The sequence below is a fragment of the Variovorax sp. RCC_210 genome, assembly GCF_041355175.1.
In the GTDB taxonomy this organism is placed as follows: Bacteria; Pseudomonadota; Gammaproteobacteria; order Burkholderiales; family Burkholderiaceae_C; genus Variovorax.
Window position 1 is genome coordinate 666,141 of the sequence record NZ_JBFUPJ010000002.1, and the last position, 109,328, is coordinate 775,468.

Here is a 109,328-nt window from a genome sequence, read left to right on the forward strand (position 1 = left end):
CGCTGGACGCCTTCCTGCTCAAGGTGGCCCTGAAGGACGCGAGCCTGCAGACCGGCGGCGCCAACTCCACCACGCTCACCGGCGACACCCTGGCCGAACTGGCGCGCAAGCACCAGGTGGCCGAGGCCGTCATTGCGCGCCTGCGCAACTTCATGGACGCCGAGGCCCTGCGCGCCATTGCCGACGGCGTGTCGCTCGACCTGGACACCACGCCCGCGGCCGAAGCCTCGGCCGTGGCGCTGCAGGCCAAGCTGCGGGAACTGAACACCACCGGCATTCCCGCCGAGGTGAGCAACGAGTTCGACGCGCGCACCGACAAGCCGCTGCTGCGCATCAGCCGCCGCCACCACGGCAACATCAAGAGCAGCGTGATCACGCAGGACTTCGTGCACGGCGCCGACTACGCGGCCCTGGCCGGCGCGGCCGACACCTTCCGCGGCCTGCTGAGCCCCGAAGGCGCGCTGGTGCGCCGCGGCGAAGGCGAGCGTGGCAAGGAAGAGAAGGTCGACGACTTCCGCCAGGCCATGAAGTGGCTGATCGGCGAGGCCGAGCGCGCCACCTCGCGCCAGCGCTACAAGGGCCTGGGCGAGATGAACCCCGAGCAGCTGTGGGAAACCACCATGGACCCGACCGTGCGCCGCCTGCTGCGCGTGCAGATCGACGACGCCATCGAGGCCGATCGCGTGTTCACGATGCTGATGGGCGACGAGGTGGAACCGCGTCGCGAGTTCATCGAACAGAACGCGCTGCGCGCGGCGAACATCGACGTTTGATTGATTGATTGATTGATCGCCCGGCGGCTTCGTGCCGTCGGGATGCCAAGACACAACGCCCGGTCAAGCCGGGCGTTTTTCTTTGGACACGCCCGGTAAAGCCGGGCGTTTCTCATTGCAGCCGCAAGGTCGTCGCGCGCGCACCTTCGGAGCAGGCGCCGTCGGAGTACTCCGCCTCGCCGGACGGCGTGACGCACTTGGTCACCTCGAACCTGACAGGCGTCGCCACGATGGGCTCGGACACCACCGCCGTCGGCCGTGCCAGGCGAGCCGGCACCGCTGACACCACCCGCGCAGGCGGCGGCGTGAACTCGGCGGCATTGGCAGCCGCCAACAAAGGCGCCTGCACGACCGCCGGCATCGCGGCGGCCTGGGCGGGCGCGCGCGCCGCGCTTTCCTTCACCAGGTCCGTCAGCGCCACATAGAAGAAGAACATCGCCACCAGCGCCACCGCCAGGCAAGGCGCCCAGTAGCGCTGCGGCCCCGGGGCCACGTGCGGGGCGCCGCTCAGCGCCGCGGCCATGCCGAGCTCCCGCTTTGCAACACGCCCGCCAGCTTGGCGATGCCGCCGGTTCCGCTGGCGGCCCGCCCGATCAACGCGCCGCCGGCGGCGCCGGCCACCAGCCGCGTCAGGAACGAGCGGCTGCGCCCCGCCGCCAGCAGCAGCAACACGCCCGCGCCCAGCACCACGAGGTGCTCGCCCGGGTAGTCGGCGCGCTGGGCGTCGACTTTCTTGAACTCGTTGATCGTCGATTCGAGGGTCATGGCTGAAGCTCCTTGAGGCTGTTTGTGTCTGTTCAGCCGTTCATATCGCGCGCCCCCATGCACCGGTGTAGGCCTGCGCCATGCCCGTTTGCAGATTTCGGCGCAAAGAAGGCGCAGAAACGGGCCAAAACCGCGCGAAAACCGCCGGATCAGGGTTTCCGTGGAGCCTGTTAACAAAAGTAGCCGAACGTGGCGTCATACGGGCGTCATCAGCTATGAAAACAATAGCATTCAAATCGCAACCGCAGATCGTTCCTCGTAAACGCTATATCTAGCCCGACTCTTGCTAAGCAAAATCCTCGTCGGATTTCACGTCACGCAAGATCGAGGACCACACAGCAATGAACCCTTCGCGTCTCCGCCGGCCCCTGGCCGCGCTGGTAATGAGCGGCACAGCAGCATTCCTCGGGGCCGTGGCTTCGGTCACGCCCGCCCATGCGTTCTCCAACCCGCCCATCCAAGTGGCGCAGGGCATCGAATACATGTGCGGCGGCGCCGCGCGTGACGAGGCCGCGTTCATGGAAATGGTGTCGCCCCGCTGGGCCGCCACCATCGCGCTCGGCGTGAGCGACGGCAAGGGCGCGCAGCAAAGCGGCTTCCCGGCCAAGGCCGACGTGCAGATCCGCCAGAAATACACCGGCCAGGTGGTGATGGACGTGCAAACGCAGTCCCCCTACATGCTCGCGCGCCTGAACCCCGGCGCCTACGACGTGAACGTGACGCTCGGCGGCCTCACGCTGACGCAGTCGCTGGTGGTGATTGCCGGCGTGCCGGCCCGCGCCGCCTTCGTCTGGCCGTCGAACTTCGACATGGCCTCGGTGGCGCCGCAGATGCCGCAAACGCTGGCGCAAAGCACCGCCGCCGTTCGCTGAGCCCCTGGGCTCCCACAGGCCCGCTACAGGCCCGCCACCCGGCGCGGCCTGTTTTCTTTCGAGGTCAGCCTTTCCTAAGTCGCGCCCCGCACAGTGGCACGGTGGCTTCTCGCCATGTCGACCAGGAAAGGATCCAGACCATGACCTCCCGTTTTCCCTCGCGCATGCGGCCCGTGGCGGCCGCGCTGTTCTGCGGCGCCGTCTTGCTGGGCGCGCTGTCCTCGGCCCAGGCGGCGGTGAACCCGCCGATCTACATGTCCCACGGCGTCGAGTACATGAGCGGCGGCATCGGCAGCGACGAAGCCCAGCTGATGGAGACGGTGTCGCCGCGCTGGCCCGCCACCTTCGAGTTCGCCGTCAAGGACGGCAAGAGCGCCGACTTCGCGGCCAACGTGCACGTGACGGTGCGCGACGCTCACGGCGTGGCGCTGATCGACAACGTGACCTCCGGCGGCCCGTTCATGGTGGCGCGGCTGGAGCCGGGCAACTACGACGTGGAAGCGACGCTGGGCGGCCAGGTGCTCAAGCAGCAGGTGCGCGTGCCCGAAGGCGCGTCGGCCAAGGCGAACTTCGTGTGGCCGGCGGGCACCGACATGGCTTCGGTGGGCACACGCACGGTGCAGTAAGCGGCCTTGGCGCGCATCGCCGGGCAGGAACGCGCGCAAGTGGGCGCCGGCATCGCGGAATGCCGGCATCCGTTCAAGCTGCTTCGCGGCGCGCCGGCACCCGCTATCCGGGCGCCCCGCGCTATAGAAAAAATAGCGGTTGCGGCGCTTGAATGCGCGGCATGCGCCTTGCAGATGGTGTATCCCGGGCAGTGCCCGATCCCATTGCCCCGATGCCGATCCGTCCCCTGAGCGCCTTGACCGCGCTGTTGCACGTCTACCTCGCGCTGCGCCTGCTGCCCGCGCTGGCGGTGCTCACGCCCGCGTGGCCGCTGGCGCTGCTTGCGCTGGCGGTGTCGGCGTTCACCATTCCGCTGCCTTTTCTCTCGCGCAGCATCGCGCGCGACGCCTCGCTGTCAACCGTGCTGAAGTGGGTCGGCCTGATCAGCATGGGCTGGTTCTCGTCGATGTTCGTGCTGACGCTGGCGCGCGACGCGGGCCTGGCGCTCACTTGGCTGGCCAGCACCGTGGGCAACGTGCAGGTGCCGTGGGCCACGCTGAAACCATGGAGCGCGCTGGCGGTGCTGGCGGTGGCCACGGCCACCTCGGCCATCGGTTTTCTCAACGCGCGCCGCACGGCCAGCGTGAAGCGGGTCGAAGTGCCCATCGCCGGCCTGCCGCAGGCGCTCGAGGGCTTCACGATCGCGCAGCTCAGCGACATCCATGTGGGGCCGACCATCAAGAGCGCGTACATCCAGCGCATCGTCGACGCGGTCAACCGGCTGGGCGCCGACACCATCGCGATCACCGGCGACCTGGTCGACGGCAGCGTGCCCGAATTGCGCGAGCACATCGCGCCGCTGGCCGGACTGCGCGCGCGCCACGGCACCTTCGTGGTCACGGGCAACCACGAGTACTACGCGGGCGCGCACGCCTGGATCGACGAGCTGCGCCGCCTCGGCCTGAAGGTGCTGCTGAACGAGCACGTGGTGCTGCAGACGCGCAACGTGCGCGGCGCGCAGACCGACGAAGAGCTGTTCGAGAGCGCCCTGGTGCTGGCCGGCGTGACCGACTTCACCGCCGGCCATTTCGATGCCGCGCACGCCAGCGACCCGCACCTGGCGCTGCACGACGCACCGCCGCTGGTGCACACGCGCGTGCTGCTGGCGCACCAGCCGCGCAGCGCCACGCTGGCGGCGGCCGCGGGCTACCAGCTGCAGCTGTCGGGCCACACGCACGGCGGCCAGTTCTTTCCGTGGAACCTGTTCGTGCCCATGCAGCAGCCCTTCACGGCGGGGCTGCACCGGTTGCACGACATGTGGGTGTATGTGAGCCGGGGCACCGGCTATTGGGGCCCGCCCAAGCGCTTTGGCGCGCCTTCTGAAATCACGTTGCTGACGCTGGTGCCCGCGAAGGGCTGAGCGCCTTCTCGGCGCGGTTCGCCTTCCTCTCGACTTTCGCCTTCTTCAGGCCTCGAGCTCGGCCAACCTGCGCGCGTTCGACGTCGCGGCTGCGTGAATCGGCTCCAGCCCGTCGCTGGCGATGCGCGCCGCCATGTCCGTCAGCTGGCTCGCTGCGCTCACCGTGCCCGCGGCCGATTGCACGAAGGCATCGCCGTTCGCCGCGGCCTGCGCCGGCGTGACGCTGCCGGCCAGCAGCAGGAAAGCGGTCGTGCCCTGCACCCACTGCTGCAACGCGCGGCTGGCCAGCGACACATGGCTGTGGTGCCACTGCCGGGCCATCGCCATGCCGGACTCGCTCGCGGCCGCGAGCTTTTCGTGGCCCATGAGCTGGAACTCGGCCAGGTCGACGGCGCTGGGCGCGAGTCCCGCCTTGGCGATGCGCTCGGTCCGCATGCGGATCACCGAGCCGGACGACAGCAGCATCTCGTGGGTCTTGAGCGCCAGGTCGAACCACTGCGTGAGCGGGTTGGCCAGGGCGGTGGCGGTGGAGGTGAGCGATGACATGGGGGCGGTGCGCTGGCGCTTGAAAGGAGGTCGGACCACTATAGGCTTCTCACGTCGGAATTGCTGCAGCGCAACAATTTCATTCGTGCATTGTTGCGGCAATAGTCCTACCTTTGGATGTGGAAATTACGTGCCGAGCGAATGCTGAACGCGCCAGAAATTAATCATGTCGCTTTCATTCCGCTTCATGCATTCACGAGCCGCATCATGAGAATTCCCCACCTCGTTCCGCTTCGCACCGCCGTGCTGGCCGGCCTGCTCGGGCTGGCGGGCACGGCAGCCAACGCCTACCAGGACAACGCCACCGGCATCTACTTCGACGGCGGCCACGCCGCGCACGGCGAACTGGGCAGCACCAACTCGGTGACGGCGGGCATGACCTTTCCCTGGTGGCCGGGCGGCACCCCGCGCACGGGCGCGCTCACCGGCTACTGGGACGTGTTCGTGAGCAACTGGCACGCACCGGCGCTGGACAACGGCCCGCGCAACTACGCGCAGATCGGCGCCCTCTACACCTGGCGCTACCGCTTCGGCGCGGGCAGCTCGCCCTGGTTCGCCGAAGGCGGCATCGGCGGCAGCGTGATGGACCACGTCTACAAGACGCCCGACCGCAGCTTCAGCACCGCCTTCCAGTTCACCGAGGTGCTGGGCGTGGGCCGCAGCTTCGGCGAGAACGGCGCGCACGAGCTGTCGCTGCGCGTGCAGCACTTTTCGAACGCCGGCATCAAGAAGCCGAACCCGGGCGAAACATTCCTGCGGGTGCGCTACACGTACCACTTTTGAAGTCGACGCAAGCCGACGCAAATCGGCAACAGGTCAGCGCACTGACGCAGCACGCAGCCGCCTCGCGCGCGCCTCGGTCACCAGGTAGCCCACCGTGGCCACCACCAGCGGCAGCAGGTAATACAGCCCTCGGTACGCCAGCAGCGCACCCAGCAACTGCGCTTCGGCCACCGCATGCGCGAGCAGGGCGACGAAGACGGCCTCCAGCACGCCGAGCCCCGCGGGCACGTGCGTGACCACGCCGGCCACCGCGGCCACCAGCAACACCGCGAGCACGTGCACGTAGTCGACCTGGCCCTGCAGCAGGAACCAGATCACCCCACCGATCAGCGACCAGTTGGCGCACGACATCGCCAGCTGCAGCAGGGCCATCGGCAGGCTCGGCGTCTTGAACGCATGGCCGCGCACGCGCCACACGCGTCCCTTGGCCGTGGCGCACAGCACCAGGTACGCCAGCGCCACCATCAGCAGCACCGCGCCCAGCACGCGCAGGCCCTCGTTGCCGATCTTCCAGCTCGGCGGCAGCGCCAGCGGCCAGAAGCAGAAGGCCGCGCCCGCCACCACCAGGTAGCCGAACCAGTTGGTCAGCATGCTGAAGCCCAGCACGCGCGTGATGGTGTCGTTGCCCAGCCCCAGGCGCGAATACAGCCGGTAGCGAAACGCCACGCCGCCCACCAGCGAGCCCAGGTTGAGGTTGAAGGCGTAGCTGATGAAGGTCACGCCCATCACCGTGCCCGTGCCCAGCCGGTGCCCGGTCAGGTGCCGTCCCAGCAGGTCGTAGGTGCTGTACAGCGCGAAGCTGCAGACCACCAGCGCGCCCGCCGACAGCAGCGTGGCGGCCGGCAATGCGCGAATGGCGTCCAGCACCTCGGCCCAGTCGATGGTGCGCGCCTGCGTCACCAGCAGCCAGGCGATCAGCGCGAAGAAGCCCCACACGACCGCGCGGCGGGCCCAGGGCCACCAGGCGGTGCGGGAGAGGGCCATCGCGCTCATGTGCAGCCTTTGTTCCGTATTCGGTCGTCGCGGCGCGGGCAGTGTGCGCCGCCGTTCAGGCGGCTTCCGTCTGCGTGGCGCCGCCGGTCGGGTTGCTCAGGCCGGTGTCGCGGCGGCTGGCAAGGTCGGTGGCCTCGGCCAGCGTCAGGCGCGGCACGTGGCGCGGCAGGCGGCCCAGCAGCGCCGGATACCAGCGCAGGATATGGAACACGAAGAAGCTGCGCACCAGCCGCCAGCCGCTCCATTCGCTGGCAAGGTCAGCGGCTTCTATCTGCTTGCAGCTGTGGCGCATCAGGTGGTCCATGCGCTCCCACAGCACGCCGTTGAAGGCGGTGTCGCGCACGATCACGTTCGACTCCAGGTTGAGCGACAGGCTCAGCGGGTCGAGGTTGCTCGAACCCACCGTGCTCCACTTGTCGTCCATGAGCGCGACCTTGCCGTGCAGCGGCCGTTCGCAGTATTCGTAGATGCGCACGCCCGCGTGCATCAGGTGGTGGTACAGCATGCTCGCGGCCGTCTTCACGATCGGCATGTCGGGCTCGCCCTGCAGGATGAGCCGCACGTCCACCCCACGGCGCGCGGCGCGGCGCAGTTCCTTGATGAGCCGGTAGCCCGGAAAGAAGTACGCGTTGGCGATCACGATGCGGTGCTTGGCCGAGCGAATGGCCGCGCGGTAGTGCCGCTCGATGTCGTTGGTGTGGCGCCGGTTGTCGCGCGTGACGAACATCGCGTCGGCGTCTCCGGCATGGCTTTGCCCCACCGGCGGCGCCTGCTTCAGGCGGCGGCGGAACCAGCCCGCGCCCTTGCCGCCGAGCGCAATGGCGCGCAGCACGAACTGGTGGATCTCCGCCACGATGGGGCCTGCCAGCTCCACCGCATAGTCCTGCTTGGCCTTGGGCCCGAAGTCCAGCAGGTGGTCGGCCGAGTAGTTGATGCCGCCCACGAACGCGCGCTCGCCGTCGATCACCACGATCTTGCGGTGCATGCGGCGAAACACGTTGAGCCGCTGGCCCATGAAACGCGCACCGGGGTCGAACACCCGCACCTTCACGCCCACCGATGTGAGCCCTTCGATGAACTCGCGCGAGAGGTCGGGCGAGCCGAAGCCGTCGATCATCAGGTCGACCTTCACGCCGCGCTGCGCGGCCTCGCGCATGGCCGCATGCAGCTGCAGGCCGACCTTGTCCTCGAACAGGATGAAGGTCTCGACGATGACTTCGCGCCGCGCGCTTCGAATCGCATCGAACACGCGCGGAAAGAACTGCTCGCCGTTCTCCAGCAGCTCGACGCGGTTGCCCGCGGTCCAATGGTTGTTGTTCATGGGGCTCTCAGAGATCGATGTTCGCCACCAGCGGCGCATGGTCCGACAGGTGCGACCAGGGCTTGCGCGGCAGCACCACCGGCGCATGCACGCCCGCGTTGCGCACGTAGATGCGGTCCAGCGACAGCACCGGGAAGCGCGCGGGAAAGGTCTTGGCCGCGTGGCCGTTGGCATGCACGAACACCTCGCGCAGCGAGGCGCCTTTTTCGAGCACCTCGTGCGCGCGGCCGCGCCAGTCGTTGAAGTCGCCCGCGACGATGAGCGGCGCGTCGGCCGGCACCTCGTCGCGCACGATGTGGCACAGCAGCTCCAGCTGCTGCTGGCGGTGCGCCTCGGCCAGGCCCAGGTGCGCGCAGATGGCGTGCACGTCGACCGGGCGGCCCGGCAGGCGCAGCACGCAATGCAGCAGGCCGCGCTTCTCGGGGCCGCTCACCGACACGTCGTGGTTGCGGAAATGCACGATCGGAAATTTCGACAGCACCGCGTTGCCGTGGTGGCCCTTGGGGTACACGGCGTTGCGCCCGTAGGCGAACTGCGGCCACATGGTGTCGGCCAGGAATTCGTAGTGCGGTGCCTCGGGCCAGTTGCTCACCTTGCGCTCGTGGCGCGAATGCGTGCCCAGCACCTCCTGCAGGAACACCACGTCGGCGCCCACCGTGCGCACGGCGTCGCGCAGCTCCGGCAGGATGAACCTGCGGTTCAGCGCGGTGAAGCCCTTGTGGGTGTTCACCGTCATGACCTTCAGCGAGGTGGTGGCAGGCGCGCCCGCGGCAAGCGTCGCATGCGCGGATGCGGCCTGCGCTTCTGCCTGCATTTCGGCTTGCGTCAAGGTGTTGGAGTTGGGCGAAGAAGACATCGTTGAGCGGGTTGTACGTGCCTGAACGCAGCCTGACTGTAGGAACGGGCCACCTTCTCACGCCCCATTCGAGCGCTCCTTTCAAGCATCCTGTCCGCGCGCGTTCAGCGCCCGCTCAGCACCCTTCAGCCACGGGCGGCCCGCTCCTACAGGCAGGCCTGCCTCGCCCCCACATGGCGGAATTTGCACGGCTCCTACGGTGATTTCAGGGCTCGAGAGATACGACAGAGGGAGCCCACGCTGTTATCCATCGACTCATTCATCGACTTCGAGACAAGCCATAAGGAGCACACACCATGAAGCACGCAACTTTCCACGCCACGGTTCTCGCCGCATTGCTCGGCACCGCCGGCCTCGCGATGGCGCAGACCACCTCGGTGCCGGCCTCGCCCGACCCATCGGTCGGCGGCCAGGCCAGCACCATGACGCCCGCCGGCGTGCCCAACCCGCCGCAACGCCCCGACAACTCGATGCCCGCATCGCGTGAAGCCGTGAAGGCCGAAGCCCGCGCGCACAACCGCAGCAACGCCACCAACAACGTGCCCAAGGGCGAGGCCACCACCACGGTGAATCACCAGCCCAACGCGATGCCGCAGCCCACGGGCGAGATGTCGCGAGCAGAAGTGAGCCAGACCGGCCGCAAGGTGAAGCCGCAGTTCGGCCAGAAGGGCGAGCGCCCGGAAGTAGTGACGAACCCGACGGACAAGACGGGGACGCCGAAGTAATTTCGCCATCGGTCACCTCAAAGAAAAAAACCCGCAGCGCTCTCGCGTTGCGGGTTTTTGTTCTTCCGATGCGCCTTTGCGAGCACGTCGGCAGCCCGGCTCAGCCCTTGGCCTTTAGCCCTTGGCAGGTGCCGCACCGCGCGGGCCGCCATCAGGGCCACCGTGCCCGTGGTGACCGCGCGGGCCGCCGAAGTGGGCGGTCTCGGCGTCGAAGGTCTTCTGCTGCTCAGGCGTGAGCGTGGCGTAGAAGGTCTTCGTGGCGTCGGCGCGCTTGGCGAACATGGCGCTGCGCTCGGCCTGGCGGGCCTGCATGCGTTCCAGGCGCTCCGGCGTGGTCAGCTTGGCGAACTCGGCGCGGTCCATGCGCGGCGGGCGGGCACCGGCCGGCGGCTGGCTGGCGGCGGTGAAGGTGCTCCATGCGCCTTCCTGGCCGGCGTTGAGCTTGAGCTTTTCCTTCAGCGCGGCCAGGCGCTTGGCGCGGTGCTCCTGCATGCGCTCCATGCGCTTGGCCGGGTCCATGCGCTTGTGCTGCGCCTTGGGCGCGGCGGCGTTGTCGGCCTGGGCCACCGCGGCCGTGGGTGCGGCTGCGGTGGGAGCGGCCGGCGCTTGAGCGAAGGCGCCCGAAGAGGCGAGGGCGGCCGAACCGAGCAGGCTGGCCCAGACGATGCGTTGGCGAAGAGAGATCATGAGAAATACTTCCTTTCGAAGACTGCCGCCGATGGGCAGCAGGTGAGATGAAGTGTGGAAGACCTCTGTATCGCGCCGGTTAGCCCAGCGTGAGCTTGCGTAAAGAAGAATGAACGCGCGCCGGGCACAGCATCCATCGGCCCTTCTAGGCTCTCCGGTTCTTACTTCGGTCGCGGCCGCTTGAGACCGCGGTCGGGCTTCTGCAGCGTACCGGCGCGCAGCTCGCCCACGGCGCGGGCCACCGCGCGCGCCACGTTGCGCACTTCTTCCTGCATGTCGGCGTCGGCGTCGAGTTCGTCATGGCTGGTGGCGTAGGGCTCGTAGTAGCCGATGTAGCGGTCCAGCCGCGCCTGCGTGCCGGCATCGACGAGCCCCATCCAGTCGAGCCAGTCGCACAGGTTGCGCCGCAGGCTCTCGATGCCGGCCACGTCGCCGTGCACCACCACGCCGTAGGCGCGGCCGTCGAGGTGCTTCGGGTAGCGCCAGCCGCCGCCTTCGAGCTCCAGCGCCTTGGCCTCCTCGGGCTTCTTGCCGTGCGTGCTGCTCGGGTCGGGGTTGCCGCCGTCGGCGCACACCAGCCGGTCGATCATCAGCTTCAGCGGGCTCGTGGCCTGGTACCAGTGCGTGGGCGTGAGCAAGATGACGCCGTGCGCGGCCACCCATCGCTCGTAGATCTCGTTCATCCAGTCGCCGGTCTGGCGCAGCGAATGGTTGGGGTAGCAGCTGCATGGCCAGTGGCACAGCGGCATGGCGGTGGACACGCATCCCTTGCACGGGTGAATCTGCCGCCCGTACTCCGAGGTGACCAGGCTCAGGTCGAGCAGATCGACCTCGATGCCACCGCCTTCGAGCACCTCGCGCGCCAGCTCGGCCATGCGCCAGGTCTTGGAAATTTCGCCGGGGCAGGTGCCGTCGTTGCGCGGCGAGCCGTTGACCAGCAGCACGCGCGAGCGCGTCTGCGGCTGGCCCCAGGCGGCCTGCGCCGCGTCGATGCGCGCCTTGGCCTCGAGCCAGTCGACCGACAGGTCGTAGTCGGGGTCGGCGTAGCCGGGGCCGGCCTTGCGCGTGACCGGCGCCTTGCGCCCGTCCTGGTAGGCCTCCCAGGCCACGACCTCGATGCGCTTCAGCGCCTCGGCCTCCGCCTTGAAGGCGGGGTCTTGAAAAGGCTGCATGAAGCGTTCATGGAACTCGGCGCGCTGCAGCGTGTCTGGCGCCTGTCCTTTTCGGATCGTGGGGGGCATGGCTGCAATCTAGGCAGCGCGTGCGCGGCGGCGCATGCGTGCCGCATGCCGTCTTGCGGTAGGTGGCCGACTACAGCTCTCGGCGACGCGGCCGGTTTCCGCTCAGCCCAGCTTGCCGTTCTGGAAGTCGTGCACCGCCTGCTTCACCTGCTCCTGCGTGTTCATCACGAAAGGCCCGTACTGCGCGATGGGCTCGTGCAGCGGCTTGCCCGCGATGAGCAGCGCACGCGCCGGGCTGTGGTTGGTCGCGCCCGCGCGCAGCAGCACGCCGTCGCTGCCCGCGTCGTTCGCCAGGATGGCCATGCGCCGCGTGGGAATCTCGCTGCCCGCGATCCACAGCGACTCGCGAAACACATACACCAGCGCGTTGTGATCGTGCGGCAGCGGCTGAGCGAAGTCGGTGCCCGGCGGCAGCGTGATGTCCAGGTACAGCGGCTCGGTGTGCTCGCGCCGCACCGCGCCTTCGATGCCGTGGCTCGCGCCGGCGATCACGCGCACGTGCACGCCGTCGGGGGTGGTGAACTCGGGAATCTCCTCGCTCTGGATGTCGCGGTACCAGGGCTCGCGCATCTTGTCCTTGGCGGGCAGGTTGAGCCACAGCTGAAAGCCTTCCATCAGGCCTTCTTCCTGCTCGGGCAACTCGCTGTGCACCAGGCCGCGGCCGGCGGTCATCCATTGCACGCCGCCGTTCTGCAGCAGGCCTTCGTGGCCGGCGCTGTCGCGGTGGCGCATGCGGCCCGCGATCATGTACGTGACGGTCTCGAAGCCGCGGTGCGGGTGGTTGGGAAAGCCGCCGATGTAGTCGCCCGGGTTGTCGCTGCCGAAGGCGTCGAGCATCAGGTACGGGTCGAGCCGCTTCTGCAGCGGCTGCTGCAGCACGCGGGTGAGCTTGACGCCGTCGCCGTCGCTGGTGGACACACCGGCCACGATGTGGTCGATGCCGCGCGGCGCGGCGACGGGATCGGTGGGGTGGTTGGCGTGGTGATTGGCGTTCGTCATGCGGCCATGGTGTCACCAACGCGCGGGCGGCGCCACAGTGACGCGGTCAGCCCTGCGGCCGTGTCGGGCGGCCGGGCGCTAGGTCGGTGCGATCAGTTGGCCGCCTGGAACTTGGCGCGCATGTGTTCCGGGTACCACTGCGTGAAGCGGATCGCGGCCACGATGGCCGCCACCGTCACCGCAATGCCCACCCACAGCGGCAGCGCGGGCATGTAGACCATGGCCACGTCCGCCAGCACCATCAACCCGAAGGCCACGGCCCAGGCCGCGGTGATGACGTTGTTCACCAGCCTGAAGCCCGGCTGCGTCCACACCTCGGGCGGCGTGCGCTCCTTGGCGTACTGCAGCGTGAAGGGCTGGCGAATGGCCATGCTCGCGAGCACCACGATGAGCAAGCCCGCGTCCACGCGCAGCCGCATGCCCAGCAGCGACCATTCGGTGTGCGTGGCCACGGCGTACACCGCCAGGCCGCCGAACAGCGCCAGCGTGCCGATTTCCAGCACCTTGACCGAGCGGCCCGGCGTGAGCCAGTCGCGCACCAGGAACACGGCCGACACCAGCGCCGCGGCCGACAGCGCGGGCACCACGCCGAGCAGGCGGTCGCACAGCGCGAAGACGATGAAGGGCGCGAAGGCCAGCAGCATGCTCATGGCCGCTGCTCCTGATGTTCCTCTTTCGACGGGAACCAGTTGCCGTGGAAGCCCACCGGCACCCGGTGCGGCAGCGAGGCCACGCACAGCGGGCCCGATGCCAGCGCGCGCGCATCGAACACCACCAGGTCGCTGGTGTCGGTCGCGCCGCGCCACACCGTGGCCAGCAGCCAGCCGTCGCCTTCCTCGGCATCGGCCGAGCGCGGCACGAACACGCCTTCGGACACCACGTCGGGCGCCGGAAACTGGTAGATGTCGCGGTGCGGCGTGCCGTGGTCGATGTGCACCAGCCCCGCGTACAGCCGCGGCGGTCCGCCCGGCTGCGACACACCGCGGCACACGTACCAGCCATGGCGGTAGGGCAGGCCGGCCACGCGCTCGTCGATGCGCGGGAACTCGCCCGGAATCTCCTCCAGCTGCGTCTGGGTGAACTCGTGCGTGGTGCTCGACAGATCGAACTGCCAGCGCACCAGCCGGCTGATCGGCGGCTTGTCGCTCACGGGCGAACCGTCGGGCCTGGGGAACAGCGGCGGCGTGGGGAACTGCACCACGTCGGCGAACAGGCTGCCTTCGGCCTCCCACGCGTTCATGACGTGGAACACGTAGCAGGCGGGGCCCTTCCACCAGACGATGTCGCGCGTGCCGCCGTCGCGCGGCATCAGGCCGACGCGCGTGCCGTGCTCGGGCTCCCACGCGTAAGGCGGGCGGCCGCTTTGCGCGCGCTCCATGCTGGCGGTGAGCGGCATGATGGGGAACATCACGTGCCGCTCGGTCACCATGAAGTCGTGGACCATGCTGGGGTAGGGCGCCTCGAAGCGCTCGAAGCGCGTGACGCGGCCTTCGCGCGACATCACGCCGAAGCTCATGCCCGCGGACAGCGGTGCAGGCGTGCCGTAGCCGAAGAACAGCAGCTCGCCGGTCCTGGGGTCGGTCTTGGGGTGCGCGGTGAAGCTGCCGTGCAGGCCGCCGCCGAAGTCGGTGGCGCCCAGCGTGTCGAGCGCGGGCAGGGCCATCTCGACCGGCAGGTGCGCCTCTTCGAGCGCGAGCATGCGCCCGGCGTGGCCGATGACGTTGGTGTTGGCGGAACCGTCGTCGTGCTGCTGCTTGGGCTGTTCGCTCACCGGTGCTTCCTGGAAGCCGCCCGACAGGTCCTTGCCCTCGGCCGCCGCCTGCCAGCGCTGCGTGCGCACCCAGCGGTTGCGGTAGCGCACCTGGCCGTCACCGATCTGGAACGCGTGCAGCATGCCGTCGCCAGAGAACCAGTGCGCCTTGGGGTCGGGCGCCACCGGGTTCGGGCCGTTGCGTACCAGCGTGCCGCGCAGGCCGGCGGGCAGCGTGCCCTTCAGCGGCAGCGAGGCTACCTCGGTCTCGAAGTCGATGGGGTCCATGTTCGGCGGGGGTGCGCTGCGGGGAATGGCGTCGTTCATCGGGGGCTCCTTGGGTCGGTGGGAAGGTGCTTTCGAATATCTTTCCAGTGGAAATATCTTCGACTCGACAGCCGAAGTCAAGAAATTTTTCCAGTGGTAAGATTTTTCGGCTTCTTCGCTTCTGCGGCCCATTGGCTGCCCCTTTTCGCGTTTTCCCCCCGAATGACCACCGACACCCCGACCAAGCGCTACCACCACGGTTCCCTGCCCGAAGCCCTGCTGGCCGCAGCCGAAACCGTGCTGCTGCGCGACGGCATTCCCGGCCTGGGCCTGCGCGCCATCGCGCGGGAGGCGGGCGTGTCGCACACGGCGCCCAAGCACCACTTCGGCGACATGACGGGCCTGGTGAGCGAGCTGGCTGCCGTCGGCTACGGCCGCCTGAGCGACGCCATGCGCAACGCCGCGGCCGCGCACGACGAACTGCGCGCGCGCCGCAACGCCATCGCGCATGCCTACGTGCACTTCGCCTACGACAACCCCGCCATGTTCGGCCTGATGTTCCGCAACGAGATCATCGACATGCAACGCCCCGTGCTGAACGACGCGGCCCGCGAGGCGATGCGGGTGATGGCCGCGATCATCGGCGCGAAGAACGCGCCGCCCGACGACGCCCCGGTTTCGCTCAGCGGCACCGAGGCCATGCGCATCACCGCCGCCTGGGGCTATGTGCACGGGCTGGCGATCCTGCTCATCGACCAGCGCCTGCCCGGCATCATCAAGGTGACGCCCGATTTCGACGACCCGATCGCCCTGGTCGACAAGGCGCTGGACGACGTGCGCTTCGGCTTCGAGGCCTAGCTCAGCGCTGCCAGTAGCTGTACTTCCACTGCGTTTCGAAACCGGCGCGGCGGTACAGCGCCAATGCCGGCGGGTTGGTGGCGTCCACCTGCAGGAACACCCGCTCGAACCCGCGCGCCAGCGCCGCCTGCGCCATGCCGGCCAGCACCCGCCCGGCCAGGCCGCGCCCGCGCTGCGCCTGGTCGGTGCGCATGCCGTGCACGCTGGCCCAGCCGTGGCTGAACGCGATGGCGCCGGCCGCCACCGTGCGGCCGCCTTCGCGCACGCTGGCGTAGAGCGTGCCCTTGGCGCGGGACAGCGTGCGCACGCGGTGCGCGCCATCGACCGGGTCGAAACCTTCGCCGAGAAACAGCGCGGCCCAGGCGTCGTCGGGGGCGCTGTCGATGTCCGCCAATGCGGCGTCGGGCGCGGCCACCTGGCGCATGCGCTGCGCCGAGCCGACCTGCACGCAGGTCGGCGTTTCGGGCCTGTAGCGGCGGCGCTCCAGCTCGGCGCGCAACCCCTCGAAGCAGGCGGCGTCGGCCAGGCGCAAGAGCGGCGCTGCCTGGCGGCTGAGGCAGCGGTCCTCGATGCGGTCGAGCGTGGCGGGCTCGACCGCGCTGCGGTGCAGCGGCACGGCCGACTTGGCGCGCTTCACGGTGCCTTCGGCGAAGGGCAGCAGCCAGCCGTCGATTTCTTCGCTGAGGTCGGGCGAGACGGCCGCGACGGTGGCGCGCTCGATGGCTTCGATGTCGGGAATGCTCAATGTCATGGCTGTCGTTGCTGTCATGGCTGTCATGGCGTGACGGTCATTACATGGCGTTCAGGGCGTCGCCTCGGGCGCCGTGAACTTCGCCGCGGCCACGCCTTTCAGCAGCGCCTCGCGCTGGGCCCGGCTGATGCCGCGGATGCCCTCGGCCACCCACTTGATGCGGTCGGCGTCGATGTGGCCGTCGCGCCGCCATTGTTCGAGCACCGCCTGCGGCTTGTGCAGCATGGCCGCCAGCCACACAGCCTGCGCCGGCTCCAGCGTGCGCGCGCTGCGCTTGAAGTAGCGCCGCGCCGCGGCCTCGGCGCCGCACAGGTTGCCGCCCCAGGGCGCGTTGTCCAGGTACAGCTGCAGGATGCGGGCCTTGCCCAGCGTCTGCTCCATTTCGACCGCGTACAGCAGCTCGCGCAGCTTGCGCTCGGCCGTGCGGTCGCTGCCCGTGACCAGCAGCTTGGCCAGCTGCTGCGTGAGCGTGCTGCCGCCGCGGCGGATCTGCCCGGGCTTCTGGTTGTTGTCGATGGACGCCAGGATCTCTGTCAGGTCGTAGCCGGTGTGGGTGAAGAAGCGCTGGTCTTCCGCCGCGATGACGGCGCGCGCCAGCCAGCTGTCGTTCGTGAGCCTGGCCGACGGGCCGCAGCTGGTGCGCGCGTTCAGCATGGCCTCGGTGCCCAGCCCCTCGACCGTGAACTGGCCAATGGTCGGCTGCACCGCGAAGGTCGCCTCGGGCAGCACCAGCTGGCCGCGCAGCGCCAGCGTGCCGCCGATGCGCGCGCGCTGCAGCTCGGGCAGCGTGGGCACCAGCACCGCGTACCAGCGGGCGATGGGGGCGTCCTGCACGTTGGCGTTGAGCTGCAGGTTCTTGGGCGTGAGCTTGCCGTCCCAGTGGCCCTGCAGCGGCGTGGTGTCGGTGCTCAGCGGCATGGCCTCGAAGCTGCCGGCGAGCGTGTTGCCGTCGCGCCGCACGGTGGCGACCAGGCGCTCCACCTTGATCGGCTGGGTGCCCAGCGCCGACACCTCGGCGCTGCAGGGCACGCACTGCATCTCGAGCAGTTCGCCGGCCGGCTTCCAGGCGAAGCGCACGGTGCCGAAGCGGGTGTCCAGCGTGCGGCCGTCCAGGTAGGGCGCGAACCATGACGAGGTGGCCACGCGCACCGCCGTGGGCACGCCGATTTCGAAGTTCAGCGGGCCCGCCTTCACCGTGGTGCTCCATTCGCCCGCGGCGGGTGCGAGCGCCAGCTTGACTATCAAAAAGATAGCCACGAACGCCGTCACGATGAGGGCCAGCAGCCCGAAAAGCACAAATCTCAGGGTCTTCTTCACAGGCTCGTTTCTTCAGATCGGTCTTGCCACGGTGACAGCTTGCCACGGCCCATTCGACTGGCCGCTGGCCGCTGCCCAGTACCAGGCTGAAGTGTCTGTGAAAGCCGTGCCGCGGGCATCCTCGATGCGCTCGCAGACGCGTAATTTTTGCGCCCCGTGCCGTTGCGCAACAAAACAGCGCCACATGCGTTCCTGCGCATCGCGTTCCAGCCGCGCCTGCTCGATGCGGTAGCCCAGCGCGCGGTAGCAGTCCACCGCCGGGTGCAGCATGCGCGTGGGCTGCGTCACCTGGCGCATCACCAGGGTCTGCGTGCCGTCGGTCATGCGGCCGATGGCGCCGGGAAAGTGGTCGGCAAAGCGCTGCTCGACCTCGCTCAGCGCCAGCGGGCGCAGCGCGGCGCCGTCCCATTGCGCAGGCCATTCCGCTTGCCACTCATGCGAGGCCAGCGCCGCGGCCGGTTCGGCCGGCGCGCGCACCGCCGCCGTGACCGACCACCCCATGCACAGCACCATCGCCAGCGCAAAGGCCGACTTGTGGCCGATGCGGTTGATGAAATGGTTCGCGAACCAGCGCTCAAAGAACGGTGTCGACACGGCGGCCTCCCTGGGTGGTGATGAGGCCCGGAATCGAGACGGGCGCTTCGGCGGATTGACGGGACGTACGTGAGCGCGATGTACGTGGACGCGATGTAAGTGGGCGAGATGGATTCGACGGCACCATCAGCCGCGCGATGGCCGCGCACACCACCGCCAGCACCAGCAGCCCCAGCGCGTTGTGCGCCCAGGGCGCCATCGGGTGGCCGGCGCCTTCGAACGCAATCAGCACGCTGTTGCGCACGATGTTCCCGGCCAGCACGAACAGCCCGACCAGCGGCAGCCGGCGCGCGAAGCCGCGGTCGGAGCGCCCGGCCCACAGCGCGACCGCGCAGGCCGTGAAGTAGCCGAGCCACACCATCTGCACGCCGGAGCAGGGCGCGTCCACGATGACCAGGCGGCCGTCGATCACCAGCGTGGCGCCTTCGCGCGCCACCTCGAAGCCTGGCGCCAGCAGCCAGCGGCTGACCTCGGCCGTGACCACGCGCAGCGGGTAGCCCGCATAGAACTGCAGCGACGACAGCAGCGGCAGCGCCAGCACCGACAGCCCCGCCACCGGCAGCGCCGCCATGCGCCGCGGCAAGAAGGCGAGCAGGCCGCACGCCAGCGCCAGCACGGCCAGCAACCCGGCCGCCAGCGGCGGCAGCGCGGGCACCACGCCGAGCCCCGTGCGCAGCAGCGTCGCCAGCACGGTGCCCGCGCCGGCCAACGCGAGCCAGCCCAGGCGCGGCGAGGCGCGCAGCTCGCGCCGGCGGCTCCAGGCCAGCGCGGCGAGCGCGACCAGCGCCAGCAGCCCCATCGGGTCGTCCGAGCCGTCGCGCATGCGCTGCACCATCCAGGCCCAGGTCGGCGTCAGCGCGGCGAACTGCAGCGCGAGCCAGCCGGCGGCCGGCGTGCGGTCGATGTGGATGCCCCAGTCCACGATGCGCGGATGGCGGTGGGCAAGTGTTGCCAACGACATGTGACTTCTCTTTCTTTCTCTTTTTCTGTTCAGGACGTGAAGCGGCGCGTGTCGTTGCGGCGCGCGCGGCGGCGCAGCATGGCCAGCATCGACAGCACCACCGCGATGGCGCCCAGCGATTCGGGTTCCGGCGTGCTCGGCACTTCGGCGCCCAGGCTCGGCACGGCCAGCTCGCTCACGCCTTGCGGCAGGGGCAGCGGCTGGTTCACCTGCGCGGCGTCTTGCGGCGCCAGGTTGCGCACCACCTTGTCGACGGCGATGAAGCTCGTGTACTGCGTGAGCAGGCTGTACTTCAGGCCCAGCTCGGTGATGCGTTCCTTGAACGCGCCGCTGCCTTCCAGCGTCTCCTGGTCGCTCAGGCCCTGGATGCGGTGGCGCGCCCACAGCGTGCGCAGCGCGGCCGTGTCCTGGCGGGTGCGGTTGTCGATGCGCACTTCTTCGCGATAGGGGCCGCTGGCACTCTGGCCTTCGACGATCACGCGGCCCTTGGCCTGCCCGTTCACATCCCCGCGCCACTTGCCGAACACGATGACCGGGCGCTCGCCCAGCACGTCGGGCAGCACCTGCGGTTCCACGTCGTACACGTCGGGCCCGCCGAAGGTGGCCTTCACATTGGTGAGCACCGGCGACTCGACCATGCGGCGAAAGCGCGCGGCCTGCTCGGGCGCCTGCACCGGGTCGGTGATGATGAAGGGCTCGCCCATGCCGGCGCGCGCAATGCCTTCCATCAGGCTGCGGTTCACCGTCGAGCCGATGCCGAAGGCGAACACGTTGGCCTTCGACAGGTTGTTGCGCACCAGCTCGAAGGCCTCGCGCTCCACCGTCACGTAGCCATCGGTCACCACCACCACGGTGCGCGACACGTTCTCTTCCTTCGGCTCGGCGTACACGCGCTTGAGCGCGGGAATCAGCTCGGTGCTGCCGCTGCCGCTGTAGTTCTGGATGGTGGCCAGCGCCTGCTGGATGTTGGCGCGCGTGGCCGGCACCGACCTGGGCGACAGCATCTTGTTGCTGCCCGAGAACAGCAGCACGTTGAAGGTGTCGCTCGGGCGCAGCCCGCCGATCAGCCGCTCGAGCACCGTCTTGGCGGTGTCCAGCGGAAAGCCATGCATCGAGCCCGAGATGTCGACCACGAAGATGTAGTCGCGCGGCGAAATGGCGCTGGCCGCCACGGCCTTGGGCGGCTCCACCATCGCGAGGAAGAAGTTTTCCGCATGCTCGCCCTGGCCCTTGTAGAGCATCAGGCCCGACTCGATCTTCTCGCCCGCCAGTCGGTAGTCGAGCACGAAGTCGCGGTTGTCCGCGGGTCGGCCGTCGGCGGCGAGGGCGATGTCGGCGTGCTGGTCTTCGTCGCTCTTCTTCACCTCGATGGTGTGCGTGGCCGAGCGAATCTCCTTGATGCCGATCGGCGTGTCGATGCTGGCCTTCAGCCTGAAGCTGGTGCTCGACGCGGCTCCGGCGGGCAACACGGGTTGCGCCACCCATTTCGCCTGCGCGTTCTCCGACTGCGGCGAGTTGTAGCGCGGGCCCACCACGGTCGGGAACACGAACTGGTAGTTGCCCGACTGCGGCACCAGCAGCTCGGTGTAGCGCAGCTCCACCTTCACGTCGTCGCCGGGCAGGATGTTGGCGACGTTCATCTGGAACACGTTGGGCAGGTGCTGCTCGAGCAGCGCGGCGGTCTTGCCTTCTTTCTTGGCGGTGTCGTACTCGATCTGCGCCTGCTGCTTCTCGCGGATCTGCGCGGTGATGAGGCGGTCGGCCAGGCGCACGTTCATGCCGTTCACCGCGGCCTTGGTCGAGCCGGGAAACACGTACTTCGCCTCGATGGCGCGCCGGCCTTCGTTGCGGTAGGTCTGCGTGACCGTCACGTCGGCGATCACGCCCGAGATCTTCACCGACACCTCGGTGCCCTTCAGCGGCAGGCGGTCGACCGAGGGGTCGTCGCTCTTCACGAAGAAGTACGGGCTCTCGGTCTTCGGGCGGGGCGCGGCGGGCGACTCCTGCGCGTGCACCGGGCGAACGCCCATGGCGATGAAGCCCGCGGCCGCCAGGCTCACGGTGGCGAGCCAGAGCCAGCGGCCGGGGCGTGGGGTGGTGTGGGCATCCATGGCGGGGGTCCTTGTCCGTGCGAACTTGCACGGCCGCAACTTTCGCCACCGCCCGAGAAGGCAGTGGGAAGCCTTCTTGAAGTGCGCAACGCCCGCGCGCCGCTGTGTGAAGTCTGTGTGAAGCCGCCCGGCGCCGGTGCTTCACACGGCCTTCGGGTGGCGCCGCGAGCATTGCGCCATCGACGACAACCAAGGAGAAGAAAAATGCTTCAGCTGTTCAGGGCCCTGCAGAGCTCGATGCTGGTGAAGGTGGCCGGCCTGTTCGTGCTGGTGTTGCTGCTGTGCATTCCGCTGGCGGAAATCGACGCCATCAACCGCGAGCGCGGCGAGAGCCAGCGCGAGGCCGCCCAGGAACTCGCCGCCACCTACGCGGGCCGCCAGACCGTGGTCGGCCCGCTGATGCTGGTGCCGTACGTGGAGCGCTGGATGGAAACGCAGCGCGACGCGCAAGGCAAGGTCATCGGCCAGGAGGCGCGCGCCAAGGAAATGGCCCACGTGGTGTTCCCCGACAAGCTGCACATCGAAGGCAGCATGGCGCCGCAGGAGCGCTACCGCGGCATCTTCAAGATTCCGTTCTACACGCTGAACGCCACGCTCAGCGGCGGCTTCACGGCCTTCGACCCCAAGGCCGTGTCGCACAGCGAGACCGACTCCAAGATCGAGTTCAAGGCGCCGTTCATCGCCTTCAACGTGAGCGACCTGCGCGGCCTCGACGGTTCGCCCGCGATCACCATGAACGGCGAGGCACTGCGCTTTCGCCAGCGCGTGCCGGGCATTGCCGACGACGCCTGGTTTGCCGACGGCATCCACGCGCCGCTGACCGGCGCCGCGCTCGCAGCCTGGCAGGCCGGCACGCCGATTCCCTTCGACATGAAGATCGGCCTGGTCGGGCAGGACACGCTGGCCATCGCGCCCATCGCGGAAGAAACCACCGCCCACCTGAATTCGCCCTGGGCGCACCCGAGCTTCGGTGGCCGCTTTCTTGCCGCCGAACGCAGCGTGACACCGCAGGGCTTCGACGCGCACTGGCGCGTGTCGTCGCTGGTGACGTCCGCGCGCGAACAGGTGCGTGCCGGTCTTTCGGGCTCCGGCAGCGGCTCGGGCAACGACGTGGCGATGGCCGCGGGCACGGCCATGAGCAGCGACAGCGCCAGCGCCAACCGCGTGGCGCGCCGCAACCTCGGCCCGCTGCAGACCTTCGACGTGTCGCTCGCGCAGCCCATCAACGTCTACTCGATGAGCACGCGCGCCGGCAAGTACGGCATGCTGTTCATCGGCCTGGTGCTGATGGCAGCCTTCATGTTCGAGCTGTTCCGCAAGCTGCGCCTGCACCCGGTGCAATACGGGCTGGTGGGGCTGTCGATTGCGCTGTTCTTCCTGCTGCTGCTGGCGCTGTCGGAAAAGTTCGCGTTCTGGATGGCCTATGCGGGCGCGGCCACGGCCAGCGTCGCGTTGCTGGCGGTGTACTTCAGCGCGGTGCTCGACGGCTGGCGCCGCGGCATGTCCTTCGGTGCGTTCGTGGCGCTGCTGTATGGCGCGCTGTACGGGCTGCTGGCTTCGGAAAGCAACGCGCTGCTGCTGGGCGCACTGCTGATCTTCGGCATGCTGGCGGTGCTGATGGTGGTGACGCGCAAGGTCGACTGGTATGCGCTCTCGCGGCGCAACGACGCGGCGCCGGCGACCGCCAGCACAGCCAGCACCACCGCCGAAGCGCAGCCCGCATGAAACTGCTGCGGGTCATCGCCGCTGCCGCGGGCTGGCTGGCCCTGGCCACGCTGTGGTTCTGGGCCTGGCACCTGAAAGACCCGCACCTGCTCTTCATGCGCCGCTGGGAGCTGCCGCTGCTGCTCGCGGCACTGGCCGCCGCCATCGTCATCGCATGGCGCTTCGCGCGCGGCATGCTGCGCCCGGTGGCGCTGGGCCTGGCCTGCGCGGCCTTGCTCATGGCGCTGTGCAACGAGGCCGCCTCGCGCCAGCACCGCGCCGAAGTTCGCGCGATGTCGGGCCCGGCGGCGCAAGCGCTGGGTGCGCACTTCATCGTTGGCTACGACGACGCGAACGACGTGCGCGAGCTTGCGCGCCGCGGCCTCATCGGCGGCATCTTCGTGACAGGGCGCAATGTGAAGGGCCGCACGGCCGACGCCCTGCGCGAAGAAATCCAGGGGTTGCAGGCCGTGCGGCGCCAGGCCGGCCTGCCGCCACTCATCGTGGCGACCGACCAGGAGGGCGGCGGCGTGTCGCGGCTGTCTCCATTGGTCGAGCGCCAGCCCGCGCTGTCGAGCCTGCTCGACGCGGAGGTGCCCGAAGACCAGCTCGCCGAACGCGCCCGGGCCTACGGCGAACGCCAAGGCAAGGCGCTGGCGGCCCTGGGCGTGACGCTCAACTTCAGCCCGGTGGTCGACCTGCGGCCGGGCCGCGCGCCAGGCCGCTGGGACCTGCACACGCGCATCGAGGAACGTGCCATCTCCGCCGACCCCGCGCTCACCACGCAGGTGGCGCTCGCTTACGCGCAAGGCCTAGAAGCCGCTGGCGTTCGCGGCACGCTGAAGCACTTTCCGGGGCTGGCGGGCGTCACCGCGGACACCCACCATTTCGCCGCCGAACTGCGCACGCCGGTCGCCCAGCTGGCCGCGAAAGACTGGAAACCATTTCAAGAAGTGTCGAAACAATCTGACGCAGCGATCATGCTGGGCCATGTCATCCTTGCGGAACTCGACGCCGAATACCCGGTCTCTTTCTCGCGCAGAATCGTGCAGCGGGTGATTCGGGGCGAGTGGGGCTACCAGGGCCTGCTCGTCACCGACGACCTCACGATGGGCGCGGCCTACAACCGTGGTCTGTGCGAAGCCACTGTCCGAGCGCTCGACGCGGGCGTGGACCTCCTGCTGATCGCCTTCGACCACGACAAGTACTTCGATGCCATGCACTGCGCGCACCAGGCTGCCGGCCTGACCGCCCGGCTCGCCACGCAGCGCGGTGCGCTCGATCTCCCGATGCCGGAACGCCGCGGCGCGCAGCGGCTCCAATCCTTTCGCTAGCTAGCTCTTCCTATGTTCAAACGTTCAAGCTCCAACCCTCCCGACGGTTCCGACGAAGGCATCGACGGCGACGGCCCGGTCGATCCGAACCGCCGCTGGAAACGCATCGCGGGATGGGGCGCCATCGTGGTGGGCTCCGGCGCGCTGGTGGCCATCGTCGCGGCCATCGTGGCCGTGGTGGCCATCTACCCGAAGCTGCCTGATGTGTCCGAGCTGGCCGACTACCGCCCGAAGCTGCCGCTGCGCGTGTATTCGAGCGAGGGCCAGATGATCGGCGAGTTCGGCGAAGAGCGCCGCAACCTCACGCCCTTCGCGAACATTCCCAAGGTGATGAAGGACGCGGTGCTGGCCGTGGAAGACGCGCGCTTCTACGACCACGGCGGCGTCGACTACAAGGGCTTCCTGCGTGCCGCCGTGGCCAGCCTGAAGGGCGGGCGCAAGCAGGGCGCCTCGACCATCACCATGCAGGTGGCGCGCAACGTGTACCTGAGCTCGGAGCGCACGTTGAGCCGCAAGTCGTACGAGATCCTGCTGGCGCTGCGGCTCGAGCAGCAGCTCACCAAGGACCAGATCCTGGAGATCTACCTGAACCAGATCTACCTGGGCAACCGCGCCTACGGTTTCGCCGCCGCCTCGGAAACCTACTTCGGCAAGCCGCTGCAGAACGTGACCATCGCCGAGGCCGCCATGCTGGCCGGCCTGCCGAAGGCGCCGGGCGCCAACAACCCGGTGGCCAACCCGCGCCGCGCACGCGCGCGCCAGCTGTACGTGATCGACCGCATGCAGGAAACCGGCTTCATCACCGCGCAGCAGGCGGCCGAGGCCAAGAAGGAAGAACTGCACCTGCGCGATTCGGCCGACCCGAGCCGCCTGCATGCCGAGTACGTGGCCGAGACGGTGCGCCAGATGATGTACGCGCAGTACGGCGACAGCATCTACACCAGCGGCATGAAGGTCTACACCTCGCTGGTGGCGGCGGACCAGGCCGCGGCGTACAAGTCGCTGCGCAAGGGCATCATGGACTACGAGCGCCGCCAGCCCTACCGCGGCCCCGAGAAGTTCGTCGACCTGCCGAGCGAGCAGAAGGAAGTCGACGAAGCCGTGGACGACGCGCTGGCCGAACACCCCGACAACGGCGACGTGGTCGCGGCCGTGGTGCTCGATGCGAACGCGAAGGAAATCAGCGCCGTGCGCGCCAACGGCGAAACCGTGCAGATCACCGGCGACGGCCTCAAGCCCGCGCAGTCGGGCCTGGCCGCGAAGGCGCCGCCCAACATCAAGATCCGCCGCGGCGCGGTCATTCGCGTGGCACGCACGCCGAAGAACACCTGGGAGATCACGCAGCTGCCCGAAGTGGAAGGCGCCTTCATCGGCATGGACCCGCGCAGCGGCGCCATCAAGGCGCTGGTGGGCGGCTTCGATTTCGGCAAGAACAAGTTCAACCACGTCACGCAGGCCTGGCGCCAGCCGGGTTCCAGCTTCAAGCCCTTCATCTATTCGGCCGCGCTGGAAAAAGGCTTCTCGCCCTCCACCGTGGTGAACGACGCGCCGCTGCACTTCGACGCCGCCGAGAACGGCGGCCAGCCCTGGGAGCCGAAGAACTTCGAAGGCACCTACGAAGGCCCGATGCCGCTGCGCACCGCGCTCATGAAGTCGAAGAACCTGGTCACGCTGCGCGTGCTGCAGTCCATCGGCGCGCCCTACGCGCAAGACTGGGTCACCCGATTCGGCTTCGACAAGGACAAGCAACCCGCCAACCTCCCGATGGGCCTGGGCGCCGGCTCGGTCACGCCGATGCAGATGGCCGTGGGCTATTCGGTGTTCGCCAACGGCGGCTACCGCGTGAACCCGTACCTGGTGACGCGCGTGACCGACCTGCGCGACAAGGTCATCATGGAAACCGAGGCGCCGGTGCTCGACGAAACGCGCCGCGCCATTCCGCAGCGCAACGCCTTCGTCATGGAGTCGCTGCTGCAGAGCGTGGTGAAGAACGGCACCGGCTTCAAGGCGCACCAGGCACTGAAGCGCGACGACCTCTACGGCAAGACCGGCACCACCAACGACTCGTTCGACACCTGGTTCGCGGGCTTCCAGCCGACCATGGTCGGCATCGCGTGGATCGGCTACGACACGCCGCGCCAGCTCGGCGTGCGCGGCGAAACCGGCGGCAGCCTGAGCCTGCCGATCTGGGTCGGCTACATGCAGACCGCACTGCAGGGCGTGCCGGTGACGCTGCCGGCCGAGCCGCCGGGCATCGTGAACGTCGACGGCGAGCTGTACTTCGACGACTTCACGCCGGGCCACAACGTGGCAAGCCTGGGGCTGGACACCGAGGCGGCGCCGCCGCCGGTGGAAGAGATCACCGGCGCGCCGCTGGGGGCGCCGCCGCAGCCCGAGGAGCGCAACAAGATCCTGGACTTCTTCCGGTAGCCGCGGACGCCACGAAAAAGAACGGTGTGACAACAGGGCGGGTCGCGGTGCCTACACTCGGTGCTGCGTCCCGCCTTCTCTTTTTCTTCCCCACGACTCCATGGAAATTCTTACCCTGGTGGCATTGATTGCCGCCGGCTTCTACATTCTCAAATCCCGGGAGCAGCGCCAGCGCATCGCCGTGCTGGGCAGCCACCTCGGGCGCTACCAGATCGAACGGCTCATGGAGAGCCTGACTTCCGGCTACCTGCGCTGCCTGGGCGAAGACGACGCCGAGCGCCGCCAGCAGATCTGGCACCTGCTGGACGCCACCGAAGAAAAAATCGCCGGCCAGCTCGAGAGCTTCGCCGCCGAGATGTCGCGCGTGCCCGAACCCGTGTCGCGCGTGAGCAAGCTGCCGGTGGCGCTGCCGCTGGCCACGCAGCTCCTGCCGGCTGCCACCTTCGACGTGCGCCAGGCATTGCTCATCCACGCGCGCGGCGTGGGCGGCGTGATGCGCAACGACGCGGGGCGCACGCCCAAGTCGAAGGCCTTCACGATGTCGGCCGAGCTGTTCCTGCTGCAGCACACCTGCCACTGGTATTGCAAGTCGAAGACCGTGGCGTCGGCGCGCATGCTGGCGCGCCACCAGACGTCGTACGACCAGCTGCTGGCCGCGGTGAGCCCGGAAACGCGCAATGCGTACCGGACGCTGACGGGTAGCTAACCGGCCAGCAAGCCCTCATCGCCCTCATCGCCCTCAGCGCTTTCAGTGCCCGCGGTGGGCGGAGGGCAGCAGCGGCAAGGTCAGCGTCGCCACCGCACCGCCGCGCGACGCGTTGCCCAGTTCGATGCGACCGCGGTGCAATGCCGCGATCTCCTTCACGAACGCCAGCCCGAGCCCCGTGCTCTTCTTCTGGGTGTGCGGCCGCGCGAGCGAATAGAACTTCTGGAAGACCTTTTCCTGCGCGTACTCCGGAATGCCCGGGCCGTGGTCGCGCACGCTCACCCGCGCGAGCTTCGACGTGGTCTCCAGCGTGAGCAGCACCTCGCTGTCGCGCGGTGAAAAATCGATGGCGTTGTCCAGCAGGTTGCTGATGGCCCTGCGCAGCAGGAACGGGTCGCCCTCGGTGCGTGCCTCGCCGCGGACGTTCACCAGCAGGCGGATGTTGCGCTTGGCCGCCGCGGGTTGCGCGCTGAGCGCGATGTCGTCGATCAGCGCGCCCAGCGCCACCGGCTCGGTGCGGTCGAGCCGGCGCCGGGTTTCCAGCGCGGTGAGCTCCATCATGCGATCGACGATTTCCTGGATGCGCTGCGTCTCGCGCTCGATGTTCGTCAGGAAGCGCTCGCGCTCGGCGTGCGGCATCGACGGTTCCTGCAGCAGCTCGGCCGCGCCGCGGATGGCGGACAGCGGGCTCTTGACTTCGTGCGTGAAGGTCTGCACGTAGTCGGCCACGTAGTTGCGCCCGGTGAGCGCGTCGCGCATCTCGCCGAAGCCGGCGCGCACGCCGTCGACCGCGCGCCGCGCCATGCGCCCGATGCTCAGGCTGCCCACGCGGTGCTGCGCGCGCACCCAGGTCCAGTAGTCGCGGATCAGCCCGAAGGGCCGCACCAGCCACACCGAGACGATGAGCGCGAGCAACAGCAGCGCCAGGCCCGAACCCACGCCGACCCAGATGGTGCGGGCACGCGCGTCTTCCACGAACTGGCCGAAGCTCTGCACCGGCTTGCCCACGCTGACCATGCCGACGATCTCGTTGTTCCAGCGAATGGGCGCGCCCACGTACATCACCGAGGTGCGCGGGTCGCCGTCGACGTCGCGCGAGGTGCGCGCGCCGTACAGGCCGGCGAGCGTGCGGCTCACGTCGCTCCACTGCGAATAGTCGGCGCCCAGGTGCCTGCCGAGCGAGTCGAACATCACGCGGCCGCCGCGGTCGGTGACGTACACGCGCAGCTCCACGCGGCTCTTGTGCAGGTTGTAGATCTGCGCGGAAAACTCGCGCGCGTACACCGTGCGGAACAGCGGCTCCAGCCGCGCGGTGTTGATGGCACCGGCGATCACGTCCTGCTCGACCAGGCTGGCGACCAGCTGCGAGGTCTCGACCAGCGATTCCTCCGCCGACTCGCGGTAGCGCGGATCGATGTCCGAGACCACGCGGTACAGCAGGAAGGCGATGCCCGCCGTGTAGATCAGCAGGATGCCGATGAAGATTCGCGTGCGCCGGGTCACGACGCCTTGGCGGGCAACTCTTCGTTCAGCGCATAGCCGGTGCCGCGCAGCGTGCGGATCGGCTCCACCTCCGGCGCGATCGCCTTGAGCTTGGCGCGCAAGGTCTTGATGTGCGCGTCGACCGTGCGGTCGAAGCTGTCGCTGGCGTCGTCCCACACAAGCTGCAGCAATTCGTCGCGCGTGAACACGCGCCCCGGGCGCTGCACCAGCAGCCTCAGCAGACCGTACTCGTAGCGCGAGAGCTCGAGCAGCCGGCCGTAGTACCGGATTTGCATTCGCTCGTTGTCGAGCAAAAACGGCATTGCGGGCACCTGGGAGGCCGCTGGAGCCGCCTGGGCTCCGGTTTGATGGGGTACCCCATGGTTCGGTGGCGAGGCCGCAGGCGAGCCGTTTGAGCCATTTGTGCTACTTCTGGCGCTTCGCCGCAGGATCGTTCGCACCCGGGCGACCAGTTCGCGCGGCGAGAACGGCTTGGCGATGTAGTCGTCCGCTCCCAGTTCGAGGCCCACCACGCGGTCTATTTCGTCGCTGCGGGCCGTCAGGAAGACCATCGGTACCTCCGGGCCGCCCATTGCCTGGTTCAGCGCCTGGAGGCGTTTGAAGAGCTCGAAACCGTTCAGGTCGGGCAAACCGATGTCCAGGATGGCCAGCGCCGGCGGTTCCTGCGTGAACTGGGCGATGGCTTCTTCGGCCGTGGCGCACCACACCGGGATGAATCCGTCGCTTTTCAGGACGTATTGCAGCGTGTCGGCGATGCCCGACTCGTCTTCGGCAATCAGGATCCGGGGTTTGAAGCTCATTCCCCGGATTGTTACCCAGGGGAGGGCGAGGAGAGAGAACCGGGAGGAGTCGTTTCCGCCCAAGGCGCCGTGGACCGGCGCGGCCGTTTGCGGCTTTTTTTTGCGCGCAGCTTTCCCTGTTCCCTATCTTCTTATTCTTCTTATTCAAATTAGTAGTAGTAGATAAGGACGGCACACTTCTGTGGACATGCCTGTTTTTCCGTTACGCGACAACGAGTTGTCATGCCTGCGTCACTGTGCGCAGCTGCGCTTCGGTGGTGTACCGCACAAATGAACAACATTGGGTAACCCGACCGGCCTGTGGATAAGCCATGGCTTGTGCAAAAACTGTCCCCAGAGTTGTCCTTTGACGGCCCCTGAAAAATCTGCCAAAGACGTTTTTCGGGCAGGGAAATTAATTGCTTAATTTTTGGGCAATATGTAGATTCCCCTTGCTAATCAAATACTTGCAACGCCCCTACACAGAAGTGCCAACGTTATCCACAGAGTTGCTCAAGTTTTGTGGGGAGAACGCGCCGCGAACCGCCGGGCCCTCGCGGCGACCTCAATTGGCGCTCCATATTGCGAAATGTCATCAATGACACCTTCAGAAACAAAATCGATCGTGACCCTGAGCCTGCTGGCTGCGTTTGTCGACGGCGAGAAGCACGAGCGCGAGCGCGCCGAGATCAAGCGGATCGCCGAAGGCCTCTCGCAGGCCGACGGCGTGAACCTGCCGACGCTCTACCAGGACGTGCTGATGAAGCGCGTGTCGCTGGCGTCGGTGGCCGGCGAGCTGAAAAGCCCCGAGTCGCGGCAGCTGGCCTACGAAATGGCGGTGTGCGTGTGCGATGCGGACGGCACGCAGTCGGAGGCGGAACGGCTGTTCCTGACCGATGTGCGGACCTCGCTGGGGCTGGACGCGTCGGCGGCCGGGTTTTCGCAGCAGGCGGAAGACATCGCGGCGGCGGTGCCTGGGGTGGCTCCCGCCGGTGCAGCCGGTGCCATTTCTGCGTCCGGCACGGCGGTGGCCACCGCCACGGGGTCGGCCCCGACCGCCACGCCCGACACCGCCGAGCTCGACAAGTCGATCCTCAACGCCGCCATCCTCAACGGCGCGCTCGAGCTGCTGCCCGAGACGCTGTCGACCATGGCGATCATTCCGCTGCAGATGAAGCTGGTCTACCGCATCGGCCAGTCCTACGGCTACCAGCTCGACAGCGGCCACGTGAAAGACTTCCTGGCCACGGTCGGTGTCGGGCTGACCTCGCAGTACCTGGAGCAAGCCGGGCGCAAGTTGCTGGGCGGACTGCTCGGCAAGGTGGGCGGTGGCCTGCTGCGCGGGCTGGGCAACCAGGCGGTGAGCTCGGGAATGAGCTTTGCCTCGACCTACGCGCTGGGCCATGTGGCCAAGCGCTACTACGCGGGCGGCCGCACGCTCTCCACGCAGATGCTGAAAGAGGCGTTCTCGGGCGTGGTGAAGGAAGGGCAGGGCCTGCAGGCGCAGTACCTGCCGGCCATCCAGGAAAAGGCCCGCACGCTGGACGCGGGCAAGGTTCTTTCGCTGGTGCGTGGGGCCTGAAGCCGGCCGGGCTCAGGCCCGGATCTGGCTTGGTTCAAGTCTGGTTCAGGCCTGACTCAGGTCGTCCAGGATCGGGCACTCCGGCCGCGCGTCGCCGTGGCAGCAGTGCACCAGGTGGGACAGCGTGTTGCGCATCGACTGCATGTCCGCAATGCGCTGCTCCAGTTCGCCCAGGTGCTTCTGGGCGATGCGCTTCACGCTGGCGCTGGCGCGGCGGCGGTTGTTCCACAGCCCGACCAGTTCCGCGATTTCTTCCATCGAAAAGCCCAGGTCGCGTGAGCGCTTGATGAAGCGCAGCGTATGGATGTCGGCATCGCCGTACTGGCGGTAGCCGCTGTCGGTGCGCGCCACCGCCGGCAGCAGGCCCAGCCCTTCGTAGTGCCGGACCATGCGGGCCGACACGCCGGAGCGCTGCGCCGCCTCGCCGATGGCGACCAGGCCCGTCATTGAACGGCGTAGCCCGCGTTCTCGATCGCCACCACGATGTCCTGGCGCGGCTGCTCGCTCAGCACATCGACATGGCCGGTCTCGAGGTCGACCGTGACCTGGGCCTCGGGGTCCACCGTTTGCACCGCGTTTTGCACCGCGCTCACGCAGTGACCGCAGCTCATGCCTGTGACCTGGAATTTCTGGCTCATCGTTGCGACTCCTTGGATAGATGAATGGAACTGGATGAAAGGGTATGACCGGAAAGAAGACCGCAGTCTGAACCCTCTCACGATGTCAATGTCCAGCGCAGGGACAACGAAAGTTTCCGCTTGACCTTGCCATCGTGTGAAGCCTTAGCCTCGAACCCATGGAAAACCTGCAGCCCCTGCCGACATCTGCCGCCGCCACACTCGACCTCTCGGTCGGTGGCATGACCTGCGCCTCCTGCGTCATGCGCGTGGAGCGCGCCCTGAAGAACGTGCCCGGCGTGCAGGACGTGAGCGTGAACCTGGCGACCGAATCGGCGCGAGTTGTCACCGTGCCCGGCGAGGGTGACGACATCGGCGTTCTGCTGCGCCGCGCCGTGCGCGCCGCCGGCTACGAGCCGCGCGCGGCGAGCACCGCGGCGGACGAGGCCGCGGCGCTGTCGCCGTGGCACGGCTTCGCGCCGGTCGCCGTCGGGCTGGCGCTGTCGATTCCCTTGCTCGCGCCCATGCTCGGCGACCCCTTCGGACAAGACTGGATGCTGCCGCCCTGGGTGCAGCTGCTGCTGGCCACGCCGGTGCAGTTCTGGCTGGGCGCGCGCTTCTACCGCGCCGGCTGGCACGCGGCGAAGGCGCGCACCGGCAACATGGACCTGCTGGTCGCGCTCGGCACCAGCGCCGCCTTCGGCCTGTCGCTGTGGCTGTGGTGGCGCTCGGCCACCGGCGAGCACGCGGGCCACGGCGCCATGCCGCACCTGTACTTCGAGGCTTCGGCCGTGGTCATCACGCTGGTGCTGCTCGGCAAGTGGCTGGAGGCCCGCGCCAAGCGCCAGGCCACCTCGGCCATTCGCGCCCTGCAGCAGTTGCGGCCCGAGCTGGCCCACCTGGTCGGCGCGCGCGGCAAGGAAAGCGACGTGCCGCTGGCCGAGGTGATGGTGGGCGACCGCCTGGCGGTGCGCCCCGGCGAGCGCGTGCCGGCGGATGCGCGGGTGATCGAAGGGCAGTCGGAGGTCGATGAATCGATGCTCACCGGCGAGCCGCTGCCCGTGGCCAAGGGCCCGGGCGATGCGCTGACCGGTGGCGCCGTCAACGGCGACGGCCGCATGGTGATCGAGGTGCGCGCGGTTGGCGCCGAGAGCGTGCTGGCGCGCATCATCCGGCTGGTGGAGGACGCGCAGGCCGCCAAGGCGCCGATCCAGCGGCTGGTCGACAAGGTGGCGGCCGTGTTCGTGCCGGTGGTGCTGGTGATTGCGCTCGCCACGCTCGCCGGCTGGCTGGTGGCGGGCGCGGGCATCGAGACCGCGCTGATCCACGCGGTGGCCGTGCTTGTCATCGCCTGCCCGTGCGCGCTGGGCCTGGCCACGCCGGTCGCGGTGATGGCGGGCACAGGCGTGGCGGCGCGCCACGGCATCCTCGTGAAGGACGCACGCGCACTCGAAATTGCCCACCGCGTCGACACCGTCGCCTTCGACAAGACCGGCACGCTGACCATCGGCCGGCCGGTGCTCACCGCGCTGGTGCCGCTGGCCGGCGCCGAGGCTGGCGAAGACGAGCTGCTGGCCACGGCCGCGAGCCTGCAGGGCGGCAGCGAACACCCCTTGGCCAAGGCGGTGCTGGCGGCCGCGGCGCAACGCAAGCTGCAGGCACCGCCGCTGGGCGCGATGCAGGCGTGGCCCGGCCGCGGCGTGCGCGGGGACGTGGACGGCGTCAACTGGGCGATCGCCAGCCTGCGGTGGTGCCGCGAGCTCGACGCCATGCCCGAAGCCGCCGACATTGACGGCCTGCAAGCGCAAGGCGCCACCGTGTCGGCGCTGCTGCGCTTCGACGAAGCGGGCACCGCGCATGCGCAGGCCTTGCTGGCCTTTGCCGACGAACCCAAGCCGCAGGCGGCGGAAGCGGTGCGCGCGCTGCGTGCGCGCGGCCTGCGCGTGGTGATGATTTCGGGCGACAACCTGCGCGCGGCGCAGGCGATGGCGCAGCGCCTGGGCATCGATGCCGGCGATGTGCGCGCCGACGTGCTGCCCGCCGACAAGGCGGCGCAGGTGAGCGCGTTGCGAAAGAACGGCCATGTCGTCGCGATGGTGGGCGACGGCGCCAACGACGCGCCCGCGCTGGCCGCGGCCGATGTAGGCATCGCCATGGCGCCTTCGGGCGGCGGCACCGACGTGGCGATGGAAGCCGCCGGCATCACGCTGATGCGTGGCGACCTCGCGCTGGTGGCGCAGGCTTTCGAGCTGTCGGCGCGCACCGTGGCCAAGATCCGGCAGAACCTGTTCTGGGCCTTTGCCTACAACGTGGCCGGCATTCCGCTCGCGGCCTTCGGGCTGCTCAGCCCGGTGGTCGCCGGTGCGGCCATGGCGCTGTCGAGCGTGAGCGTGATGGCCAACGCGCTGCTGCTGCGCCGCTGGAAGCCCTGAAGGTGTCGCGCGCGGCGGGTCAGTCGACCAGCAGCGCCATCACGTACTCGTCGATGTAGTCGGCCTCGCCGGCGCGCTTGTAGAACTTGCGCAGCGTGCCTTCGCGCTCGAAGCCCAGCTTTTCGTAGAAGCGCAGCGCGGGCGCGTTGTCGCTTTCGGCGAAGAGCTCGATGCGCTTCACGCCCGCGGCCTTGAGCGTGTCGATGGCCTCGCTCACCATCGCCAGCGCGATGCCCTGGCCGTGGAACGCGGGGTCGACGGCCAGCGTGCCGAGGCACGCGACGTGTTGCACGCGGCCCGGGTAGCGCGTGGCACGGTAGAAGCCGGCGACACGGCCTTCGCGCTCGTAGATGAAGAAGCAGCCGCTGTCGAGCAGGCTCTGGTAGATGGGACGAAAGTCTTCAAGCGGCATCGGGTCGTAGCCCAGGAAGGGAACGACCTTTTCGTGCATGTAGACCGCGAAGACGGTGTCGATGTCTTCCGGTGTGGCCAACCTGCGCATGGTGAGAGCCTCGGAGCGATGAAGGCGCCGAGCATAGCGAGGCTCAGGTGAGCAGCAAGGCCGAAAACACCAGCAACACCAGCTGCGCGCACCAGGCCCATCGCAGCCGCAGCCGCCCGTCGAGCACCGCGCCGATGGCCCAGAACCCGCCCACCGCCAGGGCGAGCAGCGCCAGCCCGGTGTGGAACGACAGGTCGTCGGCGCGCCACAGGAAAGCCAGCGTCACCCCGACCCACGCCGCGAAATGCAGCGACGCCGAGGCGGCCTGCGCACGTGTCAACACCGGGTCGTGGATGTGCCTGGCCTCTTCCAGCGAAAAAGGCGCTTCAGGGAAACGCGCCGCCACATCCGCCGGCCGCCACCCGGGCGGCTTGAACCACACGGCGACCTTGTCCTGCCAGCGCCGCGTGTGCCATGCGTCGCGCAGCAGCGGCACGTAGGGTCCGAGGATGGCGCGCATCGGGTCGAAGCTCGCCAGCGCCTTGCGCGTGCCGTACACGCAGGGCTCGGTTTCTTCGGCGAAGGTGCCGAACAGGCGGTCCCACACCACCAGCATGCCGCCGTAGTTGCGGTCTACATAGCCGTCGTTCACCGCGTGGTGCACGCGGTGGTTCGACGGCGAGGAGAACACGCGGTCGAACCAGCCCAGCTTTCCAATGTGCTCGGTGTGGATCCAGAACTGGTAGACCAGCACGATCAGCCCCGCCAGCCCGAACTGCTCGGGCGGCACGCCCACCACCGCCATCGGCAAATAGAACGCCCAGCCCAGGAACGCCACGGCGCTTTCCTGCCGCAGCGCGGTGGAGAAGTTGAAGTGCTGGCTCTGGTGGTGCACCGAGTGCGCGGCCCAGAACACGGCCGACTCGTGGCCCGCGCGGTGCAGCCAGTAGTCGAAGAAGTCGAACAGCAGCACGGCCAGCACCCAGCCGACGGCGCTGTCCCAGAAGTCGGGCCGGGTCCACACCGCGACCAGCGGGTAGACCATGGCGTACAGCCCGATCTGGAACAGCTGGGTGCACACCGCCAGCGCCTGGCTCAGCAGCCCCTGGCTCAGGCTGCCGAGCGTGTCGCTGAAGCGGTAGGTGTTGCGCCGCTTGAGCCAGCCCCAGGCGAACTCGCACGCCATGAGCAGCGCGAACACGGGCACCACGAAAACGACCAGCCGATGCACCGTGTTCTTTTTTTCAGCAAGCGTTCAGTGAATCTTCAGCGTCGGCGGGTCACTGCGACGCGCGGCCGGCCACGATCACGGCGTTGGTGCCGCCGAAAGCGAAGGAGTTGGACAGCGCGTAGCGCAAGCCCTTGGCCTCGCGCGCCTCGCCCTGGACGAAGTCCAGCTCGAACGCGGCGTCGGGTGCCTGCAGGTTGGCGATGGGCGGCAAGCTTTCACGTGCCAGCGCGCGCAATGCGGCGATGAGCTCGATGGCACCGCCGCCGCCGAGCACGTGGCCGTGGATGGCCTTGGTCGCGCTGACCGGCGTGGCCTGGCCGAACACCTCGCGGATCGACGCGGCTTCCGCGGCGTCGCCGGCCGAGGTGGCGGTGCCGTGCGCGTTGATGTGGCCCACGTCCGATGCCTCGATGCCCGCGTCGCGCAGCGCGGCGCGCATGGCGCGCACCTGGCCCGCGCTGTCGGGGTTGGTGATGTGGGTGCCGTCGCAGTTGGTGGCGTAGCCCGCGAGCACGAAGGGCGCGGCTTGCGCGCCGCGCGCGGCTGCGTGCGCTTCCGATTCGAGCACCAGCGCCGCGGCGCCTTCGCCGATGGCGAAGCCCGCGCGGTCGCCCGAGAAGGGGCGGCAGGCCGAAGCGGGTGCGTCGGCCGGCGGCGGCGCCATCACGCGCATGGCGTTCCAGCTGGCCAGCACGCCGGGGGTGAGCATGGCGTCGTGCCCGCCGACGATGGCCACGTCGATCCAGCCGCCGCGAATGGCGCGCATCGCCTCGCCGATGGCCACGGCCGAGGAGGCGCAGGCGCAGGCGTACGCAATGGCTGCGCCGCGCGCGCCGAAGTGCAGCGCCAGCTCGGCCACGGCCGCGTTGGGCATCACGGTAAGCACGGTGGTCGGGCGCATGCGGCGCTGCTCGCCGTACAGCGCGCTGGTGGTGTTGTCGAAGGTGCCGGCACCCGCGAGGCCGCTGCCCCAGAAGATGCCCAGGCGTTCGCGGTCGAGCGTGCCGAGGTCGAGCCCGGCTTCGCCCGCCGCGTCCTGCGCGGCGGCCAGCGCCATGGCGGTGCCGCGGTCGAGAGGCAGGCGCGAAGTGCTGCGCACGCCGTTGGAGTCGAACTCGCAGGCGGCCACGGCCAGCTGCACGGTGTCCATGCCCTTGATCTCGAGCGTGTGCGAACGCACGGCCGAGCGGCCGGCGAACAACGCGTCGTCGAAGGCTTCCACGGTGCGGCCGATGGGGGTGACGAAACCGATGCCGCTCACGCGCACCGGTGCCGAAGCAGCGCGCGCGGCCGAGGCGGCAAGTACGGCGTGGGCGGCGCCGCTGCTCATGCGGTCGCTTCGGCGGTCTGGCCCGACACGGCGGCGTCGCTGCTCTCGGCGTCGATCACTTCGCACAGGCGCTGCAGCGTGATGCCGGCTTCGCGCGGGTCGAGGCGGTCTTCGGGAATGCGCAGGTGGAAGGCGTCTTCGACGGCGAAGACGAACTCCATCAGCGCGAGCGAGTCCAGGCCGAGGTCCGACAGCGCGGTGCTCGGCGAGATGGCCGAGCGCTCGAGGCGGAAGTCGGTCGCCAGGATGGTGGCGATGCTGTTGAAGGTGGGCGAAGCGGAGGCGGAAGAAGCGGAAGACGACATGGAGATGCTTTCCTTTCAGGCGGGGTCTGTGGGGCTCAGGCGTACAGCGGATGCTCGGGCATCGTGCCATGCGCCACCGCATCGGCGAACGACACGGTTTCGCGCACGACCTGCTGGCGGTCGTTGTCGATCGTGATCATGTGGTAGCTGTTCGCGACCACCACGGTGCGGAACGCGCGGCAGCGCAGGCCGCGCGCCAGGATGTCGAGGTTGGCCACGCTGGCCACCTCGTCCTGCTGGGCATGCAATGCGAGCACGTTGGCGCATTGCACGTTGTTGAGGTTGCGCCGCACGTGGCGAATGAGCCGGTCGTGCTCGCGCAGGTGGCCCACGCCGATGACGGAGCTGCCGGCGCGCGAGACCTTGCGGTGGCGCAGCTCGCGCTCGATCCAGGCGCGCACGCGTTCGTTCTTCACGCCGTAGGGCGGGCGCTCGCGGTACTGCCACCACCGGCCCAGCGGCGTGTAGAAGGCCAGCGGCAGCAGGAACTGCGTGCGCGGAATGGCCCAGCCGTCGAAGCGCAGCGTGGTCGACATGAGCACCAGCGCATCGACGTCGTCGCCGCAGCGGATGGCCGCGCCGAGCGCGAGCGACGAGCCGGCCGAAATGCCGACCAGCATCACGCGGTCGTGCTGCGCGCGCAGCGCCTTCACCTGCGCCTGGATCGCGTCGATCCAGCGCTCGTACGGCGCCGCGTGCTGCAGGGGCGCGCCGGCGTCGAACGAGTAGCCCTCGATGACCAGCGGATGCACCGAGTAGCCGCGGCTGCGCAGCGCGGACTGCACGGTCAGCAACTCGTCAGGCGTGCTGCATAAACCGTGCAGCAGGACCACCGCGGTGCGTTGCACCTCGGGTGGCACCATGCTCAACTGATCGGAGGGTTCGCGTGCACTCATCGCTTGGCGCCGGCCATGAAAGTGGCGCGTATTTCGTGTGGCTGTCGTATGCTCATGCAGCGTTTATCGCTTGGAGCGACTGACGGGCCGCTGACCCATCGCTCGCAGGGCAGCCCACCCTTAACCATTCCTTAAATACGATGCGAATTCTGCTTGTCGAAGACGACGCCGTCCTGCGTGACGTGATGGTTCGCAGCCTGGCCGATGCGGGCCACCGCGTCGATGTGTCCACCAACGTCGAGGACGCCGACCACCTGTGGCGCGTGCAACCCTTCGATGCTGTGCTGCTCGACCTCAACCTGCCGGCCACCGCCAGCCCCACCAGCGGCCTGGCCAGCGGCCTCACCGCGTTGCGCCAGGCGCGTGCGCGCGGCGACCGCACGCCGGTGCTGGTGCTCACCGCGCGCGGTCGCACCGAGGAGCGCATTGCCGGCCTCGATGCCGGCGCCGACGACTACCTGGGCAAGCCCTTCGACCTGGCCGAGGTCGAAGCGCGCCTGCGCGCGCTGGTGCGCCGCGCCAAGGGCACCGAGGACATCGTGCTGCTGGGGCAGCTGAAGCTCGACCGCAAGGCGCGGCGCTTTTCCACCGCGAGCGGCCCGCTCGACCTGCCGGCGCGCGAGTTCGAGGTGCTGTGGGAGCTCATGAGCCCGCCGGGGCGCACGGTGAGCAAGCGGGCGCTGTCCGACAAGCTCTCCAGCTTCGACGAGTCGCTGGGCGACAACGCGCTGGAGGCCTTCATCTCGCGCCTGCGCAAGAAGCTGCAGGGCACGGGCGCGGGCATTCGCACGCTGCGCGGCATCGGCTACCTGCTCGAGGCCGAGCTCTGATCCGCGCGTGACCGTACCCGCGAAAGAACGGCTGCAGGAGCCGAAGAAACCGCGACCCGCACCGTCGCTCACGCGGCGCGTGCTGCGCAACGTGCTGGTGCCGCTGGCGCTCACGTGGATGGTCGGCGCGGTCATCGCGCTGGTCATCGCCAACTACTTTTCGGAACAGGCTTTCGACCGCGGCATGCTCGACGACGCGTACGCGCTGTCGGCCAACGTGCAGGCGGGCGAGCGCGGCATCGAGCTGCTGCTCACGCCGCGCGAGGTGGCCACGGTGCTGTTCGACCAGGTCGACAAGGTGTACTTCGCGGTGCAGCGGCTGGACGGCACGCTCATCTCGGGGCAGTCGGGGCTGGAGGCGCCGCTGCCGATCGACGGCGCGCGCTACCGCTTTTCGGACATCAACTACGAAGGCAGCGTGCTGCGCGCGGTGGTGCTCGAGCACGACGCCGAGCCCGACATCAGCATGCCCTACCGCGTGATCATTGCGCAGACCACGCTGAGCCGGACCGCGCTGGTGCGCCAGCTGCTGGGCTATGCGCTGGCCCCGCAGATATTGCTGCTGGTGCTGCTGGCCATCTGGCTGTGGTACGGCATTCGCAGCGACCTGCGCCCGCTGGGCGACCTGCAGCGCGCGCTCGACCGGCGCGACGTGCACGACCTGTCTCCGGTGGCCGTGGCCGAGACATCGCGCGAGCTGCAGCGCCTGGGCAACGCGGTGAACTCGCTGTTCGAGCGGCTCGGCCAGAGCGTGCAGGCGCAGCGCGAGTTCGTGGGCAACGTGGCGCACGAACTGCGCACGCCGCTCGCGGGCATTCGCGCGCTGGCCGAATACGGCTTGGCGCAGCACGACACCGCGGTGTGGCGCGAGCAGCTGGAGCGCGTCTCGGAACGCCAGGGCCGCGCGAGCCACCTGATCGACCAGCTGCTGGCGCTGGCGCTGGCCGAGGAAGCGCGCGCGAGCCTGGAGCGCGCGCCGGTGCGCCTCGACGTGCTGGCCGAGCAGACGGTGCTGCGCCACCTTGCGAAGGCCGATGCGCGCGGCGTCGATTTGGGCGCGCGCGGCCTGGACGACGGCGTGGTCGTGCTGGCCAACGAAGCGCTGGTGGAGGGCATTCTCGACAACCTGATCGACAACGCGCTGCGCTACGGCGGGCAGACCATCACGGTCGAGCTGGCGGGCCGCACGCTGAGCGTGATCGACGACGGGCCGGGCATTCCGCTGGAGGCGCAGCGCGACCTGATGCAGCGTTGGGCGCAGGGGCCCGAGGGGCAGAAGCTGGGGCAGGGCTCGGGGCTGGGGCTGTCGATCGTGTCGCGTTATGCGGAGCTGCTGGGGGCGGAGCTGCGGCTGGAAGCGGCGGAGCCGACGGGGCTGCGTGTGAGCGTGGCGTTCGGCGAGGTTTAGGGACGCTCAGCGCCTGTTCGAAGGCCTGCCCCCATCCCTGCCTTCCCCCAGAGGGGGAAGGAGAAAAACCACCTCCGGCTACAGCGGCGTGCCCTGGTGAAACACCATCCGCCACCGCCCCTGCCTGCACTTCCACAACGAGCTGCGCAACGAATCCGCCGCAGGCCTTTGTGCATTGGCCTCGCGGTGCACGCGGTACGTCACCAGCGCCACGTCGCTCGCCATGCGCAGCACGCGAAAGTCCGTCATCGTGCGTTCCGAGAACGCCTCGTCGCGCAACGCCTCGACGATGGCGGCGCGTGTCCACACGGTGCCCGACACGCCGAGTTCATGGAACGCGTCGTCGAGCAATTCCTCGAGCTGCGCGGCGCTCGCACGCACCTCACGCAGGTGAAGCGCGCCCTCGAGTTCCAGCAGCAGCGCATCGAGGTCTTCGGCCGGCGCAGCCTCGCAGAGCTCGAGCGGAAGCCCGTCGGGATCGGCGAAGAACGTGAAGCGCCGTCCGGTGAATTCATCGACGCGCAGCGGCTCCACCGCAACGCCTTGCGCCGCGAGCCTGTCGGCCGCGGCCTGCACATCGGGCACCTCGAAGCAGAGGTGACGAAGCCCCTGTGCCTCGGGCCGCGTGGGCCTTGCCGGCGCACCGGGAAAGGAGAAGAGCTCGATCTGCGAGCCGTCCGGCAAGGCCAGGTCGAGTTTGTATGAGTCGCGTGCAGCGCGGTGGTTTTCCGCGACGACGCGCAGGCCGAGCACCTCGGTGTAGAAGCGCTTCGACACCGCGTAGTCGGCGCAGATGATGGCCACGTGGTGGATGCGATCGAGCTGCATCGCGGCCTTCATTTCGATGGTGCGTGCAAGGGCTTGCGCAGGTAGACACGCGTGCGCCCGTCGAGCGTTTCACGTTTGTATTCGACGTAGCCGATGCGCTGGTAGAGCGCGCGGTTCTCGGTCATCTTCTCGTTGGTGTAGAGGTAGATCGACGCATGGCCTTGGCGCACGGCCTCGCGCTCGGCGAGCTCGAGCAATGCGCGGCCCACGCGGGTGCCCTGGTGCGGCGGCAGCACCGCGATCACGTCGACCAGGAAGCCTTCGTCGGTCACGTCGAGCAGCAGCGCGGCCACGGTGTGCTGTGCCAGCGAGGCGACCCACACCTGCAGGCTGGCAATGGCCTCGCCGTAGTCGCGTTGCATCGGCCTCGGCTCGACGCCGAGCCGCGGAATGTAGATGCGAAAGGCCTCGTGCGCGCAGGCCGCCACGGCGGCTTCGTCTTCGGCGGTGGCGCGCCGCAAGGTCCAGGGCGCGGGCTGGCTGGTGGGCGTGGTGCTGCTCGTCACTCGAACTCCACCTCGCCCTCGATCTCCACGGGGATGTTGAAAGGCAGCTCCGCCATGCCCACGGCGCTGCGCGAATGCGCGCCGATGTCGGGGCCGAAGAGTTCGAGGATGAGGTCCGAGAAGCCGTTGATCACGGCCGGCTGCTTGTCGAAGCCGGGTGCGCACGCGACCATGCCGAACACGCGCGTCCATGCGGTGATGCGGTCGAGGTCGCCGAGCGCGCGCTGCAGGCTGCCGAGCATCGCAAGGGCGGTGAGGCGCGCGGCCATGTAGCCCTGTTCGACGTTCACTTCGCGCCCCAGCTTGCCCAGCGGCGCGGCGATGGTGCCGTCGGCGGCGAGCGGGCCGTGGCCCGAGATCAACGCGCGCCGGCCGACGACGCGCACGAACTGGAAGGGGAGCACGACGCCGGGCGGCGGCGTCACGGGAGGGGGCAGCACGAGGCCTGAATCGGCCAGTCGTTGCGCTATGCGGGCCATGGCGGTGGGGTCTCCTGTGGCGGACGAATGGGTCCGCCGCATCTTGCCATGGCCCTCCTGCCCCCGACCCTCCTGCGTGGCAGGGTCAGGCGGCTCGGGCGGCTCAGGCCAGCGTCGGGTAGTCCGTGTAGCCCTTGGCGCCGCCGCCGTACATGGTGGCCTTGTCGAGCTCGTTCAGCGGTGCGTTCTCGCGCAGGCGGCGCACCAGGTCGGGGTTGGAGATGAAGGGCTTGCCGAAGGCCACGAGGTCGTCGCCTTCCTTCACGGCTTCTTCGGCCAGCGGGCGGTCGTAGCCGTTGTTCACCATCCATGCGCCCTTGCCGCCGGCTTCGCGGTAGGCGGCCTTCAGCGCTTCGTAGTCGAAGGGGCGGTCGTCGATTTCGCGCGGGCCGCCGGTGGCGCCTTCGATGATGTGGATGTACGCCAGGTTCAGCTGCGCGAGCTGCTTCACCACGTAGGTGAACAGCGGCTGCGGGTTGCTGTCGTGCGCGTCGTTGGCCGGGGTCACGGGCGACAGGCGAATGCCGGTCTTGCCGCCGCCCACCGCGTCGACCACGGCGCGCGTGGCCTCGAGCAGCAGGCGCGCGCGGTTCTCGATGCTGCCGCCGTAATCGTCGGTGCGCTTGTTGCTGCCGTCCTTCAGGAACTGGTCGAGCAGGTAGCCGTTGGCGCCATGCAGTTCCACGCCGTCGAAGCCGGCGGTTTCCACCGCGCTGCGTGCCGCCACCGCGAAGGCGTGGACGATGCCGGGGAGCTCGGCCGCGTCGAGCGCGCGCGGCTCGGAGGTTTCCACGAAGCTGGGCACGCCGTCCTTGATGAGCACGGTCTTGGTCTTGGCGGTGATGGCCGAGGGCGCCACGGGCTTGCCGCCATCGGGTTGCAGCTCGGTGTGCGAGACGCGGCCCACGTGCCACAGCTGCACCACGATCTTGCCGCCCTCGGCATGCACCGCGTCGGTCACGCGCTTCCAGGCGTCGAGCTGCTCGGTGCCGTACAGGCCGGGCACGTCGGAGTAGCCCTGGCCCTGGTGGCTGATGGCGGTGGCCTCGGTGATGAGCAGGCCGGCCGAGGCGCGCTGGGCGTAGTAGGTGCCGGCGATGTCGGGCGGGATCGCGTTGGGCGAGCGATTGCGCGTCAGCGGCGCCATCACGATGCGGTTGGCGAGCTGCAGGTCGCCGGCCTGGACGGGGTCGAAGAGGGTGGACATCGTTGAAAAGGGGTGGACAGAGGTGAAACAGGCGCAAGGCTAAGCGCGCGGTCTCAACCCTGCTGTCGCACGGTTGTCCCGAATAGTGCTAGGACAACGGCCCGTGCAACCCGCTCGGCCCGTGCGGTGCGATCAACCCCAGCAGCGCGGGGCTCACCCGCACCGGCATGGCCAGCAGGATCTGCCCCATGCCCTTGCCCAGCGGATCGTTGCGCAGCGAGGCCATGCCGCCGCCGCCCAGCGCCTGCTCGCAGACGAAGTTGAAGGCGTCGATGCCCGGCACCTCGTGGCGCGTGACCGGGCCCCGCACGAGGTGGGCGAGCCAGCCGGCCACGCGCGCCTCGGTGAGCTGCGCGCGCAGCAGCGGCAGCAGGGCGGGGTGGCGCGCGATGACGCCGATGTTCGACGTGTCGCCCTTGTCCCCGCTGCGGGCCCAGGCGAGGCGCAGGAGGGGCACTTCGACGGTGTCCGTGGCCCGGGGTGCGGCATCGCCCTGCGGGGCCTCGGCGGGCGTTGCGGCGATGGAAGGCGCTGCTGCAATGCAAGGCGCTGCTGCGGTCGGCGGCGCTTCGGTGCCCGGCACCTCGATGCGCTCCGCGCCGAGGTGCACGCTGGGCTGCACCCGCGACTTGTCGAGCAGGAAGGCGTATTGCCGGATCGACGGCGACACCGACGCGCGCCCGCCGCCCGCCCCCGTGGTGCCCGGCGCCCACGAGGTGCCGGCCGGCGCCACCTCGCGCGCGAACAGCGCCAGCGCCTCCTTGCGCGGGTGCGTCACCGCGAGCCGCAGCACGGCCTCGCGCGTGTGCTGCACCTGCGTCTGCGCGTGCGGGCCGTAGCAAGACTCCGCGCCCAGCACCTCGAGCTGCGTGCCGCTGTAGGGGCCGAAGCCCTGCTGCGCGAACAGCGTGCCGGTGCGCGCCAGGATGGCCTCGCCGGTGCGCCGGGCCTTGGCCACGGCGTCGAAGCCGACGAGGGTGAGTTGCGCCGCGGTCTTGAAGCCCTCGACGTAGGTGGCGCTCACCTTGTAGCTGGCGGTGGGCGCGCGGCCGCGCGCGCCGTGCACGCGCACGCGGTGCGCGCCGGCCTGTTCGATGCGCACCTGCGTGAAGTCGGCCACCACGTCGGGCAGCAGGTAGGCCGCGGGGTCGCCGATTTCGTAGAGCATCTGCTCGGCCACCACGGCGGGCGTGAGCTTGCCGCCGGTGTTCGCGGGCTTGGTGACCACGAAGCTGCCGTCCGCCCCGCATTCGACGATGGGGTAGCCGATGTTCGGCCAGTCGGGCACGGTGTCCCAGTCGGTGTGCAGGCCACCGGTGGCCTGGCAGCCGCACTCGATGATGTGGCCCGCGAGGCTGCCCGCGGCAAGCAGGTCGAAGTCGCCCGGCTGCCAGCCGAACTCGTGCATGAGCACGCCCAGCGTGACGGCCGAATCGACGCAGCGGCCGGTGATGACCACCTGCGCGCCTGCATCGAGCGCCGCCTGGATGGGCCGCGCGCCCAGGTACGCGTTGGCCGTGAGCACGCGCTCGGGCAGCGCGGCGCCGCTCTGCAGCTCGCGCACGGGTGGCTGCTGCTGGCGCAGTTGCGGCAGCAGCGCGGACACGTCGTCGCCGCTCACCACCGCGATCTTCAAGGCCACGCCTTGCTCGGCGGCCAGCGCGGCGAGCGCGTCGGCGCAGCCCTGCGGGTTGACGCCGCCCGCGTTGCTCACCACGCGAATGCCTTGTGCCACGACGTCTTTCAGCACGGCCTTCATCGCGACGGAAACGAAATCGGTCGCGTAGCCCAGCTCGGGCTTCTTCAGCCGCGCGCCGGCCAGGATCGACATCGTCAGCTCGGCCAGGTAGTCGAACACCAGGTAGTCGATGTGGCCGCTTGCCACGAGCTGCGGCGCGCCCACGCTGCTGTCGCCCCAGAAGCCCGAGGCGCCGCCGATGCGGATGATGCGGGACGAATCCTTGCCGTCGTTGTTGCTGCTGCTGCTGTTGCCGTTGTTGCCGTTCATCGCCCACTCCATTGCGGCTTGCGCTTCTCGCGGAACGCGAGCTGTCCTTCGGCGGCGTCTTCGGTCAGCGCGAAGAGGCCGATCTGGCTTTCGGTGAAGGCCATCGATTCCTCGAAGGCCATCGCCTCGATCTTCTTCATGGTGTACAGGCCGCGGCGGATGGCCGTGGGCGACTTGTCGAGCATCCGCGCGAGCAGCCAGTCGACGCTCTCGTCGACGTCGTCGCTCACGCGGTTGACGAGGTTCAGCGCGAGCGCCTGCGCGGCCGTGATGGGCTCGCCAGTGATGCACATCTGCGCCAGCACGCGGCGCGGCAGCAGGCCGCCGAGCACGCTGAGCACCTGCGCGGGAAACACGCCGACCTTCACCTCGGGCAGGCCGAACACGGCCTGGCTGCTGGCCACCGCCATGTCGCACATGGCCATGAGGCCCATGCCGCCGGCCATGCACGCGCCGTTGACGCGCGCGATCAGCGGCACGGTCGATTGCCGGGCCTGGCGAAACAGGTTGGCCATGCCCTGGTAGGGCGCGGCGTAGTCGAACTTGAACGAGGTGCCGCTCTGCAGGTCGGCGCCCGCGCAGAAGGCGCGCGTGCCGGCGCCGGTGATGACCACGGCGCGCACGGCGGTGTCGGCGTTGGCGCGCGCGAGCGCATCGGCGAGGCCCGCGAGCACCGCGGCGTCGATGGCGTTGCGGCGCTCTTCGCGCGCGATGGTGAGCCACATGACGGGGCCGCGCATGTCCACGTGCAACCCGGCCGAGGTGGCGGTGGGGGCAAGGGACGGTGAAGGTGGAGGCGAGGGGGGAGGGGATGAAGACGTATCGGGCATGCAGCAAGCGTCGCCCGAAAAAAAAGCCGCTTCATGCGGCTTGTGGCTGAAGCAGGCCGGGTTTTCCCTGAAGAGGGAACGCTCCGGCCGCTTGCGCGTGGCGTGCTTACTTCAGCAGGCCTTCGGCCTTCAGCGCTTCCTGCACCGCAGGGCGGGCGCCCACGCGCGCATGCCAGGCTTGCAGGTTGGGGAAGGCGGAGATGTCCACGTTCGTGGGCTTGGTCCAGTTGGTGACGGTGAACAGGTAGCCGTCGGCCACGCTGAAGTGCTCGCCCATCAGGTAGTCCTTGCCGGCGAGTTCGCTGTCGATCCACTTGAAGCGCGAGGCCAGTTTGTCCTTGAAGATGGTCTTGGCTTCTTCGGGCATGTTGGGGTTGAACAGCGGGCTGAAGGTCTTGTGCACTTCGGTGCCGATGAAGGTCAGCCACTCCTGCAGGCGGTAGCGCTGCAGCGTGCCGTTGGCCGGTGCCAGGTTCTTGGTGGGCGCCAGGTCGGCGATGTATTGCAGGATGGCCGGGCCTTCGCGCAGGCGCGTGCCGTCGTCGAGCTCGAGCATCGGCACGTAGCCCAGCGGGTTGATGCCGTAGTAGTCGGTGCCGTCCTGCAGCTTGTGGCTCTTGGTGCTGGCCAGCACGGGTTCGATGGCAATGCCTGCCTCGTGCAGCGCGATGTGGGGCGACAGCGAGCAGGCGCCCGGCGAGTAATACAGCTTCATTCGAATGACTCCAGTGGATGACGAGGTGATTGTTGTGAGAAACCGCAGCGGATGCTAGCGGAAGCGGCCGCATCCGGTGGCGTCGCGTTTTTGTCCTACGGTGGCATGCGCGCGGCGACTATCGGGCGGATGCGGCCCTTTTTCTAAGCTCCGTCGCACGGCGGGAACGACCCGCCGATTGATTGAAGGAGTTCTCCATGTTGAAGTACGCGATCATCTTTGCGGTCATCTCTCTCGTCGCCGCCCTTCTGGGCTTCGGTGGCGTGGCCGCCGGTGCCGCCGGCATCGCCAAGCTGCTGTTCGGCCTGTTCCTGGTGCTGGCCGTGCTGTTCGTCGTGCTCGCCGCCCTGGGCGTGGGCGCGGTGAAAAAAGCCATCGACTGATGCGACGTGCCAAGCTGAAGTGGCCGCGGGCGCGGCCACTCGGCCTGCTGTTGCAAAGCCCCGCGCACCGCGTGCTGCGGGTGCTGCTGGTGACGCAGGCGCACTGGCAGTTGCAGGAACACCGTTGAAAAGAACCCCATGCACCTCTCCCACATCGACGCGCAACTCGACTACGAGGTCGTCGCGCCGGCCCACCTGCTGCTGAACATCGAGGCGGCGCGCTCCGGTGCGCAGGCCGTGGTGAGCGAGGTGCTCAGCATCGAGCCGCCGACCGAGATGCAGGTGTTCTGCGACGAGGGCAGCGGCAACCGCTTCATCCGCTTCGACGCGGTGCCCGGCCCGCTGAAGATCAGCTACCGGGCCAGCGTGCAGCGCACCCACGTCATCGTGCCGCCCGACCTGCGCGAAGTGCCGGTCAACGAAGTGCCCGACGAGGTGCTGCACTACATGATGCCGACGCGCTATTGCGAGTCGGACCTGATGTCGCGTTGCGCGCAGCAGCTGTTCGGCGACCTGCCGCCGGGCATCGGCCGGGTGCAGGCCATCGTCGACTGGATCCACGAAAGCATCGCCTACGAGCCCGGCAGCAGCGTGTCGACCACGACCGCGCGCGAGGTGTTCGTGGAACGTGCCGGCGTGTGCCGCGACTTCGCCCACCTGGGCATCACTTTCTGCCGTGCGTTGAACATCCCCGCGCGGCTGGTGGTGGGCTACGTGTGGTTCGACGAACCGCCGCAGGACTTCCATGCGGTATTCGAGGCGTGGCTGGGCGGGCAGTGGGTGTTGTTCGACGCGACGCGCATGGCGCCGGTCGACCGGCTCGTGCGCGTGGGCACCGGGCGCGATGCCAAGGACGTGGCCTTCTGCACCATCTTCGGCAACGTGCGCATGACCGACAAGCGCCTGGTCATCCGCGAACTGCAGGACGAGAGCCTGCAACCCTCGAAGGCACCGGCGCCGACCGGGGAGCTGGTGGGCATCGAAAAGCCGGTGCCGGTGGTGCAAGTGGCTGAAGTCACCGGTTGATGCGGGTTGAATGCTATCAAATAGATAGCAAACTATCCATGAACGATGGGCGTTAGGGCTGGATTTGGCATGCCCCTCTAGCTTGTCCACACAACGGGCGCGACGGGGCCTCGGCGATTAAAATTGGCGCCCCCTTTTGCGCCGCGCACGCGTTCCGTTGTGCGCCCCCATTTCAAATGCTGTACCCCGAAGAATTCGACGTGATCGTCGTCGGCGGTGGCCATGCCGGCACCGAAGCCGCGCTCGCCGCCGCGCGCATGGGCGCCAAGACGCTGCTGCTCTCCCACAACATCGAGACGCTGGGGCAGATGAGCTGCAATCCCTCCATCGGCGGCATCGGCAAGGGCCACCTGGTGAAGGAGGTCGATGCGCTGGGCGGTGCCATGGCCATTGCCACGGACGAAGCTGGCATTCAGTTCCGCATTCTCAATTCGAGCAAGGGCCCGGCCGTGCGCGCCACCCGTGCGCAGGCCGACCGCGTGCTGTACAAGGCGGCCATTCGCCATCGCCTGGAAAACCAGCCGAACCTGAGCCTGTTCCAGCAAGCCGTCGATGACCTGATGGTGGAGGGCGACCGCGTGGTCGGCGCCGTCACGCAGGTGGGCATCGCCTTCCGTGCGCGCACGGTGGTGCTGACCGCGGGCACTTTCCTCGATGGCCGCATCCATGTCGGGCTCGACAACTATCAGGCCGGCCGCGCGGGCGATCCGCCGGCCATCAGCCTGTCGGCGCGCCTCAAGGAACTGAAGCTGCCGCAAGGCCGGTTGAAGACGGGCACGCCGCCGCGCCTGGACGGGCGCAGCATCGATTTCTCGAAGTGCACCGAGCAGCCCGGCGACGGCATGCCGGGCGGGGCAGGGCCGATGCCTGTGTTCAGCTTCATGGGCCGTGCGGACATGCACCCGAAGCAGATGGCCTGCTGGGTGACGCACACCAACGCGCGCACCCACGACATCATTCGCTCGGGCTTCGACCGCAGCCCCATGTTCACCGGCAAGATCGACGGCGTGGGCCCGCGCTATTGCCCGAGCGTGGAAGACAAGATCAATCGCTTCGCCGACAAGGACAGCCACCAGATCTTCCTGGAACCCGAAGGCCTGACGACCAACGAGTACTACCCGAACGGGATTTCGACCAGCCTGCCGTTCGACATCCAGTACCAGCTGGTGCGCTCGATGCCGGGCCTGGAGAACGCGCACATCCTGCGCCCCGGCTACGCCATCGAGTACGACTACTTCGATCCGCGCGAACTCAAGAGCAGCTTTGAAACGCGCTCGGTGCAGGGCCTGTTCTTTGCCGGACAAATTAACGGCACCACGGGCTACGAAGAAGCCGCGGCCCAGGGCTTGTTTGCCGGCATCAATGCCGCGCTGCAATGCCGTGGCGAAGATGCCTGGCTGCCGCGCCGCGACGAGGCCTACCTGGGCGTGCTGGTCGACGACCTGATCACCAAGGGCGTGACCGAGCCGTACCGCATGTTCACCAGCCGTGCGGAGTTCCGTCTGCAGCTGCGCGAAGACAACGCCGACATGCGTTTGACCGAAGCAGGGCGCAAGCTGGGCTTGGTGGACGACGCGCGCTGGGACGCTTTCAGCCGAAAGCGCGATGCTGTTTCACGTGAAACAGAGCGGCTCAAGTCGATCTGGGTGAACCCGCGCAACCTGCCGGCGTCGGAATCGGAGCGAGTACTGGGCAAGGCCATCGACCACGAATACAACCTGGCCGACCTGCTGCGCCGGCCCGATGTGAACTACAAGACGCTGATGTCGCTGGACGGCGGCAAGTACGACGCCCCGGCAGCGCTGAGCGAAACCGAAGTCGAGCAGATCGAGATTTCGGCTAAGTACTCCGGATACATCGAGCGCCAGCACGACGAGGTGGAGCGCGCATCGCACTTCGAGAACCTGAAGCTGCCGGCTGATTTTGACTACGGACAGGTCAAGGCATTGAGCTTCGAGGTGCGCCAGAAGCTGGACAAGCACCGCCCCGAGACGCTGGGCCTGGCCTCGCGCATCTCTGGCGTCACACCCGCAGCCATCTCGTTGCTGATGATTCACCTGCGAAAGGGCGGCCACAAGGCCTTTGCCCGGGACGCTGAAGGTACATCGAACGCATCAACCACCGCCACGGAAGCAGCCACCGAGCCGCAGTCCGCTGAATGACGGCGCCGATCGACACGCTGCGCGCAGGCGCAGCCGCCATGGGCGTGGCCCTGTCCGACCGCCAGGGCGAGCAGCTGCTGGCCTACGGCACGCTGATGCTCAAGTGGAACAAGGTCTACAACCTCACGGCCTTGCGCGACCCGGCCATCGTGCTCACACACCATCTGCTCGACAGCCTGGCGGCGGTTGCGCCGCTGCAGCGAGAGTGGGCAGGGAAGGGCAAGCTGCTCGACGTGGGCTCTGGCGGTGGGCTGCCGGGCGTGGTGATCGCGATCATGCGGCCCGACCTGGAAGTGACTTGCCTCGATGCGGTAGCCAAGAAGGCAGCCTTCGTGCAGCAAGTTTCGGCAGAGCTGGAGCTGCCCAACCTGCGCGGCCTGCACGCACGGGTCGAATCGCTGGCGGGCAGCTATGAAGTCATCAGCTCGCGGGCGTTCGCCTCGCTGCCCGACTTCTTCAACGGCTCGATGAACCTGTTGGCGTCGGGCGGCGTCTGGCTCGCAATGAAGGGCAAGATTCCCAGCGACGAACTCGCTGTCTTGCCCAAAGGCGTGGCAGTGTTTCACGTGGAACAACTGACGGTTCCGGGCCTCGATGCGGAACGCTGCATCGTCTGGGCGCGCAAAGAAGCTGACTGATAGCTTGGGCCACGCTGGCCGCTCGGGCCACCGACGCCCGGATTTGCGTTCGATTCCGTAAAAGAACGCGTGGCGCCGGCAAAAGCCGGTGCCCGAACCGCCTCTGCCGCGGCGTGCTCGCTTAGACTCGATGCCTCCCGCCTTTCGTCGCTCTTCCCCCGCTTCCCGTCTGTCCGGCGCTCTTTTTTGAGGCAATCCCATGTTCGGCATCGCTGACTACGGCGCATTCGTCGCCGCCATCGTCTTGTTCCTCCTGATTCCCGGCCCTGGCAACCTAGCGCTGATCACCTCGACCAGCAAAGGCGGCATTCGCGGCGGCTTGGCGGCCACGTCGGGCGTCATCCTGGGGGACCAATGCCTGATGTGGGCGGCTGTGGCCGGTGTCTCGGCGGTGCTGGCTGCTTACCCTGCCGCTTTCAAGGCGGTGCAGTGGCTGGGCGCGGGCTACCTGGCGTGGCTGGGCCTCAGGATGCTGCTGGCCAAGCCGGGCTCGGCGCCCATCCTCAACATCAAGCCCAGCCACTTCCTGCGCCAGGCCTTCACCATCACCTTGCTGAACCCGAAGGCCATCGTGTTCTACATGGCCTTCTTTCCGCTGTTCGTGGACCCGGCCCGCCACCAGGGCCTGGTCACCTTCGGCGCCATGGCCGTCACCATTTCCGCGCTGACCTTCCTGTACGGGCTGACCTCCACGCTGCTCACGCACTTCCTGGCCGAGCGCATCCGCGCCAACCCGCGCATTTCCAGCACGCTCGAGAAGCTGGCCGGCACCTTCCTGATTGCCTTCGGCATCAAGCTCGCAATTTCCCGCTGATCGACCTCCCGTACTGACATGGCCAAGATTTTCTGCATTGCCAACCAAAAGGGCGGCGTCGGCAAGACCACCACCACCGTCAACCTCGCCGCTGGCTTGGCCAAGGCCGGCCAGCGCGTGCTGATGATCGACCTCGACCCCCAGGGCAACGCCACCATGGGTTCGGGCATCGACAAGCGCCAGCTGGAGCTGACGGTGTACGACGTGCTGCTCGAATCGGCTTCGGTGGCCGAGGCCCGCGTCAAGGCCGACAAGCTGGTGGAGGGCGGTTGCGGCTACGACGTGCTGGGCGCAAACCGCGAGCTGGCCGGCGCCGAAGTCGAAATGGTGGCCATCGACCGCCGCGAGAAGCGCCTGCGCACCGCGCTGGCGGCGGTGGGTGCCGAGTACGACTTCGTGCTCATCGATTGCCCGCCGTCGCTGAGCCTGCTGACGCTGAACGGCCTGTGCGCCGCGCATGGCGTGATCGTGCCGATGCAGTGCGAGTACTTCGCGCTCGAAGGGCTGACCGACCTGGTCAACACCATCAAGCAGGTGCACGCCAACCTGAACAAGAACCTGCAGATCATCGGCCTGCTGCGCGTGATGTTCGATCCGCGCATCACGCTGCAGCAGCAGGTGAGCGAGCAGCTCAAGTCCCACTTCGGCGACAAGGTGTTCGACACCGTCATCCCGCGCAATGTGCGGCTGGCCGAGGCGCCGAGCTACGGCCTGCCGGGCGTGGTGTTCGACCCGGCGGCACGCGGCAGCCAGGCCTTCATCGCCTTCGCGCAGGAGCTGATCGAGAAGATGCCGCCCGCCAGCGCCTTCGCTTCCGGCGCGGTGGCGCCGCCCATTGCGCCGGTCGAACGCACCGCGCCCGACCTCGCGATTCCCGCGGACGTGCTCGCGCCGGTGCCCGCGCCGGACTCGACCACCAGCGACAACAACGCCTGAAGCCCGTCGTTACTTGATTCAATGCTATCAAATTAATAGCAAATGACAGCACCCCGCATCCTGCTCCTGCCCGGTTGGCAAAACAGCGGCCCCGGACATTGGCAAACCCGCTGGGAGGCGGTGTACGGCGACCAGCGTGTCGAACAGCATGAATGGATGCGTCCGCTGCGCGGCGACTGGTCGATCCAGCTCGAAGAGGCCGTGCTGGCCGCGCCGGGCCCGGTGGTCTTCGCGGCGCACAGCCTGGGTTGCATCCTGGTGGCCGCCTGGGCTGCGCATTCGCGCAACACGCACAAGGTGCGCGGCGCCTTGCTGGTGGCGCCCGGCGACCTGGAGCGCGACGACCTGCGTCAGGCCATTCCCGGCTGGGCGCCCATCGTGCGGCAGCCGCTGCCGTTCGCGGCGGTGCTGGTCGCCGCCAACGACGACCCCTACTGCGAGGCCGCGCGCTCGCGGCAGCTCGCCAGCGACTGGGGCGCGCGCTTCGTGGACGCCGGCGCGCGCGGCCACCTGAATGCCGAATCCGGCCTGGGCGACTGGCCCGAAGGCCGCGACCTATTGAACGAAATCTCGAAAGACAAGAACTGATGGCGACCAAGAAACCCAAGGGCCTGGGCCGCGGCCTGGAAGCGTTGCTCGGCCCGACGGCCGCGCCTGCTGCCGATCACGGTCCCGATGGCACCTACGGTGGCGGCGCCGACGCGCAGGAGGGCGGGGCGCCCCGGAACCCCAGCACGCTGATGCTCGACCAGATGGTGGCCGGCGTGTACCAGCCGCGCACGCGTATGGACGAGGGCGCGCTCTACGAGCTGGCCGAGAGCATCAAGGTGCAGGGCATCATGCAGCCGATCCTGGTGCGCCGGCTCGATGCCGAATCGGCCGCCGCCAAGAACGCCGAGTACGAAATCATCGCGGGCGAGCGGCGCTTTCGTGCCGCGAAGCTCGCTGGCCTGGACAGCGTGCCGGTGCTGGTGCGCGACGTGCCCAACGAGGCCGCGGCCGCGATGTCGCTCATCGAGAACATCCAGCGCGAAGACCTCAACCCGCTGGAAGAAGCGCAGGGCCTGCAGCGCCTGGTGAACGAGTTCGGCCTCACGCACGAACAGGCCGCGCAGGCCGTGGGCCGTTCGCGCAGCGCGGCCAGCAACCTGCTGCGCCTGCTGAACCTGGCCGAGCCCGCGCAGCAGATGCTGATGGCCGGCGACATCGACATGGGCCACGCGCGCGCGCTGCTGTCGCTGGACCGTGGCACGCAGATCACCGCCGCCAACCAGATCGCCGCCAAGAAGATGTCGGTGCGCGAGGCCGAGGCGCTGGTGAAGAAGCTCGCGGCCGAGTTCACGCTCACGCCCTCGCGCCGCAGCAACGACGGCGAGAAGTCGCGCGACCTGCAGCGCGTGGAAGAAGAGCTGGCCGACCTGCTGACGGCCGAGGTCGAGGTGCGCATCAAGAAGCGCACCAAGCGCGGCGAAAGCGGCGAGCTCGTCATTCACTTCGGCTCCATCGATGCGCTGAACGGGCTGATAGAGCGCATCCGCCGCACGGCGACGTAAGCACGTCCACCGAGAACGGCGGCATGGAGACCATCCGCCGAACGGCCTAGTGTGTGAACGCTGCGTCGGGCATTCGTTTGATTGATTGTTGCAATCCTTTGCGCGTATCCTTCGCGGCTGGATTTGTTAACTAATATCTCTGAACACAGAGGGAGTCCACCCATGCAGCTCACCAAGTTCCCGCTTGCGGCCATTGCCGCGGGCGCGTTTTTTCTCACCGGTTGCGCCGCCACCGACATGCAGATGGGCAGCCAGTCGGCCAAGACCATGGCCACCGGCAGCGCAGCCGGCGGTGCCACCTCCGGCGAAAGCAGCCAGCTCGAGCGCTGCGAATCGCCGCTCGGCACGGTCTCGCTGATCGAGAACCAGAGCGCGGGTTGGTACACCATCCTCACCGGCGAATACCGCCTGCCGCCCACGGCCAACCTGCTGCGCCTGCTGGTGCAGCAATCGAACTGCTTCGTGGTCGTGGAACGCGGCGCGGCCGGCATGAATGCCATGACGCGCGAACGCGCGCTGCAGCAGTCGGGCGAAATGCGCGGCGGCAGCAACTTCGGCCGCGGCCAGATGGTGGCCTCCGACTACGGCCTGTCGCCTGAAATCGTCTTCAGCAACAGCGACGCCGGCGGCATCGGCGGCGCGCTCGGCGGGCTGGTGGGTGGCGGCCGTGGCCGTGCGCTCGCAGCGGTCGGCGGCAGCATGCAGACCAAGGAAGCCAGCGCGCTGCTGACCCTCATCGACAACCGCTCGGGCGTGCAGGTGGCGGCCGCCGAAGGCAGCGCTTCCAAGACCGACTTCGGCGCCTTCGGTGCGCTGGCCGGCCGCAGCGGCGGCGGCGGCCTGGGCGGCTACACCAACACGGCGCAGGGCAAGGTGATTGCCGCCGCGTTCATGGACGCCTTCAACCAGATGGTCCGCTCGCTGCGCAACTACAAGGCGCAGACCGTTCGCGGCCAGGGCCTCGGCGGTGGCGGCCGGCTCGGTGTCGATGGCGGCGCCGCACCGTCGCAAACGTATGTGCCCGCGGAAAAGCCAGCGCCCACGCGCCGCCGCAGCAACAACAGCAACTGACAAACAAGAAGCGACCAGCAAAGCACGGCAACTGCAAAGCAGAAAGCCCGGCGGCTCTCACGAGCTGCCGGGCTTTTTTTATGGGCGCCCGAGCGGGATCAGGGCGCGGTCACGACGCCATCAAAGCGCGAAGATCTTTCCCGGGTTCATGATGTTCTTCGGGTCCAGCGCGCGCTTGATGGTGCGCATCATGTCGATGGCCCCGGCGCCCGCCTCGGTCACCAGGAAGTCCATCTTGTGCAGGCCCACGCCGTGCTCGCCGGTGCAGGTGCCTTCCAGCGCCAGCGCGCGGCTCACGAGCTGGTGGTTCAGCGCCTCGGCCTTCACGCGCTCTTCGGGAATGTTCGGGTCGAGCAGGTAGCCGAAGTGGAAGTTGCCGTCGCCCACGTGGCCGACCAGAAAGTACGGAATGCCGCTGGCGTCCGCCTCGGCCACCGAGTCGAGCAGGCAGTCGGCCAGGCGCGAGATGGGCACGCAGGTGTCGGTGGAGATCACGCGGCAGCCCGGGCGCGACTGCACGGCCGCAAAGTAGCTGTTGTGCCGCGCGGTCCACAGGCGCGTGCGTTCTTCGGGCGTGCTGGCCCATTCGAAGGCGTTGCCGCCGTGGCCGCTCGCAAGCTCCTGCACGGTCTCGGCCTGCTCCTTCACGCCGGCGGGCGAACCGTGGAATTCCATCAGCAGCATCGGCTCTTCGCGCAGGTTGAGCTTGGCGTAGGCGTTCACCATGCGCACCGTGTTCACGTCGATGAGTTCCACGCGCGCGATCGGCACGCCCAGCTGGATGGTCTCGATGGTGGTGCGCACCGCGGCCTCGATGCTCGGGAACGAGCAGATGGCCGCCGACACCGCCTCGGGCAGCGGGTAGATGCGCAGCGTGATCTCGGTGACCACGCCCAGCGTGCCTTCGCTGCCCACCATGAGGCGCGTGAGGTCGTAGCCGGCCGACGACTTCTTCGCGCGCGTGCCGGTGCGAATGACCTCGCCCGCGGCCGTGACCACTTCGAGCGCCAGCACGTTCTCGCGCATGGTGCCGTAGCGCACCGCGTTCGTGCCGCTGGCGCGCGTGGCCGTCATGCCGCCGATGGAGGCGTCCGCGCCCGGGTCGATGGGGAAGAACAGGCCCGTGCTCTTGATCTCTTCGTTGAGCTGCTTGCGCGTGACGCCGGGCTGCACCGTCACCGTGAGGTCGTCGGCGTTGACCGACAGCACGCGGTTCATGCGCGACACGTCGATGCTGATGCCGCCTTGCACCGCCAGCAGGTGGCCTTCGAGCGAGGAGCCCACGCCGAAGGGAATGACCGGCACGCTGTGCTCGCTGGCGAGCTTGACGGCGTCGGCCACGTCCTGCGTGCTTTCGGCGAACACCACGGCCGAGGGCGGCGGCGCGTCGAACGACGACTCGTCGCGCCCGTGCTGCGTGCGCACGGCCATGGCCGTGGAACAGTTGTCGCCGAAGCGCGCCTTCAGGCCGTCGATGAGCGCGGCGGGCACGTCGCGCAGATGAAGCTCCGGCATCAGGTGCGAGGTTTGGGTCGGTGCGTTCATCGGGCGTCTCCTGGCAGGGTGTGATCGAGGGGGATCGGTCATTTTACGGAGGGCGCACCATAATGCGCTTCGGAAAAAACATGAACCCTACGACCCTTAGCGCACTCGCGGCCTTCCCCTCGCAACTGGAGGCCCACTACGCGGCCATTCCCACGGCCTACAGGCACTGGACGCCGCCCTCGTGGGAGGGCGTGCCCAGCGAGGCCTTCACCGCCATCGAGCAGCTGTGCCATGTGCGCGACATCGAGATCGAGGGCTACCACGTGCGCTTTCGCCGCACGCTGGCCGAAGCCCACCCGACGCTCGCCTCCATCGACAGCGAGCCGCTGGCCGTCGAGCGCGGCTACGGCGCGGCCGATGCGCAGAAGGTGCTGGCCGAGTTCCGCATGGCGCGCATCCAGACGATGGAGATCGTCTCCAGCCTGAGCGACGCGCAACTGCAGCGCACGGCCGTGTTCGAGGGCTACGGCCCGCTCACGATGCGCAGCCTCATTCACTACCTGTGCAGCCACGACCAGCAGCATCTTGCGGGCCTGCAGTGGCTGGCCGGCAAGATCGACGCGTCGACGGTGGGCACCTAACCCTTCCAGGAGCCTTCATTCATGGGCAACCGACTTTCACAGATCGCCACCCGCACGGGCGACGACGGCACCACCGGCCTGGGCGACAACACGCGCGTGCCCAAGGACCATTTGCGCGTGCACGCGATGGGCGACGTGGACGAGCTCAACTCGAACATCGGCGTGTTGCTGTGCGAGCCGCTGCCAGAGCCTGTTCGCGAGCTGCTGGTCGATGTGCAGCACCAGCTCTTCAACCTGGGCGGCGAACTGTCGATGCCGGGTTTCACGTTGCTGAAGGCCGATGCGCTGCTGCAGCTGGACAACGCCCTGGCCGAGCACAACGCCGCCCTGCCGCGCTTGGCCGAATTCATCCTGCCGGCCGGCACGCGCGCGGCATCGCTCGCGCACGTGTGCCGCACGGTGGCGCGCCGGGCGGAGCGCGCGGTGGTGGCGCTGGGCGCGAACGAGCAGCTCAACGACGCGCTGCGGCAGTACCTCAACCGGCTCAGCGACCTGCTGTTCGTGCTCGCGCGCGTGCTCAACCGCATGGACGGCGGCGACGACGTGTACTGGAAGAGCGAGCGCATGGCGCGCGCGGCGGCAGAAGCTGGAGCCGCTGAAGCAGACACCAAGGAGGTCCCATGAAATTCACGAACACCTTTCGCGCATCGCTCGCCCTGTCCGCAGTTCTCGCGCTGTGGCTGCCCATGGGCGCGCAAGCCCAGAGTGCCGACAACCCGCCCAAGGCGCAGCGCGCCCACACCCTGAAGGCTCCCGCCCGCAACGGCACCGTCGTGGGCAGCGTGCAGCGCGGCACCAACGCGGCGGGCCGCGGCGTGAACCGCGCGGACGCCGCCACGCGGCGCGGTGTGAACAACGTGTCGGAGAAGGCCAGCCGGCCGGTGCGCAACGTGGGCGAAGCCTTCGGTCGCAAGCTGTCGCCGGGGTCCAGCGGGCGCGCGCGTCCACCGGCTGTGGGGCCTCAAGGCAACGCGCCTTGATTGATTGATTGATTGCCGGGGGCGCCGCATCGGCGTGCGCCTTCAGTGCAGTCGTCGATCGGCCACGACCCGACCGCGTGGCCCGGTGAACACGCCAACGAATCCAACGCAGAGACACATGGCAAGAAACGTCGAGATCAAAGCCCGCATCGACAGCATCGATCGCATCGCAACCATCGCTGCAACGCTCGCCCACCAGGGCCCCATCGAGATCGCGCAGGACGACACCTTCTTCCGCTGCAACGACAGCGCGGACCGCCTCAAGCTGCGCACCTTCGCACCGGACCGCGCCGAGCTCATCTTCTACCGCCGCGCGAACAGCAGCGGGCCGAAGGAATCGTTCTACCTGATCACACCCTGCAGCACACCCGACGCGCTGGGTGAATCGCTCACGCTCGCGTGGGGCCAGGCCGGTCGGGTGCGCAAGCAACGCCGCCTGTTCATCGTGGGCCGCACGCGCGTGCACCTCGACCGGGTCGAAGGGCTCGGTGAATTCCTCGAGCTCGAAGTGGTGCTGGAAGAGGGCGAGTCCGCGCAGGCCGGCACCGCCGAGGCGCACGCGCTCATGGCGCGGCTGGGCATCGGTACCGAGCAACTGGTGCAGGGCGCGTACGTCGACCTGCTGAACGCGCGATCGGCCGGGGCGGACTAGCGCCAGCCCGCTGCCTTCAACTGGTCCGCCAACAGCTGCGCGACCTTTTCATAGCCTCGTGCATTGGCATGGATGCGGTCGGAGCGCAGCGACGCGTCCGACAGCACGCTCGAATACACGTTGGGCACCAGCAGCGCTTGCTGCGACTTCGCGACCTCTTCGTAGAACGGCGCATCGCTGAGCGAGCCCACGGCCGCGCGCATCGCGTCCGGTGCCGGCGTGGCCAGCACGGCCACGTAAGGGGTGTGCGCGCGCGCCTGCGTGATCAGCGCCGCGAGGTTGTCGCGCGTGGCCGTGGCCGACACGCCGCGCAGCATGTCGTTGCCGCCGATGCCGATCAACACCGCGTCGTAGCTCGTCGCACCCAGCAGCGCGGGCAGGCGCTGCAGCGCGCCTTCGGAGGTGTCGCCGTTGACGCCTTCGTTGTCGATCTGCCAGCCTGTGAGCTCGCCCAGTTTCACGGGCCACGCCGCATCGGGCGGCGCGCCGTAGCCGTGCGTGAGGCTGTCGCCGATGGCCAGCACGCGGGCATCGGACTTCAGCGCGGCGGCTGCGGGCTTGCGCTTGCCGCAGGCTGAAAGAAGGGCCAGGGCAGACGCCGCGGCGCCCAGGTGGAGAAGGTGTCGTCGCTTCATGTGGCGCGCAGCATAAACGCAGCCGCACGGCCCGCGCGCGCTTGCCCCTTTGCGCGAAAAGCGCATAAGCCTCCCCGTTTTTGTTCGTTCCCGGGCGTGGGGCGCAGGCGAAGAATCGCGGCCCTGCACCTTCATTCATCACGGGGTTCGACACCATGTTGCTGCTCAATCGCCATCGCTTCCTGCGCCATGTGGCTGCGCTCTCTGCCGCCTTGCTGGCGGCACCACTGGTGGCCTGGGCCGCGCCCGCCACCGGCGAGCCGGTGTGGTTCGGCGTGAGCGGGCCGCTCACCGGGCAGAACGCGCAGTACGGCGCGCAGTGGAAGGCGGGCTTCGACCTCGCGCTCGAACACATCAACGCGCAGGGCGGCATCCATGGCCGGCCGCTGGCCTACAACTTCGAGGACAGCCAGAGCGATCCGCGGCAGTCGGTGGCCATCGCGCAGAAACTGGTGAACGACAAGCGCGTGCTCATCGAGCTGGGCGACTTCTCGAGCCCGGCGTCGATGGCGGCCTCGCCCATCTACCAGCGCGCGGGGCTGGTGCAGCTGGGCTTCACCAACTCGCACCCCGACTTCACCAAGGGCGGCGACTACATCTGGAGCCCGTCGATCAGCCAGGCCGACGCGCAACCGCTGCTGGCCGAGCTCGCGGTGAAGACGCTGGGCTTCAAGCGCATCGCCGTGCTGTACCTGAACACCGACTGGGGCCGCACCAGCAAGGACGTGCTGGTGAAGGCCGCGCAGGAGCGCGGCGCGCAGCTGGCCATCGCCGAGGGCTACCAGCCCGACGAGAAAGACTTTCGCTCGACGCTGGTGCGCGTGCGCGACGCCAACCCCGACGGGCTGGTGCTCATCTCCTACTACCCCGACGGCGCGCTCATCGCGGGCCAGGTGCGCAGCGTGGGCCTGAAGCAGCCGATCGCGGCGGTGGGCTCGGTGTATTCGCCGAAGTTCATCGAGCTCGGCGGCGCGGCCGTGAACGGCATCCACACCAACACCGCCTTCTACCCCGAAGAGCCGCGCCCCGAGGTGCAGGACTTCGTGAAGAGCTTCCGCGCGAAGTACGCCAAGGAGCCCGACGCGTTCAATGCGTATGCATACGACGCGGTGGTGTACGCGGCCGCGGCGCTGCGCCAGGCCGGCCCCACGGCCGACCGCAAGGCGGTGCGCGACGCGTTCTACAAGATCAAGGACGTGCCGAGCGTGATCTTCGGCAAGGCCAGCTTCGATGCGCAGACGCGGCGTGTCATCGGGGTGAAGAGCGTGAACCTGGTGGTGAAGGACGGCAAGTGGGCGCAGCTGGACGAGAAGGCGGCCGTGGCTTCGACTGCGAAATGAGCGGATTCAGGTTCTATCCCCTCTCCCGCTTGCGGGAGAGGGTCAGGGTGAGGGCAGGGGCCTGCATCAGGCAGCCGCTCTTCGCTCGGGCCGCCGCACCCTCACCCCAACCCTCTCCCGCAAGCGGGAGAGGGAGCGAGGCAGCAGACGCCTCGCCAGGCGCCACGCCATGAGCTTCACCTCCTTCTTCGACTACACCGTCAACGGCCTCATCATCGGCAACATCTACGCGTTGCTGGCGGTGGGCCTCGCGTTGATCTTCGGTGTCTCGCATCTCATCAACTTCGCGCACGGCTCGGTGTACACCGTGGGCGCGTACATCGGCTGGGCGTCGATCACCTACCTGCACACGCCGCTGCCCGTGACCATCCTGCTGGTGGTGCTCGGCTCGGGCGCTTTGGGCATGCTGATCGAGCGCGTGGGGCTGCGGCCGCTGCAGGGCGCGGCGCGCATCGCGCCGCTGCTGGCGACCATCGGCATCAGCTTCGTGCTCGACATCCTGGTGCAGCTGGTGTTCAGCCCCGACCCGCGCTCGCTGCCCACGCAGCTGCCCGACTGGCGCCTGCAGATCGGCACCGGCACCATCGGCGCGCTCGACCTGCTCATCGCGGGCATCGGCATCGCCAGCGCCGCGGTGCTGTTCGGCTTCCTGCGCTTCACCAAGCTGGGCTGGGCCGTGCGCGCCACCGCGCAAGACCGCGACGCGGCGCAGCAGATGGGCGTGGACGTCGACCGCGTGAACCAGGCCGTGTTCGCCATCGCGGCCGCGCTGGGTGGGCTCTCGGGCCTGCTGGTGGGCATGTACTACAACAACATCAGCCCGGCCATGAGCTTCCAGGCCACGCTCAAGGGCGTGGTGGCCACGGTGGTGGGCGGCGTGGGCAACGTGCCAGGCGCCATCGTCGGCAGCCTGCTGCTGGGGCTCATCGAGAGCTACGGCGTGGCCATCCTGGGCACGCCGTACCGCAACCTGTTCGCCTTCGCGCTGCTGCTGGTCATCCTGGTGTGGAAGCCCAACGGCCTGTTCGGGCGCAAGCGCGCGCTGCCGCCCGAGCCGCTCACGGGCACCTTCATCGCGCCCAGCAAGCCGTGGCGCGTGCCCCCGCGCGTGCTGCTTGCGCTGTTCGCCGCGGCGGTGGCCTTGCCGCTGTTCGATCCGTCGCCCTATCTGCTGCAGACGCTGACGAATGCGTGGCTCTACGGCGCGCTCGCGCTCAGCCTCACGCTGGTGGCCGGCACCATCGGGCAGATCTCGCTGGGGCACGCGGGGCTGCTGGCCATCGGCGCGTATGCCTCGTCGCTGCTGGTGCTCGACCTGCACCTGCCGGTGGGCACGGGCATCGTGGCGGCGGGCATTCTCACGTCGCTGATCGGCACGGCGCTGATCTTTCCGGCCTTCAGGCTGCGCGGGCACTACGTGTCGATCGCCACGCTGGGCATCGGCGAGATCGTGGCGCTCACCATCCTCAACTGGGAAAGCCTCACGCACGGGCCCATCGGCGTGTCGGGCATTCCGCCGCTGTCGCTGTTCGGGCGCGATGCCTCGTCGAACGAGGCCATCTACTGGGCTTCTTTCGGTGCGATGGTGCTGCTGGCCCTGCTGCAGTGGCGGCTCTTGCGCTCGCACCTGGGCCGCACCTTCCGCGCGGTGCGCGAGGACGAGGTGGCCGCGCGCGCCTACGGCGTGAGCCCCGACCGCTACAAGGCGCTGGCCTTCGGCTTCGGCGGCTTCGCGGCCGGCGTGAGCGGGGCCTTCACCGCGCACATGTACTCGTACATCAACCACGAGACCTTCGGCTCGCAGATCTCGATCCTCGCGCTGACGATGGTGATCCTGGGCGGCCTGGGGAACATCAGCGGTGCATTGCTCGGCGCGGTCGCGCTCGTGAGCCTGCCGGAGCTGTTTCGCGTGACGGCCGAGTACCGCATGCTGATCTACGGCGTGGCGCTGCTCCTGCTGATTCGTTTTCGCCCGCAAGGTCTGCTGGGCACTGTCTGAAAGAACCACACCATGAGCCACCTGAACGACTACCTCGCCGAGAAACGCGCCGCCGTGCTGGCACGCAATGCCGCCGTCGAGGCGGGCACCGCCCAGCCCGCGCAACTGAAGGCCAGCGTGAAGGCCGAAGGCCGCAGCGGCGTGCGCCGCCTGCGCATTCGCGAGCACCAGGTCATCAGCGACAGCCCGCCCGATTTCGCGGGCTACAACCTGGGCCCGAGTTCGCCCGAGCTGCAGCTGGGCGTGCTGGGCACCTGCGTGACGCACATCTTCCTGATCCACGCGGCCGAGCGCCAGGTGCCGCTCGAAAGCCTCGAGGTGGAGGTCACCGGCGTCATCGACCCGCGCGGCGGCAAGCCGGGCCACGAGCAGACGCCCATCTGGCCGCACGAGATCGGCTACACCGTGCACATCGACTCGCCCGCGAGCCGCGAAGACATCGACGCGCTGTTCGAGGCGGTGGAGCGCAACTGCCCCATTCTTAACCTGCTGCGCAACCCGCAGACCATCCGCGCCGAGGTGAAGCTCGTGAACTCGAAGGCGAAGGCCGCCCCTGTCGCCCATGTTGCCCATGCCGCTCATGCCGCTCATGCCGCTCATGCCGCCAACCCCCTCGCTGCTTGACATCCGCGGCATCACGCGCCGCTTCGGCGGGCTCACGGCCGTCAATGCCGTGGACCTGCACGTGGGCGAGGGCGAACTGCTCAGCGTGATCGGCCCGAACGGCGCGGGCAAGACCACGCTGTTCAACCTGGTCACCGGCCTCGACCGGCCCGACGAAGGGCAGGTGCTGTTCGACGGGCAGGACATCACCGGCCTGCCGGCGCAACAGCTCGCGCAGCGCGGGCTGGCGCGCACCTTCCAGCACGGGCGCGTGTTCGCGAACCTCTCGGTGCTCGACAACGTGCTGGTCGGCGCGCACACGCGGCTGCGCGCCGTCAAGCCGCGCATGGGCAGCGTGCCCGGCCTGGGCGCGCTGGCCGAACTCGCGCTGGCGCTGGTGCAGCCCGCTGCCGTGCGCCGCGAGGAAGAGGCCTTGCGCGAAGAGGCGCGCGAGATCATCGCGCTCTTCGGCGAGCGCCTGGCGCCGCGCGTGGACCATCCGGCCTACAGCCTTTCCTACGCCAACCGCCGCCGCGTGGAGATCGCGCGGGCGCTGGCGCTCAAGCCGCGCCTGCTGCTGCTCGACGAGCCCACCGCGGGCATGAACGAAAGCGAGACGGCCGAGATGCTGGAGATCATTCGCGGCCTGAAGGCGCGCGGCCAGACCATCCTGCTGATCGAGCACAAGCTCGACCTGGTGATGCAGCTGTCGGACCGCGTGGCCGTGCTCGACGACGGCCGCAAGATTGCCGAAGGCCTGCCCGACGACGTGCGCAACGATCCCGCGGTGATCGAGGCCTACCTGGGCCATCGCCATGTGGGCACGGCCGGCGCGCCGAAGGCGCAAAACATCCGGGATACCCAAGAGGCGGTGCCCGCATGATCGCCACCGTCGCCCGCTCCGGCCTCGCGCCCCCTCCCCAGCGGGGAGAGGGTGGGGAGGGTTGGGAGGGTTGGGGCAAGGACCTGCCCGAACGCACGGCCGCGCCCGCTTCCAGCGGTGCGGCACACCCGCTGCTGCAGCTGAAGAAGGTCAACAGCTTCTACGGCCCCGTGCAGGCCCACTTCGACCTCGACATCGAGGTGCGCCAGGGCCAGATCGTGAGCCTGCTCGGCGGCAACGCCAGCGGCAAGTCGACCACCATGAAGATCGTGCTCGGGCTGCTCAAGCCGCGCTCGGGCGAGGTGAACTTCAACGGCGTCTCCACGCTCGGGCTGAGCACGCCGCAGATCATTCGCAAGGGCATCGGCTCGGTGCCCGAGGCGCGCAGGCTGTTCCCCGCGATGACCGTGCGCGAGAACCTGCTGATGGGCGCCTATGCGCGCAACGACCGCAAGGCCGTGGCCGAAGACCTGGAGCGCATGCTGGCGCTGTTCCCGCGCGTGGCCGAGCGCATCGAGTTCCAGGCCGGCACGCTGTCGGGCGGCGAGCAGCAGATGGTGGCGATGGCGCGCGCGCTCATGGGCCGCCCCAGGCTCATCTGCATGGACGAGCCGACCATGGGCCTGTCGCCGCTGTACGTCGACAAGGTGCTGGAGCTCATCGCGCGCATCAACGCGCAGGGCGTGTCGGTGTTCATGGTCGAGCAGAACGCGAGCCTGGCGCTGCAGATCGCGCACCACGGCTACGTGCTGCAGACCGGGCGCATCGTGCTCTCGGGCCCGGCGAAAGAGCTGCTGGCCGACGCGCGCATCCGCGATGCGTACCTGGGCGGCGAGGGCGCCGCGCGCACGGCCTCCTGACCCGACGCGCCCAACTTTTCCGATTCAGACAACCCACAGAGAAACATACATGTCCCTGAAGCTCGACCACATCGTCATCGCGGTGCACGACCTCGAACGCACCATTGCCGACTACGGCGCGCTCGGCTTCCACGTGGTGCGCGGCGGCGACCACCCGGGCCGCGCCACGCACAACGCGCTGGTGGTGTTCGCCGACGGCAGCTACTTCGAGCTGATCGCGTGGCGCGAGCCGTCGCCCAGCGAGCGTTGGTGGCAGCTGCTGCAACGCCATGGCGAAGGCATCGTCGACTTTGCGCTGCTGCCGCCCAGCACCGCCACCACCGTGGCCGATGCGAAGGCACGCGGCCTGCTGCTCGAAGGCCCGCTCGACGGCGGCCGCGTGCGGCCCGACGGCGAACGCCTGCGCTGGCAGACGGCACGCTCGCCGTCTGCGGACTTGCCCTTCCTGTGCGGCGACCTCACGCCGCGCGCATTGCGCGTGCCCGAGGGCGAGGTGCGCGTGCATGCGAACGGCGCGCTCGGCGTGGCCAGCCTGGCCATTGCCGTGCGTGACCTCGATGCGACGCTGGCGCGCTACCGCGCCTTGTTGGGCAGGGCGATCGGCACTGATGTTGAAGACGCCGGCACGCACGTCGGCGAGCCCGTGGCGCTGCCGGGCAGCAACGTGCGCGTGGCGGTCATCGTGCTGGGCGGCAGCGTGCTGGTGCTGTCGTCGCCACGCGAGAACCCGTCGAATGCATCGCGCGCAGGGGAGGGCGGCGACGCGTTGGCGCAGCGCATCGCGGCGCGCGGCGAAGGCTCCTACGCGCTGGTGCTGCACACCGACAAGCCGCAGTCGACCGGCGCCTTCGACTTGGCACGCACGCATGGGGCCCTGATCGAGCTCGACCTGCCGCCGGTCGGCCGCAAGGCGAAGACCGCCAGCGTGACAAACGCCTGATGGGTGTGTGGCGGGTGCGTGATGGGTGCGTGAACTGAGCGCTTGCTGAGCCTCAGGCTGCGCGCTCGCGCAGCTGGAACACGTTGCCCTCGGGGTCGTGCCCATCGCAATGGCGCCAGCCGTTGAAGGCCCACTCCGCCTGCGGCGGCTTCAATGCACCACCGCCTTGCGCGGCCAGCGCGCGCGCCGCCTGAAGGCTGGCCACCGGAAAGATGAACTTCAGCGCGGTGTTCTCGCGGGGCACCGGCGGATTCGCGATCTGCACGCTGGCCGCGATGCCCGCGTTCATCGCGACAATGAAGAGCTGCAGCGCCGACGACTCGAGGCTCGCATGGCCGGGCTCCGCGTGCGTGAGCGCGAGCCCGGCGACGCTCGCGTAGAACGCGCTCACGCGCGCCACGTCCTTGGCATAGATCACGGCGGCGGCTTGTTCGGGCATGTGCATTCTCCTGATGGCTTCTTCATTGTTGTTCGGCTACCTCGTTTCGATTTTGCCAGCGGGCCTGCTCGCGCTGGCCTTGCTGCTGGCCATTCCGCGGGCTCTGGCGGGTGCGCGCGTGGCGGTGCACATCGTGTTCTTCATCTTCGCGCGCGATGCCATGAGCCCGGCGGGCTTCTGGCAGTTGGACGCGGGCTCAATGCGGCTGACCGCGCCCGCGCCGGTGCTGCTGGCATTGGCCGGCATGTCCGCCGCGTTGTTCGCGGGCGTGGCGTGGCTGGAGCGCGTGACGTGGTGGCGCGGTGTGCGGCTGGGGCCTTCCTTGTCGTGGGGCGTGCTGGGGGCCGCGGTCATCACCGCGCTGGCGGCCGGCTTGAAGACGGCCGCCGGCTTGCCTTCGTTGCCCGCACCGAGCGCGGCGATGCTCGCGCCGATGCTTGTCTTCGCGCTGCTCGGCAATGCGTATGAAGAGCTGCTGTTCCGCGGCATGCTGCAGCAGCGCCTTGCGCAGCACATGTCGGCGGTGCGCGCGGCGATCGCGTCCGGCGTGCTGTTCAGCCTGTGCCATGCATGGCTGGCGTTCTTGGTCACGCGCGCGGGCGTGCCGGTGCTGGTGTTCACGCTGATCGAAGGGCTGGTGGCGGCCTGGGTGTTCAGCCGCGCGGGCCTGCTCGCGGCCACGCTGGCGCACGGCCTGGCGATTGCCGTGCTGGCGAGCGGCGTGTACTGAAGGGCGGCGTGTACTGAAGGGCGGTGCCGGGGCCTTGTGCCGAGCGCCTTGAAGGACAAGGCCCCGCGCGGATACCAGCGCTTACCTGATTTCACCTGACCGCGACCTGAAGTGCCCGAAGCGGACACAAGCGGGGCACACAATGGACTTCGTCATCAACGCATCAAGGAGTTCAGATGATCCGCAATTCAAAGAGCATGGCCGTTGCAGCCGCGGCGCTTGCGATGTGCATGGCCGCGGGGAGCGCCTTTGCGCAAGACCGTCGCTTCGACGGCCGGCCGGGCGATGGCCGCGATGGTCGTGACGGCCGCTTCGAGCAGCGCGGCCCCAATTTCGATCACCGCGGTGGCCCTCCGGGCTATCGCGGCAACCAGGACTTCCGCGACGGCCGCCAGTTCGATCGCCGTGGCTTCCCGCAACCGCACGCCGAATGGCGACGCGGCGGACGCATTCCGCCCGAGTACCGTGGCCGCAACTACGTGGTGCAGGACTGGCGCTCGTACCGCCTGCAGCAGCCACCGCGTGGCTACCAGTGGGTGGGCGTGGGCGGCGACTTCGTGCTCGCGGCCATTGCCACCGGCGTGATCGCGAACATCATCGCAGGCCAGTAAACAGACGCTGTTCTGGCCCTCTCACGCAAAGAACGAACGCCGCAGGCCTGAAGGCTTGCGGCGTTTTTTTCGTGGTGGTCAGACCAGCGCGGTAGGCGCCGACTGGGCGCACACGTTGCGCCCGGTGATGGTCAGGCGAAGCCCGCCGCCGTGCCATTCGAGCCAGTTGAGGGCCACGTAGGCGTCGATGTCGGCGTCGTCGATGCGGTCGGCCTGGCGGCTCTGCAGCAGTTCCACCGTGGCGGGGAGGGCCCGTTTGAGCCGCTCTCGGCGCTCTGCGGCATCTGCCGCCTTGAGGGCGGCCCTTGTTTGCTGTTGCTGCTGCTGCGGGGTCGATGCCATTGCTGATCCGTTCCAGGAAGCCAGGGAATTAACCCGAATGTACGCCGCCTGTGTGAACCTGCATTCTTCTTTTTTAACCTTTCTGTCGTCCGCAGTACACACCTCGGCCCCGACCGCGATGTGCCACTGGACAGGCTCTAGATTTCGTAGTGCGAGGCCTTGGCCTCGTCGCCCAGCGCCTTTTCCACCACCGCGCGCGTGAGCGTGGGGGCGAACGATTCGATGAACGCGTACACGTACTTGCGCAGGTAGGTACCCCGTCGCACCGCCAGCTTCGTGAGGTTGATGCCGAAGAGCCGCCCCGCGTCGAGCGCGCGCAGCTGCGTGTCGCGCTCGGCTTCGTACGCCACGCCGGCGACGATGCCCACGCCCAGGCCCAGCTGCACGTAGGTCTTGATCACGTCGGCGTCCATCGCGGCCAGCACGATGTTGGGCTGCAGCCCGCGCTGCTCGAAGGCCTCGTCGATGCGCGAACGGCCCGTGAAGCCGGTGTCGTAGGTGATGAGCGGGTACCGCGTGAGCGCGTCGAGCGTGAGCGGCGCGTCCAGCAGCGGATGCCCGGGCGGCACGATCACCGAATGCGTCCAGCGGTAGCAGGGCAGGGCGACCAGCTGCGGGTAGTCGCCCAGCGCCTCGGTGGCGATGCCCACGTCGGCCTCGCCGTCGAGCAGCATCTGCGCGATCTGCTTGGGCGAGCCCTGGTGCAGGTGCAGTTTCACGTTGGGGAACTGGCTGCGAAATTCCTGCACCGCCACCGGCATCGCGTAGCGCGCCTGCGAGTGCGTGGCCGCCACCGAGAGCAGGCCGCTTTGCTGCGCGACGAACTCCTGGCCCGCGTGCTTGAGGTTGCTGCTCTCCATGAGCATGCGCTCGATGATGGGCAGCACGTGGCCGCCGGGCTCGGTGAGCCCGGTGAGCCGCTTGCCGGCGCGCACGAAGAGCTCGATGCCGAGCTCTTCCTCGAGCTCGCGGATCTGTCGGCTCACGCCGGGCTGCGAGGTGTGAAGGGTGTGGGCGACTTCGGTCAGGTTGAAGCCGCAACGAACGGCCTCGCGTACCGAGCGCAGTTGTTGGAAGTTCATCTGCCGCGGAGGTGAGTCAGGAGAGTCAGGGCCCCGGATGAGGCCGAGGCGCGATTCTCGGCAGAAGTGCTTATTCGGGGAACGATGCGTTTGTTGGTTTCACATGAGCAAAACATCTATCGACGGGCGCGAACCCTTTCTTTCGGCTGCTCGAGCCGTTGCTTGTGTTTTCGCACGACTGTGCTAAAGTGCGCCGCATGGACGCCAAGACCCAGAAAAGCGAACTCACCCGTGCCGCCATCGTCGGCGCGGCGATGACCCTTGCGCTGGCCGAAGGGCTGGAAGCCATCACGCTGCAGGCCGTGGCCAGCCGGCTGGGCTTGTCCAAGAGCGGCGTGTTCTCGCGCGTGGGTTCGCGCGAAGCGTTGCAGAAGGCCGTCATCGAGGAGTACGGCCGCGGCTTCCTGGCCGAGGTGTTCGTGCCCGCCATGCAGAAGGCCAAGGGCCTGCCCCGGCTCAACGAGATCGTGTCGCGCTGGATCGCCCGCACCCGCGATGTCGAGATGCACACCGGATGCCTCTACATGGCCGGTGCCTTCGAGTTCGACGACCGCGAAGGCGAGCTGCGCAATGTGCTGTTCGACGAGGTCACGCGCTGGCGCGCCGCGCTGCGCCGCACCGTGCTGCAGGCCATGGAAACCGGCGAGCTCAAAGCCGACACCGACCCCGCGCAGCTCGTGAGCGAGCTCAACGGCGTGATGATGACCCAGCTGCACGACGCGCGCTTCCTGCGCGACCCGCAGGCCACGGAGCGTGCCACGTCGACGTGGCGGCGCCTTCTTTCCAGCTACCTCGCCTGAGCCGCTGAACGAAGCGGACAAAGCACCACCCTGTTCATTTGCCGATATTTCGCACATACGTGCGATAAAAGGAGAAGCACCATGCTGATCATTGCCCTCTTGCTCGCCGCCTACGCGGTGGTCCTCGGTGTGCGGGGCGCGTGCGACACCCTGCGCAGCCTGCCGCGCAGCAACCGCGACTGGGTCTGGTACTGAACGCCATGACGGCCCCTTCGACCTCGCCCTTGCCCGCGGCTTCCGCTTCGACTTCCGCCGCGGGCCACGCCGCGCAGTCGAACTACTACCGGCCCGGTCGCCTGATGCGCGCACTGCGCTTCGGCCTGACCACCTCGCAGCGCCTGTGGCCCGCGCTGGGCGTGCGCGCGGCCTACCGCCTGTTCGGCACGCCGTTGCCGCCAAAGTGGATCTACCGTGGCCAGGGGCCGGGCGCCGAATGGCGGCGCGAGGGCTGGGCCTTCGAGCATGCGAGCGTGGGCATCTACCACCTGGCCGCGCAAGACTCGGGGGCCGAGTCGCCACCCGTGGTGCTGCTGGTGCACGGCTGGGGCGGCCATGCAGGGCAGATGCTGCCGCTGGCGCAGGCCCTGGCAGCGGCGGGCCTGCGGCCGGTGCTGCTCGAGCTGCCGGCGCACGGCCGCAGTGCCGGCACGCTGAGCAACTCGGCGCAGTTTGCGCGGGCCATCGCCTATGTCGCGGCCAGGCTCGCGGCGGACGGCCATGCGCTGCGCGCCGCCGTCGCGCACTCGCTGGGCGCCAACGGGCTGGCGCTGGCCGCGGCGCGCGGGCTGCCGGCCGAGCGCCTCGTGCTGCTGGCGCCGCCCGCGTCGCCACGCGAGTACACGCGCTACTTCGCCCACACCTTCGGCCTGAGCGAGGCCACGCGCCTGGCGATGCAGCGGCTGTTCGAAGCGCGCGAAGGCGTGCTCATGCCGCAGCTGGAGCCGGCTGCCGTGGGCCCGCGCATCGCGCAGCCGACATTGATCGTGCACGACCGCGAAGACCGCGTGAACCGCTTCGCCGATGCCGAGGCCTACCGCGATGCCATCGCCGGCGCGCGGCTCGTGGCCACGCAGGGCCTGGGGCATCGACGCATCCTGAAGGAGCAAGAGGTGGTCGCGCAGGTCGCGCGGTTCCTGGCGCAGCCCTAGAGGTCGCGGAGAGCGTGAGCGCGAAGGGGCGCCCCTACACTGCGCGCCAACCGTGGCCTTCGCCATGAACCGCACACGCACCGACCACACATGGGCAATCGTTCCTGGCTCTATTTCGAACACGGCAATCACGACGAACAGGCATCGGCCGACGAAATCGCCGACGCCAACAACAACTTTCCCGTTCTCTGGCAGATCCTGCTGGCCGGTGGGGACGCTGGCGATGCCATCGACCGGCAGCGCGTCTTCGGCGATGCCGGCACCGACAACCTTGCCAGCGACGCGCACGCCGCGCTCGCACGCATCCGGCAACTGCATGCCTTCGTCGAGCGGCATCCGATGCTGCACACGCTGCCGCAAGTCGCGCTGCAGTTCGAGGCGCTGGCGCTGCACCTGGCCGAGCTGATCGACCAGGCGCCACCCCACAGCTCGCCCCGCATCTCGGCCAACCTCGACGAGCTGTCCTGGCTCGGCGGCGAGTCCGAGGCCGAGAGCTTCATCGAACGCCAACGCCGCGCGTGCAACGAGCGCTGGGCCGAGGTGCGGCGCTGCATCGACAGCGGCAACCACCCGGGCGTGGACGCGGCGCTCGGCGTCAAGCGCTTCGCGGACTGGGAAACCTGGGCGTGGCATGTCGGCTTCAGCGGCATCTCGCATGCGTACTTCGACGGCTACGAGCCACCGCGCGAAGAGCGCTTCGCCGACTTCGAAGAAGAAGAGCCGGAAGAAAGCGACGACGGCCTCGACTACGACGACCACCTGGCCGGCGACCTCTGGCGCTTCGAGGTCGATGGCCGATGGGGCGTGATGCGCGTCCCACAGGACGACGACAACGACGACAACGGCGACAACGACGGCAACAGCGACCGCAGCCGGCGCATCACCGTGGTCGAGCCCGCGTGGGACGACATCCGGCATGCCGGCGCGAACGACCCGCGCCTGCTCTGGATCTCGCTCGCCGGGCGCTCGGGCCTGCTGCTGGCCGACGCCGATGCGCCGCGCGTGCTGCTCGAACCGCAGCTCGACGAAGACTGGAACTTCGAGGACGACATCGCCACGGCCTTGGTCGGCGACCACATCGGCCTGCTGCGCACCGACGGCAGCTGGCTGCTGGCGCCTTCGGTCGACGAGGTGTGGAGCTTTGCCGAAGGCATGGTGCGCGCCCGCGTGGGCGAGCGCATCGGCTATGTCGACCTGCAGGGCCAGTGGGCCATCGCGCCGCGGTTCGCCGAGGCCGAAGACTTCGCTCCCTGCGGCCTCGCGCCCGCGCGCCTGGAGGAGGAGGGCGGCTGGGGGCTGGTGCGCGCCGACGGCGAATGGGCCTTGCCGCCAGGTTTCGATCTTTTGCAATGGCGCCACGACTGGGAGGCGTTCGAGGCCACGCGCGGCGGCAAGACCGGCCTGCTCGACGCGCAAGGCCGCGTGGCCATCGAGCCGGTGTACACGCAGATCGAACTGCTGGGCGAATACCCCGTCGAGCTGCTGCAGTCCGACGACGAACGCGATGCGGCGAAAGACCGCGAACCCCAGGCGCCGCGGCCCAAGCGCTTCGCCGTGGAACGCGCGGAAGGCGAGTGCGGCCTGGTCGACGCGCTGGGCCGCGTGCTGGTGCCTTTCGACTACGGCCTGTTCGAGACGCTGGAGCCGCTGACCGGCGAGGAGCGCGTGCACGCCATGGTCGCGCGCGACCTGGTGCGCGTGGCCTCCAAGGACGGCCGCAAGGCGAAGAACGCGCCATGGCTGCGCGGCATCTACGACGTTGCCGCGGGCCGCGAGCTGGTGCCCTGCGAGCACCGCACGCTGCTGCCGCTGACGTGGGGCACGCAGGACATCGGCTGGCTGGTGGCGCAGCCGCTGGCGCGCTCAGCGAAAGCAACCAAGGGCCAGCTGGCCGTGGGCATCCTGCGCGCCGATGGCACCACGCTGCACCCGCAGGCCTACCCGTGGATCGCGACGCCGGTGTCGGTCTCCGATGGCTGGTACTCGGTGGTGGTGCGCTCCGAGCTGCGCAAGCGCTGGAGCGCCGGCGAGCCGGTGAAGGCCGCGCGCAACGACCGCGACGTGTACGTGTGGCTGCATGCCGACGGCCGCGAGCAGCCGCACACCGAGCACATGGCCGCGCGCCATGCCGCCGGCGACATGAAGGCCGCGTACGAGCTGGCCTGCCACCTGCGCGACGGCGAAGGCGTCGATGCCGATCCGCGCGAGGCCCTGCGCTGGATGGCGCGCGCCGCCGGCGTGCGGGAGCCCGGCGACGCGCCCACGGCCGCGTCGCCTGAAGGCCTGCCCGAGGCCATGCGCGAGCTGGCGACGATGCTGCGCCGGGATGCCGCGGACGGCGCGGGCACTGCAGACATGGGCGCCGACGCCGTCATGGCGCGCGCGTGGCTTCTGCACGCCGTCGCGAACGGCGGCGCCGACGACGCGGCCACGCAGGCCCAGCTCGGCTTCGCGCTGTGCGAAGGCGTGGGCGGCGAGCGCGACCGGGCAGCCGGCATGCGGCACTACGCGCTGGCGGCCGAGCGCAACAGCGCCATGGCGCTGTTCAACCTCGGCATCGCGCACAAGGTCGGCGAACACGACGAATCGGGCGAGCCCGACCTGCCATCGGCCATCGACTACTTTCGCCGCGCCGAAGCGGCCGGCGATGCCGACGCCACGCTGCAGCTCGGCGGCACGCTGCGCGCCCACGCGCTGGCGCTGGCCGAACAGGGCCATGCGCACCAAGAGGTGAACGCCCTGCACGCCGAAGCCCTCTACGCGCTGCAGAAGCTGGCCGAAGACGACGACAAGCGCCTGCAGGGCTGGGCCTGCTACGAACTGGGCCTGATGCGCTTCCGGGGCCAGGGCGCGCCGCGCGACGCCGACGCCGCCGAGCGCTGGCTGCTTACCGGCGCCGCGCTGGACGACTGCGACGACAACCGCGAGAGCCAGGGCCCCTGCGTCGAGGCGCTGGCCGAAGAACTCTACGGCGACCCCGACAGCCCGCTCTTCGACGAGGCCAAGGCCCGCGCATGGACGCAGCGCCTGCACGCGCTGAGTGGCGCTACCACGTCGGGTGCACCGGAGTGAACACCGGCTTGAACAGGTGCCGTCGCACGATCTCGCCGTAGCCGCGGTAGTAGAAATTGCCGTTCGCCGCCAGCACCGTCGCGCGGTGCCTGCGGAAGTACACCGGTATCTCGTACCAAGGCATGGTCGGCGCGCGGTGGTGCACGTGATGCAGGTTGTTGAACAGGTACAGCAGGCCGAACACCACGTTCGATTCGACGATGGCCACGCGCTCGTGCGGCGTGTCGGCCCAGCGGTGCTCGGTGAAGGTGCGCAGCGAGCCCAGCATCATTCCCGGGTACACGAAGTACAGCAGGTACTCGCCCAGGCCCATGCCGCACACGGCCACGACGAAGTACAGCACCGGCGCCACGCTCAGCGCGTGCCAGCCCCAGGTCGGCAGGCGAGAAAAGTTGCCTGAGAACACCTGGGCGGTTTCGAAGCGCAGCAGCTTCCACAGCCGCAGGAACGGCCCCAGCACCACGCGGAACGCGATGGTCTGGTTGGCCATGTAGATCCAGCGCCACACCGGCCCGTAGCCGGCCCAGGCGGGCGCGGAGTGGTAGGCGCTTTCGTTGTCGCGCTCGGGGTGCGTCAGGTGGAAGTTGACGTGGTGCGAGCTGTGGCCGCGGTTGTAGAACGGGTAGGGGAGCCACAGGTTCAGCGGCGGCCACACCACCGCGTGGCGCAGCCATTTCGGCAGGTGGCGCATCGCGTGGATGCTCTCGTGCTGCAGCGAGAAATGAAGCTGCGCGAGAAAGCCGCCGAGCACGAACAGCGCCCACCCCGGCAGCGCCGCATGCCACCACAGCAGCGCGGCCCATGCGGCATAGAGCGCGCCGGCCAGCAGCAGCGTGGGCACCTCGTAGTGCCACCACCAGTGGCGGCGCGCGAGGGGCTTGTCCGTGGGGGGCGTGGCAGTCGATGTCATGGTGATGACTGCATGCTAGGTAGCAAGCGGGCGCTTGCATGCGCGCTTTTCGCATAAGCATGAACGTGAAACTTCGTTCGCCCCGGCGCGGGGTGCGGCCTACGCTCGCCGGCTCTGTCGTGTTCCGGTGTTCCCGTGTTCCTGCCTCCAATGAAAAAACTACTGATCCGAGTGGCCCTCGCGCTGCTCGCCGCACTTGCCGTCGATGTGCAACTGCATGCCGCCACCGTGGACGACTACCCCGCGAAGACCATCCGCGTGGTGGTGCCTTACCCCGCCGGCGGCATCGCCGACAAGATCGCCCGCGAGGTCGCCGAGCAGCTCCAGCAGCGGCTGAAGCAGCCGGTGGTGGTCGAGAACCGCAGCGGCGCGGCCGGCAACATCGGCTTCGACTTCGTCGCGCGCCAGCCGGCCGACGGCTACACGCTGCTGCTGGCGCCGGCGTCCAACCTCACGGTGCAGCCCGCGCTCTTCAAGCAGCTGGGCTACGACCTCGCGCGCGACTTCACGCCCGTGTCGCTGCTGGTGCAGACGCCGCAGGTGCTGCTGGTGAACCCCAGGCTGCCGGTGAGCACGCCGCGCGAGCTGATCGACTACTCGAAGAAGAACCCCGGCAAGGTCAACTACGGCATCAGCGTGGGCGCGTACTCGCACCTGGCGGGCGAACTGCTGAAGACGCAGACCGGCGCCGACTTCACCGCCATTCCCTACCAGGGCAGCGCGCCCGCCCTCAACGACCTGCTCGCGGGCCAGACGCAGTTCATCTTCAACGAGGTGGTCACCGCCATTCCCTTCGTGAAGGCCGGCACGCTCAAGCCCCTGGCCGTGGCCTACAAGACGCGCGCGCCGTGGCTGCCCGACGTGCCCACCACCGCCGAAGCGGGGCTGCCCGACTTCGAGGTGACCTCGTGGTACGGCGTGGTGGTGCGCAGCGGCACGCCCGCGCCGCTGGTGCAGCGCCTGTCGCGCGAGCTGCGCGACATCGTGCAGAGCGCGGACTTCCGCAAGCGCTACGACGACATCGGCGCCTTCACCGTGGGCAGTTCGCCCGAGGAGTTCGGCCGCTTCATCCGCAGCGAGACCGTCAAGTGGACGGCGGTGGTCAAGCAGGCCGGCATCCAGCCCAACTGACATCCGAGAATGCCCGCATGAGCCCGACCGCGACACACATCTCGCCCGACGAACTGTTCGCGCTGCTGCTTGCGGAGCCCTTGGCCGAGCCTTTGACTGAGCCCGTGGTGGAGCTTGCCGTGCTCGACGTGCGCGAGACGCGCTGGTTCGTGCAGCGCCACCTCAACCTGGCGCGCAACGCGCCCTTCAGCGGGCTCGAGCTGCAGGTCGGCGCGCTGGTGCCGCGCCGGTCCACGCCGGTGGTGCTGATCGACGAGTTGGGTGCGCCCGACGGCGTGGCGCGGCAGGCCACCGCCGTGCTCGCGCGGCTGGGCTACGCCGACGTACGCACGCTCGCGGGCGGCCTGCAGCGCTGGCTGGCCGAGGGCCTGCCCGCCATCGACGGCTACGGCACGCTGGTGAAGGCCTTCGGCGACCGCGTGCGGCTGCACTACGGCACGCCGGGCCTGCCGGTGGAGGCACTGCGCGAGCGCCTGCGCGAAGGCCGGCCGACCACGCTGGTCGATGCGCGGCCGCGCGCGGAGTTCGAATTCCTGTCGCTGCCCGGCGCGCGCAACCACCCGGGCACCGAGCTGGCGCTGCGGCGCTTCGAGCCGGACGGCCGGAATGTCGGAGCCGACGATCACCTGTGGGCCATCAACTGCTTCAGCCGCACGCGCGGCATCGTCGGCGCGACCACGCTGCGGCTGCTGGGCCGCGCGAGCGACGCCGTGTTCGTGGAAGACGGCGTGATGGACTGGGGCCTGCACGGCGCGCCCACCGTGCAGAACGCCGCGCCGCAGGACGAGCTGCCGCCCGAATCCCCGGCGCTGCTGCGTGGCATCGCCGACGACCTGCTGCGCAGCTTCGCCTTGCCCCTGGCCGACGCGGCGCAGCTGGCCCGCTGGCGCAACGACGACGCCCGCACCCTCTACATGTTCGACGTGCGGCCCGAGGCCGACCCCGCGCTGGCAGGCACCGGCCTGCGCCACGTGCCCGGCGGCCAGCTGCTGATGCATTTCGAGAACCTCGTGGGCACGCGGGGCGCGCGCATCGTGCTGGTCGACGATCCGGCCCACCGGCTGCGCGCGGCCATCACCGCTTTCTGGCTCACGCAGCTGGGCCAGGCCGAGGTGCATGTGTACGACGACGGCGAGTTCCTGCCGGCGCAGGCTCCGGCGGCGCCGTCGGCGGTCGTCGACGACGCGCCGCCGCCCGTGGCGCCCGATGCCTTGGCCGAGCTGCAGGCGAGCGGCGCGGCCGCGGTCATCGACGTGGGCCCCAGCCTCGACTACGAGCGCGGCCACCTGGAGGGCGCGCTGTACCTGCTGCCGGCCTCGCTGGACGCCCTGGCCCCGCTCGCGGCCCAGGCCACGGCCGGCCGCACCTTCGTCTTCACGTCGCCCGACGGCACGCTCGCGGCCCGCGTGGCGCGCGATGCGCAACGGCGCTGGCAGGGTGCACAGAATTCAGGGGCGGTATTTACCTGGCTCCAGGGCGGAACGCAGGGCTGGAAGGCATCGGGCCGGCCGCTGGCCACCGCCTTCGCGCCGGACCAGCTGCTGACCCCCTTCGACGACGACTGGGGCTCGGTGATGCGCGTCTTCGGTCCGCGCCGCGATGCGGCCTGGGCCGACTACCTCGCGTGGGAACGCGCGCTGTCCGAACGGGTCCTGCAGGACCCGTCCGTGCGCTTTCGCTTCTTCGCCCTCAGCGCGCGCCGGCAGGCGCAGGCGCAGGGTCGGGCAGCTCGATCTTGATGTCGAGCACTTCGAGGTTGTCCTGGGTTTCCAGGTGTACCTTGATGTCGTCGGGGTTGATCGACACGTACTTTGAAATCACCGCCACCAGCTCGCGCTGGAGTTCGGGCAGGTAGTCGGGCCGCTTCTTGCCGCTGAGGCTGGAACGCTCGTGCGCGAGGATGATCTGCAGCCGCTCCTTCGCGACGCTGGCAGTCTTCTTCTTTTCGCCCAGCAGGAACGAGAGAAAGGACATGGCCTACTTGCCTCCGAAAATCCGCTTGAAGAAGCCAGGCTTCTCGGCGTCGACGAAGCGCATCGGCCGGTCTTCGCCCAGGAAGCGCGCGACCACGTCGCTGTAGGCCTGCGCCACGTCGGTGTCCTTGTCGTGGATGGCCGGCACGCCCTGGTTGGAGGCATGCAGCACGCTTTCCGACTCGGGGATCACGCCGATCAGCTTGATGCGCAGGATGTCCTGGATGTCTTCCAGCGACAGCATCTGCCCGCCCGCCACGCGGTTCGGGTTGTAGCGGGTGATGAGCAGGTGTTCCTTGATGGGGTCGCCGCCGTCCTTGGCGCGCTTGGTCTTGCTGCTGAGCATGCCCAGGATGCGGTCCGAGTCGCGCACCGAGGAGACCTCGGGGTTGGTCACCACCAGCGCCTCGTCGGCGAAGTACATGGCCATCATGGCGCCGGTCTCGATGCCCGCGGGCGAGTCGCAGACGATGTATTCGAAGTCCATCGCGGCCAGATCGGCCAGGATTTTCTCCACGCCCTCTTGCGTCAGCGCTTCCTTGTCGCGCGTCTGCGAGGCGGCCAGCACGAACAGGTTGTCGCACTGCTTGTCCTTGATGAGGGCCTGGCTCAGGTTGGCTTCACCCTGGATGACGTTGATCAGGTCGTACACCACGCGGCGTTCGCAGCCCATGATCAGGTCCAGGTTGCGCAGGCCCACGTCGAAGTCGATCACGGCCGTCTTCTTGCCCGCGAGCGCGAGGCCCGAGGCGAAGCTGGCGCTCGTGGTCGTCTTGCCGACGCCGCCCTTGCCCGAAGTCACCACCACAATTTTGGCCATGGCCATTCCTTCTTGTTTCGATTCAGTTGTTGGTTGTCAGGGTCGCCGCGATCCGAGCGGGGGCTCAGGGGATCGGGTCGATCGCTAGTTTCTTGCCGTCGAGGCGAACCTGCGCCGATTTTCCCAGCACCGTGTCCGGCAGCGGCACTTCGTTGGTGCGATAGATGCCGGCAATGGCCACCAGCTGCGCTTCCATGCAGGTCGAGAAGATGCGCGCCTCGGTGTTGCCGCGCGCGCCGGCAATGGCCTTGCCGCGCAACGGGGCGTACACGTGCACGTTGCCGTCGGCGATGACCTCGGCGCCGAAGCTCACCACCGCGGTGACCACCACGTCGCCGCCACGGGCGTAGATTTGCTGGCCCGAGCGCAGCGGCTTGTCGATCAGCAGGGTGCCGTTGGCCGGTACCGGCACCTCGCGCACGATCTGCGGGGCTTCCGAGGCGGGGGCCTCGGCCGGGGGCGCCGGGGCGCGGGGTGCGGGGGCTGCCGGCATGGCCGCCACCGACAGGCCGGCCTCGCGCGCCGCGGCGTTCTGGGCGGCGTTGCCGCCGCGCACCGCGATGGGCTGCGTCTGGTGGCGCGCCAGCAGGCTGCGCAGGGCGGCGAAGTCGATGTCGGGGGCGGCGGCCGCGTCGGCGGCCTGGCCCTCGCCCTGCGCCTCTTGCAGCAGGGAGAGATCGATGACCACCGGCTCCTGCTCGAAGAAATCGGGCGAATCCGCCAGCTGGGCGTCGAGCGCCTCGGCCAGCACGTCCAGGTCGGACGTCTTCAGGATCACTGCGATCAGCGGCAGCGTGGCGCTCTTGAATTCGAAAACCGCCTTGGTGCGCGCGGCGGAGACATCGGCCATTGGAAAGCGTCGGAAAACGTCGGTGCGAAAAGCGTTGGAGTCTAACGGGCGCGGGCCGAACCCCGCAGACCCGGCCCCGGCTGTAGCCCCCTGGACAACACTTCTTTCATGAGGTTGCACTTTTCAGGGGCGGGCCGGCTCAGTTCCTCGAGCGGCCCAGCAGGGCGTAAAGAATGATCGCCCCGAAGGTGGCGGTACCGATGCCGCCCAGCGCGAAGTCGCCGAACTTCAGCGTGAAGTCGCCCGTGCCGATGATCAGCGTGATGGCCGCCACGATCAGGTTCTTGTTCTGCGAGAAGTCGACCTTGTTGTCAACCCAGATCTTCGCGCCCGCGATGGCGATCAGCCCGAACACCACGATGCTCACGCCGCCCATCACCGGCAGCGGAATCGCCTGGATCAGTGCGCCGAACTTGGGGCTGAAGCCCAGCACCAGCGCAATCACCGCCGCCACCACGAACACCGCGGTGGAGTAGATGCGCGTGGCCGCCATCACGCCGATGTTCTCGGCGTAGGTGGTCACGCCCGTGCCGCCCGCGGCGCCGCTCACCACCGTGGCGATGCCGTCGCCGATGAACGCGCGGCCCATGTACGGGTCGAGGTTGCGCCCCGTCATGGCCGTCACCGCCTTCAGGTGGCCGAGGTTTTCAGCCACCAGGATGATCGCCACCGGCGCAATCAGCAGCATCGCGTTGGCCGTGAACACCGGCGTGGTGAAGGTTGGAAGGCCGAACCAGGCCGCGTTGGCGATGCCGCTCAGGTCCACCGGCTTGCCCATGCCCAGCAGGTTGGTCAGCACCGCGTAGACCACCGTGGCCAGGATCAGCCCGACCAGGATGAGCAGGCGCTGCAGCATGCCGCGCGCGAACACCGCCACCAGGCCCACGCACAGGAAGGTCACCGCCTGCATCCACGAGTCGAAGTTGCTGGCCGCCATGTTCTTGATGGGCACGCTCGCCAGGTTCAGGCCGATGACGGCCACCACCGCGCCTGTGACCACGGGCGGCATGAAGCGCTCGATCCAGCCGGTGCCGATGGCCTGCACCAGCGCCCCTATCAGTATGTAGACCACCCCGCAGGCGATGATGCCGCCCAGCGCCACCGCGATGTTGGCGTTGGGCCCCTTGCCCGCGTAGCCGCTGGCCGCGATCACCACGCCGATGAAGGCGAAGCTGGAGCCCAGGTAGCTGGGCACCTTGCCGCCGGTGACGAAGTAGAAGATGAGCGTGCCGATGCCGCTCATCAGGATGGCGATGTTGGGGCTGAAGCCCATCAGGATCGGCGCCAGCACCGTGGCGCCGAACATGGCGATCACGTGCTGCACGCCCATGGCGCCGGTCTGCAGCCACGGCAGCCGCTCGTCCGGCGCAATGACCGCGCCGTTGGCCAGCGCGGACGCGGGTCGTTCTGTCCAGTTGAACATTGCTTATCTCCTCTTGTTTTACGTTGTCGAAAGGCCGGCTTCCCGATCAGCCTGCGTGGCTGGAAGTTGCCGACCTGTCAGGGGCCGAAGATCTTTCCGAACACCGTGTGTTTGACGGCCTGCCAGGTTGCAGGCGCGTCGCCATTATTTTCGAGCGCTTCGTAGATCTCGCGGATCATTTCGTTGCCGATGAATTTTGCGCTGAGCATTTTCTTGAGCAACTCATGGCCGTGCCACACCTCGATCTCGAAAGTCTGCGCCAGTTCATGCATCGGCAGATCGTCGGTGACGACGACCACTTCCCGAAGTTGTCCGAATGCAAGCAGCTTGCAGTCGGTGCGCGACGGCGGGCTTCGATGCCGGCCCAGAAAGCGGCCCGGGTCCGCGAGTACAAAGCCGTGCAACACGCTCGTTGCCGCGGCCAGCGCCTCTTTCTCGTCGGCATTGAAGCGTATGGTCTTGGCCAGTCGCTCGCTTGCGAGGTCGGCGCCGTCGAACCATGGAAATCTTGACTGCAGGCGTGGGTTGCGGTGCACCTCGTCTTCCACGTCGCGCAGGACCGTGAGGACATATTCCTTTTGCCCGAACTTTCTGCCCAGTAGCGGCTTGATGCGCTTGGCGAGCCGCAAATAGGCATTCGTGTCGAGCAAGACGAGCGTGGTCAACTCACCTGCGCTCCGCTCAAGACCTCGAAGAGCGCCAGCCCGTCGCGCAGGGGAACGTCGAGCACCTGCTGGACGTAGCTTTCGCTGCCACCGCGATCGTTCAGCAGACGCTGCAGCGCCAGGAAGAAATCAGATTGAAAGAGCTTGGCGGTAAGCGCGATCAGCTCCTGGGGTTTCGGCGGGCCTGGCTTGAAGAGGCTGGCGCTCACCAATTCGCCTCTTTGGCTGTTGCGCAGTGCATGAAGCGCTTTTTCGTCGACCGACAAAGGAGCCAGTCCCTTGGATTGCGCGAAGCCTTGCGTCTCGCGAAAAACGGTATAGACCGAAATCGAGTGATCGGCCGCGTGGCGCTGCAAGACGGCCATCTGTCCCTTTTCACCACGAGCACGCATGGCTTGGGCGTACGCTTGTTCCGCACAAGCTTGTGGGAACAGCAGGGCGCCCGCAAACGCATCCGCAAAGTCCTCGCCCTCCTCGGTGCCCGCAAGCCCCGGGGTGTAGACATGGGCCAGCTCATGCGCCATCCAGAACTTGAAGTCTTCCAGGCGGGTATCGAGATTCAGGTAGACGAACGTCACGTTCTCCGAGCGAAGAAGAATGTGAAGAGCGTTCTTGTGGTTTTGCTTTTCGCCCCACAGCACCGGCACGAGGATGGCGTCGTTCTGCTTGAATTCGCCGATGAGGTGCGAATACTCCAATGTTGCGGATGCGCCGATACCGATCTTGGCGCGCACTTGTGCCGCCGCCACCTGCAGCGGTATGTAGCCGGTGGAGGGGGAGGGTAGCAGTGTGTGCAGCGCTTGCTGCTGCGGAAGATAGGCGACGAGAGGCTTCAGCAGTTCGCCCATTCCGCGTGCCTTGACGATGTGTTCGTCGGTTGTCTTCGCGCCCGCCTTCTTCCGGAAGGCGATCATCGGTTGGTTTGCCGATGGCTCAACCAGCTTGTCGAAGCCCAACTTGAGCGTGGTCGCCAATTTCAGAAGCTTGGCCGGGCTCGGGAAGGTTTCTCCCTTGAGCCACAGCGACACCAGTTGAGGCGACTCGCCCAGTTGCTTCGCCAGCTGTGCCTGAGTCCAGCCACGCGCTGCGAGTGCCGATTTGATGGACTCGCTGTGGATAACTTTGTGCATAGCCGGTGGATTATGGCGTTCGCGTGCTCCAAAATCAAGTTTTATCAAGTGCCTCGCTCAGCGCGGCTGCAGCACCGCCATCGTGATCCGCGACACGCAGGTCAGCTCGCCCGCCTCGTTCGTCATGTCGATCTGCCACACCTGCGTGGTGCGCCCGCGGTGCACCGGCCGGGCGGTGCCGATGACCCAGCCGCTGGTCACCGAGCGGATGTGGTTGGCGTTGATGTCCAGGCCCACGGCGCGGTCGCCTTCGGGGGCCGAGTAGTGGGCGCCGCAGGAGCCCAGGGTCTCGGCCAGCACCACCGACACGCCGCCGTGCAGGATGCCGTAGGGCTGGCGGGTGCGCTCGTCGACCGGGCAACGGGCGCGGATGAAGTCGTCGCCCACCTCCAGGAACTCCATGCCCAGCGTGGACACGGCCGTGCCGACGTGGTTGAGGGTGAGTTGCTCGACGGAGATTTCTTTTTTCCAGATACGCATGCGGTTCTTTCGGTGTGCTTACGGTGTGCTTCAGGTGTTCTTGCCTGCAAAGGTGGCAAAACTATAGCGACGGCGGCTGACAAGGGCAGTCGCCTTTGCGTGTTAACTTGGATCGATGAAGCACCCCGTCCGCCGTTGGCTCATCGGCATTGCCGCCGTCTTGCTGCTGGGCATCGGCGTGCTGGTGCTGGTGGTGCGCGCCAAGCTCCCGACCGACGAGCAGGTGGCCGCGCGCATCGCCGAGGGCTTCGAGCAGCGCTTCGGCGTGGCGCTGAAGGTCGGCAACGCGCACTGGGCGTTGCTGCCCACGCCCATGCTGGTGCTCGAAGACGTCGCCACCGACCAGGGCCGCCCCATCACCCTGAAGCGGGTGCGCTTGCAATTGCAGCTCGCGCCGCTGCTGCACCGCGTCATTGCGCTGGACCAGATCGAGGTCGAGAGCCTGGTGCTGCCGCGCGCCTCGGTGCGCGAGTTTCGCGGCAAGGGGCCCAAGCCGAAGGAGGGCGCCAACGTGGTCGCGCTGCCCGCGCCCTGGACGCTGGCCCCCGTGCCCGTGGAAAAGGTGCGCTGGCGCGACGTGGTCTGGATCGACCGGCGCGACATTGCGCTGGCCTACGACGGCGAGCTCAGCTTCGACCCGCAATGGCGCCCGCGCCAGCTGCGCCTCGAACGCGCCGGGCTGGCGTCGCCGGTGCGCCTGCGGCTGGACCGCGAGTCGGGCCTGGACCGCTGGCGCACCCGCATCGACGCGGGCGGCGGCACGTGGAACGGCGTGACCCGGCTCGAGACGCTGCCCACCGGCAAGCTGCGCGTGTCGGCCGAGCTGGAGCCGCGGCAGATCGACATCGAGAGCCTGGTGCAGGCCTTCGACCGCCGCACCTCGGTGGCGGGCAAGGTGTCGGGCCAGACCACGCTCACGGCCGAGGCCGACACCGCCGAAGACCTGGGCGCGCTCATGCGCAGCCTGCACACCCGCACCGCCTTCACCGTGCAGCCCGCCACGCTCACCAAGCTGGACGTGCTCAAGGCCGTGACCACCGCCGGCATCAGCCGCGGCGGGCGCACGCCGCTCGACCAGCTCACCGGCACGCTCGACACCCAGGGCAGCGAAGACGGCGTGGTGATGCGCTACACCAACCTGAAGGCCCGCTCGGGCGTGCTCACCGCCAGCGGCAACCTGAAGATGTTCAACCGCAAGCTCGACGGCGAGATCGCGGTCGATCTGGTCGACGGCGTGGTCGGCGTGCCGCTGAAGATCGGCGGCACCATGAGCGACCCCGAGCTGTCGCTGACCGGCGGCGCGCTCACCGGCGCGGCCATCGGCAGCGCGGTGCTGCCGGGGGTGGGCACCGCCATCGGCGCGCGCGTGGGGCAGCAGGTGGAAAAGCTGTTCGGCGGGGACAAGAAGCCAGCGCCGGCCAAGCCCGACTCCAAGCCAGCGCCCGCTGCGCCCAAGGCCTCCAGCCCTAGGAAAACGCCTTGACCACCGCCGGCACCGTCAGCACCGCCGTGTAGTAGTCCATGAACTGCACGCCGGTGTTGAAGCCGATGGCACGCGACAGCAGCCCGCCCAGCAGCCCCATCGTCAGGATCACCAGCAGCCCGAGCAGCTGGCCTTCCCACACGCTGATGACCACGATCAGCCCGACGAAGGTCGCGATGATCGCCTCGTGGCTCACCTTGCGCGAGACGAACAGCGCCGCGCGGCGCGCGAAGTTCATGGTGAACGGGTAGGCCACCAGCGCCGCCAGCACCACCGCCAGCATGCCGTAGCCCAGGAACTCCCAGTGGCTCAGCAGGTTGTGCAGGTTGTGGGTCTGGCCCGTGGCCGCGTCGATGGTGTAGACCGGCGGCGCGTTGAACAGCGGCGCCGCCGGCCCCGCCGCCACCGGGCTCAGCGGCAAGCCGATGGCAATCAGCGGAATCAGCGCCTCGGCGATGTAGGTCGCCTCGGTCACGCCGTTGCGCGCGGCCAGCGTGGTGGTGAGCCGGTGGTACGCATGCTTGATGCGCGAGCCCACCAGCTCGCCCAGCACCACCGTCATCGCGACCGGGCTGAACACGAAGGTGGCGCTGGAGACGGCCGCCGTCGCCAGCGTCCACTTCACCTGCGAGCGGTCGAGCACCTTGAACGGGTTGGGAAAGTAGCCCGACCAGCCCTTCACGTCGGGCGCCAGCGAAAAGGTGCGCACCGTGTCGCGCTTCATGCGGGAGCGCGCCGCCGGCGAGATCACCGAGAACAGGTCGGCCACCAGCGGCCCGATGGCAATGCCCAGGAAATAGCTGATGCTGAGCTTCACGCCGTACTTGCCCGTGAGCGCCTGCAGCGCCACGATCACCACCACGAACGGCACCAGCGTGGCCACCGAGGCCCAGCGCCCGCTGGAGAACCAGGCGATGGCCACGGCCGCCACCACGAAGATCCACGGCGCCGCCTTGGTGATGGCCGCGCCGTAGGGCGCCAGCAGCACCGCGAACAGCACGGCCAGCGGCACCGCGACGAAGGCCGCGATGATCGCGCCAGACACCATCTTGCGCAGCGCGATGTGCGGCACGCCCAGGTTGCGCAGCACGTTGGCGTCCTGCAGCAGCGGCGTGGCCATGGTGTCACCCGGAATGCCCAGCAGCGCGGTGGGCACCGCGTGCGTCATGTGCTTGGCCACGGCCGCCGCCAGGAAGAAGGTGAACACACCCTCGGGCGGCACGCCCAGCAGCACCACCAGCAGCGTGAGCGGTGCCAGCGTGGTGGTCTCGTCGGTGCCCGAGACGAGACCGATGGCGGCGAACACCACGGCGCCGACAAGGCCCATGCCCGTGGCGACGAGGATCTGGTGGAAGAGTGCGGCGTCGATCATGGCGCGACCCCTTCCCTGGCCGCATCGCGCGGCTTGTACGAAGCGAACAGCTCGTAGATTTCGAGCTCCTTCATTTCGCGCACCACCGAAGGCGGCAGGTCGTCGACCGAGCCCAGGCTGCCGTGCTCGCCGGCCAGTTCGGCCAGCACCTCTTCGCGCCAGCGCGGATCGGCCGCGGCGCCTTCCACCACCTCGCGCTTGGGCGCGAACAGCAGGGCGCAGATCACGCCCGACACCACGCAGCCGCCGAGTCCGGCGAGCATGGCGTAGGCGCGCGCCAGCTCGGGCGTGGCCACCGCGCTGGCGAGCACGCGGTTGGCCACCAGGAAGCCGGCCAGGCTCACCACCAGCCCGATGGCGATCGACCACGCCAGGTGGCCCAGGTCGGCCGTGTCGCCCCATATCTCGACCAGCCGCCAGGGGCCGTGGCCCGCGGGGGGCGCACTGTTTGTCTTCATGTGGTTGTCTCCGTCGTTGTCGTGGTTGTCGTCATTGCCGTCGTCGTTCTCGTCGTGGACGCGGGGCTCGCCCGCGATGCCTGCCTGCTTATTTCTTGCGCAGCGCCTCAAGCAGCGCCACCGCGCGGTCGGTGCGCACGTCGTGCTCGGCGGCGAGTTGCTTCGCCACCGCATCGATCTCGTCGCCCGTGGCGCCCGCCACCAAGGCGATGTTGCGGGCGTGCAGCGCCATGTGGCCGCGCTGGATGCCTTCGGTGGCCAGCGCACGCAGCGCGCCCAGGTTCTGCGCCAGGCCGACGGCCACGGCCACTTCGCCCAACTCCTGCGCGGACTTCACGCCGAGGATCTTCAGCGACAGTTGCGCCAGCGGGTGCGTCTTGGTCGCGCCGCCGACCAGGCCCACGGGCATCGGCATCTCGATGGTGCCGACCAGTGCGCCGCTCTTGTCCTTCTCCCACGTGGTGAGCGAGGTGTATCGCCCGCTGCGGCAGGCGTACGCATGCGCGCCGGCTTCCACCGCGCGCCAGTCGTTGCCGGTCGCGACGATCACCGGGTCGATGCCGTTCATGATTCCCTTGTTGTGGGTCGCCGCGCGGTAGGGGTCGACGGCCGCGAAGGTGTAGGCATCGAGCACGCCCTCGACGATTTCCTCGCCGCTGCGCTCCTTGGTCTTCAGCACCTCGGGTGTCAGCCGCACGCGGGCGCGTGCCAGGCGCAGGTCGGCCAGGTTCGACAGGATGCGCAAGCGCACCGTGCCGCCGGTGAGTTTTTCAACGAGCGGGGAAACAGCCTCGGCCATGGTGTTCACGGTGTTGGCGCCCATGGCGTCGCGCACGTCGACGATCAGGTGCATCACCACCATCGCGCCGCGTGGCGTATCGGGGAACACGTGCACCTCGATGTCGCGGCAGCCCCCGCCCAGGCCGATCAGCACCTTGTCGCGGCTGTTCGCCACTTCCAGGATCTGGTCGCGCGCGCGCAGCAGTGCCTGCCGCGCACCGTAGGGGTCGCCCACGCCGAGCACCTGCACCTGGGCCCGCATGATCGGCCCGGTGCTCGAGGCCTCGAAGCCGCCGCCTTCGCGCGCCAGCTTGGCCATGAACGAAGCGGCCGCGACCACCGAAGGCTCCTCGACCACCATCGGCACCAGGTACTCGCGGCCGTTGACGAGAAAGTTGCCGGCCACGCCCAGCGGCAGCTCGAAGGTGCCGATCACGTTCTCGACCATGCCGTTGGCGCGCTCCACGCTCAGCGCCCCGGGCACGGCCAGCAGCGCCACCTCGTCGGGGGTGAGCGCGGCGGCGCGCGCGATGTGTTCGAAGCGCTGTGCGGGAGTGAGTGCGCGAAAGTTGGGAATGCGGGCGTCGGCGACCATCGTTGCGTGTCTCTTCAGGAGGTGAATTCGGGAGCAGGCAATTTAGGTCGGCTGTACCGCCGGCGGAAGGCACAGTTTGGCGGGACAGTGCGGACAGTGGCGTGCCCAACGCCCGCGCTGTGTCACAGTCCCGCCCCATGACGACCATTGCAGACTCGCTCGCCAGCACCCTCGAACGCCAGATTGCCAGCGGCGCCTACAAGGCCGGCGACAAGCTGCCTTCGCTGCGCGAACTGGCCCAGCTGCACGGCTACGCCAAGAACACCGTGGTGGCGGCCTTCGAGCTGCTGGTGTCGCGCGGGCTGGTCGAGCCGAGGCGCGGCTCCGGCTACTTCGTGCTCGCGCAGCAGACCGCCAAGCCGGTGGAAGAAGACGCCGGCAGCCTGGGCCGCGCCATGGACATCGTGTGGCTCATGCGCGAGCAGCTCAAGACGCAGCCCGACGCCGTGGCCGTGGGCGACGGCTTTCCGCCCGTTGAATGGCTGGCCGACGTGCGGCTGGACAAGTACCACCCCAAGGTGGTCCGCACGGGGCTCGGCGCGCTGTTTCGCTACGGCAGCCGCTTCGGTTACGCGCCGCTGCGCGACCACCTGGTGCGCAAGCTGGCCGACTTCGGCATCGGCGCCGAGCCGCGGCAGATCGTGCTCACGCACGGCGCCAACGAGGCGATGGACATCGTCATCCGCTACTTCGTGCCGCCCGGCGGCAAGGTGCTGGTGGACGACCCCGGCTACTACCCGCTGTTCGGCAAGCTCAAGCTCGCGGGCGCGCAGATGCTGGCCGTGCCGCGCCTGGCCGACGGGCCCGACCTCGAAGCTCTGGAGCGCCTGCTGGTGGCCGAGCGCCCGCGCCTGTTCTTCACGCAGTCGATCGCGCACAACCCCACCGGCTCCGACATTTCGCCGGCCAAGGCCTTCCGCGTGCTGCAGCTCGCGCAGAAGTACGACCTGCTCATCGTCGAGGACGACCCGCTGGCCGACTTCAAGCCCACCGCGCTGCCGCGGCTCTCGGCGCTCGACCAGCTGGAGCGCACCATCTACATCGGCAGCTTCTCGAAGTCGTTCTCGGCCGCGTTGCGCGTGGGCTTCATCGCGTGCGGGGCCGACCTGGCGAGCGACCTGGCGGACCTGAAGGCGCTGATCCACGTGAGCAGCTCGGAGTACTGCGAGCGCACGGTCGACGTGATCTTGAGCGAGGGCCACTACCAGCGCCACCTGAACCGCCTGCAGACGCGGCTGGGCGAGGCCACGCGCAACGCGACCAGGCTCTTCGAGTCGGTGGACGCCGAGGTGTTCGCGCGCACCCCGCAGTCGCTCTACGTGTGGGCCGCGCTGCCCGGCGTGGCCGACTCGCTGGCGTTCGCCAAGGAGCTGCTGCCGCGCAAGATCGTGATGGCGCCGGGGCGCATCTTCAGCGTCGACTCCACGCAGGTGTCGCGCTGGTCGCGCTTCAACGTGGGCGCCATGGCCGACCCGCGTTTCGCGAAGGCGCTGCGGGCCGCGCTGCGCCGCCGCGTCAGCGACTGACGAAGCTGCCGTGGCGCCCCGCGCCCGCGGCAAAGCGCGCGGCGCCGCCTTCGCCTTCGGCAAACACGATCGGCACGCCGCGCACGCCTTCTTCGCGCAGCGCATCGGCCAGCGGCAGCGCCCACTGCGCATAGGCCGATGCGCGGTCGGCCAGCATGCACTGCTGCGGAAACGCAGCAATCTCGCGCGCCAGCTGCTGCGCGGCGGCGAGCGCACCGCCGGGCGGCGTGGTGCGATTGACCAGCCCCATCGCCAACGCCTCCGCCGCACCCACCGCGCGGCCGGTGAGGATCATGTCGAGCGCGCGCGCCATGCCCACGATGCGCGGCAGCCGCACCGTGCCCCCGTCGATCAGCGGCACGCCCCAGCGGCGGCAGAACACGCCCAGCACCGCGTCGTCGTCGGCCACGCGCAGGTCGGCCAGCAGGGCCAGTTCGAGCCCGCCGGCCACCGCATGACCGGCGATGGCCGCGACCAGCGGCTTCGACAGGGCCATGCGCGTCGGGCCCATCGGCGCGTTGCCGCCGCCCGCGGGGTCGAGCGCGTTGCGCAGCGCGGGGTCGCTCACCGCGGCCAGGTCGGCGCCGGCGCAGAAGTGGCCGCCCGCGCCGGTCAGCACCGCCACGCGCAGGGCGTCGTCGGCCTCGAAGCGCTCGAAGGCCTCGCGCAGTTCGGTCGCCATCGGGCCATGCACGGCGTTGCGCTTGTCCGGCCGGTTCAGCGTGATCGTGCAGACGGTGTCTTCGGTGTCGTAGTTCACGTGCGGCATGGTCATGGCTCCGGGTTGCTGGCTTTCAGGTCGCTGGATCAGTTCAGGCGCACCACCTGCGCATCGCCCGGCGTGCGCGCGTGCAGCCGCGCCACCTCGGCCGCGCGCCGCGTGAGCACCGCGCGCTGGTTGATGTAGCCCTTGTCGGTGATCTCGCCCGCGTCGAGGTTCGGCGGCTCGGCCAGCACCAGCGCGCAGGCCGGGCACTGCGAAGAGCCCGCGCCTTCGTCGCGCAGCGCGCGCAGCACGCCGGCGATGCGCTCGCCCAGCGCCTCGGGCGACAGCGACGCCGCCTGCGGGCTGGCGAACACCAGCATGCCGATCTCGTCGCGGTCGTGGCCGGTGAGCACCACGTCCTGCACGTGCGGGGCCAGCAGCGACACCAGCTTCACGCGCAGCGTGCCCACCGACACCCAGGTGCCGGTCGAGAGCTTGAAGTCTTCCGCCACGCGGCCGTTGAAGATCACGCCGTGCGCGGGCTCGCGCGGGTTCGCCAAAAAGCCGGCGTCGCCGATGCGGTAGTAGCCCTCTTCGTCGAAGGCCTCGGCGGTTTCGCGCGTCGCGTCGCGGTAGCCCGGGAACACCGAGACGCCCTTCACCCGCATTTCCAGCTTCTCGCCGTTGGGCACGAACTTCAGTTCCAGCCCGGGCAGCGGCGCGCCGATGCAGCCGGCGCCGTCGAGCTTCCAGTGCGCGGAGGTGATGGCTGGCGATGTCTCGGTGGCGCCCCACGAGGTGGTGAGCCACAGCGGCCGCATGGGGCGCACGCGCCGCGCCACCGCCTCCAGCCGCTGCCACGTGGAGGGCGCCAGCGCCGCCGCCGCGTAGAACGCCAGCCGCAGCCGCGAGAACACCTCGGTGGCCAGCGCGTCGTCGGCCTCCAGGAAGGGCAGCAGCATGTCGAAGCCGCGCGGCACGTTGAACAGCAGCGTGGGCTTCAACTCGCGCAGGTTGCGCACCGTCTTCTCGATCAGGCCCGGCGCGGGCCGGCCCTCGTCGATGTAGAGCGCGCCGCCATGGCACAGCACCATGTGCAGGTTGTGGTTGGCGCCGAAGGTGTGGCTCCACGGGAGCCAGTCGACCAGCACCGGTTTTTCCTGCGACAGGAAGCGCCAGGTCTGCGCCATCATCTGCTGGTTGGCGCACAGCATGCGGTGCGTGTTGATGACCACCTTGGGCTTGCCGGTGGAGCCGGAGGTCAGCAGGTACTTGGCGTGCGTGTCGGGCAGCACCTGCGCAAAGGCCTGCATCACCGCCGGCGTTTCCTCGGCCGCGAGCAGCTGCCCGAAAGCCAATGCCCCCGGGTGCGCATCGGCGTTGCGGCTGAACACCGTGACGGCCTCCACGCCGCAGCCCGCGAGCGAGCCGCCGTAGACCTTGGCATCGGACGCGTAGACGAGCCCCGGCTTCAGCGCCTGCAGCATGCCGTGCAGCCGCGACGGGTCCTTGGCCATGCGCGAATAGGCGCTGGACAGCGAGCACGCGGTGCGCCCGATGTGCATGGCCGCGAGCATCAGCACGGCGTGGTCGATGGCGTTGTCCGAGAGGATGACGACCGGGCGCCCCGCCGGCAGCGCCATGTCGAGCAGCGCCTGCGCGACCGCGCCCACCGCCTCGCGCAGCGCGCGGTAGTCGAGCTTGCGCCAGCCTTCGCCGGTCTCGTCGCGCTCCGCGAAGGCCAGTGCGTCGGGTGTTTCCCGCGCCCAGCGCTCGATCCATTCGCCGATGCAGCGCGCGTAGGGCTTCAGCGTTTGCGTCGAGCGCAATGCGAAGGAGCCGTCGTCGAAGTCGATGCGCACCGTGCGGGGCGGGGCGATCAGGGTTTCGTCGTTGAGGAAGTCGGTCATTTCGGTGTTCCGGGTTTTGTTTTTGGCGCTGGTGCTCTTGGCGCCGTTCACCTGGGCACGCTGCTGGTGAACCGCGATCACCCGACGCCGCGATCGCGCCCTGAACACGGCGCCCGGTGCGCAACAACACGCATCTAGTCGAGCTTGCCGCTGTCTGCCTTCGCGCGAATCAGGTTTAACAGCAGGGTGTCGCGCGCGGATTCCAGGTCCGCGGTCCGGCGCTGGCCGAGTTCTTCCGACACGCCGTCCACCACCTTCTGCTTGAGTTCGGCCGTCATCGACGGCGCGCCCAGGTCCTTCCACCAGTCCTCGATCGGCCCGCCGAGGTGCGCGAGCACATGCTCGATGCCGCCCGCGCCGCCCGACAGGTGCAGGTTCATGAACGGGCCCATCACCGCCCAGCGCAGGCCGGGGCCGTGCGCGATGGCGGTGTCGATGTCGGCCACGCTCGCCACGCCTTCGTTCACCAGGTGGAAGGCCTCGCGCCACAGCGCCGCCTGCAGCCGGTTCGCGATGTGGCCCTTCACCTCGCGCTTCACGTGGATTGGCCGCTTGCCGATGGCCGCGTAGAACGCCATGGTGCGTTCGATGGCGTCGGCCGAGGTCTGCGCGCCGCCGATCACTTCCACCAGCGGAATGAGGTGCGGCGGATTGAACGGATGCCCCAGCACCACGCGCTGCGGGTGCGCGCAGCCCGACTGCACGCCGCTGATGGCCAGGCCCGACGAGCTCGACGCGAGGATCGTGTCGGGCGGCGCCGCCGCGTCCATGCGGCGGAACAGGTCGACCTTGAAGTCCATGCGCTCGGGGCCGTTTTCTTGCACGAAGTCGGCCACCGACACCGCGTCTTCCAGGCTGTCGTGAAAGCGCAGGCGGTCGACCGACGCGCCCTCGGCCAGGCCGAAGCGCTGCAGCGTCGGCCAGTGCTGCGCCACCGCCGCGCGCAGGCGTTCTTCGGCGCCGGGCGAAGGGTCGGTCGCATTCACGTCCAGGCCGTGCGCGAGGAAGTACGCGGCCCAGCTCGCGCCGATCACGCCGGTGCCGACCACCGCCACGCGCTTCACCGCGTTGCTTCCATTGCTGCTCGTGCCATTGATGCTCATGATTTCCACCGCGCGCAGCGGCTCTCCGCCTTCGTCGTCCATGCGGCCTCGCCGCGGATCGGCTCGACCACCTTGTAATAGTCCCACGGCTCCTTCGACTCGGCCGGGGTCTTCACCTGCATCAGGTGCATGTCGTGCACCATCAGTCCGTCGTCGCGCAGCCAGCCGCCCTTGACGAACATGTCATTGAACCTGGTCTTGCGCAGTTGCGCCATCACCTTGTCGGCGTCGTCGCTGCCCGCGGCCTTCACGGCCTGCAGGTACTGCAGCGCGGCCGAGTAGTCGCCGGCGTGGAAGGAGGAGGGCATGCGCTTGTGCTTGTCGAAGAAGCGCCGCGCCCACTCGCGCGCCTCGGGGCTCTGGTTCCAGTACCAGCTGTCGGTCAGGTACATGCCCTGCGCGCTCTTCAGGCCCAGCGCGTGCACGTCGTTGATGGTGATGATCATGCCGGCCAGCTTCATGTTCTTGCTGATGCCGAACTCCGCCGCCGACTTGATGGCGTTCACCGTGTCGCCACCCGCGTTGGCCAGCGCCAGCACCTGCGCCTTCGAGCTTTGCGCCTGCAGCATGAACGACGAGAAATCGCTCGCGCCGAGCGGGTGCTTCACCGAGCCGGCCACCGTGCCGCCGCTGGCCTGCACGGTCTTGGTGGCGTCGTTCTGCAGCGCGGCGCCGAAGGCGTAGTCGGCCGCCACGAAGTACCAGCTCTTGCCGCCGGCCTTGACTACCGCGCTGGCCGTGCCGCGCGCCATGGCCACCGTGTCGTAGGCGTAGTGCACGGTGTAGGGCGAGCAGTATTCGTTGGTGAGGCTCGATGCGCCCGAGCCCACCACGAAGTACGGCTTTTTCTTGTCCGCCGCCACGCCCGCCATGGCAATGGCCGCGCCCGAGTTCACGCCGCCGATCAGCATGTCGACCTTCTGCACGTCGAACCACTCGCGCGCCTTGGCCGCGGCGATGTCGGGCTTGTTCTGGTGGTCGGCCGTGACCAGCTCGATCTTCTTGCCGTCGATGGCGCCGCCCATGTCCGCGATGGCCATGCGGATGGCCTCGGCGCCGGCCGGGCCGTCGTAGTCGCGGTACAGGCCCGACATGTCGCTGATGAAGCCGATGCGGATGGTGTCGTCGGACACCTGGGCGAAGGCGCCCGGCGCGCTGGCCGTGAAAGCGGCGCCCAGCGCCAGGGCCAGTGCGGTGCGGGAAATGTTCATGTGGCTTGTCTCTGTTCGTTGTGTGCGTTGTGTGCGTTGTCTTCGTCGGCTTCTTTTTTTTGCGCCTTGCTCGCGCTCCTTCAGCCCAGCGCGAACTCGGGCCGCGGGCCGCCGGTGCGCGGCAGGCCCATGATCTGGCGCGCCTCGGCCGGCGTGGCCACTTCCATGTCCAGCTCGCGAATCACGCGCACGATGCGCTCGGTGAGCTGCACGTTGGTGGCCAGCTCGCCGTGGCGGAAGTACAGGTTGTCTTCCAGCCCCACGCGCGCGTGCCCGCCCAGCAGCAGCGCCGCCACGTTGGCCTCCAGCTGCGACATGCCGATGCCGCTCACGCCGAAGATGGCGCCCTTGGGCAGCGTGTCGACCATCATCTGCAGGTTGCGCGGCGAGTAGGGCATCGCGTTCTGGAAGTTGCGGTGCACGTTCATCACCAGGTTGATGAAGTAGGGCTCGTCGTCGTGGCCTTCCTCGATCAGCGTGGTCGTGTCCTGCAGGATGTGCGTGGGGCTGAACACCTCCCACTCGGGCTTGATGCCGCGCGCCTTCATGCCCGCGGCCAGCTCGCGCCCGCGGGTGACGGGCGTGTCCATCAGGATCTGCTTGCCCTCGAAGCTCAGGTTGAGCGTGGTGGCGTCCAGCGTGCACATCTCGGCGCCGGCGTCCATGCCCTTGATGCGCTCTTCCCAGGCGATTTCCCAGCGGTCGCCGGCCAGCGGCTTGACCATGTCGCCGTGCACGCCGCCGCCGGTGGAGTTGTTCAGCACGATGTCGCTGCCCAGCGCGCGAATGCGGCTGTTGATGTCGCGGTACACCTCGGCGTTGCAGGTGGCACCGTCGTCGGGGCGCCGCGCGTGGATGGCCACCACGCTGGCGCCGGCGTTCCAGCAGCGCAGCACGTCGGCGGCGATCTCGGCGGGCTGGGTGGGGAGGTGGGGGTTCTGCGACTTGTGCGCCATGCCGCCGGTAGGGGCGATGGTCACGATCACTTTGCGCTTCGACATGCTCGGGGACTCCTGGTGTCTTTCATGGGGGCGCGCCATTATTTTTGGGGGCGCGTTTGCACTCAGTCATCGCGACGACATTTGGGGGCAGGGTTTACGCTGCGGCAGAAGCTAAAGTCGCCCGTGCGCCGTTGCGCAACACAAGGAGCTTTCATGAAACTACTGCCCATCGTGCTGGCCGCCGCGGCTGCATTCGCCTCGACCTGGACCGTCGCGCAACCTGCCACCGGTGCAGGCGGCGCCACCTGCGAAGCCAAGCGCGAGGCCATCGGCCACGACATCGAGGAGGCCAAGGCCAAGGGCCAGAAGCAACGCGTGCGCGGGCTGGAAAAAGCGTTGGGCGAAGTGCGCCGCACCTGCAGCGACGCCAGGCTGGCGGCCGAGCACCAGCGCCGCCTCAAGGCGCAGGAGCGCAAGGTGGCGGAGCGCGAGCGCGACCTGCGCGAAGCCCAACGCAAGGGCCGCGCCGACAAGATCGCCGATCGCGAAGGCAAGCTGCGCGACGCGCAGGCCGAGCTGCAGCAGCTCAAGGGCGCGCGGTAAGCACCACGCCGCATCTATGCCCACGGCCAAGCCCGTCGCGCAGGCGGCGTCCCTCACCATCGCGCAGCTGCTGCAAGGCTCGGCCTGGTTTCCGCTGCTCGACGTGAGCGCGGGCGAGCGCGTGCTCGACGAGATGCGCGAGGTCGAGGTGGCCGCCGGCGCCGCGCTGTGCCGGCGCGGCGACACGCCCGCGCACTGGTACGGCACGCTCGAGGGCTTGCTCAAGTGGTCGATCACCTCGAGCGACGGGCGCTCGGTGACATTGGGCGGGCTGTCGGTGGGCAGCTGGTTCGGCGAGGGCACGTTGCTGCGCGCGCTGCCGCGCTCGGCCGACATCATCGCGCTGCGCCCCAGCCGCGTGGCGCAACTGCCGCTGGACACCTTCGAGTGGCTGCACCGCACGCAGCGCGGCTTCGATCACTTCCTGCTGCAGCAGATCAACGAGCGGCTGCACTGGTTCATGGGCAGCTATGCGGCGCACCGGCTGCTCGATGCCGACAGCCAAGTGGCGCGCGCGCTGGCGGGGTTGTTCCACCCATGGCTGCATCCGGGCAGCGAGCCGCACCTTCAGACGTCGCAGGAAGAAATAGCGAACCTGTCGGGCGTGTCGCGGCAAAGGTGCAATGCGGCGCTGAACCGGTTGAAGGAAGCGGGGTTCCTGCGCATCGAGTACGGGGGGATCACGGTGATCGACCTGGAAGGGCTGCGGCGGTTCATCAGCGAGTGAGGGTTTGGGAGTTACTCCCTCTCCCCTCGGGGAGAGGGCGGCGGCCTTCAACCAAGCGCCGCGCCTCATCTCAAGCACCTGCCCTCACCCTGACCCTCTCCCGCAAGCGGGAGAGGGGACAAGGCAAACGCGTCGCTCTTGCTTGCCGCAGAGGGGACAACGCGAGTCAGCGCGTATGGTGCGACGGCGCCCGCTCGTACACCGGCGTATCGATCCCTTCCATTCGCGCCTTCAACTGCAGCGCCAAAAACTGCGAGTAGTGCCGCGACTGGTGCAGGTTGCCGCCGTGGAACCACAGGTTCTCCACCTGCGTCGGCTTCCACATGTTGCGCAGCTCGCCCTCCCACGGCCCCGGGTCCTTCGGCGTGTTCGAGCCCAGGCCCCAGCACTTGCCGACCTTGTCGGCGATCTCCGGCGAGATCAGGTCGGCCAGCCAGCCGTTCATCGAGCCGTAGCCCGTCGCGTACACCAGCAGGTCGGCCGGCAACTCGGTGTCGTCGGTCAGCGTCACCGAGCGTTCGTTCACCCGCTCGATGTTCACGCCGCTCTTCAGGTGGATGCTGCCGTTGGCCACCAGCTCGGAGGCGCCCACGTCGATGTAGTAGCCCGAGCCGCGCCGCAGGTACTTCATGAACAGGCCCGAGCCGTCGACCCCGAAGTCCAGCAGGAAGCCCGCCTTCTCCAGCCGCGCATACAGGTCGGCGTCGCGCTTCTTCATCTCGTCGTACACCGGAATGTGGAAGGTGTGCATGATCTTGTAGGGCACCGACGCGAAGATCAGATCGCCCTTGTGGTGGTCGATGCCGTTCTTCACCGCCTGCTCGGAATACAGCCCGCCCAGCGCCAGCTCCATCAGCGACTGCGAAGGCGCGATGTGCGTGGACGAGCGCTGCACCATCGTCACGTCAGCGCCGTGTTCCCACAGCGCCGCGCAGATGTCGTGCGCCGAGTTGTTCGAGCCCAGCACCACGCACTTCTTGCCTGCGTAGGCCTCGGGCCCGGGGTGCTGGCTGGAGTGGTGCTGGTCGCCCTTGAAGTTTTCCGCGCCCGCCACCTTCGGCACGTTCGGGTAGCCCGAGACACCCATCGCGAACACCAGCTGCTTCGGCCGCAGCACCACCGTCTTGCCCTCGCGTTCCACGGTCACTTCCCAGCGCTGCGTGGCCTCGTCGAAGCGGGCGTTCTTCGCGTTGGTGGCGCTCCAGTAGTTGAGCTCCATGATCTTCGTGTACATCTCCAGCCAGTCGCCGATCTTGTCCTTGGGCGCGAACACCGGCCAGTCGTCGGGGAAGGGCATGTAGGGCAGGTGGTCGTACCAGACCGGGTCGTGCAGGCACAGCGACTTGTAGCGCTTGCGCCAGGAGTCGCCGGCCTTCGCGTTGCGCTCCACGATGATGGTCGGCACGCCCAGCCGCCGCAGCCGCGCGCCGAGCGCGATGCCGCCCTGGCCCCCGCCGATCACCACCACCTCGGGCTGCTCGGTGTAGCCCAGCGCGGCTTCCTCGTCGCGGCGCTTCTCCAGCCAATTCTTGCGGCCCTTGTGCACGCCGTGCTCCGCGCCCTTCACGCGGTTGTCGCCCGTCTTCTCCTCGAAGCCTTTCAGCTCGGTCATGGTGGTGAGCAGCGTCCAGGCCTTGCGCTTTCCGTCGTGGTCGCGCAGGCGCAGGTGGCCGCGCCCGCGGGCCACGCGCGTCTCGAAGGTGAACCACGCATCGACCACGCCGTCGGCCTCGGTGGCTTCGCCTTCCACCGCGAAGGCGGTGGGCTGCGTGTCGGCGAGCCGGGCCTGCAGCATCGCGCGGATGGCGTCGGGGCCCTCCTGCGTGCGGATGTTCCAGGTGAAGGCGACAAGGTCGCGCCAGTAGCTGTCGGGCTCGAACAGCGAGACGGCCGCGTCGATGTCGCTGCGCGCGAGCGCGGCGGAAAAGTCGGCGAGCCATTGGGCGGCGTCCCGGGTGGGGCCGCTCGCGCTGGGGGTCGGGTCTGTCATTGCTTGTCTCCAAACGTCGTTGATTCGCGTCGTTGATGAATGCGCGTCGAGGCGCGGCATGCATTGCGCAGCTTTCGTGCCGTGGGCGGCGCCACGAAGAATCAACGGGTTGGCGGCGGTTTTGTCGCATCTGTCGCACGCATCGCGCGACAGGCGTCGCGGCTGCTACAGGCGCTGCGGCGGCGCGATGCCGTGGCGTTTCATGTGCCGGTAGACCGTGGCGCGGCAGACCCCCAGCTCGTCCGCCGCGCGAGACACATGCCAGCGATGCCGCTTGAGCAGCTCGATCAACTGCGCCGCACTGCCCATGTCGTCCGCCTGCAGCGTATCGGCATGCCGCGTGTCGATGAGAGTTCTGCCGGCGGGCAGCTGCAGGTCGTCCACGCCGACCACGCCCTCCGTGCACAACGCCAGCGCCAGCCGCAGCACATTGCGCAGCTCCCGCAGATTCCCCGGCCAGTCGTGCGCCAGCAGCGCCTGCATCGCCTCGCCCGACAGCCGCGCCACCGTCGCCATCGCTGCGGCCTCTTCGTTGAACATGCCCTCGACCGGGTAGCGCCGGTCGCTGCGCGCCCGCAGCGGCGGCAGCTTCAGCACGGCGCCGCACAGCCGGTAGTACAGGTCTTCGCGAAAGCGCCCTTCGGCCACCAGCGCGCGCAGGTTGCGGTGCGTGGCCGCCACCACGGCAACATCCACCCGCTGCGGCGACTCCGCCCCCAGCGGCAGCACCTCGCCTTCGGAAAGCACGCGCAGCAGCCGCGTCTGCAGCGCCATCGGCATGTCGCCGATCTCGTCGAGAAACAGCGTGCCGCGGTCGGCCTGCGCGATCAGGCCCTTCATGCCTTTCGCGCGGCCGCCGGTGAAGCTGCCGGGCGTGTAGCCGAACAGCTCGCTCTCAATCAGCGAATCGGGAATGGCCGCGCAGTTCACCGCCACAAAGGGCAGGGCGGCGCGGCTGCTCGCGCCGTGCAGCGCGCGCGCCAGCACCTCCTTGCCGCTGCCGGTCTCGCCCTCGACCAGCACGTGGATGCCGCGGTCGACCAGCCGGCGCGCCTGGGCGAGCAGCTTCTGCATCGCGGGGTCGTCGCCGGCGATGCGCTCCAGCGGCGGCAGGCGGTCGGAAGGGCGAGGGTTCGATGCGGTGACGGGGGTGTGTGCAGGCGTGGATGTGGGTGAAGGCGCCGAGGCGCGCCGCACGCGCGGCGCCAGCAGCGACGCGTGGTACTCGCCGCCGCCGGGCAGCAGCACGGTGTGCGCGAAGGGCATGGCCGACGCGCCGCCGCTGCCGATGCGCCAGACGGCGTCCATGGGCATGTGCAGCAGTTCAGACACGGGGCCCTGCAGCGCGCTGCCCGCGAACACCTGGCGCGCGCCGCCGTTCGCGCCCGCCAGCGTGCCGCCCTCGTCGAAGGCCAGCATCACCTCGCCCGCCACGTCGACCAGCCCGTAGGCGCTGCCCAGCCGCAGGATCCAGTGGCCGCGAAAGTTGCGCAGGAAGTCGGCGTCCTCGATGAGCCGCGCGTACATGGCCACCAGGTGGCGCACCAGGTGCTGGCTCTCCTTGGCCTCGGGCGAGCGCAGCGCGGACACGTCGAGGATGGCCGTCAGCTTGCCGCTGTGGTCGAACAGCGGCGCGGTGGTGCAGGTGAGCGCGATGTGCGTGGCGTCGAAGTGCTCGGTCTGGTGGCAGGTCATGGGCTGGCGTTCGACCAGGCAGGTGCCCACGCCGCAGGTGCCGGCGTGCGCTTCGTTCCAGTCGGCGCCCAGGTACAGGCCGGCCTGGCGCAGCTGGTCGTCCCAGGCGGGGTTGCCGATATAGTCCACGGTGATGCCTTCGGCATCGGTGAGCAGCACCATGTAGCCCAGGTCGGCCACGCGGCGGTAGATGTCTTCCATGCCCGCGCGCGCGGCGCGCAGGAAATGCTCCAGCTGCTGCTGGTGCGCCCGCACCTCCTGCGCGGGCAGGATGCGCGCGGGGCTGGGCTTGGACGGGTCGAGCCCGTGGTCGCGCACGCAACGCGCCCACGACCGGTGGACCAGGCTCTGCGCCGGGTCGGTCAAAGCCGTGCTGGTGGCGATCGAGTAGACGTTATCGATGTGACGCGATTGCAGGGAAGTCATGCGCAACCTGGCGAGGGTGGTGGGGTGCGGCCATGCCAGGGGCCGCGCAGCCGTCCATCATTCGGCTGTCGTACTGTCGCAGGACAGAGGTGAAACCCGGTGGCAGCCTCGTCAGGGCTGTTCCTAGTCGGCCTAACGTTTCGCGGCCCGCTTTCCGTGAACGACGCCAGCGAAGATGACGCCGGGAAAAACTCTGTACTCATCCTCGTTCTTTCCCCAGCCCAGAAACGTCTGCATTTCGACTGGGGGTACATAGTGTGCAAGGAAGTCGGGTTTCAGGCGGGAGCCGATGTCTCGCAGCATCGACGTCATCTGGTTCACGGCTTCCGTGCGGACATCAGCGGGGGCTTTCTTCTTTGAGACCTTTCGGCTCACGCGTATCACCAGGAGTCCCACCGTCACTGGATGGGGGTAGATGCTTGGGGCTCCGCGAAAGTGCGACAACGCTTGGGATGACTGTTCCTTGACGCTGTCCCATCGGGCCGAGAGTCCGCGCTTGGCCGAGGTATCGCCTAGCGACGATATTGGAATCTGCTTGAGTTCCAGCCCGATGCAGCGCTTTCCATACGTGGCGAAGAAGTCGATGCGTCCGCTACGCTCCGGCCCTTCCTTGCCGCGCTTGTCTGTGACGCCGGGGCGAGAGATCGTGAATTCTGGCCGTGATACCGGACAGACTGCGGCCAGGGCATTGGCAAAGAGACCGGAGACCTGCCTCTCGTTGGCGAGGAGTGGAGGCCAGCAATAAGCTTCAGCTTCGTTGAGGTCGGGGGCCGAGTTGATGAGATGTTCGTTGAGAAAGTACCGATAGTTCCCTGATACCACTTCCACCAGCAACTGTTCCAGAAATGTCTGGATGCTCCCGTGTTCGGCATTGGTTGCTCGCTTGAGACGGACCTGATTGATGACTTTGAGCACGATGGCCTCTCTCTTGTTTGAAGGTCCTCAATCTAAGTCAAGGGTACTGCTGGAGCGCTCCTGGAACTCCCGCGTGCTGCGCCCCCGCGCCATCCTCGAACGTCAAACCCCCAGCAGCTCTTCCAGCGCCTGCGGCTGCGCCAGCAGGTCGGCCGACGCGCCGTGCCGCACGATCTGGCCCTTCTCCATCACCACCGCGAGGTCGGTGTGGGCCAGCACCTTGCGGTAGTCGCGGTCGACGATGAGCGTGGCGATGCCGGTCGCGCGAATCTCGCTGATCACGCGCCAGATTTCCGCCACGATCAGCGGGGCCAGGCCCTCGGTCGCTTCGTCGAGGATCAGCAGGCGCGGGTTGGTCATGAGCGCGCGGCCGATGGACAGCATCTGCTGCTCGCCGCCGGAGAGTTGCTGCCCGCCGTTGGACAGCCGCTCCGACAGGCGCGGAAAGGTCGCCATCACGCGGTCGAAGGTCCAGGCGCGCTGGCCGTCGATGCCGGCGCGCTCGCTCATCACGAGGTTCTCGCGCACCGACAGGTTCGGGAAGATGCCGCGGCCTTCGGGCACATAGCCGATGCCCAGGCGCGCCATCTTCTCCGGCGGCAGGCCGGTGACGGTGCGGCCGTCGACCTGCACCTCGCCGGAGGCCGGGCGCACGTAGCCCATCACGGTGCGGATCAGCGTGGTCTTGCCCATGCCGTTGCGCCCGAGCAGGCCCACCGAGGTGGCCGCCGGAATGGCGGCGTGCACGCCACGCAGGATGTGGCTGTTGCCGTAGTAGGTGTTGAGGTCGCGTACGAGCAGCATCAGTGTTTTTCCTCGCCCAGATAAGCGGTGCGCACTTCAGGGTTCTCGCGGATTTCCTGCGGGTTGCCCGTGGCGATGACGGTGCCGTTCACCATCACCGTGATGCGGTCGGCAATGCGGAACACGGCGTCCATGTCGTGCTCCACCAGCAGGATGGCGTGCGTGGCCTTCAGCCGCGCGAGCAGCGTGAGCATGCGGTCGGTTTCCTCGGCGCCCATGCCGGCCAGGGGTTCGTCCAGCAACAGCACGCGCGGGTGCGTGGCCAGGCACATCGCCACCTCGAGCTGGCGCTGCGCGCCGTGGCTCATGGTGCCGGCGATGCGTTGCGCTTCATGCGCGAGGCCGGCCGCTTCGAGCGCCGCGTCGGCCGACGCGTTGCTGGTGGCGCAGCGCTGCGACGCCTGCCAGATGGCCCACGGCTTCGCGGTGGCGGCCTGCGCGGCGAGGCGGCAGTTCTCGTGCACCGTGAACTCCGGGAAGATGGTCGTGCGCTGGTAGCTGCGGCCCACGCCGTCGCGCGCGCGCCGCGATTGCGCGCGGCCGGTGATGTCCACGCCGTCGAGCGCGATGCGGCCTTCGGAGGCCTCTATCTCGCCCGAGAGCATGTTGATGAGGGTGGACTTGCCCGCGCCATTGGTGCCGATGACGGCATGGACTTCGCCGATGTGCAGGTCGAGCGTGACGGCGTTGACGGCGGTGAGGCCGCCGAAGCGGCGGGTCAGTTTTTCGACGGAGAGCAGTGCGTTCATGGTCTTGCACCTTCCCCTTCCGGGGGAAGGTGGGGAAAATGGGGATAGGGGCTCGCGGCGCTGGTGGAGGCACTGTCTTTGCGAAGGCCGCATGCCCCCACCCCGGCCCTCCCCCAGCGGGGGAGGGAGAAAGAAGGGAGCGCGCTCATGCAGCCTCCTTCGGCGACAGCCGCTTCACCAACCCGATCAACCCCTTCGGCAGCAGCGCCACGAACACGATGATCGTCAGCCCCAGCGTCAGCTGCCAGTGGTCGGCCAGCGGGCCCATCACGGCGTGCGTCGAGAACACTTCCTTCAGCAGCGTGAACGCGATGGCGCCGATGACCGCGCCGCGCAGGTGCCCCAGCCCGCCCAGGATCACCATCAGCAGCACCTCGCCCGAGTTGTGCCACGCCATCAGCTCGGGGTTGACCACGCCGTCGCGCGACGCCAGCAGAAAGCCCGCCAGCCCGGCCAGCGCGCCGGCCAGCACGAAGGCGGCCAGCTTGTAGCCGTACACCGAGAACCCCGCCGCGCGCATGCGCTGCTCGTTCACGCGAATGCCCGCCAGCGCCGCGCCGAAGCGCGAACGCCGGATGAGCGCCAGCAGCCCGTAGGTGAACACCAGCGACGCCAGCACCACGTAGAACAGCACGGTGCGGTTCTCCAGGTCGAGCGCGCCGAGCGCAGGGCGCACGTACATGTAGATGCCGTCGCTGCCGCCGCCGACCTTGGTGTCGTGGAACACGAAGAAGGCCATCTGCGCGAAGGCCAGCGTCACCATGATGAAGTACACGCCCCGTGTGCGCAGGCTCAGCGCGCCCACGAACAGCGCGTACAGCGCCGCCGCGGCCATGGCCAGCGGCAACAGCAGCGCGAAGTTGCCGCCCTCGCTGCCCGAGGCCAGCACCGTCACGTAGGCACCGATGCCGTAGAACGCCGCGTGCCCCAGGCTCACGAGCCCGGTCATGCCCACCAGCAGCTCCAGGCTCAGCGCGAAGATCGACAGGATCATGATCTTCACGATGAAGTCCGACGCGTAGTTGCCCATCAGCGGACCGGCGATGCCGACAGCCACCGCGCAGGCCACGGGCAGCAGGAACGAAGCCTTCTTCATGACCGCCTCCCCATCAGCCCTTCGGGCTTCCAGATCAGCACGATGGCCATCAGCAGGTAGATGCCGATGCCGCTCAGGTCGGCGAAGAACACCTTGCCGAAGGTGTCGACGAAGCCCACCAGCAGCGAGGCCACCAGCGCCCCGGTGATGGAGCCGATGCCGCCGATCACCACCAGCACGAAGCAGATGATGAGCACGCTCGCGCCCATGTTGGGGTACACGGAAGACATGGGCGCGGCGATCATGCCGGCCAACGCCGCGAGCGCTACGCCGGCCGCGAACACGATGCGGTACAGCCGCTTCACGTCGATGCCCAGCCCGCGCACCATGTCGCGGTTGCTCGCGCCAGCGCGAATCATCATGCCCAGGCGCGTGCGGTTCACCACCCAGTACAGCGCCACGGCCAGCACGACGCAGGCGGCCGACGCGAACAGCCGGTACCACGGGTAGCTCATGACGTTGCCCAGCGCGAAGCTGCCGTCGAGCCACGCGGGCACCTTCACGCCGTGCACGTCGTTGCCCACGAGGATGGAGCGCAGCTCCTCGAACACCAGGATGAGCCCGTAGGTCATCAGCACCTGCTGCAGGTGGTCGCGCTGGTACAGGTAGCTGAAGAAGGCCCATTCGAGCAGGTAGCCGAAGATGGCCGCCAGCACCACGCCGGCCACCAGCATCAGCAGGAACTGGTCGCCGAACAGCGGCGCGAGCGCGAACGCCATGTACGCGCCGATCATGTAGAAGCTGCCGTGCGCGAGGTTGATGACGCCCATGATCCCGAAGATCAGCGTCAGCCCCGAGGCCACGAGAAAGAGCAGCAAGCCGTACTGAACGGAGTTCAGGCACTGCACGAGAAAGGTTCCGAAATCCACGTTGGAGGTTCTCTCTGAGCGGGATCGTTAAGGGGAGGGGTGCAGTTCGCCAGACACCGCGGAACCGGCATTGCCGGACCGCGGGTGTCGCCCCCGGCGAGGGGGGTGGCGCAGCGACACGAAGTGCGCGAGGCCCGGGGGCGTGCTTACATCCTGCAGCCGCGGGCCGGGTCGGCCAGGCCCTTGATGGCCGTGCTCACCAGCTTGTTTTCCTTGCCGTCCACCTTGCGCAGGTAGATGTCCTGCACCGGGTTGTGCGACTTGCTCACCGTGAAGGTGCCGCGCGGGCTGTCGATCTTCGCCTTCTCGACGGCGCTGGCGAACTCGGCCTTCTTCGAGATGTCGCCCTTGGTCGCGTTCAGGCCCACGCCCAGCATCTGCGCGGCGTCGTAGCCCTGCACCGCATACACGTCGGGCTGCAGCTTGAACGACTTGGCGTACGCGGTGCGAAACGCCGTGTCGCGCGGCGTGTTCAGGCCGTCGGCGTAGTGCAGCGTGGTGAGCATGCCCTGGGCCGACTCGCCCTGCGCGTCGAGCGTGCCGTCGGTGAGGAAGCCGGGGCCGTACAGCGGAATGGTCTTGTTCAGGCCGGCGGCCTGGTAGTCCTTGACGAACTTCACCGCGCCGCCGCCGGCGAAGAAGGCGTACACCGCATCGGGCTTGGCCGCGGCGATCTCGGTGAGCAGCGCCTGGAACTCCACGTTGGGGAAGGCCAGCGTGAGCTGCTTGTCGACCTTGCCGCCGTTCTTCTCGAAGCCTTCCTTGAAGCCGTTGACCGACTCGTCGCCGGCCGCGTACTTCCAGGTGATGGTCATGGCCTTCTTCTTGCCCTGCTGCTTGGCGGCGACTTCGCCCATGGCGTAGGCCGGCTGCCAGTTGCTGAACGAGCTGCGGAAGATGTTCGGAGCGCACATGGGGCCGGTGACGGCGTCGGCGCCGGCGTTGGGCACGATGAGCACGGTGCCGCTTTCCTTCGCGGCCTTGGCCATGGCCATGGCCACGCCCGAGTGCACGGTGCCCACGATCACGTCGACGTTGTCGCGCTTGATGAGCTTGTTGACGTTGTCGGTGGCCTTGGCGGGGTCGGACTCGTCGTCGACCTTGAAGTATTCGATCTCGCGGCCGGCGAGCTTGCCGCCTTGTTCATCGACGTAGAGCTTGAAGCCGTTCTCGATGGCCACGCCCAGCGCGGTGTAGGTGCCGCTGTACGGCAGCATCAGGCCGACCTTGAGCTTGCCGGTGCCCTGGGCGCCGGCGGCGGAGGCCAGCGCGGCGAAGGCGATGGCCGTGAGGGCGAGGCGCGCGGTGCGAACCGGGGTGAAAGTGGTGAAAGCGGTGAAGGGGATCACGGTGTCTGTCTCCTGTTTTTGGTGATGAAAGAAGCGGTCGCGACGATGACACGATCCGGCTGATCGCGATGCGGGGAATGCCCGCATTCAGGGATTTCGAGCAGCTCGGTGGTGGGCACGCGCGTGGCGATGTCGCGGATCTGCGCGAGCGTGCCGTACTCGTCGTCGATGCCCTGCACGGCGAGCACGGGGCAGCGGATGGCGTCGAGCTCGGCCTCGATGTTCCAGTCGCGAAACGGCGGGTGCAGCCAGATGCGGTTCCAGCCCCAGAAGGCGGAGTCGGGGTTGTCGTGGTAGCGGCCCAGCTTCTTCGGCAGGTCGGTGCCGAGGTAGGCGGTGCGCGCGACCTCGATGTTCGCGACGGTCTTGTCTTCCACGAAGATGTGCGGCGCGAGCACCACGAGGCCTGCCACTTTTTCGGGGAAGCGCGAGGCGTACAGCAGCGAGATGGAGCCGCCGTCGCTGTGGCCGAAGAGCCAGGGCTTCTGGTCACCGAGGCCCAGCGCGGTGAAGAGCGCGGGCAGCACCTCGTGCGCCTGGCGGTGCATGAAGTCGACGTCCCAGATCTCGTCGTCGGCACGCGGGGTGGAGCGGCCGTAGCCGGGGCGCGAGAACACGAGCCCGCGCGCGTGGGCGGCTTCGCACACCTGCGCGGGAAAGTCCTTCCACATGGCGACGGAGCCCAGGCCTTCGTGCAGGAAGACGATGAGGGGCGCGTCGGTTTTCTCAGGTGCGATCCACTGGCATTCGATGCGGACGGTGCGGCCGCGCCAGGTGATGGTGGCGAAGTCGGGGGTCATGGCGCCGCTCCCGGCTGTTGCTCCTTCGCCCAGAAGGGGAGGGAGGAAGACAAGGAAGACGCGCGGCTCATGCCTGCTTTTCCTTCTCGCGCAACCTGAACCTCTGGATCTTTCCCGTCGCCGTCTTCGGCAGCTCGCTCACGAACTCCAGATACCGCGGGTACTTGTACGGCGCGAGCCGTTCCTTCACGAAGGCCTTCAGCTCTTCCTCGGTGGCCGCGCTGCCGTCCTTCAACACCACGAAGGCCTTGGTCTTCGTCAGCCCTTCGGCGTCTTCCTTGCCGATCACCGCGGCCTCGAGCACCGAGGGGTGCTGCATCAGCGTGGCCTCGACTTCGAAGGGCGACACGTAGATGCCGCTGACCTTCAGCATGTCGTCGCTGCGCCCCGCGTAGGTGTAGTAGCCGTCGGCGTCGCGCGTGTACTTGTCGCCGCTCTTGGTCCAGCCGCCCTGGAAGGTGTCGCGCGACTTCTCGCGGTTGGTCCAGTACATCAGCGCGGAACTCGGGCCGCGGATGTAGAGGTCGCCCACCTCGCCGTCGGGCACGGGACGGCCGTCTTCGCCGCGCAGCTCGATGTCGTAGCCCTCCACCGGCTTGCCGGTCGTGCCGTAGCGCACGTCGCCGGGGCGGTTGGAGATGAACACGTGCAGCATCTCGGTGGAGCCGATGCCGTCGATGATCTCGCAGCCGTAGTGCGCCTTGAAGCGCTGCGC

The 109,328-nt window shown here is 68.6% G+C and carries 109 protein-coding genes (2 of these 109 cut by a window edge); 46 read left to right on the forward strand and 63 right to left on the reverse strand.

Features of this window, described 5'->3' with window-relative positions:
- A protein-coding gene (gene gyrB / locus AB6807_RS11140; protein ID WP_116911714.1) for a DNA topoisomerase (ATP-hydrolyzing) subunit B crosses the window boundary here: on the forward strand, positions 1 to 773 show its end. It extends 1,834 nt beyond the left edge of the window; the window shows 773 of its 2,607 coding nt (coding positions 1,835-2,607); its start codon lies beyond the left edge, outside the window; its stop codon occupies positions 771 to 773.
- A gap of 112 nt (positions 774 to 885) precedes the next feature.
- On the opposite strand, the gene AB6807_RS11145 is transcribed toward gyrB, so the two are convergent.
- Together AB6807_RS11145 and AB6807_RS11150 are read right to left on the reverse strand one after the other, a co-directional pair.
- Positions 886 to 1,296, reverse strand: a complete 411-nt coding sequence (locus AB6807_RS11145; protein ID WP_371084570.1) for a hypothetical protein — start codon at positions 1,294 to 1,296, stop codon at positions 886 to 888.
- A complete protein-coding gene (locus AB6807_RS11150) occupies positions 1,281 to 1,538 on the reverse strand; it encodes a hypothetical protein (RefSeq protein ID WP_116911716.1) in 258 nt (85 codons plus the stop codon). Before AB6807_RS11150 ends, AB6807_RS11145 begins: the two co-directional genes overlap by 16 nt.
- 341 nt (positions 1,539 to 1,879) lie before the next feature.
- Between AB6807_RS11150 and AB6807_RS11155 the strand changes: the two genes are divergently transcribed.
- The 3 genes from AB6807_RS11155 to AB6807_RS11165 all read left to right on the forward strand — a co-directional run bounded on the left by AB6807_RS11155 (position 1,880) and on the right by AB6807_RS11165 (position 4,436).
- A complete protein-coding gene (locus AB6807_RS11155) occupies positions 1,880 to 2,410 on the forward strand; it encodes a hypothetical protein (protein WP_116911717.1) in 531 nt (176 codons plus the stop codon).
- 140 nt (positions 2,411 to 2,550) lie between these two features.
- Positions 2,551 to 3,036, forward strand: coding sequence for a hypothetical protein (locus AB6807_RS11160; protein ID WP_371084571.1), 486 nt, complete (start codon positions 2,551 to 2,553; stop codon positions 3,034 to 3,036).
- 152 nt (positions 3,037 to 3,188) lie between these two features.
- Positions 3,189 to 4,436 carry a metallophosphoesterase gene (locus AB6807_RS11165; protein ID WP_116911719.1) on the forward strand — a complete coding sequence of 416 codons (1,248 nt, stop codon included), beginning with the start codon at positions 3,189 to 3,191 and terminating at the stop codon, positions 4,434 to 4,436.
- 45 nt (positions 4,437 to 4,481) lie between these two features.
- Here the strand turns inward: AB6807_RS11165 and AB6807_RS11170 are convergent, their stop codons facing one another.
- Complete coding sequence (locus AB6807_RS11170; protein WP_371084572.1) at positions 4,482 to 4,982, reverse strand: polyhydroxyalkanoate granule-associated phasin; 501 nt, start codon at positions 4,980 to 4,982, stop codon at positions 4,482 to 4,484.
- Between the two features lie 207 nt (positions 4,983 to 5,189).
- Here AB6807_RS11170 and AB6807_RS11175 point away from each other — a divergent pair, with 207 nt between their 5' ends.
- Entirely contained in the window at positions 5,190 to 5,765 is a 576-nt protein-coding gene (locus AB6807_RS11175; RefSeq protein WP_371084573.1) for an acyloxyacyl hydrolase, read from the forward strand.
- A 33-nt stretch (positions 5,766 to 5,798) separates the two neighbouring features.
- On the opposite strand, the gene AB6807_RS11180 is transcribed toward AB6807_RS11175, so the two are convergent.
- From AB6807_RS11180 to AB6807_RS11190, 3 genes are read right to left on the reverse strand one after another with little or no spacing between them, the layout of a single operon-like run.
- The gene (locus AB6807_RS11180; protein WP_116911722.1) at positions 5,799 to 6,758 is read right to left on the reverse strand and encodes a lysylphosphatidylglycerol synthase domain-containing protein; all 960 of its coding nucleotides are present in this window, start codon (positions 6,756 to 6,758) and stop codon (positions 5,799 to 5,801) included.
- 55 nt (positions 6,759 to 6,813) lie between these two features.
- A complete protein-coding gene (gene clsB / locus AB6807_RS11185) occupies positions 6,814 to 8,079 on the reverse strand; it encodes a cardiolipin synthase ClsB (RefSeq protein ID WP_116911723.1) in 1,266 nt (421 codons plus the stop codon).
- 7 nt (positions 8,080 to 8,086) lie between these two features.
- Complete coding sequence (locus AB6807_RS11190) at positions 8,087 to 8,893, reverse strand: endonuclease/exonuclease/phosphatase family protein (RefSeq protein WP_371084728.1); 807 nt, start codon at positions 8,891 to 8,893, stop codon at positions 8,087 to 8,089.
- 338 nt (positions 8,894 to 9,231) lie between these two features.
- Here AB6807_RS11190 and AB6807_RS11195 point away from each other — a divergent pair, with 338 nt between their 5' ends.
- Complete coding sequence (locus tag AB6807_RS11195; RefSeq protein ID WP_371084574.1) at positions 9,232 to 9,660, forward strand: serine/threonine protein kinase; 429 nt, start codon at positions 9,232 to 9,234, stop codon at positions 9,658 to 9,660.
- A gap of 114 nt (positions 9,661 to 9,774) precedes the next feature.
- On the opposite strand, the gene AB6807_RS11200 is transcribed toward AB6807_RS11195, so the two are convergent.
- The 5 genes from AB6807_RS11200 to AB6807_RS11220 form a co-directional block, all read right to left on the reverse strand.
- Positions 9,775 to 10,347, reverse strand: a complete 573-nt coding sequence (locus AB6807_RS11200) for a Spy/CpxP family protein refolding chaperone (RefSeq protein ID WP_371084575.1) — start codon at positions 10,345 to 10,347, stop codon at positions 9,775 to 9,777.
- Positions 10,348 to 10,508: 161 nt separating this feature from the next.
- On the reverse strand, positions 10,509 to 11,588 hold the full coding sequence (locus tag AB6807_RS11205) for a flavodoxin family protein (RefSeq protein ID WP_371084576.1): 1,080 nt from the start codon (positions 11,586 to 11,588) through the stop codon (positions 10,509 to 10,511).
- Between the two features lie 102 nt (positions 11,589 to 11,690).
- Positions 11,691 to 12,587, reverse strand: a complete 897-nt coding sequence (locus AB6807_RS11210; RefSeq protein ID WP_116911727.1) for a pirin family protein — start codon at positions 12,585 to 12,587, stop codon at positions 11,691 to 11,693.
- 92 nt (positions 12,588 to 12,679) lie between these two features.
- Complete coding sequence (locus AB6807_RS11215) at positions 12,680 to 13,237, reverse strand: hypothetical protein (protein WP_371084577.1); 558 nt, start codon at positions 13,235 to 13,237, stop codon at positions 12,680 to 12,682.
- The gene (locus tag AB6807_RS11220; protein ID WP_371084578.1) at positions 13,234 to 14,664 is read right to left on the reverse strand and encodes a carotenoid oxygenase family protein; all 1,431 of its coding nucleotides are present in this window, start codon (positions 14,662 to 14,664) and stop codon (positions 13,234 to 13,236) included. The genes AB6807_RS11215 and AB6807_RS11220 overlap by 4 nt, the downstream gene beginning before the upstream one ends.
- Before the next feature lie 162 nt (positions 14,665 to 14,826).
- On the opposite strand from AB6807_RS11220, the gene AB6807_RS11225 reads away from it, so the two are divergent.
- Positions 14,827 to 15,462 (forward strand): TetR/AcrR family transcriptional regulator, encoded by a 636-nt coding sequence (locus AB6807_RS11225; protein ID WP_371084579.1) that lies wholly within the window; start codon positions 14,827 to 14,829, stop codon positions 15,460 to 15,462.
- A gap of 1 nt (position 15,463) precedes the next feature.
- Here the strand turns inward: AB6807_RS11225 and AB6807_RS11230 are convergent, their stop codons facing one another.
- Genes AB6807_RS11230 through AB6807_RS11250 form a run of 5 tightly spaced genes read right to left on the reverse strand, consistent with a single transcriptional unit; the run spans position 15,464 to position 21,196 of the window.
- On the reverse strand, positions 15,464 to 16,231 hold the full coding sequence (locus AB6807_RS11230; protein ID WP_371084580.1) for a GNAT family N-acetyltransferase: 768 nt from the start codon (positions 16,229 to 16,231) through the stop codon (positions 15,464 to 15,466).
- A gap of 33 nt (positions 16,232 to 16,264) precedes the next feature.
- Complete coding sequence (locus AB6807_RS11235; protein WP_371084581.1) at positions 16,265 to 17,530, reverse strand: biosynthetic peptidoglycan transglycosylase; 1,266 nt, start codon at positions 17,528 to 17,530, stop codon at positions 16,265 to 16,267.
- 12 nt (positions 17,531 to 17,542) lie between these two features.
- On the reverse strand, positions 17,543 to 18,124 hold the full coding sequence (locus AB6807_RS11240; RefSeq protein WP_371084582.1) for a hypothetical protein: 582 nt from the start codon (positions 18,122 to 18,124) through the stop codon (positions 17,543 to 17,545).
- Positions 18,105 to 19,085, reverse strand: coding sequence for an exosortase Q (xrtQ, locus tag AB6807_RS11245; protein WP_371084583.1), 981 nt, complete (start codon positions 19,083 to 19,085; stop codon positions 18,105 to 18,107). The genes AB6807_RS11240 and xrtQ overlap by 20 nt, the downstream gene beginning before the upstream one ends.
- Before the next feature lie 29 nt (positions 19,086 to 19,114).
- Positions 19,115 to 21,196, reverse strand: coding sequence for a VIT domain-containing protein (locus tag AB6807_RS11250; protein ID WP_371084584.1), 2,082 nt, complete (start codon positions 21,194 to 21,196; stop codon positions 19,115 to 19,117).
- Between the two features lie 204 nt (positions 21,197 to 21,400).
- Between AB6807_RS11250 and creD the strand changes: the two genes are divergently transcribed.
- The 4 genes from creD to AB6807_RS11270 all read left to right on the forward strand — a co-directional run bounded on the left by creD (position 21,401) and on the right by AB6807_RS11270 (position 27,370).
- The gene (gene creD / locus AB6807_RS11255; protein WP_371084585.1) at positions 21,401 to 22,921 is read left to right on the forward strand and encodes a cell envelope integrity protein CreD; all 1,521 of its coding nucleotides are present in this window, start codon (positions 21,401 to 21,403) and stop codon (positions 22,919 to 22,921) included.
- The gene (locus AB6807_RS11260) at positions 22,918 to 24,234 is read left to right on the forward strand and encodes a glycoside hydrolase family 3 N-terminal domain-containing protein (RefSeq protein WP_371084586.1); all 1,317 of its coding nucleotides are present in this window, start codon (positions 22,918 to 22,920) and stop codon (positions 24,232 to 24,234) included. Before creD ends, AB6807_RS11260 begins: the two co-directional genes overlap by 4 nt.
- A 12-nt stretch (positions 24,235 to 24,246) precedes the next feature.
- A complete protein-coding gene (locus tag AB6807_RS11265) occupies positions 24,247 to 26,664 on the forward strand; it encodes a penicillin-binding protein 1A (RefSeq protein WP_371084587.1) in 2,418 nt (805 codons plus the stop codon).
- A gap of 100 nt (positions 26,665 to 26,764) precedes the next feature.
- Positions 26,765 to 27,370, forward strand: coding sequence for a hypothetical protein (locus AB6807_RS11270; protein ID WP_371084588.1), 606 nt, complete (start codon positions 26,765 to 26,767; stop codon positions 27,368 to 27,370).
- A gap of 42 nt (positions 27,371 to 27,412) precedes the next feature.
- Here AB6807_RS11270 and creC read toward each other — a convergent pair whose 3' ends face one another.
- Together creC and creB are read right to left on the reverse strand one after the other, a co-directional pair.
- The gene (gene creC / locus AB6807_RS11275; RefSeq protein ID WP_371084589.1) at positions 27,413 to 28,873 is read right to left on the reverse strand and encodes a two-component system sensor histidine kinase CreC; all 1,461 of its coding nucleotides are present in this window, start codon (positions 28,871 to 28,873) and stop codon (positions 27,413 to 27,415) included.
- Positions 28,870 to 29,673 (reverse strand): two-component system response regulator CreB, encoded by an 804-nt coding sequence (creB, locus tag AB6807_RS11280; RefSeq protein ID WP_371084590.1) that lies wholly within the window; start codon positions 29,671 to 29,673, stop codon positions 28,870 to 28,872. The genes creC and creB overlap by 4 nt, the downstream gene beginning before the upstream one ends.
- 577 nt (positions 29,674 to 30,250) lie before the next feature.
- On the opposite strand from creB, the gene AB6807_RS11285 reads away from it, so the two are divergent.
- Positions 30,251 to 31,234 (forward strand): YcjF family protein, encoded by a 984-nt coding sequence (locus AB6807_RS11285; RefSeq protein WP_371084591.1) that lies wholly within the window; start codon positions 30,251 to 30,253, stop codon positions 31,232 to 31,234.
- 45 nt (positions 31,235 to 31,279) lie between these two features.
- Here the strand turns inward: AB6807_RS11285 and cueR are convergent, their stop codons facing one another.
- Positions 31,280 to 31,681, reverse strand: coding sequence for a Cu(I)-responsive transcriptional regulator (gene cueR, locus AB6807_RS11290; protein WP_116911741.1), 402 nt, complete (start codon positions 31,679 to 31,681; stop codon positions 31,280 to 31,282).
- Entirely contained in the window at positions 31,678 to 31,872 is a 195-nt protein-coding gene (locus AB6807_RS11295; protein ID WP_116911742.1) for a heavy-metal-associated domain-containing protein, read from the reverse strand. The genes cueR and AB6807_RS11295 overlap by 4 nt, the downstream gene beginning before the upstream one ends.
- A gap of 158 nt (positions 31,873 to 32,030) precedes the next feature.
- Here AB6807_RS11295 and AB6807_RS11300 point away from each other — a divergent pair, with 158 nt between their 5' ends.
- A complete protein-coding gene (locus tag AB6807_RS11300; protein WP_371084592.1) occupies positions 32,031 to 34,283 on the forward strand; it encodes a heavy metal translocating P-type ATPase in 2,253 nt (750 codons plus the stop codon).
- Positions 34,284 to 34,302: 19 nt separating this feature from the next.
- On the opposite strand, the gene AB6807_RS11305 is transcribed toward AB6807_RS11300, so the two are convergent.
- The 5 genes from AB6807_RS11305 to AB6807_RS11325 are packed head-to-tail and all read right to left on the reverse strand — an operon-like array spanning position 34,303 to position 38,487.
- Positions 34,303 to 34,785 carry an N-acetyltransferase family protein gene (locus tag AB6807_RS11305; RefSeq protein WP_371084593.1) on the reverse strand — a complete coding sequence of 161 codons (483 nt, stop codon included), beginning with the start codon at positions 34,783 to 34,785 and terminating at the stop codon, positions 34,303 to 34,305.
- Positions 34,786 to 34,828: 43 nt separating this feature from the next.
- Entirely contained in the window at positions 34,829 to 35,956 is a 1,128-nt protein-coding gene (locus tag AB6807_RS11310) for a sterol desaturase family protein (protein ID WP_371084594.1), read from the reverse strand.
- A gap of 49 nt (positions 35,957 to 36,005) precedes the next feature.
- On the reverse strand, positions 36,006 to 37,286 hold the full coding sequence (locus AB6807_RS11315; RefSeq protein ID WP_371084595.1) for a beta-ketoacyl synthase: 1,281 nt from the start codon (positions 37,284 to 37,286) through the stop codon (positions 36,006 to 36,008).
- On the reverse strand, positions 37,283 to 37,591 hold the full coding sequence (locus AB6807_RS11320; RefSeq protein ID WP_116911747.1) for a phosphopantetheine-binding protein: 309 nt from the start codon (positions 37,589 to 37,591) through the stop codon (positions 37,283 to 37,285). The genes AB6807_RS11315 and AB6807_RS11320 overlap by 4 nt, the downstream gene beginning before the upstream one ends.
- 35 nt (positions 37,592 to 37,626) lie before the next feature.
- Entirely contained in the window at positions 37,627 to 38,487 is an 861-nt protein-coding gene (locus tag AB6807_RS11325; protein WP_116911748.1) for a carboxylesterase, read from the reverse strand.
- 140 nt (positions 38,488 to 38,627) lie between these two features.
- On the opposite strand from AB6807_RS11325, the gene AB6807_RS11330 reads away from it, so the two are divergent.
- Both AB6807_RS11330 and AB6807_RS11335 read left to right on the forward strand, forming a co-directional pair.
- Positions 38,628 to 39,317 (forward strand): response regulator transcription factor, encoded by a 690-nt coding sequence (locus tag AB6807_RS11330; protein ID WP_116911749.1) that lies wholly within the window; start codon positions 38,628 to 38,630, stop codon positions 39,315 to 39,317.
- A 7-nt stretch (positions 39,318 to 39,324) separates the two neighbouring features.
- Positions 39,325 to 40,725: a sensor histidine kinase gene (locus AB6807_RS11335; protein WP_371084596.1), complete on the forward strand. Its 1,401-nt coding sequence runs from the start codon at positions 39,325 to 39,327 to the stop codon at positions 40,723 to 40,725.
- Positions 40,726 to 40,803: 78 nt separating this feature from the next.
- On the opposite strand, the gene AB6807_RS11340 is transcribed toward AB6807_RS11335, so the two are convergent.
- The 7 genes from AB6807_RS11340 to gstA form a co-directional block, all read right to left on the reverse strand.
- The gene (locus AB6807_RS11340) at positions 40,804 to 41,553 is read right to left on the reverse strand and encodes a VOC family protein (RefSeq protein ID WP_371084597.1); all 750 of its coding nucleotides are present in this window, start codon (positions 41,551 to 41,553) and stop codon (positions 40,804 to 40,806) included.
- An 8-nt stretch (positions 41,554 to 41,561) separates the two neighbouring features.
- A complete protein-coding gene (locus AB6807_RS11345) occupies positions 41,562 to 42,059 on the reverse strand; it encodes a GNAT family N-acetyltransferase (protein ID WP_371084598.1) in 498 nt (165 codons plus the stop codon).
- Positions 42,056 to 42,538: a RidA family protein gene (locus AB6807_RS11350; RefSeq protein ID WP_371084599.1), complete on the reverse strand. Its 483-nt coding sequence runs from the start codon at positions 42,536 to 42,538 to the stop codon at positions 42,056 to 42,058. The genes AB6807_RS11345 and AB6807_RS11350 overlap by 4 nt, the downstream gene beginning before the upstream one ends.
- Positions 42,539 to 42,641: 103 nt before the next feature.
- Positions 42,642 to 43,745 carry an alkene reductase gene (locus tag AB6807_RS11355; RefSeq protein ID WP_371084600.1) on the reverse strand — a complete coding sequence of 368 codons (1,104 nt, stop codon included), beginning with the start codon at positions 43,743 to 43,745 and terminating at the stop codon, positions 42,642 to 42,644.
- 88 nt (positions 43,746 to 43,833) lie between these two features.
- Positions 43,834 to 45,753 carry an acyclic terpene utilization AtuA family protein gene (locus AB6807_RS11360; protein ID WP_371084601.1) on the reverse strand — a complete coding sequence of 640 codons (1,920 nt, stop codon included), beginning with the start codon at positions 45,751 to 45,753 and terminating at the stop codon, positions 43,834 to 43,836.
- The gene (locus AB6807_RS11365; protein ID WP_371084602.1) at positions 45,750 to 46,493 is read right to left on the reverse strand and encodes an enoyl-CoA hydratase/isomerase family protein; all 744 of its coding nucleotides are present in this window, start codon (positions 46,491 to 46,493) and stop codon (positions 45,750 to 45,752) included. Before AB6807_RS11365 ends, AB6807_RS11360 begins: the two co-directional genes overlap by 4 nt.
- Positions 46,494 to 46,689: 196 nt before the next feature.
- Positions 46,690 to 47,298: a glutathione transferase GstA gene (gene gstA, locus AB6807_RS11370; protein ID WP_116911753.1), complete on the reverse strand. Its 609-nt coding sequence runs from the start codon at positions 47,296 to 47,298 to the stop codon at positions 46,690 to 46,692.
- A 197-nt stretch (positions 47,299 to 47,495) separates the two neighbouring features.
- Here gstA and AB6807_RS11375 point away from each other — a divergent pair, with 197 nt between their 5' ends.
- The 10 genes from AB6807_RS11375 (at position 47,496) to AB6807_RS11420 (ending at position 55,881) form a co-directional block, all read left to right on the forward strand.
- Positions 47,496 to 47,681: a DUF1328 family protein gene (locus AB6807_RS11375; protein ID WP_116911754.1), complete on the forward strand. Its 186-nt coding sequence runs from the start codon at positions 47,496 to 47,498 to the stop codon at positions 47,679 to 47,681.
- Positions 47,681 to 47,809, forward strand: coding sequence for a hypothetical protein (locus AB6807_RS11380; protein WP_371084603.1), 129 nt, complete (start codon positions 47,681 to 47,683; stop codon positions 47,807 to 47,809). Before AB6807_RS11375 ends, AB6807_RS11380 begins: the two co-directional genes overlap by 1 nt.
- 10 nt (positions 47,810 to 47,819) lie before the next feature.
- On the forward strand, positions 47,820 to 48,707 hold the full coding sequence (locus AB6807_RS11385) for a transglutaminase family protein (protein ID WP_116911755.1): 888 nt from the start codon (positions 47,820 to 47,822) through the stop codon (positions 48,705 to 48,707).
- A gap of 176 nt (positions 48,708 to 48,883) precedes the next feature.
- Complete coding sequence (mnmG, locus tag AB6807_RS11390) at positions 48,884 to 50,869, forward strand: tRNA uridine-5-carboxymethylaminomethyl(34) synthesis enzyme MnmG (protein ID WP_371084604.1); 1,986 nt, start codon at positions 48,884 to 48,886, stop codon at positions 50,867 to 50,869.
- Entirely contained in the window at positions 50,866 to 51,507 is a 642-nt protein-coding gene (rsmG, locus tag AB6807_RS11395) for a 16S rRNA (guanine(527)-N(7))-methyltransferase RsmG (protein WP_371084605.1), read from the forward strand. The genes mnmG and rsmG overlap by 4 nt, the downstream gene beginning before the upstream one ends.
- A gap of 199 nt (positions 51,508 to 51,706) precedes the next feature.
- A complete protein-coding gene (locus AB6807_RS11400) occupies positions 51,707 to 52,321 on the forward strand; it encodes a LysE family transporter (protein WP_371084606.1) in 615 nt (204 codons plus the stop codon).
- Positions 52,322 to 52,339: 18 nt separating this feature from the next.
- A complete protein-coding gene (locus AB6807_RS11405) occupies positions 52,340 to 53,257 on the forward strand; it encodes a ParA family protein (protein ID WP_371084607.1) in 918 nt (305 codons plus the stop codon).
- Between the two features lie 42 nt (positions 53,258 to 53,299).
- On the forward strand, positions 53,300 to 53,845 hold the full coding sequence (locus AB6807_RS11410; protein WP_116911760.1) for an alpha/beta hydrolase: 546 nt from the start codon (positions 53,300 to 53,302) through the stop codon (positions 53,843 to 53,845).
- The gene (locus AB6807_RS11415) at positions 53,845 to 54,810 is read left to right on the forward strand and encodes a ParB/RepB/Spo0J family partition protein (protein WP_116911761.1); all 966 of its coding nucleotides are present in this window, start codon (positions 53,845 to 53,847) and stop codon (positions 54,808 to 54,810) included. The genes AB6807_RS11410 and AB6807_RS11415 overlap by 1 nt, the downstream gene beginning before the upstream one ends.
- Before the next feature lie 162 nt (positions 54,811 to 54,972).
- A complete protein-coding gene (locus AB6807_RS11420) occupies positions 54,973 to 55,881 on the forward strand; it encodes a CsgG/HfaB family protein (RefSeq protein ID WP_371084608.1) in 909 nt (302 codons plus the stop codon).
- 120 nt (positions 55,882 to 56,001) lie between these two features.
- Here the strand turns inward: AB6807_RS11420 and AB6807_RS11425 are convergent, their stop codons facing one another.
- Positions 56,002 to 57,426 (reverse strand): FAD-binding oxidoreductase, encoded by a 1,425-nt coding sequence (locus tag AB6807_RS11425; RefSeq protein WP_116911763.1) that lies wholly within the window; start codon positions 57,424 to 57,426, stop codon positions 56,002 to 56,004.
- An 80-nt stretch (positions 57,427 to 57,506) separates the two neighbouring features.
- Between AB6807_RS11425 and AB6807_RS11430 the strand changes: the two genes are divergently transcribed.
- From AB6807_RS11430 to AB6807_RS11445, 4 genes are all read left to right on the forward strand, one after another.
- Positions 57,507 to 58,007 carry a DinB family protein gene (locus AB6807_RS11430; RefSeq protein ID WP_116911901.1) on the forward strand — a complete coding sequence of 167 codons (501 nt, stop codon included), beginning with the start codon at positions 57,507 to 57,509 and terminating at the stop codon, positions 58,005 to 58,007.
- Between the two features lie 21 nt (positions 58,008 to 58,028).
- The gene (locus AB6807_RS11435; RefSeq protein WP_371084609.1) at positions 58,029 to 58,631 is read left to right on the forward strand and encodes a cob(I)yrinic acid a,c-diamide adenosyltransferase; all 603 of its coding nucleotides are present in this window, start codon (positions 58,029 to 58,031) and stop codon (positions 58,629 to 58,631) included.
- Positions 58,628 to 58,987: a hypothetical protein gene (locus tag AB6807_RS11440; RefSeq protein ID WP_371084610.1), complete on the forward strand. Its 360-nt coding sequence runs from the start codon at positions 58,628 to 58,630 to the stop codon at positions 58,985 to 58,987. Before AB6807_RS11435 ends, AB6807_RS11440 begins: the two co-directional genes overlap by 4 nt.
- Before the next feature lie 118 nt (positions 58,988 to 59,105).
- On the forward strand, positions 59,106 to 59,639 hold the full coding sequence (locus AB6807_RS11445) for a class IV adenylate cyclase (protein ID WP_371084611.1): 534 nt from the start codon (positions 59,106 to 59,108) through the stop codon (positions 59,637 to 59,639).
- On the opposite strand, the gene AB6807_RS11450 is transcribed toward AB6807_RS11445, so the two are convergent.
- On the reverse strand, positions 59,636 to 60,274 hold the full coding sequence (locus AB6807_RS11450; RefSeq protein ID WP_116911767.1) for a GDSL-type esterase/lipase family protein: 639 nt from the start codon (positions 60,272 to 60,274) through the stop codon (positions 59,636 to 59,638). The genes AB6807_RS11445 and AB6807_RS11450 overlap by 4 nt on opposite strands.
- A 155-nt stretch (positions 60,275 to 60,429) precedes the next feature.
- Between AB6807_RS11450 and AB6807_RS11455 the strand changes: the two genes are divergently transcribed.
- From AB6807_RS11455 to AB6807_RS11480, 6 genes are all read left to right on the forward strand, one after another.
- Positions 60,430 to 61,614: an ABC transporter substrate-binding protein gene (locus tag AB6807_RS11455; RefSeq protein WP_371084612.1), complete on the forward strand. Its 1,185-nt coding sequence runs from the start codon at positions 60,430 to 60,432 to the stop codon at positions 61,612 to 61,614.
- Between the two features lie 169 nt (positions 61,615 to 61,783).
- The gene (locus tag AB6807_RS11460) at positions 61,784 to 63,613 is read left to right on the forward strand and encodes an ABC transporter permease (protein ID WP_371084613.1); all 1,830 of its coding nucleotides are present in this window, start codon (positions 61,784 to 61,786) and stop codon (positions 63,611 to 63,613) included.
- Positions 63,614 to 63,625: 12 nt separating this feature from the next.
- The gene (locus tag AB6807_RS11465) at positions 63,626 to 64,237 is read left to right on the forward strand and encodes an OsmC family protein (RefSeq protein WP_371084614.1); all 612 of its coding nucleotides are present in this window, start codon (positions 63,626 to 63,628) and stop codon (positions 64,235 to 64,237) included.
- Complete coding sequence (locus AB6807_RS11470) at positions 64,212 to 65,099, forward strand: ABC transporter ATP-binding protein (RefSeq protein ID WP_371084615.1); 888 nt, start codon at positions 64,212 to 64,214, stop codon at positions 65,097 to 65,099. The genes AB6807_RS11465 and AB6807_RS11470 overlap by 26 nt, the downstream gene beginning before the upstream one ends.
- Entirely contained in the window at positions 65,096 to 65,959 is an 864-nt protein-coding gene (locus tag AB6807_RS11475) for an ABC transporter ATP-binding protein (protein WP_371084616.1), read from the forward strand. Before AB6807_RS11470 ends, AB6807_RS11475 begins: the two co-directional genes overlap by 4 nt.
- A 49-nt stretch (positions 65,960 to 66,008) precedes the next feature.
- Complete coding sequence (locus AB6807_RS11480; RefSeq protein WP_371084617.1) at positions 66,009 to 66,899, forward strand: VOC family protein; 891 nt, start codon at positions 66,009 to 66,011, stop codon at positions 66,897 to 66,899.
- A 52-nt stretch (positions 66,900 to 66,951) separates the two neighbouring features.
- Here the strand turns inward: AB6807_RS11480 and AB6807_RS11485 are convergent, their stop codons facing one another.
- Positions 66,952 to 67,338, reverse strand: coding sequence for a VOC family protein (locus AB6807_RS11485; protein ID WP_207786769.1), 387 nt, complete (start codon positions 67,336 to 67,338; stop codon positions 66,952 to 66,954).
- A gap of 13 nt (positions 67,339 to 67,351) precedes the next feature.
- On the opposite strand from AB6807_RS11485, the gene AB6807_RS11490 reads away from it, so the two are divergent.
- Positions 67,352 to 68,068 (forward strand): lysostaphin resistance A-like protein, encoded by a 717-nt coding sequence (locus AB6807_RS11490; protein ID WP_371084618.1) that lies wholly within the window; start codon positions 67,352 to 67,354, stop codon positions 68,066 to 68,068.
- Between the two features lie 176 nt (positions 68,069 to 68,244).
- Entirely contained in the window at positions 68,245 to 68,679 is a 435-nt protein-coding gene (locus AB6807_RS11495) for an RcnB family protein (RefSeq protein WP_371084619.1), read from the forward strand.
- A 78-nt stretch (positions 68,680 to 68,757) separates the two neighbouring features.
- Here AB6807_RS11495 and AB6807_RS11500 read toward each other — a convergent pair whose 3' ends face one another.
- Positions 68,758 to 69,021 (reverse strand): hypothetical protein, encoded by a 264-nt coding sequence (locus tag AB6807_RS11500; protein ID WP_116911777.1) that lies wholly within the window; start codon positions 69,019 to 69,021, stop codon positions 68,758 to 68,760.
- Between the two features lie 137 nt (positions 69,022 to 69,158).
- Positions 69,159 to 70,103, reverse strand: a complete 945-nt coding sequence (locus tag AB6807_RS11505; protein WP_116911778.1) for a CysB family HTH-type transcriptional regulator — start codon at positions 70,101 to 70,103, stop codon at positions 69,159 to 69,161.
- A 197-nt stretch (positions 70,104 to 70,300) separates the two neighbouring features.
- On the opposite strand from AB6807_RS11505, the gene AB6807_RS11510 reads away from it, so the two are divergent.
- The 3 genes from AB6807_RS11510 to AB6807_RS11520 all read left to right on the forward strand — a co-directional run bounded on the left by AB6807_RS11510 (position 70,301) and on the right by AB6807_RS11520 (position 75,123).
- A complete protein-coding gene (locus AB6807_RS11510; protein ID WP_116911779.1) occupies positions 70,301 to 70,903 on the forward strand; it encodes a TetR/AcrR family transcriptional regulator in 603 nt (200 codons plus the stop codon).
- A 200-nt stretch (positions 70,904 to 71,103) separates the two neighbouring features.
- Positions 71,104 to 72,051: an alpha/beta fold hydrolase gene (locus AB6807_RS11515; protein WP_371084620.1), complete on the forward strand. Its 948-nt coding sequence runs from the start codon at positions 71,104 to 71,106 to the stop codon at positions 72,049 to 72,051.
- Between the two features lie 90 nt (positions 72,052 to 72,141).
- Entirely contained in the window at positions 72,142 to 75,123 is a 2,982-nt protein-coding gene (locus AB6807_RS11520; protein WP_371084621.1) for a WG repeat-containing protein, read from the forward strand.
- Here AB6807_RS11520 and AB6807_RS11525 read toward each other — a convergent pair.
- Entirely contained in the window at positions 75,098 to 76,033 is a 936-nt protein-coding gene (locus tag AB6807_RS11525) for a fatty acid desaturase (RefSeq protein ID WP_371084622.1), read from the reverse strand. The two genes, AB6807_RS11520 and AB6807_RS11525, sit on opposite strands and share 26 nt — an antisense overlap.
- Positions 76,034 to 76,183: 150 nt before the next feature.
- Between AB6807_RS11525 and AB6807_RS11530 the strand changes: the two genes are divergently transcribed.
- Together AB6807_RS11530 and AB6807_RS11535 are read left to right on the forward strand one after the other, a co-directional pair.
- Complete coding sequence (locus AB6807_RS11530; protein WP_371084623.1) at positions 76,184 to 77,164, forward strand: Bug family tripartite tricarboxylate transporter substrate binding protein; 981 nt, start codon at positions 76,184 to 76,186, stop codon at positions 77,162 to 77,164.
- A 17-nt stretch (positions 77,165 to 77,181) separates the two neighbouring features.
- Entirely contained in the window at positions 77,182 to 78,903 is a 1,722-nt protein-coding gene (locus AB6807_RS11535) for a rhodanese-like domain-containing protein (RefSeq protein ID WP_371084624.1), read from the forward strand.
- On the opposite strand, the gene minE is transcribed toward AB6807_RS11535, so the two are convergent.
- The 7 genes from minE to AB6807_RS11570 form a co-directional block, all read right to left on the reverse strand.
- Positions 78,854 to 79,138, reverse strand: a complete 285-nt coding sequence (minE, locus tag AB6807_RS11540; RefSeq protein ID WP_116911785.1) for a cell division topological specificity factor MinE — start codon at positions 79,136 to 79,138, stop codon at positions 78,854 to 78,856. The genes AB6807_RS11535 and minE overlap by 50 nt on opposite strands.
- Before the next feature lie 3 nt (positions 79,139 to 79,141).
- The gene (gene minD / locus AB6807_RS11545) at positions 79,142 to 79,957 is read right to left on the reverse strand and encodes a septum site-determining protein MinD (protein WP_116911902.1); all 816 of its coding nucleotides are present in this window, start codon (positions 79,955 to 79,957) and stop codon (positions 79,142 to 79,144) included.
- 64 nt (positions 79,958 to 80,021) lie between these two features.
- Positions 80,022 to 80,807, reverse strand: a complete 786-nt coding sequence (minC, locus tag AB6807_RS11550) for a septum site-determining protein MinC (RefSeq protein WP_116911786.1) — start codon at positions 80,805 to 80,807, stop codon at positions 80,022 to 80,024.
- Between the two features lie 139 nt (positions 80,808 to 80,946).
- Positions 80,947 to 82,230 carry a solute carrier family 23 protein gene (locus tag AB6807_RS11555; RefSeq protein WP_371084625.1) on the reverse strand — a complete coding sequence of 428 codons (1,284 nt, stop codon included), beginning with the start codon at positions 82,228 to 82,230 and terminating at the stop codon, positions 80,947 to 80,949.
- Between the two features lie 77 nt (positions 82,231 to 82,307).
- A complete protein-coding gene (locus tag AB6807_RS11560) occupies positions 82,308 to 82,895 on the reverse strand; it encodes a hypothetical protein (protein WP_371084626.1) in 588 nt (195 codons plus the stop codon).
- On the reverse strand, positions 82,892 to 84,025 hold the full coding sequence (locus AB6807_RS11565) for a helix-turn-helix domain-containing protein (protein WP_371084627.1): 1,134 nt from the start codon (positions 84,023 to 84,025) through the stop codon (positions 82,892 to 82,894). The genes AB6807_RS11560 and AB6807_RS11565 overlap by 4 nt, the downstream gene beginning before the upstream one ends.
- Before the next feature lie 57 nt (positions 84,026 to 84,082).
- Positions 84,083 to 84,505, reverse strand: coding sequence for a hotdog fold thioesterase (locus AB6807_RS11570; protein ID WP_116911788.1), 423 nt, complete (start codon positions 84,503 to 84,505; stop codon positions 84,083 to 84,085).
- Between the two features lie 115 nt (positions 84,506 to 84,620).
- On the opposite strand from AB6807_RS11570, the gene AB6807_RS11575 reads away from it, so the two are divergent.
- Positions 84,621 to 85,988, forward strand: coding sequence for a hypothetical protein (locus AB6807_RS11575; protein WP_371084628.1), 1,368 nt, complete (start codon positions 84,621 to 84,623; stop codon positions 85,986 to 85,988).
- On the opposite strand, the gene AB6807_RS11580 is transcribed toward AB6807_RS11575, so the two are convergent.
- From AB6807_RS11580 to AB6807_RS11590, 3 genes are all read right to left on the reverse strand, one after another.
- A complete protein-coding gene (locus AB6807_RS11580) occupies positions 85,972 to 87,360 on the reverse strand; it encodes a tripartite tricarboxylate transporter permease (protein ID WP_371084629.1) in 1,389 nt (462 codons plus the stop codon). The genes AB6807_RS11575 and AB6807_RS11580 overlap by 17 nt on opposite strands.
- Positions 87,357 to 87,818 (reverse strand): hypothetical protein, encoded by a 462-nt coding sequence (locus tag AB6807_RS11585; protein WP_116911791.1) that lies wholly within the window; start codon positions 87,816 to 87,818, stop codon positions 87,357 to 87,359. Before AB6807_RS11585 ends, AB6807_RS11580 begins: the two co-directional genes overlap by 4 nt.
- 88 nt (positions 87,819 to 87,906) lie before the next feature.
- On the reverse strand, positions 87,907 to 89,211 hold the full coding sequence (locus AB6807_RS11590; RefSeq protein ID WP_371084729.1) for a hydroxymethylglutaryl-CoA reductase, degradative: 1,305 nt from the start codon (positions 89,209 to 89,211) through the stop codon (positions 87,907 to 87,909).
- Between the two features lie 119 nt (positions 89,212 to 89,330).
- Between AB6807_RS11590 and AB6807_RS11595 the strand changes: the two genes are divergently transcribed.
- A complete protein-coding gene (locus AB6807_RS11595; protein ID WP_207786770.1) occupies positions 89,331 to 90,719 on the forward strand; it encodes a PLP-dependent aminotransferase family protein in 1,389 nt (462 codons plus the stop codon).
- Here the strand turns inward: AB6807_RS11595 and AB6807_RS11600 are convergent.
- The 5 genes from AB6807_RS11600 to AB6807_RS11620 form a co-directional block, all read right to left on the reverse strand.
- Entirely contained in the window at positions 90,709 to 91,488 is a 780-nt protein-coding gene (locus tag AB6807_RS11600; protein WP_371084730.1) for a crotonase/enoyl-CoA hydratase family protein, read from the reverse strand. The genes AB6807_RS11595 and AB6807_RS11600 overlap by 11 nt on opposite strands.
- A gap of 38 nt (positions 91,489 to 91,526) precedes the next feature.
- Positions 91,527 to 93,335, reverse strand: a complete 1,809-nt coding sequence (locus tag AB6807_RS11605) for a feruloyl-CoA synthase (RefSeq protein WP_371084630.1) — start codon at positions 93,333 to 93,335, stop codon at positions 91,527 to 91,529.
- 134 nt (positions 93,336 to 93,469) lie between these two features.
- Positions 93,470 to 94,438 (reverse strand): 3-hydroxyacyl-CoA dehydrogenase NAD-binding domain-containing protein, encoded by a 969-nt coding sequence (locus AB6807_RS11610; RefSeq protein ID WP_371084731.1) that lies wholly within the window; start codon positions 94,436 to 94,438, stop codon positions 93,470 to 93,472.
- The gene (locus AB6807_RS11615) at positions 94,435 to 95,649 is read right to left on the reverse strand and encodes an ABC transporter substrate-binding protein (protein ID WP_371084631.1); all 1,215 of its coding nucleotides are present in this window, start codon (positions 95,647 to 95,649) and stop codon (positions 94,435 to 94,437) included. Before AB6807_RS11615 ends, AB6807_RS11610 begins: the two co-directional genes overlap by 4 nt.
- A gap of 80 nt (positions 95,650 to 95,729) precedes the next feature.
- Entirely contained in the window at positions 95,730 to 96,650 is a 921-nt protein-coding gene (locus AB6807_RS11620) for a 3-keto-5-aminohexanoate cleavage protein (RefSeq protein ID WP_371084632.1), read from the reverse strand.
- A gap of 153 nt (positions 96,651 to 96,803) precedes the next feature.
- On the opposite strand from AB6807_RS11620, the gene AB6807_RS11625 reads away from it, so the two are divergent.
- Complete coding sequence (locus AB6807_RS11625; protein ID WP_371084633.1) at positions 96,804 to 97,193, forward strand: DUF1090 domain-containing protein; 390 nt, start codon at positions 96,804 to 96,806, stop codon at positions 97,191 to 97,193.
- Positions 97,194 to 97,209: 16 nt separating this feature from the next.
- On the forward strand, positions 97,210 to 97,920 hold the full coding sequence (locus AB6807_RS11630; protein ID WP_116911796.1) for a Crp/Fnr family transcriptional regulator: 711 nt from the start codon (positions 97,210 to 97,212) through the stop codon (positions 97,918 to 97,920).
- Positions 97,921 to 98,086: 166 nt separating this feature from the next.
- On the opposite strand, the gene AB6807_RS11635 is transcribed toward AB6807_RS11630, so the two are convergent.
- The 10 genes from AB6807_RS11635 to AB6807_RS11680 form a co-directional block, all read right to left on the reverse strand.
- Positions 98,087 to 99,910, reverse strand: a complete 1,824-nt coding sequence (locus AB6807_RS11635; RefSeq protein ID WP_371084634.1) for an NAD(P)-binding domain-containing protein — start codon at positions 99,908 to 99,910, stop codon at positions 98,087 to 98,089.
- Positions 99,911 to 100,075: 165 nt separating this feature from the next.
- Positions 100,076 to 102,031, reverse strand: coding sequence for a sigma-54-dependent Fis family transcriptional regulator (locus AB6807_RS11640; protein ID WP_371084635.1), 1,956 nt, complete (start codon positions 102,029 to 102,031; stop codon positions 100,076 to 100,078).
- Positions 102,032 to 102,163: 132 nt separating this feature from the next.
- Positions 102,164 to 102,946, reverse strand: coding sequence for a hypothetical protein (locus tag AB6807_RS11645; protein WP_371084636.1), 783 nt, complete (start codon positions 102,944 to 102,946; stop codon positions 102,164 to 102,166).
- Positions 102,947 to 103,048: 102 nt separating this feature from the next.
- Complete coding sequence (locus AB6807_RS11650) at positions 103,049 to 103,750, reverse strand: ABC transporter ATP-binding protein (RefSeq protein ID WP_116911803.1); 702 nt, start codon at positions 103,748 to 103,750, stop codon at positions 103,049 to 103,051.
- Positions 103,750 to 104,499, reverse strand: a complete 750-nt coding sequence (locus AB6807_RS11655; protein ID WP_371084637.1) for an ABC transporter ATP-binding protein — start codon at positions 104,497 to 104,499, stop codon at positions 103,750 to 103,752. The genes AB6807_RS11650 and AB6807_RS11655 overlap by 1 nt, the downstream gene beginning before the upstream one ends.
- Positions 104,500 to 104,644: 145 nt before the next feature.
- On the reverse strand, positions 104,645 to 105,595 hold the full coding sequence (locus AB6807_RS11660; protein WP_116911805.1) for a branched-chain amino acid ABC transporter permease: 951 nt from the start codon (positions 105,593 to 105,595) through the stop codon (positions 104,645 to 104,647).
- Positions 105,592 to 106,464 carry a branched-chain amino acid ABC transporter permease gene (locus tag AB6807_RS11665; protein WP_371084638.1) on the reverse strand — a complete coding sequence of 291 codons (873 nt, stop codon included), beginning with the start codon at positions 106,462 to 106,464 and terminating at the stop codon, positions 105,592 to 105,594. Before AB6807_RS11665 ends, AB6807_RS11660 begins: the two co-directional genes overlap by 4 nt.
- 146 nt (positions 106,465 to 106,610) lie before the next feature.
- The gene (locus AB6807_RS11670) at positions 106,611 to 107,810 is read right to left on the reverse strand and encodes an ABC transporter substrate-binding protein (protein WP_116911907.1); all 1,200 of its coding nucleotides are present in this window, start codon (positions 107,808 to 107,810) and stop codon (positions 106,611 to 106,613) included.
- Entirely contained in the window at positions 107,810 to 108,613 is an 804-nt protein-coding gene (locus tag AB6807_RS11675; protein WP_371084639.1) for an alpha/beta fold hydrolase, read from the reverse strand. The genes AB6807_RS11670 and AB6807_RS11675 overlap by 1 nt, the downstream gene beginning before the upstream one ends.
- Before the next feature lie 67 nt (positions 108,614 to 108,680).
- Positions 108,681 to 109,328 carry the 3' portion of a benzoate-CoA ligase family protein gene (locus tag AB6807_RS11680; protein ID WP_371084640.1) on the reverse strand. Its footprint extends 900 nt past the window's final position, so 648 of the gene's 1,548 nt are visible here — the last part of the coding sequence; its start codon lies beyond the right edge, outside the window; its stop codon occupies positions 108,681 to 108,683.

What these genes read in the sequence shown, in the direction of transcription:
- AB6807_RS11145 (WP_371084570.1), bottom strand. Translation starts at nt 1,296, where the DNA reads ATGGCCGCGGCGCTGAGCGGCGCCCCGCACGTGGCCCCGGGGCCGCAG.
- AB6807_RS11150 (WP_116911716.1), bottom strand. Translation starts at nt 1,538, where the DNA reads ATGACCCTCGAATCGACGATCAACGAGTTCAAGAAAGTCGACGCCCAG.
- AB6807_RS11155 (WP_116911717.1), top strand. Translation starts at nt 1,880, where the DNA reads ATGAACCCTTCGCGTCTCCGCCGGCCCCTGGCCGCGCTGGTAATGAGC.
- AB6807_RS11160 (WP_371084571.1), top strand. Translation starts at nt 2,551, where the DNA reads ATGACCTCCCGTTTTCCCTCGCGCATGCGGCCCGTGGCGGCCGCGCTG.
- AB6807_RS11165 (WP_116911719.1), top strand. Translation starts at nt 3,189, where the DNA reads ATGCGCGGCATGCGCCTTGCAGATGGTGTATCCCGGGCAGTGCCCGAT.
- AB6807_RS11170 (WP_371084572.1), bottom strand. Translation starts at nt 4,982, where the DNA reads ATGTCATCGCTCACCTCCACCGCCACCGCCCTGGCCAACCCGCTCACG.
- AB6807_RS11175 (WP_371084573.1), top strand. Translation starts at nt 5,190, where the DNA reads ATGAGAATTCCCCACCTCGTTCCGCTTCGCACCGCCGTGCTGGCCGGC.
- AB6807_RS11180 (WP_116911722.1), bottom strand. Translation starts at nt 6,758, where the DNA reads ATGAGCGCGATGGCCCTCTCCCGCACCGCCTGGTGGCCCTGGGCCCGC.
- clsB (WP_116911723.1), bottom strand. Translation starts at nt 8,079, where the DNA reads ATGAACAACAACCATTGGACCGCGGGCAACCGCGTCGAGCTGCTGGAG.
- AB6807_RS11190 (WP_371084728.1), bottom strand. Translation starts at nt 8,893, where the DNA reads ATGCAGGCAGAAGCGCAGGCCGCATCCGCGCATGCGACGCTTGCCGCG.
- AB6807_RS11195 (WP_371084574.1), top strand. Translation starts at nt 9,232, where the DNA reads ATGAAGCACGCAACTTTCCACGCCACGGTTCTCGCCGCATTGCTCGGC.
- AB6807_RS11200 (WP_371084575.1), bottom strand. Translation starts at nt 10,347, where the DNA reads ATGATCTCTCTTCGCCAACGCATCGTCTGGGCCAGCCTGCTCGGTTCG.
- AB6807_RS11205 (WP_371084576.1), bottom strand. Translation starts at nt 11,588, where the DNA reads ATGCCCCCCACGATCCGAAAAGGACAGGCGCCAGACACGCTGCAGCGC.
- AB6807_RS11210 (WP_116911727.1), bottom strand. Translation starts at nt 12,587, where the DNA reads ATGACGAACGCCAATCACCACGCCAACCACCCCACCGATCCCGTCGCC.
- AB6807_RS11215 (WP_371084577.1), bottom strand. Translation starts at nt 13,237, where the DNA reads ATGAGCATGCTGCTGGCCTTCGCGCCCTTCATCGTCTTCGCGCTGTGC.
- AB6807_RS11220 (WP_371084578.1), bottom strand. Translation starts at nt 14,664, where the DNA reads ATGAACGACGCCATTCCCCGCAGCGCACCCCCGCCGAACATGGACCCC.
- AB6807_RS11225 (WP_371084579.1), top strand. Translation starts at nt 14,827, where the DNA reads ATGACCACCGACACCCCGACCAAGCGCTACCACCACGGTTCCCTGCCC.
- AB6807_RS11230 (WP_371084580.1), bottom strand. Translation starts at nt 16,231, where the DNA reads ATGACAGCAACGACAGCCATGACATTGAGCATTCCCGACATCGAAGCC.
- xrtQ (WP_371084583.1), bottom strand. Translation starts at nt 19,085, where the DNA reads ATGTCGTTGGCAACACTTGCCCACCGCCATCCGCGCATCGTGGACTGG.
- AB6807_RS11250 (WP_371084584.1), bottom strand. Translation starts at nt 21,196, where the DNA reads ATGGATGCCCACACCACCCCACGCCCCGGCCGCTGGCTCTGGCTCGCC.
- creD (WP_371084585.1), top strand. Translation starts at nt 21,401, where the DNA reads ATGCTTCAGCTGTTCAGGGCCCTGCAGAGCTCGATGCTGGTGAAGGTG.
- AB6807_RS11260 (WP_371084586.1), top strand. Translation starts at nt 22,918, where the DNA reads ATGAAACTGCTGCGGGTCATCGCCGCTGCCGCGGGCTGGCTGGCCCTG.
- AB6807_RS11265 (WP_371084587.1), top strand. Translation starts at nt 24,247, where the DNA reads ATGTTCAAACGTTCAAGCTCCAACCCTCCCGACGGTTCCGACGAAGGC.
- AB6807_RS11270 (WP_371084588.1), top strand. Translation starts at nt 26,765, where the DNA reads ATGGAAATTCTTACCCTGGTGGCATTGATTGCCGCCGGCTTCTACATT.
- creB (WP_371084590.1), bottom strand. Translation starts at nt 29,673, where the DNA reads ATGAGCTTCAAACCCCGGATCCTGATTGCCGAAGACGAGTCGGGCATC.
- AB6807_RS11285 (WP_371084591.1), top strand. Translation starts at nt 30,251, where the DNA reads ATGACACCTTCAGAAACAAAATCGATCGTGACCCTGAGCCTGCTGGCT.
- cueR (WP_116911741.1), bottom strand. Translation starts at nt 31,681, where the DNA reads ATGACGGGCCTGGTCGCCATCGGCGAGGCGGCGCAGCGCTCCGGCGTG.
- AB6807_RS11295 (WP_116911742.1), bottom strand. Translation starts at nt 31,872, where the DNA reads ATGAGCCAGAAATTCCAGGTCACAGGCATGAGCTGCGGTCACTGCGTG.
- AB6807_RS11300 (WP_371084592.1), top strand. Translation starts at nt 32,031, where the DNA reads ATGGAAAACCTGCAGCCCCTGCCGACATCTGCCGCCGCCACACTCGAC.
- AB6807_RS11305 (WP_371084593.1), bottom strand. Translation starts at nt 34,785, where the DNA reads ATGCGCAGGTTGGCCACACCGGAAGACATCGACACCGTCTTCGCGGTC.
- AB6807_RS11315 (WP_371084595.1), bottom strand. Translation starts at nt 37,286, where the DNA reads ATGAGCAGCGGCGCCGCCCACGCCGTACTTGCCGCCTCGGCCGCGCGC.
- AB6807_RS11320 (WP_116911747.1), bottom strand. Translation starts at nt 37,591, where the DNA reads ATGTCGTCTTCCGCTTCTTCCGCCTCCGCTTCGCCCACCTTCAACAGC.
- AB6807_RS11325 (WP_116911748.1), bottom strand. Translation starts at nt 38,487, where the DNA reads ATGAGTGCACGCGAACCCTCCGATCAGTTGAGCATGGTGCCACCCGAG.
- AB6807_RS11330 (WP_116911749.1), top strand. Translation starts at nt 38,628, where the DNA reads ATGCGAATTCTGCTTGTCGAAGACGACGCCGTCCTGCGTGACGTGATG.
- AB6807_RS11340 (WP_371084597.1), bottom strand. Translation starts at nt 41,553, where the DNA reads ATGCAGCTCGATCGCATCCACCACGTGGCCATCATCTGCGCCGACTAC.
- AB6807_RS11350 (WP_371084599.1), bottom strand. Translation starts at nt 42,538, where the DNA reads ATGGCCCGCATAGCGCAACGACTGGCCGATTCAGGCCTCGTGCTGCCC.
- AB6807_RS11355 (WP_371084600.1), bottom strand. Translation starts at nt 43,745, where the DNA reads ATGTCCACCCTCTTCGACCCCGTCCAGGCCGGCGACCTGCAGCTCGCC.
- AB6807_RS11360 (WP_371084601.1), bottom strand. Translation starts at nt 45,753, where the DNA reads ATGAACGGCAACAACGGCAACAGCAGCAGCAGCAACAACGACGGCAAG.
- AB6807_RS11365 (WP_371084602.1), bottom strand. Translation starts at nt 46,493, where the DNA reads ATGCGCGGCCCCGTCATGTGGCTCACCATCGCGCGCGAAGAGCGCCGC.
- gstA (WP_116911753.1), bottom strand. Translation starts at nt 47,298, where the DNA reads ATGAAGCTGTATTACTCGCCGGGCGCCTGCTCGCTGTCGCCCCACATC.
- AB6807_RS11375 (WP_116911754.1), top strand. Translation starts at nt 47,496, where the DNA reads ATGTTGAAGTACGCGATCATCTTTGCGGTCATCTCTCTCGTCGCCGCC.
- AB6807_RS11380 (WP_371084603.1), top strand. Translation starts at nt 47,681, where the DNA reads ATGCGACGTGCCAAGCTGAAGTGGCCGCGGGCGCGGCCACTCGGCCTG.
- AB6807_RS11385 (WP_116911755.1), top strand. Translation starts at nt 47,820, where the DNA reads ATGCACCTCTCCCACATCGACGCGCAACTCGACTACGAGGTCGTCGCG.
- mnmG (WP_371084604.1), top strand. Translation starts at nt 48,884, where the DNA reads ATGCTGTACCCCGAAGAATTCGACGTGATCGTCGTCGGCGGTGGCCAT.
- rsmG (WP_371084605.1), top strand. Translation starts at nt 50,866, where the DNA reads ATGACGGCGCCGATCGACACGCTGCGCGCAGGCGCAGCCGCCATGGGC.
- AB6807_RS11400 (WP_371084606.1), top strand. Translation starts at nt 51,707, where the DNA reads ATGTTCGGCATCGCTGACTACGGCGCATTCGTCGCCGCCATCGTCTTG.
- AB6807_RS11405 (WP_371084607.1), top strand. Translation starts at nt 52,340, where the DNA reads ATGGCCAAGATTTTCTGCATTGCCAACCAAAAGGGCGGCGTCGGCAAG.
- AB6807_RS11410 (WP_116911760.1), top strand. Translation starts at nt 53,300, where the DNA reads ATGACAGCACCCCGCATCCTGCTCCTGCCCGGTTGGCAAAACAGCGGC.
- AB6807_RS11415 (WP_116911761.1), top strand. Translation starts at nt 53,845, where the DNA reads ATGGCGACCAAGAAACCCAAGGGCCTGGGCCGCGGCCTGGAAGCGTTG.
- AB6807_RS11420 (WP_371084608.1), top strand. Translation starts at nt 54,973, where the DNA reads ATGCAGCTCACCAAGTTCCCGCTTGCGGCCATTGCCGCGGGCGCGTTT.
- AB6807_RS11425 (WP_116911763.1), bottom strand. Translation starts at nt 57,426, where the DNA reads ATGAACGCACCGACCCAAACCTCGCACCTGATGCCGGAGCTTCATCTG.
- AB6807_RS11430 (WP_116911901.1), top strand. Translation starts at nt 57,507, where the DNA reads ATGAACCCTACGACCCTTAGCGCACTCGCGGCCTTCCCCTCGCAACTG.
- AB6807_RS11435 (WP_371084609.1), top strand. Translation starts at nt 58,029, where the DNA reads ATGGGCAACCGACTTTCACAGATCGCCACCCGCACGGGCGACGACGGC.
- AB6807_RS11440 (WP_371084610.1), top strand. Translation starts at nt 58,628, where the DNA reads ATGAAATTCACGAACACCTTTCGCGCATCGCTCGCCCTGTCCGCAGTT.
- AB6807_RS11445 (WP_371084611.1), top strand. Translation starts at nt 59,106, where the DNA reads ATGGCAAGAAACGTCGAGATCAAAGCCCGCATCGACAGCATCGATCGC.
- AB6807_RS11450 (WP_116911767.1), bottom strand. Translation starts at nt 60,274, where the DNA reads ATGAAGCGACGACACCTTCTCCACCTGGGCGCCGCGGCGTCTGCCCTG.
- AB6807_RS11455 (WP_371084612.1), top strand. Translation starts at nt 60,430, where the DNA reads ATGTTGCTGCTCAATCGCCATCGCTTCCTGCGCCATGTGGCTGCGCTC.
- AB6807_RS11460 (WP_371084613.1), top strand. Translation starts at nt 61,784, where the DNA reads ATGAGCTTCACCTCCTTCTTCGACTACACCGTCAACGGCCTCATCATC.
- AB6807_RS11465 (WP_371084614.1), top strand. Translation starts at nt 63,626, where the DNA reads ATGAGCCACCTGAACGACTACCTCGCCGAGAAACGCGCCGCCGTGCTG.
- AB6807_RS11470 (WP_371084615.1), top strand. Translation starts at nt 64,212, where the DNA reads ATGCCGCCAACCCCCTCGCTGCTTGACATCCGCGGCATCACGCGCCGC.
- AB6807_RS11475 (WP_371084616.1), top strand. Translation starts at nt 65,096, where the DNA reads ATGATCGCCACCGTCGCCCGCTCCGGCCTCGCGCCCCCTCCCCAGCGG.
- AB6807_RS11480 (WP_371084617.1), top strand. Translation starts at nt 66,009, where the DNA reads ATGTCCCTGAAGCTCGACCACATCGTCATCGCGGTGCACGACCTCGAA.
- AB6807_RS11485 (WP_207786769.1), bottom strand. Translation starts at nt 67,338, where the DNA reads ATGCCCGAACAAGCCGCCGCCGTGATCTATGCCAAGGACGTGGCGCGC.
- AB6807_RS11490 (WP_371084618.1), top strand. Translation starts at nt 67,352, where the DNA reads ATGGCTTCTTCATTGTTGTTCGGCTACCTCGTTTCGATTTTGCCAGCG.
- AB6807_RS11495 (WP_371084619.1), top strand. Translation starts at nt 68,245, where the DNA reads ATGATCCGCAATTCAAAGAGCATGGCCGTTGCAGCCGCGGCGCTTGCG.
- AB6807_RS11500 (WP_116911777.1), bottom strand. Translation starts at nt 69,021, where the DNA reads ATGGCATCGACCCCGCAGCAGCAGCAACAGCAAACAAGGGCCGCCCTC.
- AB6807_RS11505 (WP_116911778.1), bottom strand. Translation starts at nt 70,103, where the DNA reads ATGAACTTCCAACAACTGCGCTCGGTACGCGAGGCCGTTCGTTGCGGC.
- AB6807_RS11510 (WP_116911779.1), top strand. Translation starts at nt 70,301, where the DNA reads ATGGACGCCAAGACCCAGAAAAGCGAACTCACCCGTGCCGCCATCGTC.
- AB6807_RS11515 (WP_371084620.1), top strand. Translation starts at nt 71,104, where the DNA reads ATGACGGCCCCTTCGACCTCGCCCTTGCCCGCGGCTTCCGCTTCGACT.
- AB6807_RS11520 (WP_371084621.1), top strand. Translation starts at nt 72,142, where the DNA reads ATGGGCAATCGTTCCTGGCTCTATTTCGAACACGGCAATCACGACGAA.
- AB6807_RS11525 (WP_371084622.1), bottom strand. Translation starts at nt 76,033, where the DNA reads ATGACATCGACTGCCACGCCCCCCACGGACAAGCCCCTCGCGCGCCGC.
- AB6807_RS11530 (WP_371084623.1), top strand. Translation starts at nt 76,184, where the DNA reads ATGAAAAAACTACTGATCCGAGTGGCCCTCGCGCTGCTCGCCGCACTT.
- AB6807_RS11535 (WP_371084624.1), top strand. Translation starts at nt 77,182, where the DNA reads ATGAGCCCGACCGCGACACACATCTCGCCCGACGAACTGTTCGCGCTG.
- minE (WP_116911785.1), bottom strand. Translation starts at nt 79,138, where the DNA reads ATGTCCTTTCTCTCGTTCCTGCTGGGCGAAAAGAAGAAGACTGCCAGC.
- minD (WP_116911902.1), bottom strand. Translation starts at nt 79,957, where the DNA reads ATGGCCAAAATTGTGGTGGTGACTTCGGGCAAGGGCGGCGTCGGCAAG.
- minC (WP_116911786.1), bottom strand. Translation starts at nt 80,807, where the DNA reads ATGGCCGATGTCTCCGCCGCGCGCACCAAGGCGGTTTTCGAATTCAAG.
- AB6807_RS11555 (WP_371084625.1), bottom strand. Translation starts at nt 82,230, where the DNA reads ATGTTCAACTGGACAGAACGACCCGCGTCCGCGCTGGCCAACGGCGCG.
- AB6807_RS11565 (WP_371084627.1), bottom strand. Translation starts at nt 84,025, where the DNA reads ATGCACAAAGTTATCCACAGCGAGTCCATCAAATCGGCACTCGCAGCG.
- AB6807_RS11570 (WP_116911788.1), bottom strand. Translation starts at nt 84,505, where the DNA reads ATGCGTATCTGGAAAAAAGAAATCTCCGTCGAGCAACTCACCCTCAAC.
- AB6807_RS11575 (WP_371084628.1), top strand. Translation starts at nt 84,621, where the DNA reads ATGAAGCACCCCGTCCGCCGTTGGCTCATCGGCATTGCCGCCGTCTTG.
- AB6807_RS11580 (WP_371084629.1), bottom strand. Translation starts at nt 87,360, where the DNA reads ATGATCGACGCCGCACTCTTCCACCAGATCCTCGTCGCCACGGGCATG.
- AB6807_RS11585 (WP_116911791.1), bottom strand. Translation starts at nt 87,818, where the DNA reads ATGAAGACAAACAGTGCGCCCCCCGCGGGCCACGGCCCCTGGCGGCTG.
- AB6807_RS11595 (WP_207786770.1), top strand. Translation starts at nt 89,331, where the DNA reads ATGACGACCATTGCAGACTCGCTCGCCAGCACCCTCGAACGCCAGATT.
- AB6807_RS11600 (WP_371084730.1), bottom strand. Translation starts at nt 91,488, where the DNA reads ATGCCGCACGTGAACTACGACACCGAAGACACCGTCTGCACGATCACG.
- AB6807_RS11605 (WP_371084630.1), bottom strand. Translation starts at nt 93,335, where the DNA reads ATGACCGACTTCCTCAACGACGAAACCCTGATCGCCCCGCCCCGCACG.
- AB6807_RS11610 (WP_371084731.1), bottom strand. Translation starts at nt 94,438, where the DNA reads ATGAGCATCAATGGCACGAGCAGCAATGGAAGCAACGCGGTGAAGCGC.
- AB6807_RS11615 (WP_371084631.1), bottom strand. Translation starts at nt 95,649, where the DNA reads ATGAACATTTCCCGCACCGCACTGGCCCTGGCGCTGGGCGCCGCTTTC.
- AB6807_RS11620 (WP_371084632.1), bottom strand. Translation starts at nt 96,650, where the DNA reads ATGTCGAAGCGCAAAGTGATCGTGACCATCGCCCCTACCGGCGGCATG.
- AB6807_RS11625 (WP_371084633.1), top strand. Translation starts at nt 96,804, where the DNA reads ATGAAACTACTGCCCATCGTGCTGGCCGCCGCGGCTGCATTCGCCTCG.
- AB6807_RS11630 (WP_116911796.1), top strand. Translation starts at nt 97,210, where the DNA reads ATGCCCACGGCCAAGCCCGTCGCGCAGGCGGCGTCCCTCACCATCGCG.
- AB6807_RS11635 (WP_371084634.1), bottom strand. Translation starts at nt 99,910, where the DNA reads ATGACAGACCCGACCCCCAGCGCGAGCGGCCCCACCCGGGACGCCGCC.
- AB6807_RS11640 (WP_371084635.1), bottom strand. Translation starts at nt 102,031, where the DNA reads ATGACTTCCCTGCAATCGCGTCACATCGATAACGTCTACTCGATCGCC.
- AB6807_RS11650 (WP_116911803.1), bottom strand. Translation starts at nt 103,750, where the DNA reads ATGCTGCTCGTACGCGACCTCAACACCTACTACGGCAACAGCCACATC.
- AB6807_RS11655 (WP_371084637.1), bottom strand. Translation starts at nt 104,499, where the DNA reads ATGAACGCACTGCTCTCCGTCGAAAAACTGACCCGCCGCTTCGGCGGC.
- AB6807_RS11660 (WP_116911805.1), bottom strand. Translation starts at nt 105,595, where the DNA reads ATGAAGAAGGCTTCGTTCCTGCTGCCCGTGGCCTGCGCGGTGGCTGTC.
- AB6807_RS11675 (WP_371084639.1), bottom strand. Translation starts at nt 108,613, where the DNA reads ATGACCCCCGACTTCGCCACCATCACCTGGCGCGGCCGCACCGTCCGC.